Source organism: Yersinia rochesterensis, assembly GCF_003600645.1.
GTDB classification, from domain to species: Bacteria; Pseudomonadota; Gammaproteobacteria; order Enterobacterales; family Enterobacteriaceae; genus Yersinia; species Yersinia rochesterensis.
Window position 1 is genome coordinate 2,707,065 of record NZ_CP032482.1, and the last position, 115,343, is coordinate 2,822,407.

The following is a 115,343-nucleotide window of genomic DNA, read 5'->3' on the forward strand; positions in this document are numbered from 1 at the left end:
ATAACGGCCAGAGGCATCCATTTTAAAATTGAGCTATTAGCCTTACCAAAACCATCGTCAAGCAAGGGTTTTAGTAATGACAGCATAAAGGTGTCACTGGCGGCATTAAGGATTAATGCTATCGCTGCAACAACAAGACCGGTCTTATAAGGAGAGATCAATGGCCAGAGGCGACGAAACGTCTGCCAAGTGGATAGATCTTTATCATTCATCATGCAAATACCAGCACCAGAAGAAATAGCGGCCCATTCTACTCATTATGACCTCCAACGCCAAATTGCTGGTGATACCAACGAGGCATTAATTGTTCCCTATAACCATTAATTTGCCAACTATTGCTGTAAAAATAAACACTTAATTGTCCTGACACCGAGGTATCTCGCCAAATAATGTTATTTTTTTTGTAACGCTTAGTCACTTTTCTCGCTGGGAGACGCCATTGGTTATAGCGTGCAACAGAAGCAAAAGCCAATTCTGGCTTTACCGCCCGCAGAAAAGGTGGTGTCGAAGATGTATTGCTCCCATGATGAGGAACCTGTAGTAACGTTGAAGCTAATTTAGCACGAGAATTTTTAATCAACTCTCTCTCACCGCGCATTTCAAGGTCACCAGTCAGTAATAAGCTGTGTTTTCCATCATCAACACGAATAACACACGAATCATCATTCTGAGCATTGGCAACCTGCACTCGCGGCCATAACACCTCGAAATTCAAACCTTGCCACTGCCATGCTACCCCTTGTTTACAAGGCAATGTATGTACAACATCTTTTAAGGAAAAAGGAGCGCGAACCGTAGCCATGGGAAAAGCGGCCTGAATCTCAGCTAAACCTCCGGTATGGTCCTGATGGTCATGGCTGAGAATAATTTGCTCAACAGTGATACCTCGCCAGCGTAAATAAGGCAAAATCACCATTGATGCCATGCTGCCGGTTACCCAGCGATTACCTGTATCAAAAATAATGGCTTTCCCCTTGTGCTCAATGACTACCGCCAGACCATGCCCAATATCTAACATATCAACCCGCCATTGGTATTCATCACGGCGCTGAGTCAATAATGCCAGATTCACACAAAGCACCATGACCCCAATAGAATAGTTACGCCACCATCCAAAACGCCATATAAACATGGCTAGCCAACCACTGAATCCGATAGCAACTGATGCCGTTCCAGTATGAAACCAGCCCATTCTCATCAGACTCAGCGGGAAGAGTACCGCAGTCAACGATATATCAGCCAACGACCAGAACACCCCAGCAACCACAGGAAGGAGAGAGAAAGCCAAAGCCAGCAAAACACAAGGGACAGTAATTAAGGAAACGAGAGGCACTGCCCACAAATTTGCAGGCATTGAGAATAAACTGATGCCATGAAACAAAACTATTTGCAATGGCATCAGCAGCAACATCATACCGAATTGCAAATGGAGCCCGCGAATAACCAGCCCCGGCCAACCTGTTTTAAACCGTGGGGAAAGCGGTACCCAATAAAACCAACATATCAAACTAAATACCGCCAAGCAGGAGAGCCAAAAACTGTCCGAAAGTATTGCAAGAGGATCACTAAGCAAAATTAGCGCTAGTGCCCATAACCATACTTGCCATGTACTACAGGAGACATTAAAAAGCCTAAGCAGTAACCATAGCGTTAGTGCCATAACGGCTCTAACTGCTGGGGGATTCCCCCCTGCTAACCAAACGTAAATGACAGCAACCATCCAGCCAGTTAATAGCGGAAACAGCGGACCAACTCGACTAACGGGGAGTAAAAACTGAATCGCCCGAGCCAACATCCCACCAAATAACGCCGCCATAGCAATGTGTAACCCTGAAATTGCCATTAAATGGGCCGTCCCGGTATCACGCAACAGCGCCCAATACTGGGGTTCCAGTTGGCTTCTTTCACCAAAAGCCAGTGCCAGCAATATCTGCCGTTGTTTATAGGGTTCAAGTTGCCGTTCCACAATACGGATGATTTGCTGGCGAGCATTACAAGGCGCATCAAGTAATTCGGCTCTAATGATTCGTCCCTGTAATGGACGGCGATTCGCTATAGCCCAACGCTGGCTATCAAAACCGCCTTCGTTGAGCAAACTATGTACACCTCGCATGCGGAGCCAGAACTGCCATTGTTGCCCGGCACAATAATCCAGGCCCTCTTGCCATTTGACGGTGACCTTAATAGCAGGAAACACCTTCTTTCCATTGATCTGCTGAATATTTAAGAGAACCTTATTACCTTCTCCCCAAAACAAATGTGAATTGCTTATTGTGGCGACGATCTGTTGATCTCCCTGAGTGAATTGCTCAATCTGCATCAACATCTTATCGCCGTGCCAACATCCCCAAACAAAACTCATCAGAGCCAATGCAAGACACTGACAATAAGTATTGCCGCTAACCCATAGCAATGCGCCCAATGCCAGTAACACGCCAATCACCCCGGGGCCTGGGAGATGAGGTAGCAAAATAAGAGGTAAAAGACCCGCGATGATAGCAAACGCGCAATGATCTGTTGATAAAGTGATAAGCAACCATCCATGTTATGACTCTCAAATAGCCTCATGGCTATCCGCTCACTGTGGGTGAGAAACTAATTTTCTATGTAGATTGGTTATAGGGCCAGCACCACTGACAGGAGTTCCGAGCCGATACGCGAACAGTTTTATTGAGTTGCAAAATCTGTAAAAGAAATGCGGGATGCATCTAAAATAATCAGGAATATATTGATGGGTAAGGCATTTTGGCAGGGATACATCGTCAAGATTAATATACAAAAACAAATAAAAACGGTGCCTTTAGGGGCACCGTTTCGTATCAGCTTTATATCCTTTCACTGGAAGCAATAGCTCCGCGTGTTTCGGACATAAATAATAACGCGGTAAGCTGTAAACAACTTAACCGTAGATATTAGCGCGATCACGCAACTCTTTACCTGGCTTAAAGTGTGGAACGTACTTACCTTCCAACTCAACTTTATCACCAGTTTTCGGGTTACGACCAACACGCGGAGCACGGTAGTGAAGAGAAAAACTGCCAAATCCGCGGATCTCAATGCGCTCACCTTCAGCTAGTGTTCCAGCCATATGTTCAAGCATTTCTTTCACTGCATCCTCAACGGCCTTAGCCGGAATATGAGAGTGCTGGCCAGCAAGTCTTTCAATAAGTTCAGACTTGGTCATATTACCTCCAAGCTTTGCAGCTAAACTACCGTATAGGGGCGAAAAGATCGCCCCCCGTTATTACTCGCCTTTTGCAGCTTTGAACGCTTCTGCCATTGCGCTAGAGAAGTTACCTTCTTCTGGCTTGTTGTTAACTGTAGCAATAGCATCTTTCTCATCAGCTTCGTCTTTAGCACGAACAGACAGGCTGATTACGCGGTTTTTGCGGTCAACGCCAGTATATTTGGCTTCAACTTCATCACCGACGTTCAGAACCAGCGTCGCATCTTCAACGCGGTCGCGAGTTGCTTCAGAAGCACGCAGATAACCTTCTACGCCGCCTGCCAATTCAACTGTAGCACCTTTAGCGTCAACTGCAGTGACTTTACCCGTAACAATAGCACCTTTCTTGTTAACAGACAGGTAGTTATTGAACGGATCTTCAGCCAGTTGTTTCACGCCCAAGGAGATACGCTCACGTTCTGCGTCAACTTGCAGAACCACAGCTGCGATTTCGTCGCCTTTCTTGTATTCACGAACTGCTTCTTCGCCTGCAACGTTCCAGGAGATGTCAGACAGGTGAACCAGGCCGTCGATGCCGCCGTCCAAGCCGATGAAGATACCGAAGTCAGTGATAGACTTGATTTTACCTTCAACGCGGTCGTTTTTGTTGTGGGTTTCTGCAAACAGCTGCCATGGGTTAGATTTGCACTGTTTCAGGCCCAGAGAAATACGACGACGTTCTTCATCGATGTCCAGAACCATAACTTCCACTACGTCGCCAACGTTAACAACTTTAGACGGGTGAATGTTTTTGTTGGTCCAATCCATTTCTGAAACGTGTACCAAGCCTTCAACGCCTTCTTCGATTTCTACAAAGCAGCCGTAATCAGTCAGGTTAGTTACACGACCAGTCAGCTTAGTGCTTTCTGGGTAACGTTTAGCGATAGCAACCCATGGATCTTCGCCCAGCTGTTTCAAGCCAAGGGATACACGAGTACGTTCGCGGTCGAATTTCAGAACTTTAACAGTGATTTCGTCGCCCACATTGACGATTTCGCTTGGGTGTTTAACACGTTTCCAAGCCATGTCAGTAATGTGCAGCAAGCCATCAACGCCACCCAGATCAACGAATGCACCGTAGTCAGTCAGGTTCTTAACGATACCCTTAACTTCCATGCCTTCTTGCAGGTTTTCCAGCAATTGATCACGCTCAGCGCTGTTCTCAGATTCGATAACTGCACGACGAGAAACAACCACGTTGTTGCGTTTCTGATCCAGCTTGATGACTTTGAACTCAAGCTCTTTGCCTTCCAGATGCAGAGTATCGCGAACTGGGCGCACATCAACCAGTGAACCAGGCAAGAACGCACGGATGCCGTTCAGTTCGACTGTAAAGCCGCCCTTCACTTTGCCGTTGATCACACCAGTAACGGTTGCAGCTTCTTCGTAAGCTTTTTCCAGCATCAGCCATGCTTCATGGCGCTTAGCTTTCTCACGGGACAGCAGAGTTTCACCGAAGCCGTCTTCAACAGCGTCCAGAGCCACGTCAACTTCGTCACCGACTTGAATTTCCAGTTCGCCTTGCGCGTTCTTGAACTGTTCTACTGGAATTGCTGACTCAGATTTCAGACCGGCGTCAACCAGTACGATATCTTTATCGATAGAAACAACAACACCACGGACGATAGAGCCCGGACGTGTTTCAATTGTTTTCAGGGATTCTTCAAAGAGTTGAGCAAAAGATTCTGTCATGTTTATAATCTTCAGGATTCTTAAGTTTAACGTCCATCTAGCATCCCGCCGGATGGGGTTGTTTCACATGCCTCGCCACACATCCTTGCAGCAAGGTTAAAGTGCTCATCAAAAATAATTTTATTTAAAAAATAAATCATTGAGAGCTCAGAACTGACCGCATTGTCGCTATTTTTTTAACGGCAACGCTAGAATTCGTTGGGCATAAGCCAGCGCCTGTTCGATCACCTGCTCGATGGACATACTGGTTGAATCCAGTACCAACGCATCTGCCGCAGGGACTAAAGGTGCAATAGCCCGATTACGATCGCGAGAGTCCCGCTCCTGTATCTCGGACAAAAGACGTTCAAAGTTAACATTAAACCCCTTTTCCTGCAACTGTAGCATACGCCTGTGCGCACGTTCTTGTGAACTTGCATCAAGAAATATTTTCACCGGGGCATCTGGGAACACCACCGTGCCCATATCACGGCCATCGGCAATCAGGCCGGGCGGTTCACGAAAAGCCCGCTGGCGACGCAATAATGCTTCACGCACCCGAGGAAAAGCCGCTGCCTGAGATGCTGTATTTCCCACAGTTTCAGTGCGGATCTCATTACTGACGTCCTCACCTTCTAAAATGACTTTTAACTGCCCATTTTGCGAAACAAAACGAACATCGAGATGTGCGGCAAGTGGAACTAATGCCTCTTCGGTGCTGATATCTACCTGATGATGCAGTGCCGCCAAAGCTAAAACACGGTATATCGCACCGGAATCCAGCAAACGCCAATCCAACGATTCAGCCAATGCTTTGCAAAGCGTACCTTTACCTGCACCACTTGGTCCATCAACGGTTATCACCGGGGCTGACGCCGTCATTTATCTCTCCTTTCGGTAGGCAAAACCTCTTGTCTACCCGGCAGGGCAAACACAGGAGCAGTATTATACGCTGCATCGAAGTGAACTGTTACCCTGCGGTGGTTTAGTTGCTGAAAATAAAACCATAAGCCGTGGCTGGAGTGTAGAAGAGATGGGAAAGATAGCCAGAAAAAATATTTATTCTTTATCTATTAACAGGCAAAAATCGGTGAGGTTTTGTGAGAAAACCGTCTGTTACAGAATAAAAAATGGGTACTCACTGGTACCCATCTCATGCTGATAAACCCGGTAAAGATTGATCAGGCTAATTGGCTCAGCCGCGCTAATTGCTCGAAGTAATCTGGGAAAGTCTTCGCGGTACATTTAGGGTCAAGGATAGTGACCTGAGTGTCAGATAAAGCCACCAGCGAGAAACACATCGCCATTCGATGGTCATTATAAGTGCCTATTTCTGCTGCGATTAATTGTGCTGGAGGGACAACACGAATGTAATCCTGCCCCTCTTCCACTTGTGCGCCCACTTTTCTCAGCTCTGTCGCCATCGCGGATAAGCGGTCGGTTTCTTTCACGCGCCAGTTATAGATATTACGAATAGTCGTCGGGCCATCGGCAAACAGTGCGGTGGTGGCAATGGTCATTGCAGCATCAGGAATATGGTTCATATCCATATCAATCCCCTGTAATTTCCCCCGGCTACACTCGATATAATCATCACCCCAACTTACTTTAGCGCCCATTTTCTCCAGCACATCAGCAAATTTGGTATCGCCCTGCACACTTTTTTTACCAATACCGGTTACGCGCACTGTCCCGCCTTTAATCGCGGCGGCGGCGAGGAAATAAGAAGCGGAAGATGCATCGCCCTCAACCAGATAGGTACCTGGTGAATGATAAGTCTGCCCGCCTTTAATGTGGAAAACCTGATAATTTTCATGCACAACATCTACACCAAAGGTTTTCATCAGATGCAGGGTAATGTCGATGTAAGGTTTAGATACCAACTCCCCTTGAATCTGAATGTCAGTATCTTGCTCCGCTAAGGGGGCCGTCATCAGGAGCGCTGTCAGGAATTGGCTGGAAACACTGCCATCTACGGTCAGTTTGCCACCACGGAAACCACCGCATAAGCGCAGCGGCGGGTAATTTTCTTGCTCCAGATAATCAATCTGTGCCCCGCCCTGGCGCAATGCATCGACCAAATGACCAATTGGCCGCTCTTTCATGCGCGGTTCACCGGTTAATACAATGTCATTGCTCCCCAAACAAAGGGCGGCCGCCAGCGGACGCATGGCCGTTCCTGCATTGCCCAAGAACAATTCTAATGGTTGCTCAGCAACCAACTTGCCGCCCAGCCCATCAACTTCACAGCGCGTTCTGTCGGCAGAAAGACGGAATTTTACTCCCAATGCCTGTAATGCATTGAGCATATGGCGGATGTCATCACTGTCTAACAAGTTATTCAGCTGGGTCGTCCCCTCAGCCAGCGCAGCCAGAAGAAGTGCACGGTTAGAAACACTTTTAGATCCGGGTAAGTTAACTGTGCCATTAATCAGGGCTATGGGGTGTAAAGTCAGGGATTCCAGCATGGGAAAAGCACTCTCCAGTCTTTGATGAACAACAGCCCCGCACAGGACGGGGCTGTTGTAATTACTTAATAAATAAAACTAATATTTGCTCAGAGCAATCAACCATGGCGGCGTTCAAAGTCAGCCATAAAATCGGTTAATGCTTTCACGCCCTCAATTGGCATCGCGTTATAGATAGAGGCGCGCATGCCCCCGGCAACACGGTGACCTTTTAAGGCTTGCAGCCCTTGCGCTTCTGCTTCGCTCAAGAACAGTTTGTCCAGTGAAGGATCTCTCATTTGGAATGGCACATTCATCCAAGAGCGGTTGGCAATAGCAACCTGATTGCAGTAGAAGCCGGTTTTGTCGATGGCACCATACAGCAACTCAGCTTTCGCCTGATTACGTTTTTCCATTTCGCCCAAACCGCCCTGTTCTTTCAGCCATTTAAATACCAAGCCGGACAGATACCAGGCAAAAGTTGGCGGGGTGTTGAACATTGAATCATTCTCTGCCAGCACCTTGTAATCAAGAATTGACGGCAGTTCCGTGCGGGCTTTACCGAGCAAATCTTCGCGCACGATAACCAGGGTCAAACCGGCTGGGCCAATATTCTTCTGGGCACCCGCATAAATCACACCATAACGGCTGACATCAATGGGGCGGGAGAGAATGGATGAAGAGTAATCCGCAACCACGACTTTGCTGCCAAAATCAGGCTCTTCATTGATAGCCAACCCGTCAATGGTTTCATTCGGGCAATAATGCACATAGGCGGCATTATCACTCAATTTCCATTGTTTCATCGGCTGAATACCGGTTCGGCCATCAACCTCAGTTTTCACATCAATCACATTCGGCGTGCAGTATTTCTGAGCTTCATTGATCGCACTGTGCGCCCAATAGCCGCCGTCGATGTAATCGGCACTGTTATTGTCGCCGAGCAAGTTCAGTGGTACTGCGGCGAACTGTGCGCGTGCGCCGCCGTGGCAAAATAACACTTTATAATTGGCTGGGATCTGCATCAAATCGCGTAAATCTTTTTCAGCCTCTTCTGCGACCTGCATAAATTCTTTACTTCGGTGGCTGATTTCCATCACCGACGTGCCCAGACCATGCCAGTTACGCAATTCCTGTTCCGCACGACGTAAAACTTCAACCGGTAGCATTGCTGGACCAGCGCTAAAATTATAAACCTGTGTCATTTCCCCTCACCACACTCAACTGAGATTGCCATCATTATCCTGACTCGGTTTTATCATTCGAGTCCGCCTGCTGCAATGGTTATTCACTCACGAAGGCGAAACTCGCCCTCTCTTCCACAGCAGGCTGTGCGTTATCTTGTCATTTATTTGAAACTATTCACTAAAACTGGCTCAGTCATAACCTTGTTGCATGATAGATAACTCATTTTGCCCGCGGATGATGCAAAGCCTCGACCCAGTGGTGGTGACCGCAACATTGGCAAGTAGCATGTGAATCATCAGAAAATGTAACAATCAGGCCACATTGGCCACAAGCATATTCACCCATTTTTTCTTTATTAATTAATTGGTTAATGCATGATTTTGGCAATACAGGCAGGCCGGGCTTAACCTTTTCGGTACTGAAGAAAAAGACACTGATAGCCCCATTGACCTCCAGAATGGCTAGCCGCACCTGACCGAGATGCTCGACACCTTGTTGGCGCAACTCCATAAAAAATTCATCGTGCGTAATATTTTCCTGCTGCATGGTTTTCCAAACAAATACCCCGTCACTGATAATAATGAGTGGCTTCCCTTCCATCCATTGTTGGATTTTTTCACTGCGCGACATGAGGAAAGTGGCCAGTCGGTACAAAAGCATAATGCTGATGAATACCATAACCACGGGCAGTATCGGCACATCTTCATAAAAAGTGACATCACCGGCGGCTGAGCCGAGGGTCAAAATGATAACCACCTCAAATAGTGACATCTGCCGTACACCACGGCGGCCACTCAGCTTAAGAAATAAAAAGACCAATACAAAAGTCAATAAACACCGAACCCCCACCTCTGCTAAAAATTCAATAGGGAATTTATCCAGCGCCATCCGGTTGAAATCAAAAGTTTTCATTTATTGTTATCCTGCCGTCTAAAAAGGGCAAAATGTTGCCGCGCACCTGTTAAAGGTAGCTGACTGAAGGCATTAGTATTTTTATTTCAGATTACAGGAATTAAAGAGATACGGAGGCCGAAGCCCCCGTCAGAGTTTGACTAGATCAATAGGTGTGGAACAATTTTTGAATTTCTTGTGGTTTTTGCGTTTGGGTTAATGCCAATTGCAACAGCACCCGTGCTTTTTGTGGATTAAGTGAGCCGGAGGCAACAAAGCCATATTTAGTATCATCCACTTCAGCATCTTCAGTGGTAGATCCGGTGGGGACACGGGATGAACGCACCACGGCAACGCCATTATGTGCTGCGGTTGCCAGTGTATCGAACACAGTATGATACAGGTTGCCGTTGCCCACACCGGCACTGACAATCCCTTTATAACCATCAGCAATCAATGCCTTAGCGGGCAAATCGGAGGCATTAGCATAGTTATAAATAATGCCCACTTTCGGCAACTCATTCAGCTTACTGATATCAAAAGCTGGCTGCCTTGGTGCCGGCTGATGCAAATAATTCACTTTACCATCATAGATATAGCCCAGTGGGCCAGTATTAGGTGACTGGAAGGTTTGCACCGAGGTCGTATAGGTTTTCATCACATCACGGCCCGTCAATACCTGGTCATTCATGGCCACCAGCACCCCACGTTTAGCCGAGTTAGCATCACTGGCCACCACCACGGCATTGTAGAGGTTCAGTGGGCCATCAGCGCCCAGAGCCGTCGCCGGGCGCATTGCCCCCACCATCACTACCGGCTTATCACAGTTGACGGTTAAGTCGAGAAAATAGGCAGTTTCCTCCAATGTATCCGTCCCATGGGTAATCACGAATCCGTCGGTTTTGGCACAATCAGCATTAATTTTTTTTGCCAATTTCAACCAAACTTCATCATTCATATCCTGAGAACCAATATTCACCACTTGCTCACCTTGAATATTGGCGAGTTTTTTCATTTCTGGCACCGCGTCGACCAGGGCATCCACGCCCAGTTTACCGGCAGTATAGTTTGATTTAGTGGCTGAATCGCCGCCGCCGGCGATAGTTCCTCCGGTCGCCAACAAGGTGATATTGGGTAGAGCAAAGGCCGAACCACTGATCCCTGCTAAGATTCCGGCTAAGACAGTTAGCTTTATAGACTTCATATTATGACTCCATCATTTATGAGCTAGCGAATTATCCGGAATATCCATATCAAAACTGTGACATTTACTGCGCTTTAGGAATACATGGAGCTATTAACTAAAACCCCGTATGATTGCGCGTTTTTAGTACCGCCAAAAAGTGAAGACAATGACCCAAACTTTTATTCCCGGCAAAGACGCCGCGCTGGAAGACTCCATCTCCCGCTTTCAGCAAAAACTGAGCGACCTCGGTTTTAATATTGAAGAAGCCTCTTGGCTGAATCCGGTTCCTCACGTTTGGTCGGTACATATCCGCGATCGTGACTGCCCGCTGTGCTTTACCAACGGCAAAGGCGCTAGCAAGAAAGCCGCATTGGCTTCGGCCTTGGGTGAATATTTCGAACGTTTATCCACTAACTATTTCTTTGCGGACTTCTATCTGGGCAAAGCCATTGCGGAAGGTGATTTTGTTCATTATCCGAATGAGAAATGGTTCCCCATTCCTGAAGATGATTTGTTACCGGAAGGTATTCTGGATGAGCGCCTGCTGGCGTTTTACGATCCAGAAAACGAGCTGGTTAGCAGTGATTTGGTGGATTTACAGTCAGGTAACGCTGCACGCGGTATTTGCTCTCTGCCATTCATCCGCCAGTCAGATTTAGAAACTGTCTATATTCCGATGAATATTATCGGCAATCTGTATGTTTCAAACGGCATGTCTGCGGGGAATACCGCCAATGAAGCCCGCGTGCAAGCATTGTCTGAAGTGTTTGAACGTTCAGTGAAAAATCGCATTATCGCCGAATCTATCAGCTTGCCAGAGATCCCGGCCGACGTGTTAAATCGCTATCCGGGCGTGGTGGAAGCTATCGCCAAGCTGGAAGAGGAAGGTTTCCCGATCCTGTCTTACGATGCTTCTTTAGGCGGTGCTTATCCGGTCATTTGTGTGGTGCTGTTTAACCCATCCAACGGAACTTGTTTTGCTTCATTTGGCGCACACCCAGATTTCGGTGTAGCCCTTGAACGTACCGTGACTGAATTATTGCAAGGTCGTAGCCTTAAAGACTTGGATGTGTTTACCGCGCCAACCTTTGATGATGAAGAAGTGGCTGAACATACCAATCTGGAAACACACTTTATCGATTCAAGCGGCTTAATCAGCTGGGATATGTTTAAACAACAAGCTGATTATCCTTTCGTGGATTGGAGCTTTAAAGGCACCACTGAAGAAGAGTTCGCCACCTTGATGGCTATCTTCAAGCAAGAAGATGCTGAAGTGTATATCGCTGATTATGAACATTTAAGTGTCTACGCCTGCCGGATTCTGGTGCCAGGCTGGTCAGATATTTACCCTGCTGAAGATTTGCTGATGGCGAACAACACCATGGGCGTGCATCTGCGCAGCACTTTACTGGCCCTGCCGGACACTGATTGGCAGCCAGCACAATATCTGGAACTTATTCAGACCTTGGATGATGAAGGTTTAGATGATTTCGCCCGAGTCCGTGAGCTGCTGGGTATTGCCTCCGGTAAAGATAACGGCTGGTACACTCTGCGGGTTGGCGAGTTGAAATCCATGCTGGCCTTGGCGGGCGGTGATTTGGAACAAGCGCTAATTTGGGTCGAGTGGACACAAGATTTCAACTCTTCTGTGTTCACTGCGAAACAGGCTAATTATTATCGTTGCCTGCAAACTCTGCTGTTGCTGACCCAAGAGCCAGAACGTGATGCAGCCCAGTATTATAGCGCTTTTGTGAAAATGTATGGTCAAGAGGCTGTAGAGGCCGCATCAGCGGCTATCGCCGGTGAAGAACGCTTTAATGGCCTGTTTAGTGTCGATGAAGACCTCAAAGCTCTACCAGCGCATCAAGCACTGCTGGGTGCTTATGCCAAATTACAGGCAGCAAAACGCCGTTATTGGGCAAAAAGCGAGTAAGCCCCGCTGCCCCACAGATTTTAGTTATCTGTCTGTTGGGGCGGTAATTAACCAATGAAGCGGCAAATGCCGCTTTTTTTATCTCAAGATTTCTCGCCTATTAATTTTTTGCAATTATTCCTGACTAAATTAAATACAAACACCGCAAGCCAACAATTGTTTTTGTCATAAAAAAACGTTACTTTCTGACGCCGCCTGAGGTAAAAAACAGCACCTTTAAACAAACATTATTTACTCATCAGATAAAACAGAGAAACAGGTAAATAAATAGTTAATTTTTAATGACAGCGATGAATAAAAATAGCTACAAATACTGTTTTTATTTAACGTTCTCAACGGCTTTAAAACAGTGCAATCAAAAATATTTGTAAATATTAAAATATTTTTTTATTTTAAAAATCAAAAAGTTAAGCTCATTAAGCACACATTTTGTAGTGTTTTAAAGCGAACTAAACTCTCGCAATATGATCCATATCAATTTTCACGCTATACTGCTTTGCTAGTATCTCGTTGTGCTTTATTAACCCTTAAGAGAGAGTTAGTGTGAAAGCTGACAACCCCTTCGATGCATTATTACCTGCGGCAATGGCTAAAGTAGCCGAAGATGCCGGTGTCTATAAAGCCACCAAGCATCCGCTAAAAACTTTTTATTTAGCGATTACTGCTGGTGTGTTTATTTCAATTGCGTTTGTTTTTTATATTACAGCGACTACCGGTACCGCAGGCGTGCCTTTCGGCTTTGCCAAGTTGGTGGGTGGTATTTGTTTCTCCCTAGGGCTAATGTTAGTTGTGGTATGTGGTGGTGATCTTTTCACTTCTACCGTGCTCACAACTGTAGCCAAAGCCAGTGGCCGTATTACCTGGCGTCAACTGGGATGCAACTGGGTTAATGTCTATATTGGGAACCTTTGCGGTGCGCTATTTTTCGTGTGCCTTATTTGGTTTGCGGGACAACATACGGTGGCAAATGGTCAATGGGGTCTGAATGTTTTACAAACAGCCGACCACAAATTGCACCATACTTTTGTTGAAGCAGTCTGTTTAGGCATTCTGGCTAACTTAATGGTCTGCCTGGCGGTTTGGATGAGTTACTCCGGCCGTACCATAATGGACAAAATGTTTGCGATGATTTTACCGGTGGGAATGTTTGTTGCCAGCGGCTTTGAGCATAGCATCGCAAATATGTTTATGATCCCTATGGGTATTGTGATTAAAAACTTCGCATCGCCTGAGTTTTGGCAATCCATAGGATCTGCACCGGAGCAATTTGCTCACTTAACCGTAAGTAACTTTATTATTGATAACCTGATTCCAGTCACTATTGGCAACATCATTGGTGGCGGATTATTGGTAGGGTTGACTTACTGGATAATTTATCTGCGCGGTGACCAGCAACATTAAGTGTGGCCGCACACGGTTTTCGAAGAAATTCACATTAAAAGGTAGATGCATTATGACCGAACTTAATGAAAAATTGGCCAAAGCATGGCAAGGTTTTACCCAAGGTGATTGGCAGAAAGAAGTCAACGTTCGTGACTTCATCCAGAAAAACTACACGCCTTATGAAGGCGATGAATCCTTCCTTGCCGGCTCTACCGAAGCGACCGACAAGTTGTGGGCGAAAGTTATGGAAGGTATCAAACTGGAAAACCGCACTCATGCGCCAGTTGATTTCGATACCGACGTCGTCGCGACCATCACTTCCCATGATGCGGGTTATATTGATAAAGATCTGGAAACCATCGTTGGTTTGCAGACTGAAAAACCATTGAAACGTGCGCTGATCCCATTCGGCGGCATTAAAATGGTCGAAGGCTCTTGCAAAGTTTATGGTCGTGAACTTGACCCACAACTGAAAAAAGTCTTCACCGATTACCGCAAGACACACAACCAAGGTGTGTTTGACGTTTATACCAAAGACATCCTGAACTGCCGTAAATCTGGTGTACTGACTGGTTTGCCAGATGCTTATGGTCGTGGCCGTATCATCGGTGACTATCGTCGCGTAGCCGTTTACGGTATCGACTACCTGATGAAAGACAAACTGGCTCAGTTCAACTCTCTACAGGATGACCTGGAAAACGGTAAAGACCTGGAAATGACTATCCAGCTGCGCGAAGAAATTGCTGAACAGCATCGTGCTCTGGGTCAAATCAAAGAAATGGCAGCCAAATATGGTTGCGATATCTCAGGTCCAGCGACTAACGCTAAAGAAGCAGTACAGTGGACTTACTTCGGCTACCTGGCTGCGGTTAAATCTCAGAACGGTGCTGCCATGTCCTTCGGCCGCGTGTCTACTTTCCTTGACGTTTACATCGAACGTGACATGAAAGAAGGCAAACTGACCGAAATCGAAGCGCAGGAATTGATTGACCATTTGGTGATGAAACTGCGTATGGTTCGCTTCTTGCGTACCCCTGAGTATGATGAGCTGTTCTCTGGTGACCCAATCTGGGCAACTGAATCACTAGCAGGTATGGGCGTTGATGGCCGTACTCTGGTGACTAAAACCAGCTTCCGCTTCTTGAACACCCTGTACACCATGGGGCCGTCTCCAGAGCCGAACATGACCATTCTGTGGTCTGAAAAGCTGCCACTGAACTTCAAAAAATATGCAGCTAAAGTGTCTATCGATACTTCATCTGTACAGTATGAAAACGATGACCTGATGCGCCCTGACTTCAACAACGATGACTATGCTATCGCTTGTTGTGTTAGCCCAATGATTGTCGGTAAACAAATGCAGTTCTTTGGTGCGCGTGCCAACCTGGCGAAAACCATGTTGTATGCAATCAATGGCGGCGTTGATGAAAAAATGAAGATCCAGGTTGGCCCGAAAGAAGCGCCAATGATGGATGAAGTGCTGGACTATGACAAAGTCATGGAACGCATGGATCACTTTATGGATTGGCTGGCTAAACAATACGTTACCTCGCTGAACATCATTCACTACATGCACGACAAGTACAGCTATGAAGCTGCGCTGATGGCTCTGCATGACCGTGATGTTTACCGTACTATGGCGTGTGGTATCGCAGGTCTGTCTGTTGCTGCTGACTCCCTGTCTGCTATCAAATATGCCAAAGTAAGCACCATTCGTGATGCTGATGGCCTGGCTATCGACTTCAACATCGAAGGCGAGTATCCACAATTTGGTAACAACGACTCACGTGTTGATGACATCGCCTGTGATCTGGTTGAGCGCTTCATGAAGAAAATTCAGAAGCTGCGTACTTACCGTGGTGCAGTAGCCACTCAGTCTGTACTGACCATTACCTCTAACGTGGTTTATGGTAAGAAAACCGGTAACACCCCAGATGGCCGTCGCGCTGGTGCTCCATTCGGTCCAGGTGCTAACCCAATGCACGGTCGTGACCAGAAAGGTGCTGTTGCCTCTCTGACTTCTGTTGCTAAACTGCCGTTTGCTTACGCGAAAGATGGTATTTCTTATACCTTCTCTATCGTGCCAAATGCACTGGGTAAAGACGACGAAGTTCGTAAAGCTAACCTGGCAGGTCTGATGGATGGTTACTTCCATCACGAAGCGTCCATCGAAGGTGGTCAACACCTGAACGTGAACGTAATGAACCGTGAAATGCTGTTAGACGCGATGGAAAACCCGGAAAAATATCCGCAGTTAACTATCCGTGTCTCTGGTTACGCTGTTCGTTTCAATGCGCTGACTAAAGAACAGCAGCAGGATGTGATTACTCGTACATTCACTCAGTCAATATAAGTTCTAACTAAAATAGATTAAACTAAAAGGCTCCACCTTAGTGGGGCCTTTATTTATCCAGTATTGGAGTAACCTGCAATGTCCGTACTTGGCCGCATTCACTCATTCGAATCCTGTGGCACCGTTGACGGCCCGGGTATTCGATTTATCGTGTTCTTCCAAGGCTGCTTAATGCGCTGCCTGTATTGCCATAACCGTGATACCTGGGATACCCACGGCGGTAAAGAAGTTACTGTCGATGAATTGGTCAAAGAAGCCGTGACTTATCGTCACTTTATGAATGCTTCTGGTGGCGGTGTGACTGCCTCCGGTGGCGAAGCTATCTTGCAAGCAGAATTTGTTCGTGATTGGTTCCGTGCTTGTCATGAAGAAGGTATTCATACTTGCCTGGACACTAACGGTTTTGTACGTCGCTATGATCCAGTGATTGATGAACTATTAGACGCCACAGATTTAGTCATGCTGGATTTAAAACAGATGGATGACAGCGTGCATCAAAATCTGGTCGGTGTGTCCAATCACCGAACGCTGGAATTTGCCCGCTACTTAGCAAAACGTAATCAGAAAACCTGGGTTCGTTATGTGGTGGTTCCGGGTTGGTCAGATGACGACAAATCAGCCCATATGCTGGGTGAGTTTACTCAGAACATGACCAATATCGAGAAAATCGAATTGTTGCCTTACCACGAATTGGGTAAGCACAAATGGATTGCCATGGGTGAAGAGTACAAATTGGATGGGGTAAAACCCCCGACCAAAGAAATTATGGACCGTGTGAAGGGTATTCTGGAAAGTTATGGTCACAAAGTGATCTATTAATACCCATCAATAACACGCTGATTTTTAATCATGCCGCCATGCAAGGTTTACCCCACTGGCGGCATTTTTTTAGCGGTTATACTGCCGCGTAAGGTGTTTTTTGCTGATCGGGTTTGCGCAGCAACATCATTAAATACACCAAAGCCACACCCGCAATCATGATGAACAAAAGATTGTCTGAATAGCGCTGCATTAGCAATGAAGTCATCGTCGGCCCAGTCAGGCTACCAATGGTATAACTCATCAAGAGCGCCTGATTCATTGCGACCAACTCATCAGCACTGGCCTTTTCACAGGCCCAGGCCATGGCAACCGGGTATAGAGTAAAACCGGCGCATCCCAAAATAAACAATGCCGGAGCAAGCGCATAGTTACCCAAAACCGCCACGCTGCCGAGAATCACAACAAACACCTGAATGCGCAGCACTAACAAGCGGCCATAGCGGTCTGCCATTTTACCAATTGGCCACTGCCCAATAATCCCTGAACTGACCAGCAGTGCCATCCACCACCCGACACTGGCATCACTCATCCCTTGATGGGATAAATACAACGGCAGCAACCCATAGAGCGAACCTAATAACACACCGGAGATAATGCAGCCATTAATCCCCAAACGTGCGCTACGGCGCTTTAGCATCGGCCAAACCGCAATATGGGGTAACTCGCCGCTCCCTTGATGCGAGAAATGCGCAAATAGCAGCGGTAGCATGGCAGTAATGACCAACGCACTGACCCACGGGATAACATTAAGCAGTTGAGTCGAGACAACGCCTAAGAGTAATTGCCCAGTGACAGTACCCAGATAGTAGATCATCATGTAAGCCGCCAGTAGTTGGCCACGGTTGGTTACCGTACCACTACGCAGTAGCGCACTTTCGACTATGACCCAAATTAATGCACACGCCACACCGGCAAAAAAGCGCCACCCCAGCCAGCTCCAAAAATCAACCGACAGCATCAACCCACAAGTCGCCAGCGCGAATAAAATGCAGGAGTAATGATAACTGCGATTAAAGCCCAATTGCTGGATAAACCGCCCGGCAATCAATGTCCCGACCAGGTTCCCGCTAAAATATGACGAGCTAACCATCCCCACTTGCCAGGTCGACAATTGTTGATGAGATAACCATAAGGGAACTAATGTATTCAAAACCGCGATAGAAATCGTAAACAGCAAAAGCCCACAGAGCAAAAGCAGCACCGGGCGAGAATATGCGGACATAATAAGACAGAGGCCGTCGGGACAAGGGAAGTGAGCGCATCATGCCACTGGTGATAAAAAAGTCAATTACATCACGAGAGTGGATAGCACGATATGTTGTTGGATAAATCTCTGCGCCCTTAATCCCGGGTATTCGCTGATAATCGCAAAAAGAAAAAGCCCCCAAGGGGGCTTTATAACTGCCTGATAACTAAGCGAGATAAATTGACTCGCGGCTATTAGCCAATAAATTCTAAACCGCCCATGTACGGGCGTAACACTTCAGGCACCTGAATACGGCCATCAGCCTGCTGGTAGTTTTCCAGCACTGCGACCAAGGTACGCCCAACCGCCAGACCAGAACCATTCAGGGTATGAACCAGACGGGTTTTTCTGTCAGTTTTGTTACGGCAACGCGCTTGCATACGGCGCGCCTGGAAATCCCACATGTTGGAACATGAGGAGATTTCGCGGTAAGTATTCTGCGCCGGCAGCCACACTTCCAGATCGTAAGTTTTGCTGGAGCCAAAGCCCATATCGCCGGTACACAACAGGACTTTACGGTATGGCAACTCCAGCAATTGCAGCACTTTCTCTGCATGGCCGGTTAGCTCTTCCAGAGCCGCCATTGAATCTTCCGGGCGTGTTATCTGCACCATCTCAACTTTGTCGAACTGATGCATACGGATCAAACCGCGGGTATCACGACCATAAGAACCCGCTTCCGAACGGAAACAAGGTGTATGTGCCGTCATTTTCAATGGCAGGGAATCTTCTTCCAGAATCTCATCACGCACCAGGTTGGTCACTGGCACTTCCGCCGTTGGAATCAATGCATAGGTGCTGGTGTCAGATTCTTCTTCCAATGGTTTGGTATGGAAAAGGTCACCACCGAACTTAGGCAATTGGCCAGTCCCATAAAGGGTCGCATGGTTAACTAAATAAGGAACGTAAGTTTCCAGATAGCCGTGTTTTTCAGTGTGTAGATCGAGCATAAACTGTGCCAATGCGCGGTGCATCCGGGCAATTTGCCCTTTCATCACCACAAAACGCGCGCCAGTCAGCTTCACCGCTGCTGCAAAATCAAGCCCACCGGCCATTTCACCGAGGGAAACGTGATCCCTTACCTCAAAGTCATACTGGCGAGGTTCACCCCAACGGCTGACTTCAAGATTATCGTTTTCATCTTTACCCACTGGAACAGAATCATCCGGCAAGTTAGGAATAGACAACGCCAGATCGCGGATTTCGTCTTGCAACTTGTCCAACTCGGCTTTCGCTGCATCCAACTTTTCACCCAAGACATTGACTTCCAAACGTAATGGTTCAATATCTTCGCCACGCGCCTTGGCCGCGCCAATCAGTTTCGATCGGGAGTTACGTTCTGCTTGCAGACTTTCTGTTTCAACCTGTAAAACTTTGCGGCGCTCTTCTTGTTGGCGCAACGTATCAACATCAAGTTTAAAACCTCTGCGAGCCAGTCTTTCGGCGACTGCGTCTAGCTCATTGCGCAGCATATTGGGATCGAGCATGCTAGTCCTGTGCTTGTAGTTATGGTTATACCCTTGAACTGGAATTGCAGTGTTGTTAGCAATGCCATGATTTGGGGTATAAAGGGTTATTGAAAAGAATTTAACGACGTAAGTAGCATAAACAGCCGCTTAGCCGTTCTATATAGCGCTAACCTTACCGCAACAGCAAGGCTAGCGGTAGCGTTTTATCGGGCTATTTTGATCCTGCTCAGCCAGCCATGCCAGCTTTTCACCAATTTTGCCTTCCAGACCTCGGGATGACGGTAAATAGTAGCGGGTTGTGGCCATTTCTGGCGGGAAATAGTTCTCACCGGCAGCATAAGCATGTTGTTCATCATGGGCATAACGGTATTCAGCCCCTAACCCCATTTCTTTCATGAGTTTGGTTGGCGCATTACGCAGATGTTCCGGCACATCAAAATCAGGTTTATCACGCGCATCCTGCATGGCGGCTTTAAACGCCGTGTAAACCGCATTACTTTTCGGCGCACAAGCCAAATAAACAATCGCCTGAGCAATCGCTCGCTCACCTTCCGCCGGACCAACACGGGTAAAACAGTCCCATGCTGATATAGCCACTTGCATTGCGCGAGGATCGGCATTACCGATATCTTCCGATGCAATGGCTAATAAACGCCGAGCCACATAGAGCGGATCACCGCCTGCCGTGATAATTCGCGCATACCAATACAAGGCGGCATCGGGCGCGGACCCACGAATAGACTTATGGACTGCCGAGATAAGGTCATAATAACGATCGCCTTTATTATCAAAGCGCGCACTACGTTCGCCAGACACCTCTTTCAGTAAGTCAGGGGTCAATACCCGCACCCCATTGGCATCTATTTCTGCCATATCTGCCATCATTTCAAGGCTATTCAAGGCCCGGCGCGCATCGCCTCCCACCAATTCAGACATCATACGGCGAGTTTCATCTGGCAGTTTTATATTCTGCCCACCATAGCCTCGACTGCTGTCTGACATGGCTTGCTCAATAACTTTTTCAATATCGGCAGCGGTGAGAGCTTTCAGCAAATAGACCCTAGCTCTGGAGAGCAACGCCGAATTCAGTTCAAATGACGGGTTTTCTGTCGTGGCGCCAATAAAGGTGATGGTACCATCTTCAATATGAGGTAAAAACGCATCTTGCTGACTTTTATTGAAACGATGGACTTCATCGACAAATAAAATTGTCCGCCGACCTGCATCACGATTTTGCCGCGCGCGCTCAATCGCTTCGCGAATCTCTTTAATGCCAGAGGTCACCGCTGAAATACGTTCGACATCCGCCTGACCATAGCGGCCAATAATTTCTGCCAAAGTAGTTTTGCCGGTCCCCGGCGGCCCCCAGAGGATCATCGAGTGTAATTGTCCAGCAACGATCGCCCGCGGTAACGGTTTACCCGGTGCCAGCAAATGCTGCTGACCAATATATTGTTCCAACGTCAAAGGCCGCATCCGCGCGGCCAATGGCTGAAATTCATTCTGGGAAAAATCGAGGGACATATTACTCACACTGACCTCACTGCCGCTGGTCGTCCAGCGTCACACCTTTTGGTAGGGTAAATTTAAATTTACTGGCATCCGCAGAGCTATTTTGCTGACCTTTCAGCGTATAAGCACTGCGCTGCCCATCTTGCTCAATCGCAGTAAAGCTTTTGATAGTGCCCGTTGGCGTTACCGTGATAGCAAATTGCTTCAAATTGCCACTGGCGCTTTTCGGCGTAAGTTCAAAATCATCACCTTTCTGCTTCACATTATACTGTTTCCAGTCATCCGGGTTATTGCGAGTAATCAGCATAAATGGCGTATTACCTGTGGCATTTTTCAACCAGGTCGCTGTGGCCTGTTCAACAAACGGGTTATAGAACCACAGTGTTTCACCATCAGAAATCAAGACACTCTCGTCAGGGGAGGTCATATGCCAGTTAAACAAATTTGGCCGTTTCACCCATAGCTCCCCCTCACCCTCTTGCACTGCTGTACCCTCTGAGCTGGTCACTTTTTGCGAGAAGTTAGCGTGGAAACTGTTTACCTTGCTCAGGCGTCCTTGTAAGTCGGAGCTGGCATCTGCCAGCGCGTGAGCTGAAATTAAACCCGATAACAGACAGCAAGCAACAAGCAGTTTTTTCATTATTCTAAGTACCTTATAAAATTCATTGCGCCCTAATCGGGCCACCACAAAGGCGAATTCAGTGAGCGAGTTATATTGTCACTCTATGTGCCGTTTAAGTCTATGACTGGTAAGCTGAATGCATACCATAAACCTGACCACTTTAGCTGAAGTATTTCCGTTTCGTTAGCATATTAATCTGATAAATCTGAGGTTTACGCTTCTTTGCATAAGGGCCGCAAAGCGGCCCTGTCTATGTTAACTACCTCAAAACAAGATATTACTCGTGTGGAGGCGGAGCCAAGACTTCACGATTCCCGTTATGGCCGGGCGTACTGACAATCTGCTGGGCTTCCATCTGCTCAATAATCCGTGCCGCACGGTTATAGCCGATACGGAATTGGCGCTGTACCCCGGAGATAGACGCACGGCGCTTCTCCAGGACAAAGTTCACCGCTTGGTCAAACAGTGGGTCCAATTCTTCGTCGCTATCCAAGCCAAGGCTACCGCCTTCACCATCCTCACTACCACTGAGAATGCTCTCAATGTATTGAGGACGACCACGAGCTTTCCAATCATTAACCACCGCGTGCACTTCCTGATCGCGGACAAAAGCGCCGTGAACACGTACCGGAATTGAGGAATTAGGTGCCATATACAGCATATCCCCCATCCCCAGTAGCGATTCTGCACCACCTTGATCAAGGATAGTTCGCGAATCTATCTTGCTGGAAACCGTAAATGCGATGCGGGTCGGAATGTTGGCTTTAATGAGGCCTGTAATCACATCCACAGACGGGCGCTGAGTTGCCAAGACTAAATGAATCCCAGCAGCTCGGGCTTTTTGCGCCAAACGCGCAATTAGCTCTTCAACTTTCTTGCCCACTGTCATCATCAGGTCAGCAAATTCATCCACCATCACCACGATATAAGGCAATTTCACCAACATTGGCGGTGAAATATCCATACTATCAGAGGGTTTCCAGAATGGATCGGGGATTGGACGCCCCATCGCTTCAGCTTGAGCCACTCGCTCGTTATATCCAGCAAGGTTACGCACACCCAATGCAGACATCAGCTTATAGCGCCGTTCCATTTCGCCGACACACCACCGCAATGCATTCGCCGCATCTTTCATATCAGTAACCACTTCGGTTAACAGATGAGGGATCCCCTCATACACTGACAGCTCCAGCATTTTCGGGTCAATCATGATAAAGCGCACATCTTCTGGCGTGGCTTTATACAAGATGCTGAGGATCATGGCGTTAACGCCCACCGATTTACCGGAACCGGTGGTACCAGCCACCAGTAAATGAGGCATTTTAGCCAGATCGGCTACCACCGGTTGCCCAGCAATATCCTTACCCAACACAATAGCTAATGGCGACGGATTATCTCGGAATTTGGCACAATCGAGGACTTCGCGTAAATAAACGGTCTGACGATGTTTATTGGGTAGTTCAAGCCCGACATAAGGCTTACCTGGAATCACTTCCACCACACGCACGGCAATAGCCGAAAGAGATCGAGCCAAATCGCGAGAAAGATTAGAAATGCGCGAAGCTTTGACACCTGGTGCTAAATCAAGCTCAAAGCGGGTAATGACCGGCCCCGGAGATATACCCACGACCTCTGCTTTCACCCGATAATCACCTAACCGCGCTTCGACTAAACGCGCCATTTGCTCCAGAGCAAACATATCAACCGGTTCCTCCTCCGCTGGCGGAGAAGAAAGAAGATCCAACGTCGGCAATGGTGTTGTCGGTTTGACCAAAGGCTGATCATTGCGCATCAAGAAGGGGTGAATCAAACTGTCCATCGCCGGAGTTGGCTGCACTGGTGAAACTGGCGGTACTGCTGTCGGAGTTGGTTGCACCGGTGCTGATTGGCCAGAATACACTTGATGAGTTTGATTGACTCCTGACGGCTGATAGGCCGAGACCTGTTCAGTATGCTCTGGTACAGAAGTACCTTTCACTGTTGCTGGCTGCGCGGCGTCGTCAACATACGGAGACAGCGTAAACAGAGGCTCACGTGGGCTTTCATCGACCAGATCTGCAACCGGTGAGAATGTAAAGGCACTACGGGTATCTACGGGTTGCGTTTCCTCAACAAAAGCATGTTTATATTCGCTAGCGTCAAGATTTTCATCGTCCGGAGAACCATAACGATGTTGCTGTTGCGCTGCAAAGGCTTGTCGTAATGCCGCCTCTTGCAAAGCCTGTTCATCTTCTGGCTCTGCCGCAGAGAAAGTATTCCCCCCCGCATCGGCTGATTGTCCGTAACGCTCTGATTGTTGGTCAGCAAAAGCTTGACGCAAGATTGCCTGCTGTAATGCATCATCATCTTCAGAGGCAACCTCCGCTGTAAATAACGTTTCAGCAACTTGAGGAGCTTGTGCTTCTTGCTCTCGCTGTTCCTGCTCCGCCATACGCTGAGACGGTAATTTGATACCGTAGGAAGCGAGTTCACGCCGTGTCGGGATCCGAACAGGATTAGGCCTTGGTAACTCAGGCCCTATGCCCTGTTTAACCTGTAAACTGCTATCACTGGTAGCGGTAAATGCGGGCATAAACGTGGCGGCAGCCGCACTTGCCGCGACTACTCCTATCGTAGACGCAGGGCGACTTGGCGACCCCATCGGGGCCAGACCATCAATATCTGTGCCCATTCCAGGGTTCATATAAGGTGTACTTTCTACCTGATCGCTATGGCGCTGCGCCGCTGAAAAATCAAAGGGAGAATGGCTAGCGGGTGTTGCTGGTTTGTCCCATGAACCCAGTTGAGGCTCAGGCCTTTCAACCGACGGTGCAACACGTGTTGGCGCAGGAGACGTCGCTTCTTGTGGAATTTCAAAAGAATAGAGCGGCGGCGTTGCGGCCATATTATCAACCATCGGCACTGTACTGTGGCTGATAACGGGTTCGGACGGAGGACCCGCAGGAGATAACACTGACGGCTCATCATTATCTGTTGCACGTAATGTACTCAATAATGGGTCATCGCCATCTTTGGTTTCAGCAACTGCTGCACTAGCCAATGTTGCCCCATCCAATATCGAGCTAACAGGTGCATCTGTTACGGATGGTGCCGAGAACAATACATCGTCATCCGCATGGGCGGAGTTTGCCGCCAGCGCTGTAGCCGCTGTTACACCCACAACCGATTTATTCGGCGTAACGCCTTTATCTTGCTCAGCAGTCATCGCCCCATCAACTTGGTAATCGTCATCTTCATCGTCATAATGTTCTTCACGACGTGAACGATTAGTCATAAATGTCAACGATCCTAAGACTACTCCACCAATTTTTTCAGCAATAACCAACCATGACCACCCCGTAAAGAGTGTCAGGCCCACAGCCCAGATACAGAGCAATGTCAGGGTTGCCCCCACACCGTTGAACCATGGCAACATGGCATTACTGAATAGACTGCCGATCACCCCGCCAGAGGCGAAATAGTAAAGATCGTCAATATTTAATGCAGCCAAACCACATGAGGTTAAAATCAGGGCTAATGTGCCTATCAACCGCAATGAGAGTGCAAAGTAATCGACATGCTCACTGGCATCACGCTGGCGAAATGCAGCCCAGCACAACATCACCATAATGGCGGGAATTGCATAAGCCAAGACGCCGAAAGTGAAGAACAATGTATCGGCCATCCAGGCGCCAACACTTCCACCAAGATTATGGATCGGCTCATGCCATGAAGTTTGCGACCAACTCGGGTCTGAAGGGTTGAAACTGAGCAGCGCGGCCATTAGGAAGGCTGCCAAAATCGTTACCACAATCAAAACAGCCTCAAGCAAACGGCGCCCATTGCTGAGTTTTTTCAAAGTAACTTCTTTATCTTCTGTATATTCCTGGCTCAAGAAAGGCTCTCCAGGTTCCTGTTAACTAGTATGAGTAGCAACGCCGAGAACCCTCCCGGCGTTGAAACTGTATGAATAAACAGGAGTGTAACCAAATTACTCAGGTTTTGCACCTGCCTGTTTACCGCGTTTTAATAACAAGGCGGTTACTCTGCTTCACTTCTTCCATGACAACATAAGTGCGGGTGTCGTTGACTCCCGGTAGGCGAAGCAAGGTCTCACCGAGTAATGTACGGTAAGCAGACATGTCAGGTACACGAGTTTTCAACAAATAGTCGAAATCACCGGAAACCAGGTGACACTCTTGAATTTCCTCAAGATTTTTTACAGCGGTATTAAATTGCTCAAACACATCCGGAGCGCCACGATTCAGAGTAATCTCAACGATAACCAGCAGTGATGCATCCAAATACTGTGGATTAAGCAGTGCAGTATAGCCATGAATGAAGCCCTGACGCTCTAAGCGGCGAACCCGTTCCAGACATGGTGTTGGTGACAACCCTACTCGTTTTGAAAGCTCAACGTTAGAGATACGCCCATCCTTTTGTAATTCATTCAGGATGTTACGATCTATACGATCAAGCTCTTTCCCCGGGCGTTTTTTGTTATCTATCATCTTATAATCTCTCTTAATTTCCTTGAGTCTGCGACATGCTCTCATTAACTATGAATTTTGAGCTTGCTACAGACACGACCCGCAGCCTGTTTTATGCAAATATATCAACACGTTGTTATCTCACACCCTGTCTGTCTAACTGTATGCGAGGTACTCGATGATTATTAGCGTTGAGGAAGAGATAGCGCATCACGAACAACAACAGAAACTCCCCCCTGCAGTTATCCGAGAACATACTCCACATGCCATCCAGCATTAATCGAAAACATTCCAGGGTTTTCGCTTGGTATCACTGACACCAAATCTGAAATTATGGCGCGCAGATAATTTCTTCTTCCTATGATGTTTTCGCAAATGCACAGCCGATTGTCAAAGTAAAAGAAGTTAAATCAGTACAACATGCCATAATTAAAAATCAAGAACGCTTATCTTCGCTATTTTTTCATCCTAAATTTGCTATAAAATGATGCAAAATAACGTGCCAAAAATTATTGATATTTCTTTAACCATCGCCCTGCAAGCCACATTCTTTATGGGGTCAAAGATTTTTAAGACTGTTCTACTTGCAACGTAGAAAGGAATTTCTATCTCTTTTGCACTCTGCTCGACTTCGTTTTGCCCCTAACTGCTGGTTCTTGATACATTTAGTTCGTTAAATAGGCATTACCTATCAAACAAATCGCTAACAACATTTTTGTCTGCTTTTTTTAATGCTCGAACTTCCCTACAATCGTTAACATTGTCCGCCATTGTGGGAAAGAGGTATTCATGAGCACCGCAAAACATAGCAAATTGATTATTTTGGGTTCTGGTCCTGCGGGTTATACCGCAGCAGTTTATGCGGCACGTGCCAACCTGAGTCCTGTATTGATTACCGGAATGGAAAAAGGCGGTCAATTGACCACCACCACCGATGTCGAAAACTGGCCGGGTGATCCAGAAGGTCTCACCGGCCCGGCGCTGATGGAACGGATGCATGCACATGCAGAAAAATTCCAAACAGAAATTCTGTTCGACCACATCAATAAAGTCGACTTACAGAACCGTCCATTCCGCCTATTTGGTGATGGTGCTGAATACACTTGCGATGCACTGATCATTGCAACTGGCGCATCTGCACGTTATCTCGGGATGGAATCAGAAGAAGCATTCAAGGGCAAAGGGGTTTCCGCCTGTGCAACTTGTGATGGTTTCTTCTATCGTAACCAAAAAGTTGCCGTGGTCGGCGGTGGCAATACTGCCGTTGAAGAAGCGCTGTATCTGGCAAATATTGCCGAGGAAGTTCACCTGATTCACCGCAGGGATAGCTTCCGCTCAGAAAAAATCCTGATCGACCGTCTGATGGAAAAAGTGAAGAACGGCAATATTGTGCTCCATACTGATCGCACTTTGGATGAAGTGCTGGGGGACAATATGGGCGTCACTGGCGTACGTCTGAAGTCCACCAAAAACAGCGAAACTGAAGAGTTAGCGGTAGCCGGTGTATTCATTGCTATTGGTCATAGCCCTAACACCGCCATTTTTGGTGATCAATTAGCACTGGAAAATGGTTATATTAAAGTGCAGTCCGGTATTCAGGGCAATGCAACACAAACCTCAATTCCTGGTGTGTTTGCTGCGGGTGATGTTATGGATCATATCTATCGCCAGGCAATCACCTCCGCTGGCACCGGCTGTATGGCCGCGCTGGATGCAGAACGCTATCTGGATGGATTAGTTAACGACAAATAATCCATATCAAAACTTCACCTAATACCGACGGGCAGCTAACAGATACGTGAGCCGCCCGTTTTTAATTTCTGTTGGCCCTTTATTTGGTATATCGGCATGTCAATGAAAAACAGCAAATTATAGATATCGACTAATGCGGCGACTATCACAAGCATTATGGTTTCCCCTCATGGCTTGACGCGGTAATATTGCCCCTCGCTGGTTTGCCATCTTCAAAGGTGACAAATATTTTTTGAAGCTTTCCCGTACCTTGCGCAGAAAATTACCCGATGAATAAAACACGACAGTATGAGTTGATTCGTTGGCTGAAAAAACAAAGCGCCCCCGCGCAACGTTGGCTCCGCCTGTCTATGCTACTTGGCCTCTTCAGTGGGTTACTGATTATTGCTCAAGCTTGGTTATTGGCCACCTTGTTGCAAGCGCTGATCATTGACAAAATCCCGCGCGCGGAATTAATCACTGATTTTGGTTTGCTGGCTGGAACTTTCGCCGTACGCGCCGTGATCAGTTGGTTGCGTGAGCGAGTAGGGTTTATTTGCGGCATGAAGGTACGTCAACAGATTCGCAAAATAGTGTTAGATCGATTAGAGCAACTCGGCCCTGCTTGGGTAAAAGGCAAACCCGCCGGAAGTTGGGCAACGATTATTTTGGAACAAATTGAAGATATGCAGGATTACTATTCTCGCTATTTGCCGCAGATGTACTTAGCTGTCTTTATTCCAGTGCTGATTTTGATTGCTGTCTTCCCGATCAACTGGGCAGCAGGTTTAATTTTATTTGTCACTGCACCATTGATCCCTTTGTTTATGGTGCTGGTCGGAATGGGCGCTGCCGACGCCAACCGGCGTAATTTTGTCGCACTCGCTCGTCTAAGTGGTAACTTCCTCGACCGTTTGCGTGGTCTGGACACTTTACGTTTATTTAACCGCGCCAAAGCAGAAACAGACCAAATTCGTGAATCCTCAGAAGATTTCCGTCGCCGCACCATGGAAGTACTGCGTATGGCTTTCCTCTCCTCCGCTGTGTTGGAATTTTTCGCGGCAATATCCATCGCAGTCGTTGCTGTCTATTTTGGTTTTTCCTATTTAGGTGAATTGAATTTTGGCAGTTACGGCCTGGGTGTCACCCTATTTTCTGGTTTTCTGGTTTTGATTTTGGCACCTGAATTCTTTCAGCCGCTACGGGACTTAGGTACGTTTTACCATGCCAAGGCGCAAGCTGTTGGTGCTGCTGAGTCATTGGTAACATTTTTAAGTAGCGAAAGTGAAACTATTGGCCGTGGCGATAAAGTTTTGGATGGCACTGATGCCATCACTCTGGAAGCTGACGCGCTAGAAATTCTATCCCCCACAGGTACTCGCTTGGCTGGGCCACTGACATTTTCTCTCTCTGCAGGCAAACGAGTTGCTATTGTTGGTTTAAGCGGGGCGGGTAAAAGCTCCTTGCTTAATTTGCTATTAGGCTTTTTACCTTATCGCGGCTCATTAAAAGTCAACAACATAGAATTGCGCGAACTGGATCCGCAGGCTTGGCGAAACCAGTTAAGCTGGGTCGGCCAAAATCCGCACTTACCGGAACAGACACTGGTCGCCAATATTTTGCTGGGCCAACCTAATGCTGACAATAACCAACTACAACTGGCTATTGAGCGCGCATATATCAATGAATTCCTTAATGACCTACCACAAGGATTAGATACTGAAGTCGGTGACCATTCGGCGCGTCTTTCTGTTGGGCAAGCCCAGCGCGTTGCTGTTGCCAGAGCATTGCTCAACCCGTGCCGACTTTTGCTACTAGACGAACCTACTGCCAGTTTGGATGCTCATAGTGAACAGTTGGTCATGAAAGCGCTGGAGGAAGCCTCCCGTAAGCAGACCACATTGCTGGTCACCCATCAGTTGGAAGATACGCTGGGGTATGATCAAATCTGGGTGATGGATAATGGCCTATTAATTCAGCAAGGTGATTATTCTAGCCTGAGTCAATCAGCCGGTTCATTTGCCAACCTGCTGTCCCATCGCAGTGAGGAGCTTTAATCATGCGAGTGCTTCTCCCCTTTTTGGCCTTGTATCGCCGTCATTGGTTCCTGATTTGTCTGGGTATTGTGTTGGCCATCATCACATTACTGGCCAGTATCGGGTTATTGACATTATCAGGCTGGTTCCTGGCCGGAACCGCGATTGCGGGCCCTGCTGGGTTGTATACTTTTAACTATCTGTTACCTGCGGCTGGTGTTCGAGGTGCTGCGATTATCCGCACGGCTGGTCGTTATGCTGAGCGAGTTGTCAGTCATGACGCGACATTCCGAGTGCTGGCACATCTACGGATCTTTGCATTCCAGAAAATATTACCCCTCTCCCCTGCTGGCATTGCTCGCTTTCGCCAAAGCGAATTGCTGAACCGCCTGGTTGCAGATGTCGATACACTCGATCATCTCTATCTGCGAGTAATCTCACCGCTGGTTGCCGCTATTGTCATCATAGCAACAGTAACATTTGGCCTGAGTTACATTGATGCCAATTTGGCCCTGACACTTGGTGCCATACTGCTTGGGTTATTATTGTTAGTGCCATTGATTTTCTATCGTGCTGGTAAACCTATTGGCCGTGATTTAACAGATCTGCGCGGTCTTTATCGCTCACAACTGACATCTTGGCTACAAGGCCAAGCCGAACTGTTAGCTTTCGGTGCATTACAACGGTTTCGCGCTTCATTGGAAGACATTGAACAGCGCTGGATGATCCGTCAAAGGCAGCAAGCATCCTTGGCTGGTTTAGCCCAAGCTTTAATGATTCTCGCTTCAGGTCTGACAGTGACATTAATTTTATGGCTAGCTGCGGCGGGGATAAATGGTAACAACCAGCCAGGGGCATTGCTGGCCTTGTTTGTTTTCACATCATTAGCTGCTTTTGAAGCTCTGTTACCTGTGGCTGGCGCTTTCCAACACTTAGGGCAAGTTATCGCGTCGGCGACCCGTGTTGGTCAGTTAATGGAACAAAAGCCCGAAGTGACATTCCCAGTTACCGGCCCGGCATTGACCCAACAAGCTGCGCTAGAAGTGACAGGGCTGAGTTTTACTTACCCACAGCAGCCTTTGCCCGTTTTACAAAATATATCGCTGTCACTGGCCGCAGGGGAGCATATTGCGCTATTGGGCCGCACTGGCTGTGGTAAATCTACACTGTTGCAGTTATTAACTCGAGCATGGGATGCTAGCGAAGGCATCATCTCGCTGAATGGGAAACCTTTAGCCAGCTATGATGAAGCTGCACTACGCCAAATGATGACAGTCGTCAGCCAACGGGTGCATATTTTTAGCAGTACATTGCGTGAAAACCTGCTACTGGCCTGCCCTGCTGCATCCGATGCACAACTAAAAGTTGTTTTAGAACAAGTTGGTTTGGCTAATTTGTTAGATAACAGCGAAGGGCTGAATGCCTGGATGGGAGATGGTGGGCGTCCATTATCTGGTGGTGAACAACGCCGTTTAGGGATTGCTCGCGCGTTGCTACATCCAGCACCACTGCTACTCCTTGATGAACCTACCGAAGGGTTAGATGCGGAAACTGAACAACAGATCCTGACGTTATTGCGTCAGCACTGTCAGCATAAAAGCCTGATTATTGTTACTCATCGCTTGTATGGGTTGGAATATATGGATCGGATTTGTGTGATGGATGGTGGGAAAATAGTTGAGCAAGGCGACCATCAAAGCTTATTGCAAAACAAGGGGCGCTACTACCAATTCCATCAACGGCATTAATACAAAGATTATATGTGAATAATGCGACTGAATAATGGCAGGTAATCAACCAATTCATAGCTAATATTAAGTAAAACAACTGAAAGCAAAATAGTCTGGTTTGTTATAAATAATTTTAGAGACAAAGTCATTGAAGTTGCAGTCAGGCCGAGCGAACGATAAATCGATTGGGGCAGTGTGCATGCTACCCCTGGATGGGGTTCAAGATTGTGGCTGATTGATCTCGATAAATTTGAGCAGCCAAGAGATTCAGGTGATAACTTTTTATTAACACTTAGCGCCGAGAGCCAATTTAATTACGGGTTGCAGATAACTTATCAAAGTGAAACTCGCAAATGGGCCAAGTAACGAGTATCGCTAGCAATAATGCAGCATCGAGTACCAAGAGTCTGCCCAGATGGGCCGGTATAGAGTCACCAAGGGGATTTATGCGCATCACACAGCTCTCTTCTCAATCATTCGCATTCCCCTCACCTGAGCTAGCTCTGCGCGAACCTAACGGATTGTTGGCCTTGGGAGGAGATTTATCCCCTCCCCGTTTGCTGGCAGCCTATGAGCGGGGAATTTTCCCCTGGTTTAGTCCAGGGGAAATGATTTTATGGTGGTCACCTGACCCCCGCGCCGTATTGTATCCAGAAGATTTACATATCAGCCGGAGTATGAGGCGTTTTATGCGCCATTGCCCTTATCAATTTACAATCAACCATGCTTTTGAAGATGTCGTTCGCGCCTGTGCGACTCAGCGTGATGAGGGAACCTGGATTGGCGCTGATGTACAGCAAGCCTATTGCCACTTACATACACTGGGCAACGCCCATTCCGTAGAGGTCTGGTTGGAAAATGAACTGGTAGGTGGTTTGTACGGTATCTCAGTGGGTTCACTCTTTTGTGGTGAATCCATGTTTAGCCGGGCTAATAATGCCTCAAAAAGCGCTTTAATGGTTTTTTGCCATCATTTTACCCGTCATGGTGGAGAACTGATTGACTGTCAGGTCCTCAACGCTCACACTGCGTCGCTGGGTGCGATTGAGATCCCACGAAACTTTTTTTTGCAGCAGTTGAGTCAACGCCAGTTTAGTCCACTACCGGCTGAATGCTGGTTACCGCAATCGTTGAATTTTTCATCCGCGATGCAGTAAAGCTCAACCGTTGAAAAGAACCCCACATTAGGCTTTATCCCCTCTTACCGGCAGACTAATTTTGCTGAAATGGTGCGATGACCGCCAACACTTCTTTACATAATGTGGGTTTTTCGGCATTATCTTGCCGGTTAAAAACTAAGGTAGTTACACCTAGAGGATTCGATGGCCAAAGAAGACAATATTGAAATGCAGGGCACCGTTCTTGATACGCTGCCGAACACCATGTTCCGCGTTGAATTGGAAAACGGGCACGTGGTAACCGCTCATATCTCCGGTAAAATGCGTAAAAACTATATCCGCATCCTGACGGGTGACAAAGTCACTGTAGAGCTGACCCCGTACGACCTGAGCAAAGGCCGCATTGTCTTCCGTAGCCGTTAATCGGCTAATCTGTCGCCAATTTAAAACTGGCGAGCTCTGAGGATGTAGTCCCCCCTCCGGCGCCCTTCCCATTTATGGCTAGGGCGTTTTGCGTTTTCTTTTATTTGTCGATTTAGTGCATTTATTCACCACACAAATAAAAGCAAAATGTGCAAAGAAATAAAAAGGGCGATAGCTAAATTAGCTTATCGCCCTTTATTTCGCTCTTAATTTGAAGCTCCCGCAAAGCTAGCGACTGGCTAACTTAGTGAACGGCACCTTCAGTTTTGCGTTTTTGCGCACTTTGGAATTCATAAGCCAACTGCTGTTTTTCTTTATCCAGCCCAACAGTGACCGAACCACCATCAACCAAAGAGCCGAACAACAACTCGTTTGCCAGTGGTTTTTTCAGGTTTTCCTGAATCACTCGAGCCATTGGCCGCGCGCCCATCGCCTTGTCGTAGCCTTTATCAGATAACCAATTACGTGCTTCTTCACTGACTTCCAGTGACACACCTTTAGCATCTAATTGCGCCTGCAACTCAACAATAAATTTATCAACGACTTGCTGGATAACTGTTGGTGACAAGTGGTTGAACCAAATGATGTTATCCAACCGGTTACGGAACTCCGGCGTAAACACTTTTTTGATCTCTTCCAGCGCGTCAGTGCTGTTATCCTGTTGTTTAAAACCAATGGAAGTGCGCTGCGTCTCGCGCACACCGGCATTGGTCGTCATCACCAGAATAACGTTACGGAAATCAGCTTTACGGCCATTGTTATCCGTCAGAGTCCCGTTATCCATCACCTGCAATAGCAGATTAAACACATCCGGGTGCGCCTTTTCAATTTCATCCAACAGCAGAACTGCATGAGGATGTTTGATAACCGCATCGGTCAACAGACCACCTTGATCGTAACCAACATACCCCGGAGGTGCACCAATCAGGCGGCTAACCGTATGACGTTCCATATATTCAGACATATCAAAGCGCAGTAGTTCGATGTCGAGCGCTTTGGCTAATTGCACCGTGACTTCCGTTTTACCAACCCCTGTTGGGCCTGCAAACAGGAATGACCCGACAGGTTTGTGCTCATGGCCCAAGCCCGCGCGGCTCATTTTAATAGCCTCAGATAAAGCCTCAATAGCCTTATCCTGACCGAACACCAACATATTCAGGCGGTCGCTCAAGTTTTTCAGCACATCTCGGTCACTGGCAGAAACGGTTTTCTCCGGAATACGGGCGATACGAGCAACCACAGACTCGATATCTGACACATTGACCGTTTTCTTGCGTTTGTTGACTGGCATTAAGCGGCTACGAGCACCAGCCTCATCGATCACATCAATGGCTTTATCCGGCAAGTGACGGTCATTAATATATTTAACCGATAACTCCACCGCTGCGCGGATCGCTTTCGCGGTATAACGCACATCATGGTGCGCTTCATATTTCGGTTTCAGGCCATTGATAATCTGAACAGTTTCTTCCGGTGTCGGCTCAGTAATATCAATCTTCTGGAAACGCCGAGCCAGCGCACGATCTTTTTCAAAGATATTGCTGAATTCCTGATAAGTAGTGGAGCCAATGACCCGAATTTTGCCACTAGAAAGCAGCGGTTTAATCAGGTTAGCGGCATCTACTTGCCCACCAGAGGCGGCTCCTGCACCGATAATGGTATGAATTTCATCAATAAACAGGATGCTATCTTTGTCATTTTCCAACTGTTTCAGTAGCGCTTTGAAGCGTTTTTCAAAATCGCCACGATATTTGGTTCCGGCCAAAAGTGACCCAATATCCAATGAATATAATGTGCACTCTGACATGACTTCAGGAACATCGCCCTGCACGATACGCCAAGCCAAACCTTCGGCAATAGCTGTTTTACCAACGCCAGATTCCCCCACTAACAGCGGGTTATTTTTACGCCGACGGCACAATACCTGGATAGCACGTTCCAACTCTTTATCACGGCCGATAAGTGGGTCAATGCCGCCAACGCGGGCCAGTTGATTCAGATTGGTGGTGAAGTTCTCCATACGGTCTTCCCCTCCTGCCTGCTCTTCATTCACCGGATTTTCTGCATTCGGTGCCTGACCCGGTTCGTCCTTACGGGCGCCGTGGGAAATAAAGTTCACTACATCCAGACGGCTAACATCATGCTTGCGCAGTAGATAGGCCGCCTGAGACTCTTGTTCACTGAAGATGGCGACCAACACGTTGGCACCAGAAACTTCATTACGTCCTGACGATTGGACATGGAAGACCGCACGCTGTAACACGCGTTGGAAACTTAGCGTCGGCTGGGTGTCGCGCTCGTCTTCACTCACCGGCAAGGTTGGTGTGGTCTGTTCGATAAACGCTTCCAGTTCCTGGCGTAATGCCACCAGATCAACTGAACACGCCTCCAGCGCTTCCCGCGCGGCTGGATTGCTCAGCAATGCCAGCAACAGGTGCTCCACGGTCATAAACTCGTGTCTGTGCTCACGCGCTCTGGCGAAAGCCATGTTGAGACTGAGTTCAAGTTCTTGATTGAGCATAGGCACCTCCCAATAGTTGCCTTAATCAGGCTTTTTCCAGCGTACAAAGCAACGGATGCTCGTTCTCCCTGGCGTATTGATTTACATGTGCGACTTTTGTTTCTGCTACCTCGGCAGTAAAAACACCACAAATCGCCTTTCCTTGATAATGCACATTGAGCATCAGTTGTGTTGCGCGTTCAATATCATAAGAAAAGAACTTTTGCAGAACGTCAATCACAAATTCCATCGGTGTGTAATTGTCGTTGTTAAGTATCACTTTATACATAGACGGCGGTTTGAGCGCCTCGATTTGTTTATCTTTGACCAAATGTTCAAAATTCAGCCAGTCGTTGTTCTTACTCATTGCCTGCCCATCGTTTCACTGAACCACACAGGAGCAATACTTCACTCCGGTTATAAGACCATTTCATGCAGATATCTATTATTATTTTAACATCACTTATGCCATAACGCCGCCTGAGAAAGAAGTCGGCATTTTTACCTTAATAGCGGTTAAATTGTATCCAAATAAAGACAATAGCGTTAGCTACATCAAACTTTGAAGAACTACCCCGCATTGACAAAAGCCGCCCTCTTGACGTTAAGGCCATTTCCACTAGAGTGTATTTTCGTGAGCTGTTGGAGTTTTAACCAATTTGCGCTCACTTTAACCAGTGATTACCTCATCTCGAACTAAAATAGCCTTGCGAGGAACGTAGAAGTATGGAGACGGGTACTGTTAAATGGTTCAACAATGCCAAAGGTTTTGGCTTCATTTGCCCTGAGAGCGGCGGCGAAGATATATTCGCTCACTATTCAACTATCCAGATGGATGGCTACCGAACGTTAAAAGCCGGTCAGATGGTTAACTTTGATGTCCATGAAGGACCGAAAGGGAACCATGCCAGCCTGATTGTTCCACTCGGGCTAGATGTGATATTGCAAGAAGCCGTACCGCAGGAACTCGCTGTATTGGCCTAACACGGTACACTTACCTCCCTAAGCACCTTGGGTGCAAACCATAACCTAACCCTATGGTGATAAAGGTATTCTCAGCGCAGCTTATTGCATTGCAACATCAATAACGCTTCCAAATGCCAGCCAAATAATGACTGGCATTTTTATTTCTAACACTTCTAATATGCGGCCATATAAACCAAGATCAATCCTCAGACCAATCTATTCTCGCGCTAGTGCATCAATAGGATTTAGCCGAGCAGCGCTGCGCGCCGGTAAATAACCGAATACCACCCCTATCACGGTTGAACACAAAAATGCACTGAACAATGCCATGGGCGGGAAAGCAATTTGCCAGTTAGGTAAAAACATCTCTACAATCAGGCCAATAGCGAAAGATAGCGAGATACCGAGTGCTCCCCCTACCAGGCAGACCAGAATAGCCTCAATGAGAAATTGCTGCATAACATCACTGGATCGCGCACCTACCGCCATGCGGATACCTATTTCTCGGGTACGCTCTGTTACCGAGACCAACATAATATTCATCACACCAATCCCACCGACCACCAGTGAAATAACAGCCACTAATGTAAGGAATAACTGCATAGTGCGGGTAGTTTGCTCCGCAGTCTTCAGCAAGCTATCCATGTTGTAGGTAAATATATCTTTTTTACCATGGCGCATGGTTAACAACCTAACCAACTGCTGTTCGGCTTCTTTACTGTTATAGCCCTCTTTAATCCTAATAGTGATTGAATCAAAGTAAGAACGCCCCATCAGCCGGCTTGCCATGGTGCTATAAGGCACCCATACCCGCAGTGCTTTGCTACTACCAAACATGGATTGCTTTTCTTCTACCACGCCCACAATTGTCGCGGGCATATTGCCAATCAATATCACTTGCCCCACCACCTCTTTGAGGTGAGGAAACAGGCGGCGCTGCGTATTGCGGTCAATAACGACCACTTGTGACTGGCGCTCAACCTGCTCGCGGGTGATGGCTGTGCCTTGTTCAAGCTTCATGCCATATACCCGGAAATATTGTTCACTGACACCCGAGACACTGGCCGCCACATCAATATTGCCATAACGCAACCGCATACTACCGGCGATAGTCGGGGACACCGCACTAACGTAAGACTGTTCTTTTAGCGCGGTCATGTCGTCATAAACCAATGCTTGCCGAGTACTGGGGTCATCGTCGCCAAAGTCTTTACCGGGATAGATATCAATCGTGTTAGTACCTATAGCCCTGATATCCGCCAGCACCAGTTGTTTCGCCGCGTCGCCAACCACCAATATAGAAACAACCGAGGCAATACCAATAATGATACCTAACATAGTCAGAGCGGTACGCATTTTATTGGCTGACATTGCGCGCCAGGCCATTAATAGCGCTTCACGGAAACGCCCTGCTAATTGCTGCCATGAGGGGGCCGGAGGCGTTAGACTAATCGCGTCAGAAGCCGCAATACTTGCCGCTGTTTTCGACCCAGAATCGGCCATAATACGGCCATCTTTGATTTCAATAATCCGCTCAGCCTGAGCCGCGACAGTGGGGTCATGGGTAACAATAATGACCGTGTGCCCCTGCTGCTGAAGCTGTTTTAATATAGCCATGACTTCAACACTGGAATGGCTATCCAGCGCACCGGTGGGTTCGTCAGCCAGGATAACCTGACCACCATTCATCAAGGCTCGGGCAATACTGACGCGCTGTTGTTGCCCGCCAGAGAGCTGATTGGGCTGATAACTCACTCGCTCCCCCAGCCCCAACCGGGTTAACAGCATGTTCGCTCGCTCGCGGCGTTCATTTTTACCCAAACCAGCATAAACCGCCGGAACTTCAACATTATGGGCCGCACTCAGATGAGGTAGCAGGTGATAACGCTGGAAAATGAAACCGAAATGCTCACGGCGCAGTGCCGCCAGTGCGTCGTTATCTAAGGCCGCGACATCTTGCCCGGCCACCCGATAAACACCTGCACTCGGTTTGTCCAGACAGCCGAGAATGTTCATCAGTGTCGACTTACCTGAGCCAGAAGCGCCAATAATCGCCACCAGCTCGCCTGCATTGATGGTCAGTGAGACATCCTGCAATACATCAACAGTTTCTTCGCCGGACTGATAGCTACGACGGATGTCTTTTAATTCAAGCAATGCCGTCATTACGCATCCTCCGTGCCGCCGCGGCTAACGATGACTTCCTCACCCACACTCAAACCGGAAACAACCTGCGCATCAACGTTATTACGGATACCAATAGTGATTTCTCGTTTTTCTTCTTTGCCGTCTTTCAATACCGCGACTTGATAGCGATTAGTTCCCAGCTCATCACCCAATGCCGATAATGGGATAACTATTGCCTGCGGAACATTCGCCAACTGAATTGATACTTGCGCAGTCATTTGCAATCGCAATAATCTATCTGGATTAGGGACTTCAAAACGCGCTGAATAGAAAATCGCGTCATTGACCTTTTCCGGTGTGGGCTGAATGTCTTTTAATACCCCATCAAAGTGCTTTCCAGGATCACCCAAAACCGTGAACGAGGCTTTCATGCCGGGCTTTAAGTGGATCACGTCGGCTTCCGAGACCTGTGCATTCACCAGCATGGTGCTCATATCCGCTAGCGTCAGAATATTAGGCGCCTGCTGCGCGGCAATGACGGTTTGGCCTTGTAAAGTGGTGATTTGCACCACATCGCCGCCCATTGGGGCCGAAATTTTGGTGTAATCCAAGTTAATATTGGCAGTATCCAAACCAGCTTTTGCTTTATTAATTTGCGCATTAATAGTCTCAACCTGCGCTTTTTTCACAGCCAGTGTGGTGCTCGCCTGATCCAAATCCTGACGTGACACCACTTGTAACTTCGCCAAATCTTGCTGACGACGTAAGGTGACCGCAGCCAATTGCAGTTCAGCTTTCGCCTGCCCCAACTGCGCATTCAAATCCTGCAATGTCGCTTCCACTTCTTTGATTTGATTCTGTGCCTGTTGCGGATCGATCATGGCCAGCAATTGCCCTTGCTTGACTTGATTGCCAATTTCCACATACAGTTTTTTCAACTGGCCACTGACCTGAGCACCCACATCAACTTTGCGTACTGCATCAAGTTTGCCGGTGGCCAATACACTCTGTTGCAGATCACGGCTAGCAACTTTTACCGTCTGAAAATCAACCGGTATCGGCGCCATGAGATGCTTAATAATGAAAAAACCGCCGATAATGAAAACGGCAATTGCGATAAGCCATCGGCGCGGACGTCCACTTAACTGCATCAAATCAATTACCTTCCTGAAATTGTAAATTATCCACTTGTTAAAAATAGCATCGGTAATGCCCATATGACTAAACAAAACATCAACGCATATCGGACTACAACCGAAATTTGGGATGCATTGAGATTCCGTTTAGTTCTTGTTTGTTTCAATGATGCGGGAAATATATTGATATAACGGACTTAGTCATGCACAACATTAATAACACCGAATTAATCCCTGACAATATTAACCGTTGGGGGTTAATCTCAATGCTGTTCAAAGGCAATCAAGCTCTGGGCGGCTCGTGGCAAGAATCCCAGTTTCGGCTTAAATTCATCGCCCGTGCCTTAATTAGCCCCAAACTGACCTTTAGATTGCTAGGTGTATTGGTGAAGCAACCGTTTCTCAATAGCATCCTACGTGCTCAACCGGATTTACCCTGCAAATTACACCGCCCTTACTTAGCTAACACGCTAAATAATAAGCAAAAACTGGCTGTACTACAGGATCATTTCCAGTTGGAAAATCAGTGTATGCCAGAATTATTACGCCACAACTATTTGCACCATTCACCTTATAAACTCACGGAGTTAACGGGCAAGAGTGAGGAGAAGTATTCCCTTTATTTGGGCGTTATTCCCAAACTCAATAAAGAGGGTGAAATTACGCTGATGCTTGCCAATGAGCAACAACAAACCCTGGCATTACTGACATTCAGTCTCACTTATTATCAAAACCAAAAAACATTGTTTATCGGTGGGTTGCAGGGAGCGGATCATGAAACGCCGCACAGCGAAATTCAAGCCTGCACTAAAGCTTGCCATGGGTTATTCCCGAAACGTTTAGTCTTGGAAGCGACTTGCTATTTGGCTGAATTGATGGGGATAACACAGATTATTGCCGTAGGTAATACCACACATATTTATCAGAACTGGCGTTATCGGGCGAAAAAGAAAGATAAATTACACGCAGATTACGACTCTTTTTGGGCTTCACTGGGAGGGAAACAGTGCGCACAGGGCCATTTCAATTTGCCCGCCAGAATTGCACGTAAGCCTCTTGAAGATATTGCGAGCAAAAAGCGCGCGGAATATCGCCGCCGCTATCAGCTACTTGAGCAACTTGAAAATGGCTTAGTCGCGCATTTTCCGCGCGGCTAGAGATGTCTCCCCCGCTAGTCAGCTCGGCCGCGCGCCAGCCAGACTACGCGGGAAAACATTTTTTTCAGCAGCGGGGGGATAAACTCAACGCCCCGCGCTCTGGCATAGCTGGTCACTTCAATGGCTAAATCCGGCTTCGAAGTCCGATGAATCGCTTTTTCGATCACTCTGCGTGGCTGAATTTTAGCATTTGCAGGAATACCGGATATCCGGTGATATACCTCATCAAAACCTGAGCGATATAAAAAGTGCTCCATATCCGGGGCGGGTAAAATGGTCAAACGATCCCGTTCATGATCACGCCCATCATCCGCCATCGTGCGTACAGTCGCCGCGTACTTTTTCCCTGCATCATCGCCATCAGTCAGAACATGCCATTGTATTCCCATTCTATTGGCAAACTTCAGTAACGGGCGCAGGCCGCTCTGAGCAAATTCAATCACTTTTACGCCTTCAGCTTCAAAGTGATAGCCGCATTGGCGGGCAAGATCATTAAGTAACCAAATTTCAGTTTCCCCCTCAACCATCAGCCAGCAACGGGCAAACAAAGCAGAGGGACGATTGAAACGAATATGAAAAGCAATGCGGCGGCTATCTTCGGCACTCATACCTCGAGGGCCAATGCGGTAAGTGGCAACCCGGGACGATTCGCGCACTAATCGACAAATGCTCTCTACCGGCACTAATGAAATTAACTCTCCGGAGTTTGTTGTAGTGATGCGTTGGAGAGGCAGTTGGCTGAGTAACCCCCAAGCGACGGACAACATAATCGGGTGTAAACGCGTTTCCGGATCTTCCACCAGCAGTAATGGACGGGCATGGGGATCAAGGCTCAATGGCCCTTTTGCTTGCAGTAATGTTGAAAACATTCCCAAAAGTATCAATCGCATACTGCGGCTGTTTGGCTCAGCCACCATACGGTTGATACTATCGAGAGCGAGCCAGGCTTCGCGCTCGGGTTGCGGGCGATGGTGGTTACGCGGCCCCACAGACTGCGAACCTTGTTCGGCAAAATAGTGCTCTAGCAGTTGGCGCATAGCCTCCAGCCCTTGGCGCAATTCGGCATTAGTCAATTTCTGTGGGCGACGAACCAATTCGCGGCTTAATTGATCCAATTGCTGGTTCAATGCCACTTTATCCGGCTGATGGCTGTTTTCTGTGATGGAACTACGCAGCCGGCGGATAAAGCGTGCATCTCGCAGCCGTAATACCGGATGAATGCGAATCACCCCACGCGCCAGCTTTTCGATATCATGTAACTCCAGTGGGCGTCCGTCTAAATCAAGGAAAGTACGCCAGGTACACACTGTGCCATCGTCAGCTAATTCACCTTCAATTCGATAATAAATACGGTGTAAACCATCGTCATTTTTTATCCAGAGCGGGGATAAATGGCGATAGCGGGGGGAGCGCCAATGGCCAATGTCTTTTTCGCAAAAGGTGAAAATAATTTGTAAATGACGCTCTTTAGCATTCTCATCGCCTGCCGGATGATAAAAATCCTGCGAGGTAAAATGATAAAGTTGAGGTTCGGGGGACAAAAGTAAGGTAAGGGCATCTAATAAGCTGGATTTACCCCAGGCATTCTCACCGATCAGCACTGTATTATCATCAAGGTTCAATGAAATACGATTAATACCGCGAAAACCGACAATATCTACACGCTCAAGATACATGCTACGCCTCCGATGCGAATTTATTCATACTGATACTATCAGATTACAGAGTTAACCTATGACTTGATTATCTGAGACAAAAAAACCTTATAGGTCAAATAATACGGCAGTCTGTGTGCTTTACTCTTTCCCTGATTTTAGATAGTTTATTGCGCCACAGCCCATTATTCATCTGCTCATGATATCCCAAATGGGTGTTTCTTTAGCTGCACAGCAGGACGGTATAACTCGTGTATTCAGGATTATTGATCATTCTTTTGCCGTTAATTCTTGGTTATCTCATCCCACTTAGCCGCAAAACATTAATTCAATTGATCAACCGCTTATTAAGCTGGATGGTCTACGTTATTTTATTCTTTATGGGTATCAGTCTGGCGTTTCTGGAAAACCTGAGTGCGAACCTATTGCTTATTTTCCAATATGCTGGCGTCTTTTTCCTGTGTATTTTTTGTGCCAATTTACTGGCGTTATTTTTACTTGAACGCAAGACACCTTGGAAAAACACCCACCGCCAGGAAGTATTGCCATCGCGCCTGCATATGGCGCTGGAATCATTGAAATTATGTGGCGTAGTCATTGTCGGTTTTTTACTGGGATTGAGCCAATGGGAGTGGTTGCAATTTGCTGCGAAAGGCAGTGAATTGGCGCTGATCTTCTTACTTTTCTTAGTCGGAATTCAATTGCGTAACAGCGGTATGACACTACGCCAGATTGTATTGAACCGCCGTGGCGCAATTGTGGCCATTGTTGTGGCGTTTAGTGCATTGGCTGGCGGAATGCTCGCCGCAGTATTGATGGATTTGCCGATTAAGACCGGACTGGCGATGGCGTCTGGTTTTGGCTGGTATTCATTATCAGGTATTTTATTGACTGATTCATTCGGCCCAGTAATTGGGAGTGCCGCATTCTTCAACGATTTAGCCCGTGAATTGGTGGCCATCATGCTGATTCCAACACTGGTGCGCAGTAGCCGCTCTAGCGCGTTGGGCTTATGCGGCGCGACCTCAATGGACTTCACTCTGCCAGTTTTACAGCGCAGTGGTGGGCTAGAAATGGTGCCGGCAGCTATCGTACATGGTTTCTTACTGAGCTTGCTTGCGCCAATATTGATTGCTTTCTTCTCTTCCTAATTCTTCTTGTACGCAGTGAGCCACTGGGTTCACTGCGTGATCCCCTGCAACAATAGTGAATAAATTCTCATTCGCAGCAAAAGTTGCGCCAAATCAAAACAAGTTAAAGTTGCATTAAAAAAGCTGTTTAAACACCTTGCTCACCTCTATGCTTTTAAACACGCATTACAAATGCAACTTTAAAAGGAAAAATAATTATGTTCTGTGTGCAATGTGAACAAACCATCCGAACGCCGGTTGCTAATGGCTGCTCTTACGCGCAAGGGATGTGCGGAAAAACCGCCGAAACTTCTGATTTACAAGACTTATTAGTCGCTGTATTGCAAGGCCTTTCCGCTTGGGCATTAACCGCCCGCGAGTTTGGCATTATTGATCATGAGATTGACAGCTTTGCACCCAGAGCCTTTTTCTCCACACTGACCAATGTGAACTTTGACTCAGACCGCATCGTCGGTTATGCCAAAGAAGCCATTCTATTGCGCCAATCATTAGCTATCCGCTGCCGCCTCATTGACCACCAGATTGCGGTCGATCACCCGTTGGCCGAGCTGCAACTGGTATCCGACGACATCCCTGCCCTGCAACAACAAGCGCAGCAGTTTGCTCTTAATACTGATAAAGCCGAGGTCGGTGATGATATTCATGGCCTGAGAATGTTGTGTTTGTATGGCCTAAAAGGGGCAGCGGCTTATATGGAACACGCCCATGTACTGGGCCAGTTTGATGAACAAATTTACGCGGATTATCATGCCTATATGGCTTGGTTGGGTACCCAACCGCGTGATGTCGATACCTTGCTGAATAACGCCATGGGTATTGGCAAAATGAACTTCAATGTCATGGCTATTTTGGATCACGGCGAAACTCAAGCTTACGGCGATCCGCAACCAACTGCCGTTAATGTGCGCCCGGTAGCCGGTAAAGCTATCCTGATTTCTGGGCATGATCTCAAAGACTTACAAATGTTGCTGGAGCAGACTCAGGGAACCGGCGTAAATATTTATACGCACGGCGAAATGCTGCCCGCCCATGGTTACCCAGAGTTAAAGCGCTACCCGCATCTGGTCGGTAACTACGGCAGTGGCTGGCAGAACCAGCAGACAGAGTTCGCCAAATTTCCCGGCCCAATCCTGATGACATCCAACTGTATCATTGACCCGAATGTGGGCAATTACGGCGACCGTATTTGGACCCGCAGTATTGTCGGCTGGCCGGGTGTTAATCACCTGGAAGGCGAGGATTTCGCCCCCGTGATTGAACAAGCGCTGGGCATGGCGGGGTTCCCATACAATGAGCTGGAACATCTCATCACTGTTGGCTTTGGTCGCCAAACCTTGCTCAATGCCGCGGATACTGTCATTGACCTGGTTGCCACGAAAAAACTGCGCCATGTCTTTTTAGTCGGTGGTTGTGATGGTAGCCGCACAGAACGCAGCTATTTCACCGATTTTGCCCGCAGTGTTCCACAAGATTGCATCATCATGACTTTAGCTTGTGGGAAATATCGCTTTAATAAATTGGACTTCGGGACTTTAGAAGGGTTGCCGCGCCTGCTGGATGTTGGCCAATGCAATGATGCTTATTCGGCGATTATGCTGGCGGTTAAGTTGTCGGAAAAACTGGGTTGCACTGTCAATGACCTGCCTCTCAGCTTGGTGCTGTCATGGTTTGAACAAAAAGCCATTGTTATTCTGCTGACCTTACTGTCATTGGGGGTGAAGAATATTTACACCGGCCCGACCGCGCCGGGCTTCTTGACCGACAACTTGATGGCAATTCTCTATGAGAAATTTGGTATGCGGCCAATTACTACCGTAGAACAAGATATGAATGCGATTTTAGGTCATTAATTCACTGCCTTATGCCCGGCCAATGCGCTTTATTACCACTGGCTGGGCATCAATCCTATTTTTACCAGAAATGACCTGATTTGTTGTGAGGCCCCGATGACTGATTTTATCCCTACTGACTGCCCAACCGCCCTCTGCCCTAACCGCATGCAAGTTCACTCCATCGTGCAAGAAACCCCAGATGTTTGGAGCTTGCAGTTGATTAATCATGATTTTTACCCTTATTTGCCGGGGCAATATGCCTTGGTCAGCATTCGTAATAGTGATGAAACCCTGCGCGCTTATACACTTTCCTCCACACCTGGTTTAACGCCATTTATCCAAATCACTGTGCGCTGCATAACCGGTGGCGAAGGCTCACAATGGCTGACTCAGCAGGTCAAAAAGGGGGATTATCTGTGGCTTTCGGATGCTCAGGGCGAGTTTACCTGCGCCAATTTTGATGATGACCACTACCTGATGCTTGCCGCTGGCTGCGGTGTTACGCCCGTGATGTCAATGTGCCGCTATCTATTGGCTCAGCGCCCTAAAGCCGATATCCGCGTGATTTTTAATGTTCGTTCGCCAGCAGATGTCATTTTTGCAGATGCTTGGCAACAGTTGTTACAGCGCTATCCACAGCAATTACAACTAACATTGATGGCTGAATCAGGTGCAACGGAGGGATTTATTGCCGGACGAATTAATGCTCAGATCATGCAACAGGTCGCTCCAGATATTGCTCACCGCCGGGTGATGACTTGCGGGCCTGCGCCTTATATGGATTGGATTGAGCAGTATTGCCGCGAACAAGCTGTTCCGAGTCACCATTTCCAGAGAGAGCAATTCCGACCCTCTGATGAAGTTATCGATACCAGCAATGAACTGACGATGACTATCAGTCACCCACTTCGCAGTGTGAAAGTTCCCGTTGGCACTTCACTGTTATTTGCACTGGAACAACACCAAGTGCCAGTGATGGCGGCTTGCCGTGCGGGGGTTTGTGGCTCGTGTAAAACCCGTATTTTGCACGGCGAATACACCACCACCAGCTCCATGACCCTGACAACCGACGAGATTGCCCAAGGTTATGTTCTGGCTTGCAGTTGCCAGTTACACGGGAATATCCAACTGGCTTAATAGAATTATTCTTGCTCTATTCATGTTGCTAATAGGGCAGGAATCTTCAAACGCGCCATACTTTGACCTCATAGAATAATGACTCGCCATTAATCCTTGAGGGAACAACTATGAAGCAAACCGTGGCAACATTGGTCGCAAAAACGTTGGAACAAGCAGGAGTTAAGCGCATTTGGGGTGTTACCGGGGACTCACTCAATGGTCTGAGTGATAGCCTGCATCGCATGGGAACTATCGAGTGGTTGGGAACTCGCCATGAAGAAGTTGCCGCCTTTGCAGCCGGCGCTGAAGCCCAGCTCACCGGGCAACTCGCGGTCTGCGCGGGGTCCTGTGGCCCGGGAAACTTACATCTGATTAATGGCTTATTTGATTGTCATCGCAATCATGTTCCTGTGCTGGCAATCGCCGCGCATATTCCCTCGAGTGAAATTGGCAGCGGATATTTTCAAGAAACCCATCCACAAGAACTGTTCCGCGAATGCAGCCATTACTGTGAATTGGTGTCGAATCCTGAACAATTACCCCGCGTGTTAGAAATTGCCATGCGCAAAGCCATTCTTAACCGCGGTGTTTCCGTCATTGTGCTGCCGGGTGATGTCGCGCTCCAGCCCGCCCCAGAAGATGCCGCCGTGGTGTGGCAAACCCCTAAACTCCCGCTGGTTCAGCCACTTATGAGCGAGTTAAATATTCTGGCCGAGATTTTGAACAAAGCCAAAAATATCACGCTAATGTGCGGTAGTGGTTGCGCAGATGCCCATGATGAAGTGGTAAAACTGGCTGAAATGCTGCAAGCCCCGGTAGTACATGCCCTGCGGGGTAAAGAACATATTGAGTGGGACAATCCTTACAGTGTGGGCATGACCGGGCTGATTGGTTTCGCCTCCGGTTATCATGCCATGATGAATGCCGATACCTTGGTGCTACTGGGGACTCAATTCCCTTACCGCGCATTTTATCCCACCCATGCAAACATCATCCAGATTGATATCAACCCCGGCAGCATCGGCGCTCACTGCCCGGTCAATATGGCGCTGGTCGGGGATATCAAAACCACCCTCTGCGCACTGTTACCGCAATTAGACGCTAAAAGTGATAATACGTTTTTGACCAAAGCGCTTGAGCACTATCGTACCACCCGCAAAGATCTCGACGGGCTGGCAACCGCCAATGACAATCAGCCAATTCATCCACAATATCTGGCGCAACAAATCAGCCGCCATGCCACCGATGACGCCATTTTTACCTGTGATGTTGGCACCCCGACCGTGTGGGCCGCTCGCTATCTGGAGATGAATGGAAAGCGCCGTTTGCTCGGCTCGTTTAACCACGGTTCGATGGCCAACGCCATGCCACAAGCTATCGGCGCACAAGCAACTGATTTGAATAGGCAAGTTGTGGCATTATGCGGAGACGGCGGTTTCACCATGTTAATGGGGGATTTCCTCACTCTGGCACAACTAAAATTGCCGGTGAAGATTGTGGTGTTTAATAATAGTGTGCTGGGCTTTGTCGCGATGGAAATGAAAGCCGGTGGCTATTTGACGGATGGTACCGACCTACATAATCCAGACTTTGCCGCTATCGCCAATGCGGCGGGTATTAAAGGCATTCGGGTAGAAAAAGCCTCCGAGCTGGATACCGCACTGGAAAGTGCTTTTGCCCACCCAGGGCCGGTCTTGCTAGATGTGGTCACTGCCAAGCAAGAGTTGTCGATGCCACCACAAATCAAGTTTGAGCAAGCTAAAGGATTCAGCCTTTATATGCTTAGAGCTATAATTAACGGCCGAGGTGATGAAGTAGTAGAATTGGCGAAAACTAACTGGCTGCGTTAATAACATACTGTTCATTCTGCCAAAAAACCTCAATCCCCTACTCCAGAGGCCGGTTTTATACCGGTCGCTGGGCAAATAATTCTTATGTTTTTCCCATTCAGTTAACAGTTTTTACATCATATACAGATAAAAATTAAGCAGCCGCATGGGGCTGTTTTATTTAAATCCTCATTCATAATGTACGGCGTAAATTCACAATAAAATCGAATTTGTATTGGGGATAAATGAAATGGCAAAATGCACCATGTCAGATTTCTCACCCTCGGCGGAGCTAATCTGCATACTTAGAGCAAAGTCTTACAGTGAGAAAAAAGAGGGATACAAGACGGATGACTATATCTCGCTATTAATTTCACACTCTTTGAACTCTTTTTTTGCAATGACACAAAAATCATTTTTGATGCCGGGCAATATTCTCTCGCTACAGATCCCTGCGGGCAGCTATGAATTTTTAATTAGCCGAATAAAATATATTGATGAATTCTTTCAATTACGTGCCAGTGAATTCTCCAACATTTTTATTCTGGGAGCCGGTTTTGATTCCAGGGCTATTCGCTTTCAAAACCAGCTACAGCAAAGCCGGGTTTATGAGCTTGACCACCCCGTATCTCAGAGCAATAAAAAAGCAAAATTACAAGAACTTAGCATCCCAAGCCCATCGAACTTACATTATATTCCCATTGATTTTAATCAACAGAATTTGACCAATATCTTACAGGAACTGCCCATCAAAAAAGGAGAAAAAAGCCTATTTATCCTCGAGGGGCTAATTATGTATCTCTCGCCCAGCACGGTAGACAGTATTTTTTCAGCCATCGACATTTGCGCCCCCACGGGCAGTGAAATCATTTTCGATTATGTCTATTCTGATGTCCTCGCCGGAGAAAACACTTCATATGGTTCGATAGAGGTTTTCGAGGGATTAAAAAATATTGGCGAGCACTGGATTTTTGGCATCGAAAAAGGGAGCTTGCCGATATTTCTCAATAAATACCATATAAAGCTGTATGACGAAGCAGATGCCAACATTCTGGAACAGCATTTTTTCACTAATAAACAAGGGAAATCACTCGGGAAACTGAATAAAGCACTGGCCATTGCGCATGGAATTAAATGAATAATATATTCTTGGGCTTTTTTGTTTCACTATTCTCGCTATGATAAAGCCACTCTTTTCCAACCTGCGAGAAAACTATGCTGATTGATTTACGCAGTGACACAGTCACGCAACCTGATATCGCGATGCGCAATACCATGGCCACTGCCAAAGTCGGCGATGATGTGTACGGCGATGACCCGACGGTGAATGCTTTAGAGGCCCTGGCCGCCAAGTTATCCGGTAAAGAAGCCGCATTATTCCTGCCGACGGGTACACAAGCGAATCTGGTGGCACTATTAACTCACTGTCAGCGCGGCGAAGAGTATATCGTCGGCCAAAAAGCGCATAATTATCTGTATGAAGCCGGTGGTGCCGCAGTACTTGGCAGTATCCAGCCACAACCTATTGATGCAAATGATGACGGTACTTTGCCTCTGGATAAAGTCTTGGCGGCTATCAAGCCCGATGATATTCATTTTGCCCAAACCCGGCTGTTGAGTCTGGAAAATACCCACAGCGGCAAAGTCTTGCCACTGAGTTACTTGCAGCAAGCATGGGCATTGACCCGCGAGAAAAAACTGGCGTTACATATTGATGGTGCTCGTGTTTTTAATGCTGCTGTAGCGCTGAATGTCCCCCTGAGTGACATCACCCAATATTGCGACACCCTAACAATTTGTCTGTCAAAAGGGCTGGGAACCCCGGTTGGCTCACTGTTATGTGGCAGTGCGGAATACATTAAACGCGCGCGCCGTTGGCGTAAAATGACCGGCGGCGGCATGCGTCAGGCGGGCATTTTGGCCGCGGCCGGGTTGTATGCATTAGAGCATAATGTCGCCCGGTTAAAAGATGACCACGATAATGCCCTCTGGCTGGAGCAACAACTGCGCTCATTAGGTGTGCAGATAGTGGCTCCGGGGGCGCAAACGAATGTGCTGTATATTCAGCAATCTGTCGAGGCCGCCGCCAAACTTGGCCCTTGGATGCGCGAGCATGGCGTATTAATCAGTGCTGGGCCAATCACCAGAATGATTACTCACCTTAATATCAGCCGCAGTGACCTGGAAAAAGTGGTGGCGTTATGGCGTGAGTTTTTAACCGAGCAGCGCTCATGACACCGCAACGGATATTGGTGCTGGGCGCCAGTGGCTATATTGGTCAACATCTGGTGCCAAGGCTAAGCCAACAAGGGCATGCCGTCACTGCCGCCGCGCGCCGTATCGAGTGGTTAAAAGAGCAACTCTGGCAGGAGGTCGAGTGCCGTTTTGTCGATCTTTACCAGCCCTCAACTCTTCTCGCCGCGCTACAAGATATTGATGTTGTCTATTATCTGGTTCATGCCATGGGCGACGGGCAGGATTTGATTGAGCAGGAGCGCCTGGCAGCCACCAATATGAAAGCGGCGCTCCAACAGAGCCCATCGGTAAAGCAGATCATTTACCTGAGTGCATTACAGCCGGATGATAACAGTTCCCCTCATCTGATTGCCCGCAAATTGACCGGTGACCTGCTGCGCCAAAGTGGTATTCCGGTGACCGAGCTGCGCGCCAGTATCATCGTCGGCCCCGGTTCTGCCGCCTTTGAAGTGATGCGCGATATGGTTTATAACCTGCCGATTCTAACGCCACCGCGTTGGGTGCGCTCAAAATCATCCCCGGTCGCGCTGGAAAACTTGCTGATTTACTTAACAGAATTACTCAATCATCCGTCAGCAGAAAACCGCATATTTGATGTCGCCGGGCCGGAATACATTAGCTATCAGACCATGTTTGAGCGGTTTATTGCTATCAGTGGTAAACGGCGCTGGCTGATCCCTATTCCGCTCCCGACCCGCTTTATCTCAGTTTACTTCATCAATATGGTGACCTCAGTCCCGACACCGATTGCCAGTGCATTGATTGAGGGGCTGAATCACGATTTACCGGCTGATGGAGAAGCTTTGCAGGCGCTGATTCCCCAACAACTCATTAGTTTTGATGATGCTGTTAAAGAGACATTGCGCCGCGAGGATGAAGTGGTGGATTCGCCCGACTGGGGCTATGACCCCGAAGCTCGCGCCCGTTGGCGGCCGGGTTACGGTTTTTACCCCAAACAGGCGGGTTGCACACTCTATACCTCCGCCTCCAGCGAGGCGCTGTGGCATGTCGTCCAGCAAATTGGCGGTAAAGAAGGTTATTTCTATGGTAATCCGCTCTGGAAAACCCGCGCCTGGATGGATGACCTGGCCGGTGGCGGTGTTGTTTATGGCCGCCCGGACAGAGAAACGCTGGAATTGGGTGACCTGATTGATGGCTGGAAAGTTATCACCCTCAAGCCATTACGTCAGTTAGCCATGATGTTTGGGATGAAAGCACCGGGACTTGGGCGGCTTACTTTTACTATCAAGGAGTTAGGTGGGCGACGCAGCTTTGATGTCCGGGCATGGTGGCATCCGGCGGGCTTTAACGGATTACTGTATTGGTTTGTGATGATGCCGGCACACCTGTTTATTTTTCGCGGTATGGCAAAACGCATTGCCACTTTGGCGGTGCAGTATGACCGTGAACAGCAATATGACCGCGAACAGCAAAAGTAATTGTGGTGAATAACGCTGCAAATTCAAGTAAGCAGGGGATTCTGATTGCATAGCGCTGCATTTCAAGAAAGAATGGCATCTTATTTGCTGGACGAATGATTCAAAGTTCTAGCATTCTGATTTTTGGTGGGAACCGAATTCGTTATGAAGATATTGGTCACCGGTGCAACCTGTGGGTTAGGCCGAAATGCCGTTGAATATCTCCGTCGTCAGGGTATCAAAGTCATCGCCACCGGCAATAATCCGGCGATGGGCGCATTATTGACAAAAATAGGCGCTGAATTTATTCATGCCGACTTGACGAATCTGGTTTCCGCACAGGCGAAAGCCATGCTAGCCGGTGTCGATACACTGTGGCATTGCTCCAGTTTTACTTCGCCCTGGGGCACTGAGCAAACTTTTGAACTGGCCAATGTCCGCGCGACACGCCGTTTGGGTGAATGGGCCGCCGCATATGGTGTGGAGAATTTCATTCATATTTCCTCACCCGCCATTTATTTCGATTATCATCACCATCGAAATATTCAGGAAGACTTCCGCCCAGCCCGTTTTGCCAATGAGTTCGCCCGCAGCAAAGCCGCGGGAGAGGAAGTTATTCAGCAATTAGCGCGGTCTAATCCGCAAACCCATTTTACTATTTTGCGCCCGCAAGGCTTGTTCGGCCCTCACGATACCGTGATGCTACCGCGCCTACTACAGATGATTAAATATTATGGCACCCTGCTATTGCCCCGTGGTGGTAATGCCTTGGTGGACATGACCTATCTGGAAAATGCAGTGCATGCCATGTGGCTGGCGACTCAAAGCCAGAACACACAGTCTGGTAGGGCCTATAATATTACTAATCAACAACCTCGCCCACTGCGCACCATCGTGCAACATCTGCTGGATGAGTTGGATATGCCCTGCCGTATTCGCTCTGTGCCCTACCCAATGTTGGATATCATGGCCCGAGCGATGGAGAAACTGGGCAATAAAGCCGAAAAAGAGCCGATATTGACCCATTATGGCGTCGCTAAACTTAATTTTGACCTGACATTAGATACCCGCCGTGCAGAATTAGAATTAGGTTATCGCCCGCAGGTATCATTGGATGAAGGGATTATTCGCACAGCCCGTTGGTTGAAAGATCACGGTAAATTACGTGCCTGACCTGCACTCCACATTTTCTTTGGCTATAGGCTACAATCACTTTCATAATCGATTTTTCACTTAAGGTCATTATATGAAAAAGAAAAATATTGCCCTGATTCTTCCTCTCGCCATTTTATTGAGTGCCTGTACCAGCAATGTCAGCCCAGCATTCAAGGATATCAGTAGCCGCACCACGCCTTGTGTTGATGGCGGGCCGGACACAGTAGCGCAAAAATTCTATGACCTGCGGATTCAGCAAATCGGCAATAAAAGTGGCTTACCCGATGATAATTTGTCTGCTCAATTTCGCCCTTATCTGAGTCAGGCACTTTATGAACAAATTCAAACCGCTAGAAAGCAAGCGGGTCACCGCCCGGCAGCCGCAGTGAATACCACACAAACCATCAATGGCGATATTTTCACCAGTTTGCGTGAAGGCAGCACCAGCGCGGATGTTGCCAGTGCTTCAACCATTCCCAATACTGATGCCCGTAATATTCCATTACGCGTCAATTTGACGCACCAATCGGCAAGTGGGCCGTCAGTGATGTGGCAAGACGAAGTGTTAATGATCCGCGAAGGAACCTGTTGGGTTGTCGATGACATCCGCTTTATGGGTGTTTCAGCCCCGGCCAGCAGCTTACGTCAACTGCTGGGTGATCACTAACCAGCCCAAAATGCAGCCAACACCGCTGCAATTTGAAAGAAAACGAATATCCCCTATAGATTTCGAATTGCAGGTAGGCGGCAAAAGAGTGCATCCCGATGAGCTTACACAAGTAAGTGATTCGGGTTAGCGAGAGCAGCCAACACCGCTGCAATTTGAAAGATGACGGGGATCACTCTGTCAGATTTATTCATCGCATGACAAATTCCCTCCGATAGCTTTCAAATCCAAATGTTATGCTATTTTTTACACCCAATACTGGTTATTAATAAATTTTAACGCACAAAGATTGCATAAGTATGCCGCGGAAGTTACCATTCACGGCATCATTGGCTATTCAGATTTGGCGCATGAGTATTCAACTTAACGGAATTAACTGTTACTACGGCGTACACCAAGCGCTGTTCGACATTACATTAGACTGTCCTGCGGGCGAAACCTTAGTATTATTAGGGCCAAGTGGTGCCGGTAAAAGCTCATTGCTGCGCGTGCTTAATTTGCTAGAGATGCCGCGTTCAGGGACTTTGCAGATAGCGGGCAATCACTTCGACTTTTCCCAAGCTCCGGGCGCGAAAGCTATTCGCGAATTACGCCAGAATGTGGGGATGGTCTTCCAGCAATATAATCTTTGGCCACACCTCACTGTGGTGCAAAATCTGATTGAAGCCCCTTGCCGCGTGCTGGGCCTATCAAAAGATGAAGCTATGGCGCGGGCGCAAAAATTACTGACCCGCCTGCGTTTGACTGATTTTGTTGACCGCTTCCCGCTGCATCTTTCGGGTGGTCAGCAGCAGCGTGTGGCCATTGCCCGTGCATTGATGATGGAGCCGCAGGTTTTGCTGTTTGACGAACCGACAGCAGCACTTGATCCTGAAATTACTGCACAAATCGTCAGTATTATCCGTGAATTGGCAGGAACCGGCATCACTCAAGTGATTGTCACCCATGAGGTCGAAGTCGCCCGTAAAACGGCTAGCCGCGTGGTTTACATGGAAAACGGCCACGTAGTCGAACAAGGTGATGCCAGCCACTTTACACAACCTACAACTGAAGCTTTTGCCAGCTATCTGTCACATTGATATCTATTTGGGAATTTGCGATGAAAAAATTAATAATTGCTGCAGTCCTCGCCAGTATCAGTTTGTCCGCCTCTGCCGCTGAAACTGTCCGTTTCGCTGCTGAAGCGACTTACCCGCCATTTGAATTTATTGATGCCAATAATAAAATGCAGGGCTTTGATATCGATCTGGCTAATACGCTGTGTAAAGAGATGCAAGCCGAATGTACCTTTACCAATCAAGCTTTCGACAGCTTGATCCCAAGTTTAAAATTCAAGCGTTTTGATGCGGTTATTTCTGGGATGGACATTACCCCTGAGCGCCAAAAGCAAGTGGCTTTTACCCAGCCTTATTATGATAACTCTGCGCTGTTTATTGCCGAAAAAGGCAAAGTGGCTGATTTAGCCGCCCTGAAAGGCAAACGTGTCGGGATGCAGAATGGTTCGACTCATCAAAAATATCTGATGGAGAAACACCCTGAAATTACCGCCGTCCCTTATGACAGCTATCAAAATGCCATTCTTGACCTGAAAAATGGCCGTCTGGATGCGGTATTTGGTGACACTGCGGTGGTCAATGAGTGGTTGAAGCAGAATAATCAATTAGCTGCGGTGGGTGACAAAGTCACTGACGCTGACTATTTCGGTACCGGTTTAGGGATTGCCGTTCGTCAGAACAACACCGAATTACAGGGTAAGTTAGATGCTGCATTGGCAAAAGTTAAAGCCGATGGCACCTATCAGACAATTTATAAAAAATGGTTCCAGCAGTAATTTAAGCACCCATGAATGAATTTCAACCTTTAGCAAGCGCCGCCGGTATGACCGTCGGCCTTGCCGTTTGTGCACTGGCCCTCGGCCTGGTTCTGGCGATGCTGTTTGCCGTCTGTGAATCATCACGATGGAAAGTCGTCAGTTACCTGACAACTGGCTGGGTCACCATTTTACGCGGGCTACCAGAGATTCTGGTGGTGCTGTTTATCTATTTTGGCTCCTCTCAGCTGTTGATGATGCTGTCAGACGGCTTTACCTTGAATCTGTATCTCTTTGAGCTGCCTATTAAGCTCAATATTGATGATTTTGAGGTTAGCCCATTCCTGTGCGGTGTTATTGCGCTGGCCCTGCTTTATTCGGCTTATGCATCACAGACTTTACGCGGTGCGCTGAAAGCCGTGCCTATCGGGCAGTGGGAATCAGGCCAAGCATTGGGTTTGAGTCAAACGGCTATTTTCTTCCGTTTGATTATGCCGCAGATGTGGCGTCATGCCCTACCCGGCTTGGGCAACCAATGGTTGGTGCTGTTGAAAGATACCGCGTTAGTGTCGCTTATCAGTGTTAATGATTTGATGCTGCAAACCAAAAGTATTGCCACCCGAACTCAAGAACCCTTTACCTGGTATGTGATTGCCGCGGCTATTTATCTGGTGGTGACTCTGCTTAGCCAGTATGTGCTCAAGTGGATTGAACTCCGAACTACCCGTTTTGAACGGAGCCCATCCTAATGCTGGAATTCTTACCCGAGATCCTGAAAGGGCTACATACCAGCCTGACATTGACTATTGCCTCCTTGTTGGTCGCGTTGGTGCTGTCATTGCTGTTTACCATTGTGTTGACGCTGAAAACTCCAATTGTCACGCCATTGGTTAAAATTTATATCACGCTGTTCACCGGCACCCCACTGTTGGTCCAGATCTTTTTGATCTACTACGGCCCAGGGCAGTTCCCGGCCATCCGTGAATACCCGTGGTTATGGAGTTTGCTGTCGCAACCATGGCTGTGTGCAATGATTGCATTGGCATTGAACAGCGCGGCCTATACCACTCAGTTGTTTTATGGTGCGGTCCGCGCTATTCCTGCCGGTCAATGGCAATCCTGTGAAGCACTGGGAATGTCTAAGGCGCAGTCATTGCGCATCTTGCTGCCATTTGCTTTTAAACGCGCACTTTCCTCCTATTCCAACGAAGTGGTGTTGGTATTCAAAAGTACCTCACTGGCTTACACCATTACATTGATGGAAGTTATGGGTTACAGCCAACTGATGTATGGCCGGACTTATGATGTGATGGTATTTGGTGCTGCGGGGATTGTGTATCTGGTGGTAAATGGGTTGCTGACACTGTTGATGCGGTTGGTGGAGCGCAGAGCGCTGGCGTTTGAGCGGCGGAATTAAGATTATTTTTATCACCTGATGATTTAGTGACAGAATTTAGTGATCATCTTCGGTTGTTAGGGCTTCACAGCTCACCTGGCCTCCGATGAACCAACCGGCAAAGGGGCCTAAGCGTGGCCCCTTATGCAATCCCGCGCTTCGCACGTATCGCTAGCCTGCTTCGCAGGTGCCCTCGATTCATCATTTCGCTGGCGGGACGGCTTTATTCGCGTCCCTGCTCATGACGCCTAAATCCGCCGTCCATGGCGGATTTCCCTGGCTCCACTCTTCACTCGGCTGCTCAAATGTGCTTTAAAAATCAAAAAATAAAATCAAAAACTAAAGATAGTGTTTTGATTTTGAGCGCAATCAGGAATATTACCGACAAAGACGATGGCCCGAGTGAGCCGCCATGGACGGCGGCGAAAAGCGCGCTTGAGCAGGAGCGAATCGCGCTGGCTCGATAAGGCCAACGGCTGCCGGAGGGGACTGCAAATAGCAGTCATATTTCGCGCAAGCCGCAGGTGCAGGAGGGCCGGCTTGCCCTCCTGCTCGGTTGAAGCTGCGGAGGTCAGGTAAACAGCGGAGCCTTAACAACCGAACACTACAACAAAACTATCAACCGAAATCCAATCCAATCCAATCCAATCTCGGAGCATCCCTCTCTTTATCTCTTAAAAATAAAAAAACTAAATTTTTAATCACATTACTTGCATATAAATTCATAAAATGGCAATGTAAACCTCATCATTCATCCGAATAAATCGTGATGAAGCATCACAAGCTATAATAAAATCAATAATTAAGAACTTACTCTATTAAAAAAATTCAGACAGGAGTTTAAGCATGAAAAAGTTACTATTGGCGACAATCTTAAGTGGTATGGTGTTCAGTGCAACGGCCGCTGAAACCATCCGTTTCGCTGCTTCAGCAACCTACCCGCCTTTTGAATCCATCGGCGCCAATAATGAAATCGTCGGCTTTGATATGGATTTGGCGAAAGCATTATGTAAGCAGATGGAAGCCAACTGTACATTCACCAATCAGGCCTTTGATAGCCTGATCCCGGCGCTTAAATTTAAACGTTATGATGCTGTTATCTCTGGTATGGACATCACACCGGAACGTAGCAAGCAGGTGGCATTTACCCAGCCTTACTATGCCAACTCGGCCATTGTTATTGCCCCGAAAGGTAAATTCAGTTCTTTCGCAGACCTGAAAGGCAAGAAAATCGGGATGGAAAACGGCACCACGCACCAGAAATTTTTACAGGATAAACATCCAGAAATTCAAACCGTGGCTTATGACAGCTACCAAAATGCCATTATTGACCTGAAAAATGGCCGTATTGACGGGGTGTTTGGCGACACAGCGGTAGTGAATGAGTGGCTGAAAACCAATCCAAATCTGGCATCAGTTGGCGAGCACGTGACTGACCCGCAATACTTCGGCACCGGCCTTGGCATTGCTGTGCGCCCGGATAACACCGCGTTGCTGGAGAAACTGAATAAAGCCATTGAAGCGGTGAAAGCTGACGGGACATATAAGGCTATCAATGATAAGTGGTTCCCGCAGTAATACCCTTTGTACTTTCGCACTACAGCTTCAAGAGCGCAGGGTATACCCAAAGACATTGGCGTTGTAGGTAGGCGGCAAGAAAACGCATCCCGATGAGCTTACTCAAATAAGTGATTCGGGTAAGTGAATGCAGCCAACACCCCTACAGCGTCAAGGGCGCAGGGTAAGTAAGGATAAAACTTCATAATGGGCGGTATGCGGAAACATATCAAACAACTGCACCCGCTCAATGCGATAGTTCGCTAACAAATTGATATCTTTCGCCATTGTCTCGGCATTACAGCTTGAATAGAGAATAAATTCGGGTGCCATTTGGCTGAGATATTCACACAGTTCGGCACCAATGCCGCGCCGTGGCGGATTTACTAACACCAATTGCGGCACTTGCTTTTCTGTGGTGGCAAAACGCGTCGAATCTAGCGCGGCAAAATTGACATTTTTTAACCCCAACTGGCTCGCTGACTGGCGCGCGCAGGCAATAGCTTCGGCGCTGATTTCAATGCCGGTAAGCTGAGTTTCAGTATCTGCACAATGCAAACCAAAACCCCCTACCCCACAGAATAAATCCCACATGCTATTGATATTCAGCTCTCGCACCCATTGGCGCGCAGTAGCATACAATGATGCTGCAACCTGCGGATTTGTCTGGAAAAAACTTTGTGGGCGGATGAACAGCGGCACTTGATTAAAGATCTCGGGTAGCGCCTGCTGCTCAGTTAATGGAATTTCCAGCTCCCCTTCCAAAATCGCCATATGCACCGGCTGAATATTGGCCGAGATAACGGCAAGTTGAGGTAATTGTTGCTGTAACCAGGGCAAGGCCGCCTGTAGCTGTGCCAATTTAGTGGGTGAGCGCAACACAAAGCGCAGCATTAACTCGCCACTGTAAGTGCTTTCAGTCAATAACAGGAATTTAAGCTCACCGCGCTTGCGCGCAACGTTATAAGGCGTTAGGCCCGCACGCGCAATAAAGGTTTTCAGCACTGCAAAAACGGGCGCAAAACTGGCGGGATAAAGTGGACACTCACATAAATCAACCGGGGTGCCATCGCGGTGCAACATTCCTAATAATGGGCGCTCAACACTGCCGCTAACCACCATTTTGGCTTTATTACGAAAAGCACTTTCCTGCCCGAAAACCGGCGATAGACATTGAGTAACGGCGTGACCAGATAACAGATTTTCTAAATGATGTTGTTTATCAGCCAGTTGTTGTGGATAAGGTTTATCCAGCCACTGACAGGAACGGCAGCTACCCGCCGTATATTGTGCGCAATGCATTAATAATTAACCGTTCTTAGATATTAACGTTCTGAGACATTAAATTGAATGTGCGGCCGAGGCCGTTGATAGGGCGAATTGTAGCACTGTGTTACGTTAAACACTCATTTTGACGACCGAAAATAGCGATGCCAAGGGAAAAACAACAAACCGAGAATCACCACGTCGGGGATCTTTTGTAGCAGTAGACTATGTAAAATTTCAGCGCCAGTATCGCCATCAATGCGGAAGACATCGACATCCAGCTCTAACCAGTCCAGTGACGCCATCAGTAAATAGATGCTGACCACCCATTGGCAAGCCAAATAGCTCCAGCGCGCCCAGTTTTGCCGCAAACATACTGCTACGCCACAAACTATTTCCAGCAACAGGATCAAGATACTGGCAATAAAGATCAGGGCGGAATCCCAGTATTGCAGGCTTTCAGCGATAAAACTGCCCGTACCTCTCCAGCCCAGCGTCGCCACCAAAAGGATTACGCCGAGGAAACGGGTCGCAATAATGGCGGTTCCGGCGATTAACACCGGGACAGGCGTGGTGGCGGCGGATGAAAATAACAATCTCATATTGCCCAGTTTGTCTCCCGGTTCGGGTTTTGTAACCTGATGTTATCCCTGACAATAACGCCGCTCGAAAGCGGCGTCAAAAGATAATGAAAGACTAACAGTTTTCAGGCTAATCAGCTATTTATTCACAATTAACCACTGATTAATAATTAATCACTTATTCACAATTAGCCATTTATTAATAATCAACTGCGGGCAGCTTTGCGTAATTCGCGCAACCGCTGCTTTTCCGAACGGGACATAAACCACCACGCAATTAAGCCGATAATCCCGACCACCAGCAAAATCAGTGTCGCCAGCGCGTTGATCTCCGGGTTCACCCCCATGCGCACACTAGAGAACACCAGCATCGGCAAGGTCGTTGCACCCGGCCCGGCGACAAAGCTGGCGATCACTAAATCGTCCAGTGACAGGGTAAAAGCCAGTAGCCAACCAGAGACTAATGCTGGAGCAATCATCGGCACAGTAATCACAAAGAACACTTTCAATGGGGTCGCCCCCAAATCCATAGCGGCTTCTTCGATTGACCGGTCTAATTCGCGCAAACGGGAACTGATAACCACCGTCACATAGGCGGTACAGAAAGTCACATGTGCTAGCCAGATGGTGAACATGCCGCGCTCCGCTGGCCAGCCAATTGCATGGCTCATGGCGACAAACAGCAGCAATAATGATAAACCGGTAATGACGTCGGGCATCACCAGTGGGGCTGTCAGCATAAAAGCAAAACCGTTCGAGCCGCGAAAACGGCCAAAGCGCACCATGACCACCGCCGCTATCGTCCCCAACACCACCGCCATGGTGGCAGAAGCCGCGGCGATAGTGAGGCTCAACCCCACCGCTGATATCATCGCCGAATCATTGAACAGCTCTACATACCAGCGGATAGACCACCCCGCCCACACAATGACCAGTTTCGAGCTGTTAAATGAGTATATAACCAACATCAACATCGGCGCATACAAGAAGGTATAGCCGACAATCAAGATAATCCGACGCCAGACCGAGCGCACTTCCGGTAAGTTATTCATACCGCGCCTCCTGCTGCTTTATTTTGGTGCTTGTGGAACCAAATAATCGGCACGATCAGTAACACTAACATGACTGTCGCGACGGCGGAGGCCACTGGCCAGTCACGGTTATTAAAGAATTCTTGCCATAAAATACGGCCAATCATGATGCTGTCCGGGCCGCCGAGCAGTTCAGGGATAACAAATTCACCGACCGCCGGAATAAATACCAACATGGAACCGGCCACGATCCCCCCTTTGGTCAAAGGGACAATCACACTGACAAAGGTTTTAAAGGGTCTGGCACCCAGATCCGATGCCGCTTCGACCAATGAGTAATCCAATCGGGTCAGTGCGGTATAGATAGGCAACACCATGAAAGGCAGGTAGGAATACACCACGCCAATATATACCGCCAAATTGGTGTGCAGAATAATCAGCGGCTGATCAATAATCCCGGTCCACATCAGGAAGTTATTCAAAATGCCATTATTTTTCAGGATCCCCATCCAGGCATACACCCGAATCAGGAATGATGTCCATGATGGCAGAATAACCAGCAGCAATAAGATATTGCGTGTAGATGATTTGCTATGGGCAATCGCCCAAGCCAATGGATAGCCGATAATCAGACAGCATAAAGTGGATACCCCCGCCACTTGCAGTGATTGTAGATAAGCATCGATATACAGTGGATCATCAAGCAGTTGCAGATAGTTGCCGAGATTGAGCGAGATATCCAGCTTGCCGTCCAGCCAGGTCACTAGATCGGTATAAGGTGGAACTGCGCGCGCCATCTCCGCCAGACTGATTTTGAATACAATCAGGAACGGCAACATAAACAGCAAGAATAACCATAAATAAGGGATGCCGATGACCAATTTCCGGCCATGGGACATCTGGAAACGTTGAATCAGCGCTTTTACCGGCCCTACAGCTCGGGCCGATGGTTGTGCTGCTCCACGGGTGGATTTTGGTATCACAATATTTTTGCTCCCCAAACGATCAGCTACCTAAGACAACACAGCTGTCGGCATCCCAGCAAAGTTGTACTTCATCACCCCAAGTTGGCATCCCTTTACGGTAACGGTGGCCATTTTGTAGCTGCGCGGTAAGCATTTGTCCGCTGTGTAATTTCACGTGATAAATGGACAAATCACCCAAATAAGCAATGTGTACCACTTCACCGACCGCAAAGTTGCAGCCATCTTCCGGCACCTGTTCACACAACATCACTTTTTCTGGCCGCAAGGCGACAAAAACAGGCACGCCGTCAACCACAGAAGCATCCGAATCTACTTTCAGTGGATGGCGCAGGCCGGGGCTGTCGATAACCAATGCATCATCCAGTCGCTCTTTTAATACGCCCTCAAACACATTCACTGAACCGATAAATTCGGCGCTGAATCTGCTGTTCGGATGCTCGTAAATCTCTTCCGGTTCGCCAATTTGCACGAATTTGCCACGGTTCATAATGGCAATGCGCCCAGCCATGGTCATGGCCTCTTCCTGGTCGTGGGTCACCATCACGCAAGTTGCCCCTACGCGCTCCAGAATATCCACCACTTCGAGTTGCATGCGGTCGCGCAATTTTTTGTCCAACGCGCCCATCGGCTCATCCAACAACAGCAACTTTGGCCGTTTAGCCAGACTACGCGCCAATGCCACTCGCTGGCGCTGACCACCGGATAACTGATGGGGCTTGCGCTTGGCAAACTCTTGCATGTGCACCAGTGTCAGCATTTCTGCCACCCGGCTTTTGATTTCATTCGTGGGCAATTTGTCTTGCTTCAAACCAAACGCGATATTTTGCTCAACAGTCATATGCGGGAATAATGCATACGACTGGAACATCATATTGATTGGGCGCTGATAAGGCGGCACGTGCGACAAATCCTGCCCATCGAGGACAATCTGGCCCTGTGTCGGCTGTTCAAAACCGGCCAGCATGCGCAATAGGGTGGATTTCCCACAACCTGAAGCCCCTAACAGGGCAAAAATCTCGCCTTTGTAGATGGTCAAATTGACATCATCTACAGCGGCCTGACCATCAAATGATTTGGTTAAATTGCGAATCTCCAACAAGGGTGTAAACACCTTTTGGGATTTTGGCTGCGGGCGGGGAATGGCATCATTCACTCAGCGTGCTCTCCGTGAAAGCAGAACAGGCCGCATTCAAGCTGCGGCACAATAAAAAACAGGAACAGGAAGATAAACTCCCTGTCCCTACCATGGTCTATTTTACTTATCCATCAACGCGTTATCAGTGAGCAGCTCATCGCCTGCGGCTGATTCCCGCCAATGGTTTATTTACCACTTTTCACTTTGGTCCAAGCCCGGGTGATCACGCGATCAATTTTGGGATCTTGCACTTTTAATGTGAACATTTTAGCTCGCACATCGGCTGGCGGATAAATACCAGGGTTATCACGGACTTCTGCGTTCAGCAGCGGGGTCGCCGCTTTATTGGCATTGGCATAAAACACGTGGTTGCTGATGTTGGCAATCACATCTGGCCGCATCAGATAATTCAGGAATTGATAGGCTTCATCCTGATTTTTAGCATCCGCTGGCATGGCAAATACATCAAAGAAGGCTAGTGCCCCTTCCTTTGGAATACTGTAAGCCACATTCACACCATTTTTGGCTTCTTTGGCGCGGTTAGAGGCCTGCATGATATCGCCAGCCCAGCCCACAGCGACACAGATATCCCCGTTAGCCAAGTCATTAATGTATTGTGAAGAGTGGAAATAACGAATATTGGGGCGTAATTTTAATAACAATTCAGTCGCCGGGCCGGTGTAATCCGTGGCCTGAATACTGTTAGGATCTTTTCCCAAGTAATTGAGCACAGTAGCAAAAATCTCGCTTGGCGCATCCAGGAAGGAAACGCCACAACTTTTCAGCTTCTCAAGGTTTTCAGGTTTCAGCACCAAATCCCAGCTATTTACCGGGGCATCTTTCCCCAACACCGCTTTGACTTTCTCGACGTTATAGCCAATACCGGTAGTCGCCCACAGATACGGAATCGCGTATTTGTTATCCGGATCGTGCTTGCCGACCAAGGTCAACAACTCGGGATCAAGATTTTTGTCATTCGGTAATTTGCTTTTATCCAGCGGCTTGAATACGCCCGCAGACAATTGGCGCTCAAGGAAACTGGCTGACGGCACCACCAGGTCAAACCCAGTGCTCCCCGCCATCAATTTACCTTCCAACACCTCGTTGGAGTCAAACACATCATAGACAACTTTAATGCCGGTTTCTTTTTGGAAATTAGCCAGTGTATCTGGAGCGATATAATCAGACCAGTTGTAAATGTGCAGTGTTTTTTCTTCAGCAGATGCTGAGACGGACGCAGCCATTAATAGGCCAGCAGCAACACCCGATAACCACTTTTTACGTTGGGTGAACATCCGTTAACTCCTCCAAAATAGGGGGTAAATTAGTGCGATAAATGTGCATCCGTAGGATACAACGCCTTTGTCCTGCCGAGCGCTCTTTCCACAAATACCCTATGCATGACTATGCACTGTGGGTGATGATTAACCTAACAAGGATAATCACTGATTTTGCGGAGGAATATTATGCCCTTTGCAGAAAGAGCAGCATAACCGCAGTTGGTAATCCGCACCAGACTCTAGGGTAAAAAACGCCTTTTATCGATTTTTTATGCATATTCTATCTATGTAATGCGCCACTAATGGCATAAACGGCGACAAATATCTGGCAAAGGAGGGTAAAAAGCAGAATATATTATGGTTTACTGGGGGAATGGCAGTGTGCCACTGGCTATCAGTAGCACTCTGATTATTGATGCACGGCCGTCAATTAATGAATAACAGGGTAAGCAGTGGCGGTTTGCGGCAACTCATCGTCTTCACTATTACCAATAAACAGTAAGTCGTTCGCACGCGCCTCCAGAATAATCATCGAAATCTGCTCTTCACACTGCTGCATAAAATAGCCTAATTGCGCCAATGTCACCCCGACTTCCACCGTCAGTGACTGGCAGACAATCAGTTTTGGCAGATTATCATCCTGAATATCAATAAAAGCCTTCACCGTCAGTGAGCTGGCGTTAATTTGGCTGAGGTCCGCAACCAGCGGGATCAAAGCGGTCGGCCGCACTTCGGCCAGCGCTGAAAACAGGATAATGTTATCAACCAAATCAATTTTGGCATCAAACACCCCTTCAAAATTTTGCATATGCGGCAAATGCAGTGCCTGGCAGGAATCGCACTCAAAAAATGAGATACCGAGTTGATCCAGCCAACGCCGTAATAAGGCTAAATCCGGGACGATGAGTGAATCCATAACTACCTACCTCACGATTCTCATAATATGAAAAGTGGAATAGCTTACGGAATATTGGCCGACAGCGCCACTTCAATCCCGACTAATTTAATGTCCCCAAAAAGACTCAATCATGGCCTTACCCAGATTTATTCTCTTTTTTGGTTCGCGCTTCTTCTAACTCTTTCTTTGATTGTGGCCTGGATACTCTATCAGCGCTGCCTAATAGCGGGCCAAAACCATGGGCTACACGCCAAACAATGCAAGTTGCCGCCGGGATCATCAAAGCAATCCCGATAAAAATCATCATGATGGCAACAGCCGGTGTCCCAATAGAGCCAGGTAGTGACACATAGTCATTAATACTTAAATAGGCCATGACCAATAACAACATCCCCAGCACTTCTGCCACGATAACAATACGGGGCATATCTCCTAATGAGCGCATTTTTACCTCCGACAAGCCCTCTATTCGCTTTTAACCAGTGTATTGAATCCTCACTATTTGTAACAGTATCGAGAAGCAAATAGGTAGGATTAATCAGATTAACAGGTAAATCCTGCTTTTTTTTCACTGCACCAAAGGGCATAGTAGACCCAAGTGAGAGTGAGTAATACGCTAGAAGTTATTTAACAGTTGAATATATCAGTAACTGTTGACGAAGTGATTACCTCAATTTAATCAAGGAGTTTTACATGTTTGCTGTGATTTTTGGGCGTCCTGGATGTCCTTACTGTGTTCGTGCCAAAGAGCTGGCGGAAAAACTGGAAACTGAACGCGACGATTTTAAATTCCGTTACATCGATATTCACGCGGAAGGGATAACCAAAGCTGATCTGGAAAAAACAGTCGGCAAACCGGTAGAAACCGTGCCACAAATCTTTATCGATGAGAAACACATTGGCGGTTGCACAGATTTCGAAGCCTATGCTAAAGAAAATCTGAGCCTGTTCAAGTAATCGGCAGACAAACTGATCCGTTGGTGTGCCGCCAGTAACAGCCGCAGTGCCAATAATGATGAGTTTTATGCGAAAAAGGGCCATTGCGGCCCTTTTTTCTTACCTGTCATTGCTATCAACGCAGTCATCGAGGCCGACCAAAGTCACTTTATGTGGCTCATTCCCAACAGATAACCCTGCACTTAGTTAATAATTAAGCATATCCCTCTGGCAATACCAAACTTCCCGCTTACTACTGGCTGTCTCGCAGCAGACCGACTAGAATAACCCACGCTATTGCCTACATTTATATCCTGTCGGCGGTATTTTTTAGAATTAAACGGTTTTTAAATTACAAGATATGTGTCGCTCTGATTTAACATTAAGGGCGTATATATCGTGGATTATCCTGGCTGAATAGAAAGTCATACTCGTGAATATAAACGTCGCAAATTTGTTAAACGGCAACTACATCTTGCTGTTATTCGTGGTTTTAGCGCTGGGGTTATGCCTGGGTAAACTGCGATTAGGGCCTATTCAATTAGGTAACGCTATTGGTGTGTTGGTGGTATCACTGTTGCTTGGGCAACAGCATTTTACTATCAATACTGAAGCACTGAATCTGGGCTTTATGCTGTTTATTTTTTGTGTCGGTGTCGAAGCTGGCCCAAACTTTTTCTCTATTTTCTTCCGCGACGGCAAAAACTACCTGATGCTGGCTTTGGTCATGGTGGGCAGTGCGATGATTCTGGCGCTGGGGCTGGGTAAACTCTTTGGCTGGGACATTGGTCTGACGGCCGGGATGCTGGCCGGATCAATGACCTCCACCCCGGTGTTGGTGGGGGCTGGCGATACTTTACGCCACACCATCGCCAATAATCCGGCGCTGCAACACGCCCAAGATAATCTGAGCCTGGGTTACGCCCTGACCTATCTTATTGGGCTGGTCAGCCTGATTTTAGGCGCGAGATATTTACCCAAACTACAGCATCAAGACTTGCCGACCAGTGCTCAGCAAATTGCTCGTGAGCGCGGCCTTGATACTGACAGCCAGCGCAAAGTCTATTTGCCGGTTATTCGCGCCTATCGCGTTGGCCCGGAATTAGTGGCGTGGGCCGATGGTAAAAACCTCCGTGAATTAGGGATTTATCGCCAAACTGGCTGCTATATCGAGCGCATTCGCCGCAATGGTATCTTGGCGAACCCAGATGGTGACGCGGTGCTGCAAGTTGGCGATGAAATCTCGCTGGTCGGCTATCCCGATGCCCATTCCCGCCTTGATCCCAGTTTCCGTAACGGAAAAGAAGTATTCGACCGTGATTTGCTGGACATGCGCATTGTTACTGAAGAGATTGTGGTCAAAAACAGCAATGCCGTCGGTAAGCGCCTCAGCCACTTAAAACTGACCGACCACGGCTGCTTCCTGAACCGCGTGATCCGCAGCCAGATTGAAATGCCGATTGATGACAATGTGGTGTTGAATAAAGGCGATGTCTTGCAAGTCAGCGGTGATGCTCGGCGCGTCAAAAGCGTGGCAGAAAAAATTGGCTTTATCTCCATTCACAGCCAGGTCACCGACCTGCTGGCATTCTGCGCCTTCTTTATTTTGGGATTAATGATTGGCTTGATTACTTTCCAATTCAGTAATTTCAGTTTTGGTATTGGTAATGCCGCCGGTCTGTTAATGGCCGGCATCATGCTCGGGTTTTTACGGGCTAACCACCCGACTTTCGGCTATATCCCGCAAGGGGCGCTAAATATGGTGAAAGAGTTCGGCTTGATGGTCTTTATGGCGGGCGTCGGGCTAAGTGCAGGTGGCGGTATTAATAGCAGCCTGGGTGCCGTGGGCGGGCAAATGCTGATTTCCGGCTTGATCGTGAGTTTGGTCCCCGTGGTTATCTGTTTTATCTTTGGCGCTTATGTATTACGCATGAACCGCGCCTTGCTTTTCGGCGCAATCATGGGCGCGCGTACCTGCGCACCGGCCATGGATATCATCAGTGATACGGCTCGCAGTAACATCCCTGCATTAGGTTACGCCGGTACCTATGCCATTGCGAACGTGTTACTGACATTGGCGGGTTCATTAATCGTCATTGTCTGGCCGGGAATATTAGGCTAGTGCACTAAAAAAGACATTCGAGACAAAGCTAAACATTATTTTAACCTTTTTTCATTTCCCTAGAACTTTCTTACCAGACTGGGGTCTGATTTAGTGCCACTGCTTTTCTTTGATGTCCCCATATTGAGGAGCCCGATAGTCCCGCCTTCTTAGGTTCAAGACTATCGGGTTTTTTCTTGTCTGGAATTTGAGTCCCCCATTCTCATCGCCCTTAAGGCTTTCTTAAGACGAAATTATTACAGTACGACCACCACTACTTCTGCTCCGGGCTATTTTGTGAAGACCAATAAACCCGCCTCTCTATCTGACGCCATTACATCGACATTAAATAATACCTCAACAACACTAACAATTAGGACAAACTCCCTTTACTCGCTGCCGTTATCCTTTTATTTTTGGCAGGCTTTTGCATTTTTGATCAGTGGATTACTGTTTCTTTGGTTATCCCGCAACGCACAGCTGGATTGGCTTATCAGTAATTATTGGTTTGATCCCGCCTCACAACATTTTCCATGGGAAAATAATTATTGGCTGGATTTACTGAACCATCGGTTATTGAAAATCACCATTATCAGTGCTGCCATCATCACATTGCTATGGGGCATTTATCGCCGCAATGGGCGCTTAGTGGCCGCGATGTTGTTATTTGGCGTCGGCCCGCTGGTGATAGGGATTCTAAAAGCTACCAGCGCGCATTCATGCCCTTGGGATCTTGTGGAGTATGGCGGTAAATCCCTCAGCTATCTGCTGATGGGGACTGCTCCGATCGGTGCTGGCCCTGGTCACTGTTTCCCTGGCGGCCATGCATCCAGTGGTTTTGCAGTAATGGCATTGTTTTTCTTGTTTTACCCCGAGCGTCCACAGTGGGCTTTATTGTGTTGGTTCGCCGGTGTGAGTCTTGGCATGTTAATGGGTTTTGGGCAAATCATGCGCGGAGCGCATTTTCTTAGCCATAACTTGTGGGCAGGTTGGTGGGTTTGGCTTAGTCAGTTGGCTGTGTATTGGATGATAAGCGGTTATTACAACCGTGCTAAGGGTAGAGAATGATTGAACAAATAAATTACTTTTTCTTTTCCATGATAAATGCGACTCCAGCATCATCACCATGGATGATTTCTTTTGCGACTTTTATCGCACGCGATTTGATTATGATTATCCCCATATCATTAGTGGGTCTGTGGTTATGGGGGCCGAAAAACACCATGGATTCGCAGCGAACCTTAGTGATCAAAACCGCCATCGCGCTTGCTTTTTCTATGCTTTCAGCCGCTTGCATCGGGATGCTTATTCCTCATGACCGGCCTTTTGTCGTCGGTTTTGGCTATAATTTTATGAGTCATGCACCTGACAGCTCTTTCCCCAGTAACCACGGAACCGCTATTTTCACTTTTGCTCTCGCCTTTGTGTTCTGGCACAAACTGTGGTCCGCTATCAGCATGATGATTATCGCCGCTGCGATTGCATGGTCACGTATTTATTTGGGTGTGCATTGGCCATTAGATATGGTGGGTGGATTTTTACTGGGAATTGTCGGCTGCCTGTTCGCACAGTTGGTGTGGAACTTGTTCGGCGAGGCTATTTCAGATGGGCTGAAGCGCATTTATTATGTAATTTTTGCCTTGCCTATCCGCAGAGGATGGGTCAGAAGCTAATACCTCGCGTTATTAATCTCACATTGCCAGCAGCTTAAATGCTGGCAATGTCGCCAAACATCATGATTAAAAACAATCAATTATATCCATCCCAATATATTCACGCACTAGCTAGCCACTCAGAAATGTAATTTAAATAACAAAAAAAAATCAAAAATAGCTAATAATGTGAGAATGGCTTTGTTTTTTACTGTAAATGTTACTATTATAACAAAAGAGCCAACTTACAGACGAATAAAGGATAATAATCATGACGATCAATTACGCTAATTATATTGACCATACCCTATTGGCAATGGATGCCACTGAAGAACAAATTATTAAACTGTGTGAAGAAGCTAAACAGCACCATTTTTATGCTGTATGTGTTAACTCTGGGTATGTTCCGGTCGTGGCTCAGCAGTTAGCGGGCACTGCGGTTAAAGTGTGCTCAGTCATTGGGTTCCCACTGGGTGCTGGTCTGACCGAAGCAAAAGCTTTTGAAGCTCAGGCGGCCATCAAAGCTGGCGCACAAGAAATTGATATGGTTATCAATGTTGGCTGGTTGAAAAGTGGCAAAATTGCCGAAGTTAAAGCCGACATCAAGGCGGTGCGAGATAATTGCGCCTCCACACCGTTGAAAGTAATATTAGAAACTTGTCTGCTCAGTGATGCACAAATCGTACAAGTTTGTGAAATGTGCCGTGAGCTTGATGTCGCCTTTGTTAAAACCTCAACAGGTTTCAGCACCGGCGGCGCTAAAGAAGACCATGTCAAATTGATGCGCGCCACAGTAGGCCCAGTAATGGGTGTTAAAGCCTCCGGCGCGGTGCGTGATCGCGCTACAGCAGAAACAATGATTAAAGCGGGAGCGACACGAATTGGCACCAGCTCTGGTGTGGCAATCGTCTCAGGCCAGCAAGCATCTGCATCAAGCTACTAACTTAGTATATCTCTAATAGATTTCAAGGTGCTGACACGCGGCAGTCAATAAGCGGGCAACTTGGAGGATGATGGATATCAAGCCCGGTTATTGCCGGGCTTATTTATTGGCTATGTACTGTATTTGTCATGCACTGTCTGGCACTCTTTGCTTTACATTTAATGGTCTTGAAAATAACTCGTCAGGGAAAGCTTATGGAAACTCGCCGTGCAGAACGTATCAATAAACTTAGTCAGGCCCTTAAGCGTTCCGACAAAATCCATCTGAAAGACGCCGCTAATCTGCTGCATGTTTCAGAAATGACGATTCGGCGGGATCTGAGTGCTGAACCCACCTCCGTCATTTTACTCGGTGGTTATGTGGTGATGGACCCTAAGAGCAATAATGCCAATAACTACTTTGTCTCTGACCAGCAAGCCAAACAAGTCGAAGAAAAACGCCGAATCGGCCAGTTGGCGGCACCTCTTATCGTGGAAAATGACACCGTTTTTTTCGATTGTGGCACCACAATTCCTTCGATAATCGACGAGATAGATGAAGAGCTGCATTTTACTGCCATCTGCTATTCCCTCAATACGTTCCTGTCCCTACAAGATAAACCTAATTGCAAAGTGATTTTATGTGGTGGTGAATTCAAACCTAATAACTACATTTTCACACCTATCAGCCAGCATAATGAGCTGGATAATGCTTGCCCGAACAAAGCGTTTATCTCTGCGGCTGGTATTTCCATTGAGTATGGCGCCACCTGTTTCAACTTCGACGAAATCCTGGTAAAGCACCGAGCCATTGCCAAATCTCAGCATAAAATCCTGGTGGCTGACCACAGTAAGTTTGGCAAAATAAAACCCGCCAGTATCGGCGCATTAACACTGTTTGACTCTGTCGTGACCAACCGCCAACCTAATAGTGAATTTAGTCAGTTTTTTTTACAGCATAATATCAAAACCTACTGTTAGGCTTGATATTGCAGCAAAATCTTAACCGCTTAAATACCGGGTGGGCAGTCCTACCCGTACATTTCTCAGCTAAAAATTGAATTATATTTAATCAAAATAACCATTTTTTAATTATGGTTATAAGTCATTTTTACTTATAATATTTTTAAAACGCAATTCCATTGTAGAATTAATATCCGCTAATATTTTAATTTAAGGTAAATTAATTTAACATTTGGCGTTATTTTAATACGATCGAGTAAAAGAATAGCGTTATCTTATTGTCAGACAAATAACCCGCTGCCATTTTTTATATGACAAATAAACCATAAAATGCCAATAGTCACCCTCTGACTTATTCTGCCGAACAATGAGATATATTGTTATATTCTTATTTCCTTGCTTATATCACCATCAACTTCAGTTGCCCGCACGAATCAAAAATAAAATATAAAAACAATAAATATCAATAAGTTAGTTTAATTTGATTATTTTAAATTAATGACATTCATCAATAAATCAGTGAAAAACCTGATTTTCACTAGATTCACAAGCGTGGTTAAAATATATTGCCCACCAAGAAAGAGGGGATGAAAAAAATAGTTGCTTGTTTATTGCTCAATAAGAAAAGTGCGTTTTAATTACTCTTATTGATAACTTGCAAACATTTACTTAACAATCAGTTGTAAATTCGCAACAAATTACATAGGGCGAGTTTATTGAGCATTTGCGAGCATGATCACGGTAGTTTTCACTACAAATCGCTATCTTGCCGCCAGCAAAAACTACTGTTCCTCTCAGAACAACAAAAATAGCCGATGAAGCGAATTTACTCACTTAAAATCGGTTAAATCTTGCACTTTAACGTTTAGGCTTAAATCACGACTACGACACCAAGTAATAACCAGGGCACCCATTTTAAACAAATCGTTTTGACTGAATTTTTTGCCTGATAGTGTCGCTAAATAAGGCATTACAGGAACTTAACTTTCGGCTCTTAATTTTAAATTAACGTGTTCACATTGGAGATTTTTCATGGACACTACTCAAGCGGGCACCATTGCCTCCACGGGAAAAACTTCATCAAGCACATGGCGTAAAAGTGACACCATGTGGATGCTGGGTCTGTACGGTACAGCTATCGGTGCGGGCGTTTTGTTCCTGCCAATCAATGCCGGTATCGGCGGCCTGCTGCCGCTAATTGTTATGGCGATCATTGCTTTCCCGATGACATTTTATGCACACCGCGGCCTGTGCCGTTTCGTGCTGTCAGGTAAAAATCCTGGTGAAGACATCACTGAAGTGGTTGAAGAGCACTTTGGCCAAGGCGCGGGTAAGCTGATTACTCTGCTTTACTTCTTCGCTATCTACCCAATTTTGTTAGTCTACAGTGTGGCGATTACCAACACCGTTGATAGCTTTATTACCCACCAGATGCATCTGCCATCACCGCCACGTGCCATTCTGTCGCTGATCCTTATCATCGGCCTGATGACTATCGTGCGCTTTGGTGAGCACGCCATTGTGAAAGCAATGAGTATTCTGGTATTCCCATTTGTTGCGGTATTGATGCTGCTGGCGGTTTACCTGATCCCTAACTGGTCAAGTGCCATTTTTGAGCATGTATCAATCGATGGTAACGGCACCGGTAGTGGCCTGTGGATGACACTGTGGCTGGTCATTCCGGTAATGGTGTTCTCATTCAACCACTCCCCAATTATCTCCGCCTTTGCTGTAGCAAAACGTGAAGAATATGGTGTTGATGCTGAGAAAAAATGCTCCCGCATTTTAGCTTTTGCTCACATCATGATGGTTGTTACCGTAATGTTCTTCGTATTCAGCTGTGTCCTGAGCTTGTCTCCAGCGGACTTGGCAGAAGCGAAAAGCCAGAATATCTCCATTCTGTCTTACCTGGCTAACCACTTTAATACCCCAATGATTGCCTACATGGCGCCAGTTATTGCCTTTATCGCTATCACCAAATCCTTCTTGGGCCACTACTTGGGCGCACGTGAAGGCTTCAATGGCATGATGATCAAATCTCTGCGCAGCAAAGGCAAAGAAATCAATCATGACAAACTGAACCGCATTACTGCAATATTCATGTTGGTCACCACCTGGATCGTAGCAACCATGAACCCAAGTATTCTGGGCATGATTGAAACCTTGGGCGGCCCAATCATCGCGATGCTGTTGTTCCTGATGCCAATGTACGCCATCCATAAAGTTCCAGCGATGCGCAAATACAGCGGTAAAGTCAGTAACGTATTCGTCGTCATCATGGGCCTTATTGCTATCTCTGCAATCTTGTTCAGCCTGTTCGGTAAATGATACTGACGCTGGCCAACCTCCACGGCCAGCGAATTATCGTCCACTGATAATTGTTTCAAAAGCCGGTGCGTCCGCATCGGCTCTCTATTCCACGGCAATGTACACCCCAAATAATTCGAGTTGCAGGAAGGCGGCTACTGAGTAAATCCCGATGAGTTGACGCCAGTCAATGATTTTGGGGAGCGAAGACTGCCAACACACATGCAGCTTGAAGTATGACGGGGGTAAATAATTTAATAATTAGAACCTTTAAGAGGCTAATATATGGTCAGCGTTTTTGACATTTTCAAGATTGGTATTGGTCCTTCCAGCTCTCATACCGTCGGCCCGATGAAGGCTGGCAAGCTGTTTACCGATGATTTAATCACACTGGGGCATCTTTCTGCCGTCACCCGAATCACTGTTGATGTTTACGGCTCTTTGTCTCTGACCGGTAAAGGCCACCATACTGATATCGCCATTATTATGGGTCTGGCGGGGAATTTGCCCGATACTGTTGATATTGATGCTATTCCGGGGTTTATCCGTGATGTAGCAGCACGCGAGCGTCTGTTGCTGGCCAATGGCAGCCACGAAGTTGATTTCCTGGCAAACGGCGGGATGAACTTCCATGAAACCAACTTGCCGTTGCATGAAAATGGCATGTCCATCAGCGCACACGCGGGTGATGAATGTCTTTTCAGCAAAACCTATTACTCCATCGGCGGCGGATTTATTGTCGATGAAGCTCATTTTGGTCAGCAAGACAGTAACGCGGTGGCTGTACCCTACCCATTCAATTCTGCCCGTGATTTGCAAAAGCATTGTAAAGATACCGGTTTATCTTTATCTGGCTTAGTGATGAAAAATGAGCTGGCGCTGCACAGTAAAGCCGAGATAAGCGCGCACTTTGCTGCCATTTGGGATGTCATGCAGGCCGGTATTGAACGCGGTATTAATACTGAAGGGTTATTGCCCGGCCCAATGAGAGTCCCGCGTCGTGCTGCTGCATTGCGCCGTATGCTGGTCACCACAGACAAACATAATGCCGACCCGATGATGGTTGTCGATTGGATCAATATGTATGCCTTGGCCGTCAATGAAGAAAATGCCGCGGGTGGGCGCGTAGTAACAGCACCGACTAACGGGGCTTGCGGGATTATCCCGGCGGTACTGGCTTACTACGATAAATTCATTCGCCCAGTGAATGAGAATTCCTACAGTCGCTATTTCCTGGTTTCAGGTGTTATTGGTGCGTTGTATAAAATGAACGCATCCATTTCTGGCGCTGAAGTGGGTTGCCAAGGAGAAGTCGGGGTGGCCTGTTCCATGGCTGCCGCGGGTCTGGCTGAATTGATGGGCGGTAGCCCGGCTCAAGTCTGTATCGCGGCTGAAATCGCCATGGAGCACAACTTGGGGCTGACTTGCGACCCGGTGGCTGGGCAAGTTCAGGTGCCATGCATTGAGCGTAACGCAATTTCCGCCGTGCAAGCCGTCAACTCGGCGCGTATGGCATTGCGCCGCACCAGTGAGCCAAGTGTCTGTCTGGATAAAGTCATCGAAACGATGTATGAAACCGGCAAAGATATGAACTCAAAATACCGTGAAACCTCCCGTGGTGGTTTGGCCATCAAGGTTGTAGCCTGTAACTGATTTCTCTGAAAAATCATAAAAAGGGCGGCTTGATAGCTGCCCTCTCTTATTAATCAATAATTTAAAAGACTAGCTAAACAACTGGCTGATTTTCATCATCACAAAATCCCAGATGCGGCTGAAGAACCCGCCCTCTTTGACTTCGTTTAATACCACCAGCGGGCGCTGATCAATAGTTTGCCCATTCAGTTGGAAATCAATAGTCCCGACCACTTGATGCTTCGCCAATGGCGCGCGCAATTCTGTTTCATTCAGCTTATAACTGGCTTTCAGATTTTTCATCTGCCCTTTTGGGATGGTGATGGCGGCATCCTCGGCCACACCCAGCTCAGCCTGCCCGGTGTCACCAAACCAGACTTTCTGCGTCACAAAAGGTTTCGTGGCCTTAATCGGCACCACGGTTTCATAGAAACGGAAGCCCCAAGTCAGCAGTTTCTCACTTTCACTGAAACGTACTCGATCACTGGGTGCGCCGAGCACGACAGAAATCAACCGCATCGGCCCGTCGGTCGCTGAAGCTACCAGATTATGTCCGGCACCGGTGGTAAAACCGGTTTTCATACCATCGACGTTAATATTTGTGTTCCATAACAGCCGATTACGGTTTATCTGCCGAATTTTATTAAAGGTAAATTCTTTCTCTTTATGTAGGGCATATTCGTCCGGAACATCACGAATGAGCGCCTGCCCCAATACCGCCATATCATGCGCGGTACTGTACTGCCCCGGAGCATCCAGGCCATGCACTGTCATAAAATTGGTATTATTCAGGCCGAGCGCTTTGGCGTACTTATTCATCAAGCCAACAAAACTGTCCTGGCTACCGGCAATATAATCAGCCAGCGCAATGCTGGCATCATTACCAGACTGAATAACAATGCCTTTATTCAAATCGGACAATTTCACTTGATCGCCCGGTTTCAAAAACATCAATGAGGAGCCGCGTAATGCCGGGTTACCCGTGGCCCAGGCATCTTTACCGACAGTCACTAAATCATCCGGATGCACTTTACCCGCTTTAATCGCCTGCCCAATCACATAGCTGGACATGATTTTTGTCAGGCTGGCCGGGTCAAGGCGCTGGTCACTGTTCCCCTCAGCCAGCACTTTTCCGCTATTGTAATCCATCAATACATAGGCTTTAGCCTCTATTGTAGGCGGCACCGGAGAGTCAGCTGCATGTGCATAAGGCAGTGCCAAGAGCAATAAACCAGCACTGAAAGTCAGCTTTTTTAGCTTGAACGGGAGAATAAATTTCATCATGAGGTCGCCAGAGTATCCTTGCAAGTAATCGGAAATAAGTGGTATTTCCAGAAAAAACCACTGTCCAATTAGCGAAACAGTCACGTTTTTTAACTGACACCGAAATAATAGCTTAGCCATATTCCAGTCCCTTTTCTAAATTTATCCCATTGCCACCCCAATTGGGCATAGTTTTACGTTTTGTTTTGTAAAGACGCTGTTTTCACTCAATATTGATGGCTATACGGCTAACCATCTTCCCGTCTGAACGCTCCGACATCTAAGCACCTAAACGTCTAAAAACTCACTAACATATTCCAAAAAGGAATATAGATGGGTTATTTGTTCTTTTTAGTGCGTAAGCCGCTAGCGCTATTATCCCCTCAAGCTTGTTAACCAAACTCATTCTGTTAACTCAATTTTTACTGGAGTCAATAATGGCTATCCCGCGCTCGGTGCTTGATCTTATCGGCCACACCCCCCTTTTGGAACTGACCCGCTTTGATACCGGCCCGTGCCAATTATTTGTGAAGTTAGAAAACCAAAACCCCGGTGGTTCGATTAAAGACCGGGTCGCACTCTCGATGATTGAACAGGCAGAAAAAGAGGGTTTGCTACAACCGGGCGGCACCATTATTGAAGCCACTGCGGGGAATACTGGCCTTGGGTTAGCATTGGTCGCCGCGCTAAAAGGCTACAAGCTGGTATTGGTGGTGCCGGATAAAATGAGCCAAGAGAAAATTTTCCATCTGCGGGCATTAGGTGCGCAAGTGCTGCTGACCCGCTCCGATGTGGGCAAAGGGCATCCGGCTTACTATCAGGATTATGCTCTGCGCTTGGCGCAGGAAACACCGGGTTCTTTCTATATTGACCAGTTCAATAATCCGGCCAACCCTGCGGCGCACCGCACCTCAACTGGCCCGGAACTGTGGCAGCAAATGGGCGAACACATTGATGCCATTGTGGTGGGCGTCGGCTCCAGCGGCACCCTGAGTGGCCTCAGCCACTATTTCTCCGAGGTTTCACCCGCGACTGAATTTGTACTGGCAGACCCCGCCGGCTCCATTTTAGCGGATTTTGTCGACAGCGATCATATTGGCGATGCCGGTAGTTGGCTGGTCGAGGGGATTGGCGAGGACTTTATCCCGCCACTGAGTAACTTCTCGCAGGTAAAAAAAACCTACAGCATTGATGATGCAGAAGCTTTTAGCACCGCGCGCACCCTGTTACGCGAAGAAGGGGTATTGGCGGGTTCTTCAACCGGCACCTTGCTGGCGGCGGCATTGCGCTATTGCCGCGAGCAAACCACGCCAAAACGGGTAGTCACCTTTGTGTGTGACAGTGGCAATAAATACCTGTCCAAAATGTTCAATGATTACTGGCTGTTGGAACAAGGATTGCTGAGTAAACCTCAGTTGGGTGATTTGCGCGATTACATCACTTATAGCCATGAGGATGGGGCGACGATTTCGGTCTCGCCGCAAGACACACTGGCTGTTGCTCACGCGCGGATGCGCCTCTATGACATCTCCCAGTTACCCGTATTAGATGGCGAAAAGGTCGTCGGGCTGATTGACGAATGGGATTTACTGAATGCGGTACAAGCCGATGCTTCCCATTTCAAACACCCCGTCAGCAGCGCAATGACTCGTCAGGTCAATACATTACAAAAAGAGGCCGATTATCAGTCTCTGTTGACAACCTTTAATGACGGTCATGTGGCGGTAGTCCTGGATGGTGAGCGATTCCTCGGCCTGATTACTCGCACTGATGTTTTGAATACCTGGCGTCAAAAGCTGGCTTAATTCTCTCTTATTAAGGATTTTTATCATGGCAAAGTTCGATACCCTAACCGTCCATGCCGGTTATACTCCAGATAGTACCGGTGCAGTGATGCCCGCGATTTACGCGACCTCCACTTTCGCGCAACCCGCCCCCGGCGAGCATACTGGGTATGAATATTCCCGCAGTGGCAACCCTACTCGTACCGCGCTGGAAAAGGCGATCGCAGAATTGGAAGGCGGCATTCGTGGTTATGCCTTTGCCTCCGGTCTGGCCGCCTGCTCAACTGTGCTGGAACTGCTGGATCAAGGCAGCCATATCATTGCTGTGGATGATTTATACGGCGGCACCTACCGCCTGCTGGAGAAAGTACGCAGCCGCACCGCCGGTTTGCGGGTAACTTATGTCTCTCCTGCGGACACCGCCGCATTGGAACAAGCCATTCTGCCTGATACCAAAATGATCTGGGTGGAGACGCCAACTAACCCATTGTTAAAACTGGCGGATCTGGCTGCCATTGCCGCTATTGCTAAAAAACATCAACTGATTAGTGTGGCCGATAATACCTTTGCCTCTCCTTATATTCAGCGCCCGCTAGATTTAGGATTTGATATTGTGGTGCATTCAGCCACCAAATACCTTAATGGCCACTCCGATGTTGTTGCCGGTGTCGCCGCCGTAGGGAATAATCCTGAACTGGCAGAGCAATTGGGCTTTTTACACAATGCGGTTGGCGGGATTTTAGACCCTTTCAGTAGCTTCCTGACATTACGCGGTTTGCGCACTTTGGCTTTGCGCATGGCGCGACATAATGAGAGCGCACAGCGCATCGCCGAATGGCTAGAGCAACAGCCACAGGTGGAAAATGTGTATTATCCGGGGCTGAAAAGTCACCCGCAACACGCGCTGGCCGCCAAACAGATGGCCGGTTTTGGTGGCATGATTTCGGTGCGATTGAAAGGCGATGATGAGTTTGCTCGCGCCGTCATTAAGCGCTCACATTTGTTTACTCTGGCTGAAAGTCTTGGCGGCGTCGAAAGCTTAATCAGCCAACCCTATAGCATGACCCATGCATCAATCCCACTGGAAACCCGCTTAAAACACGGAATTACTCCGCAACTCTTGCGTTTATCCGTCGGGATTGAAGATACCGAAGATTTGATTGCAGACTTAGGACAAGCGCTGAATGGCTAAGGTTTAATAAGACAAATACGGTAGGAATGGCAATATTCCTACCGTAAGTCAACAGTACCAGCGCTAAGCCGTACGTTGCCACACATGGCCGCGCTCTTCAAAAATTAATCTTTCCATAGATTGTTGTACTTCAGAATCCACCAATATGCGCAAGAAATGCCCCACATCACTGGTTTCCTCAATAGATTCCGCATAAAGCGCCCGCAAAGCGACATCTGCTGTTCTTGGCAAACTGGTTCGTCCCTTCTCCCAACGGGCAACTGTTTGTACATCCACGCCAAGTAATGTCGCGAGTGCTTTTTGAGACATATTCATTTCAATCCGTATAAATCGGATTTCATCAGCAACTAATGGATTACAGCGATTGACCAATACTCTGCCAATAAGGCGATGCAAACCATCCACATCATCAATACTGGTAAACTGCTCACCATCAATAACGTCATAGTGATAACCATTAGCCAACCACACTGTGGTTAATCCACTTTCCGTGTAGTGATACATGACTTTCTCTCCCTTACTTAATCATCACCGTAATAACATACACAGCGGGTATATCCTCATGCCGTTTCAGTACAGCAACGACTTCAAGCACATCCCCAGCAGCAATACCTTGCAGGTTGAACTTCCAATCGCCAGCCGCAGTTTGGTGCGGCACTTCAGTAAACCGACTGTGCTTGCTGGCAAACACATGTAAAATTTGTCTCAGTGTTACGCGCCGTTCAGACATCCTTTGTTTAGCATGTGTGCTCATACGAATGCGGCCAGTATGATTCATCGCCAAATCATTCACTATTTTACGCGCTGAAATAGAGCTAAGCGGGAATTCTCTGATAGAAATTCCCTGATAGCGCGAAGGTGTATTAGATTCCATTCAATTACCCCTCTCTTCTGTACCTATCATTTTGATAGGTTAAAGGGAGGGCGTCAAGAACAGACAGAGAGGAGAGGAGAAGAAAAGAAAAGAAAAGAGAAGAATGTGGTGTTCGTCGGAAAAGAGCCGATATTTAGCGCCGATGAGCTAATGACCGAACCCACCTATCACCCAGACTTTGTACGCCTTGCACTAAAATAACTAATATCACTAACGTTGCGACCATCACTTCATTATTAAATCTCTGATAACCATAACGAATAGCCAAGTCTCCCAAACCGCCGCCGCCAATAACACCGGCCATGGATGAGAACCCCACCAGCATCACCACGGTTAATGTCACCCCGGCTAATAAAGCGGGCAAAGCTTCCGGCAATAACACTTTTTGGATTACATGCCACGCGGACCCTCCCATAGATAAAATGGCCTCAATCCGCCCTTTATCAACTTCATCCAACGCCGTTTCGACCACTCGAGCAAAAAATGGAATGGCCCCCAAAGTGATAGGCACGATGGCTGCGGTGCTGCCTAATGTAGTGCCGATAATCCAACGAGTAATAGGAATGAGCGCAATAAGCAATACCACAAAAGGCATTGAGCGCCCCAGATTCACAATGGCACCGACCAATGTATTCACGCGGGGAGCCGGTAGCACCCCATTAGGGCGCGAAACAAATAATAAGACCCCCAATGGCAAGCCAATCAGTACCGTGAAAAAGGTGGCCACCACCACCATATAAATGGTTTCACCGGTCGCATTGACCACCAACTCCAACAGATCCTGCCAACTCATGCCGCTTTTCATATCAGTTCAGCCCTCACACCACGCTCATTCAGGAATTGTAAGACTTCCGTTAAATTCAACCCGCCGTCTGGGTGGCTGAAATCAACTTGCAAGCGCCCGACCCGCTGGCCGCCGATGGATTCGACCCCACCTCCCAGTAGGGTGACTCCGACCGCATGAAGCTGGGCTAATTCACTGAGTACCGGCGAGGCCGATAGCGTATCAAAGAATGTCAGCTCCGCCACCGGAGTCCCGGATAATGATGCTGGGCCGCGCGCAGGCAGCAATGCCCGCCCTAAACGGGAATGAGGAGAAGACAGTAAATCCGCGATCGCGCCGGTTTCGACTACCCGCCCACGTTCCAATAAGGCGGCGGTATTACAGATAGATTTCACTACATCCAACTCATGGGTAATCAACACGATGGTTAACCCCAACTGGCGATTGATATCACTGAGCAACGCCAATATCGAGGCAGTGGTTTCTGGGTCCAATGCACTGGTGGCTTCATCCGATAATAAATAGGCCGGTTTGGCCGCCAGCGCTCGGGCGATCCCAACCCGCTGTTTTTGCCCGCCCGATAATTGCGAGGGAAAAGCCTGGGCTTTATCCGTTAATCCGACTAAATCCAGCAATTCTGCCACACGCTTTTGCCGTTGAACTTTCGGAATGCCCTTAATTTCCAGCCCAACAGCAATGTTGTCCCAGACATTACGTGAATGAAGTAAGTGGAAATTCTGGAAAATCATGCCGATATTCTGCCGTTGCAGGCGTAATTCGCGATCAGAAAGGGTGGTTAACTCGCGGCCATCCACTTGAATACGGCCCGAAGTGGGCCGTTCCAGTAAATTTAAGCAGCGGATTAAGGTACTTTTACCCGCCCCGCTGCGGCCAATAATACCGAACACCGAGCCAGTTGGGATCTCCAGCGAGACCTCCTCCAGAGCCACCATCGGCAGCCCCCCTTGTACATAGGTTTTACTCAGGCGTTCGATGCTAATCATGATTTAATGCCTGCCACTGGAATAACGGAACCGGCATATTTTTCAGTAATAAACTTCGCCACTTCCGGTGACTGTAAATCTTTCGCTAACTGTTTGATGCGCGGGTCATTTTCCAACCCGGGTGTGGTCACCAGAATATTCGCATAAGGGTTACCGGCCGCTTTCTCCAGCCCCAATGCATCTTTTGCCGGGTTTAACCCAGCTTCCAGTGCATAGTTACCATTAATCACAGCTAAATCAACATCATCCAGTGAGCGAGGGATCTGCGGTGATTCAATCTCCAGGATTTTCAGATTTTTGGGATTACTGGCGATATCCTTAGGCGTGGCCTGATGCTTAGCCGGGTCAGTAAAGCCCGGTTTTAAGGTAATCAAGCCCTGATCTTGCAATAAATAGAGCGCACGGCTGAGGTTAGTCACATTATTTGGCACCGCGACGGTGCCTTTATCCGGCACATCAGCAAAGGTTTTATGTTTATGAGAATAGACGCCCAGTGGCTCAACATGCACGGTAGCCGCTACAGCAAACTTCTGCCCTAGCGCTTGCTCTTGAGAGCGCAGATAAGGAACATGCTGGAAGTAATTAGCATCGACATCACCGTGCGCTAACAGCTCATTGGAGTTTACGCCATTGGGGATCTCAATGATTTTCAGATCCAACGATGGGTCAAGTTTTTGCACAAATTGCAGAATTTCTGCATGCGGTACCGGATCAGCCGCGACCCGCAGTGCCTCAGCAGCTTGCGCTGATAAAGTGAAAGTGGAGGCCAGAGCGGTCAATACTGCGGCGCGAACCAAGCCAGAAATGCGTGTTTTAGTCATGATAACCATCCCAAAAATAAGTTTTTATAATTAATATTAATAAGCTGTGCTAGCTTCTGCTGATAGTGCGACCACTTCTGGATAAAATTGCTGCGCGACATCCGGGTGAGAGCGCAAACGCCCTTTGAGATAATTCAATCCGACATCACGGAACAGCGGATTATGCGGGTCACTCGCCGGGCCACGGGCCTCTGCCGCCAATTCTGCAGTTAACGGGTACAACGGAACGACTGCGTCTAAACGCGCGCCGAGGAAAAAGGCGATAGACAAGCGGTCAGCGCCCGCCGGTGGGGTTTCGACCCGATGCACCGTGGCACGCAAATAGCCATTACTGGCCAGCTCCAGCAGTTCACCAATATTGACCACAAAAGTGTCCGGTCGTGGCGCTGCATCAATCCAACGCCCCTCTTCTACCTCAACCTGCAAACCGCGTTGCTGGTCTTGCAATAAGAAACTGAGGAAACCGGAGTCTTTATGCGCCCCGACCCCCTGCCCGCTTTGAGTCGTCTCTCGCCCCGGATAGCGAATCAGTTTGATATGTTCATTGGGTTTATCGCCATACAGCTCGTCAAAGGCGTTTTCATCCAAATTCAATGCCACAGCAAAAGCGCGCAATAAGCGCAATGCCATGCCGGTCATTTCGCGCTGCCATTGCAATAAGGCCGGTTTTAATTCAGGTAGAGCTTCCGGCCACTGATTTGGGCCTTGCAACCGCGCCCAGCTTGGCGTGTCAGAAGTTTGAGGTAATGGCGTGCGCTCAGCGCCGATATCGAACTGTTCGCGCCAATCTGGCTGGCCGCGAGTGAGTTCTGAGGCCGCACGGTTGTAGCCGCGAAAATGTGGTGAGCGCACCATAGCAACCGCCAGTTTCTCTTCATCAGGCAGAGCAAAAAACTCACGTGAAAGAGTTTGGATTTGCTGTAATAACGCGGGGTCAACCCCATGTCCGGTAAGATAAAAGAACCCAATATCTCGAGCGGCATGGCGCAGATCGGCTAAAAATACCTGACGTTCAGCTTCACTGCCATTGAGTAATGAGAGATCCAATAAAGGTAAGATATCGGCATTAACGGGTAACTGACTGCTTAAGTTTTGGTGACTCATTTTTCACTCCAGGATGTTCAATCGGCTGTTTTTTTTGTTCAGAACTAATGAAAACGGGACAACCATACAAACGAATAATCAGCATATTCAGCTCCTGAGCTGTGGGGTGAAAGCAGGCAGTCGACAACACTCTCTCTATGGCCTTAAATACCCGTCATACATCAAGCTGTATGTGCGTTGGTTGCTTTCTGCAGTTCAAATTATTTAGGGCTGTTAGCGCCATTAAAAAACTTTTTAAGAGCATTCTCGACTAGATACTTAACAATCTATATCCAAACGATATAAATAATTAACACCGAAATTCAGCCGCACACCAATATCAATCCGTTCTATGTTATTTCTTTCATTATTTTGTCTTATTTAATCGCTAGGCTGATTCGCTTTCCTATTTGGGTGGAAAGTATTAGCTTAACGACTGATATCCGTTATTCCGGTGGGGAATTGCCCGATGTCCAGCACTCGCACTGTTAAGTTTCACTTCAATCGATTTGCCGACCTGGGGGTGGCTTAATGGATTTAGCCCTGTTTGATCTTGATGAGACGCTGATAAGCGATGACAGTTCTGGCCTATGGATGCGCTGGCTGGTGGATGAGGGACTTGCGTCCCATGAACTGGCAGAACAAGAACAGTATTTAATGAAACAGTATTATCAGGGGAATTTGTCGATGTCCTGCTACATGGAATCGACCTTATCGCCCTTGGTTGGAAAACATACGGTGGAAGTGGCGGGTTGGGTTGAGCGTTTTATCGCGCGCGATATTTTGCCACGAATTTATCCTCAAGCCAGGAAACTGCTGGCCTGGCACCGTGACAGAGGGGATTACATTGTCATTATTTCAGCCACCGGTGAACATTTAGTTAACCCCATTGCACAGTGTTTTTCGGCTAATGCAGCATTGGCCATCGGCGTTGCGGTGGAAGATAACCGCTATACCGGCAAGACCTATGGCACCCTGACTTACCGCGAGGGTAAAGTCGAGCGGCTAAAACAGTGGCTAACGGAATCGCCCCAGTTAGACTTTCAACGCACCTATGGTTACAGTGATTCAATCAATGACAAACCGTTATTGGAATATGTTGATCGCGCCGCAGTGATCAATCCGGGTACTGAATTGGTGGACTTAGCAATTTTACATGATTGGGATATCCATCATTGGCAACGACGTTAAACATGACCGGAGTTTAATATGCTGACAATCTGGGGTCGGAATAATTCGACCAATGTCAAAAAAGTGCTTTGGTGTCTGGAAGAGTTGGGGCTTAGTTATGAGCGAATAGATGCCGGTGGACAATATGGTCAGTTAAATGATCCGTTATATCGCTCACTGAATCCCAATGGCCTGATCCCTTGCTTGCAAGATGATGATTTTATCCTGTGGGAGTCCAACACTATTGTGCGCTATCTGGCGGCACAATATGGCGCAAATACGCTTTACCTACCGGATGCAAAACAGCGGGCTGCCGCTGAAAAATGGATGGATTGGGCGACATTCAGTATTGCGGCGCCGTTTAAGAGTGTATTTATTGGGTTGGTGCGCACTGCGCCGGAATTGCAGGATAAAGCCCAAATTGCTCATGGTATTGTGCAATGGAATACGTTAATGGCGATTGCCGATGAAGCCCTGAGCAAACAAAGCTATCTTTCGGGCGATAAATTCGGCCTAGGTGATATTCCATTAGGCTGTTTGGCGTATGCCTGGTTCAATTTGTCGATTGAGCGCCCACAATTACCACACTTGCAGCGTTGGTATCAAAACCTGACCGAAAGAGCAGCATTCCAGAAAGTCATTGATATTGGCCTGAGCTAATTAGATAAGGGGAGCGACATTGGCTCTCGCTCCCCTGCGGCTTCAAGTGCAGAACCTATCTCCACAGCAATTGGAGTCGCAGGTAGGCAGCCAGCGAACGCATCCCGATGAGCTTATTTAGGCAATGCCAACAACCAGTAAGTGATTCGGATAAGTGAACGCCGCTAATCCCCTGCGGCTTCAAGTACAGAACCTATCTCCACAGCAATTGGAGTCGCAGGTAGGCAGCCAGCGAACGCATCCCGATGAGCTTACTCAAGTAAGTGATTCGGGTAAGTGAACGCCGCGAACACCCCTGCGGCTTCAAGTGCGAAGGAGATTAGAAATCGTAGCTGGCACCCACCATATAACGGCGGCCATCCAGAACTTTATCATTCACTTCGATATCTACGCGTTTATCCAGCACGTTATAGACACCGCCCATCAGACGGACTTCTTTCGTCAGCTTATAGTTAGCGCCTATATCAACAAAGGTATATGACGGTGTGGTTTTTCCCATACTGGTGCGGCTAAGGTATTCCGAGGTTTTACCGCGGTAGTTAGCCCGGATCCAGGTTGCCAGCTCTTCATTGGCTTGCCAGTTCAAGGTGCCGTTTAACATGTGTTTTGGCATTTGGTTCAATGGTTGACCGGAGAACTGCCCGCTCTTTTGCTCAGATTGAGTAAAAGTATAGTTTGAGGTCAGTGACCAGTCTTTGTTGATATCCCAACCAAATGTTGCTTCTACACCGCGTGTGATGGCTTTATCCACGTTGGTGCGGTCACTGATAAACTTGTAAGGAGTGCCATTGATAGTGCATTGGCCTGACGCATTGCCGGTGGTATCCGTACAGCGGCGCACTTCAGTGATTTTATCTTTAAAATCAGTGTTAAACAGTGTCACGCCGGCATTCATACCTTCCTGGTCGTCCCAGAGAATGCCAATTTCCTGGCTGATACTTCTTTCGGGTTTCAGGTTAGCATTACCAACAATAATGGCCGGATCGCCTTTCCCGCCGGTGATTTGCCCCCAATTATCAGTGGCCTGGCGTAAATCCGGTGAACGATAACCACCGGATACCCCACCTTTTAATGTCCATTGCTCAGCTAAATGCCAAACACCGTACATCCGTGGCGTCCAGTGAGTGCCATAGTTTTCGTCCTGATCCATCCGAATACCACCGGTCAGGGCGAAATCATTGGTCATTTGCCATTCGTCTTCAGCAAATAATGCCCAACTCCAGCGCGTTAATTTGGTGAGATCTTTAGCTGAAGCTAACTGATTACCTTCATCAGATAACTCTTCATAGCGATATTGACCGCCAAGAATTAACGTGTGGCTATCAAACAGGAAAGAGGTTTGGCTATTAAAGACATTATCGACGCTTTTCATTTGGCGTGATGGATTACGAGTTTCGTCGCGTTGAATATAACTGGTTGAATTACCAAAGTCATAATAACCGTGGTGAGTCATCGCATAATTATTACGGTCATATTGTACGTCACTGCTTTTACCATTTAGTGGCACGGTGCGCCCGGCAGTGATATTTCTATCTTGTACATAATGGCCAATATCAAAATCAAATTCGTTTTTATCATCCGGTGTTAGGGTAAATGTCGCAGCCCCATTTCTGAGGCGCTGCTCATTATAGCCATCGATAATTTTATCTTCGCTACGATGAGACAGCAGGCCGCTGACTTTTAATCCTAATAAGCCATCAATTAATGGGCCAGAGGCATAGGCGTTGGTTTGATAAATATCGCCGGAATTAGAATCTTCCTGCAAGGTGGCATCTGCACGCACGGTGCCGTGCCATTCTTTACCCACTTTACGCGTAATAACGTTAATGACCCCGCCCATGGCGTCCGAACCATATAAAGAGGACATTGGGCCGCGCACCACTTCAATACGCTCAATAGCCGCCAGCGGAGGTAACCAACCCTGCTCAATACCCGAGCCATCGCTATTTGGCCGCGTGCCACGAGTATCAACCCGCTTACCATCTACCAAAATTAAGGTGTATTTCGCCGACATTCCACGAATACTGATATCACTGTGACTACCGCCGCCAGTGACAACCACCCCCGGCACATCTTTCAGGGCGTCGGTAATATCGGTATAGGCTTTATTCTCAATTTGTTCGCGGGTCACAACAGAAATAGACGCCGCCGAGTCTTGAATGCGTTGTTGGAAGCCTGTTGCTGTTACCACCATAGTATCTGTTGTGGGGGTATTAGTTTCAGCAGCAGATGCCTGAGATGAGATAATTGTTGCTATAACTAAGGCCGCAGAATGCGATTTTTTGAAAGTCATTATTCTTTCTCCATGAGATATAAACTTATTCAGTTCCTTGTCCATCAGGTTATTTTTCCTGTAGCGATGCCGCCTGACGGGCAGGTGATAAATATTATTTTTATAAAAAACCGGCAATAGCTCACCAACGCAGAAATAGCGCTTCCAACGATCTCTGCTTATGCCGCAGCAGAGGACATGTCCAAGGTAAAGGGGCTGGCCAGCGGATTATTCAGGATGGTTTGCATCTCCGCACCCACAAGCCCGAGTGACAAACCAATCACCACCGTCATCAGGGCATAAGGTAAACGAATATCCCAGACGATAACCCGAGTCCCTGCATCTGCACTGGTCGGGTCAATTAGCATCTGCCACAGGGACGACAGTGTCAGGCCCGATGGCCCCATAGTGAAGTCCAGCAACAAGCCGCCGAAAATAGCTAACACCAGCACGCCCATGATTAGCAGGCGGTGGCTCTTATAACGCCCCATAACACTGGCATCTGCCTGGCTAGAGGTTTTTGTCATGGGTTCAGTGGATACACTCATTTATTTCAGCGGCTGATTTTTAATATGGCGCTAACAATAAAGCAAACGATAATAATTATCAATATGATTGCTATAAGTGTTTTGATGTTAATTTTTGTAAATGCTTATTTTATAAAATTATTTAGTCAATGCGGGGGAGTTATTCATGATATCTCACGGGTAATGAAGCGAAGTCAGCGAAATTATTTGCTTAGTATTGTTTAAATAATCATCAATCCATCATCCTAAAAAAGGGCGATAATGTTATCGCCCTTTCATCTAGTGCATCATGTTGTTAGTCGGAAATCAGCACCGGTTTTTTAGGTTCCTGAGAGTCATGACTTTCATCACGCCATTTCGGGTATTCCATATCTTGGTATTTTATAACCTTGGTACCACGGCTCAGCTTATAGCCGAACCAAATCACCAGGAATAATGGAATGCCAATATAGGTGGCGGTTACGCCATACCAATCAATACGGTCTTGCAGGAATGCCTGATAGTTCTGACCCAAAGTAATGATCAAACACAGCACAAAGGCAAAGATTGGCCCCAGCGGGAAGAAACCCGACTGATACGGCAAATCGTTCAAATCGCGGCCCTGCATCATATAACCACGGCGGAAACGATAATGACTGATAGCAATCCCCAACCAAGCAATAAAGCCAGTCATACCGGAGGTATTCAGCAACCACAGATAAACAGTTTGGTTGCCAAACATGGAGCTTAAGAAGCACAAGCCCGCAACTACGGTGGTTGCGTACAGCGCATTACGCGGCACACCGCCCTTAGATAATTTAGCGAAAATGCGTGGCGCTTTGCCCTCTGAGGCCAAGGTAAACAGCATGCGGGTTGAGGCGTACATCCCCGAGTTACCCGCTGATAATACCGCCGTCAGAATAACCGCATTCATTACCGCCGCCGCCGACAGCAGGCCTGCATTCTGGAATACCAAGGTGAACGGGCTGACGCTGATATCTTTGACATCATTACGCAACAGACTCGGGTCGGTATACGGAATAATCAAACTGATAATCAGGATAGCGAAGATATAAAACAGCAGAATACGCCAAAAAACCTTACGCACCGCACGTGGGATATTTTTGGCCGGATCTTTTGACTCACCGGCCGCGATGCCAATCAGTTCAGTCCCCTGGAAGGAGAACCCGACAATCATCGCCACACCAATCATCGCCGAGAAGCCACCAGCAAACGGCGCATCGCCGATAGTCCAGTTGTGCCAACCCGCAGTCTCGCCGCCTTTCATGATGCCGCTAATCATCATTATACCAATAATGATGAAGATAATAACTGTGGTCACTTTAATCAGTGAGAACCAGTATTCCGCTTCACCAAAGCCTTTGACTGAGATGTAGTTCAGTAAAAACATCAAGGCGAGGAACAGCGCACTCCAGATCCAGCCGGGCGCATCTGGGAACCAGTAATTCATCACTAATTGTGCCGCGACCAGGTCAACGGCGATAGTCACCGCCCAGTTGTACCAGTAGTTCCAGCCAAGGGCGAAGCCGAAGCCTTCCTCAACATATTTTGAACCGTAAGTCGAAAATGAACCCGATACCGGCATAAATGCCGCCAGCTCACCGAGGCTGGTCATCAAGAAATAAACCATCAGGCCAATCAATGCATAGGAGAGCAATGCTCCACCTGGGCCTGCCTGGGATACCGTCGCCCCTGAGGCCACAAATAAACCGGTACCAATAGAACCACCGATAGCAATCATGGCTAGATGCCGTGATTTAAGCTCTCGGCGTAAGCGCTGTGCACCCTGCTGCGCGGGGATTTTAGTCTGTGGCTGAGTCATTCTTACCCTAATCCGCCCTTAAAAATGAGGCGGGATTGTAACAAATCCCATCGCCTGTGTGAGGAACAATGCGCTGATATAAGATACCTTCATGATCCCGGCTGAATTATTAGCAAAAGCTCAATTATCAGAATAAATACATTCCCACGGGGTATTCTTGCCGTAACAACCCATTGTAGTGGTGTAAAACACTTAAAATCCTATGTCCCATACCGCGAATTCGCTTTGATAAAATCCAACGGCTCAAGGCTCTTCTTGGCAATAACTTAGAAAACGTTGCAAAGCATTTGAGATGTGTTTTTGCCGATGATGAATCAGATATAACGTCCTAATCAGTGGCGGCAAAGGAATATTAAGTTCAATCAATTCACCGCTGGCAAGTTGATCGGCAATCACGCGCCGTGACAAGCAACTGATTCCTATGCCATAACGCACCGCCCGCTTAATGGCTTCAGAATGCCCCAGTTCCATGACCAATTTAAAATGCGGCAATTTTGCCAGCAATAAATGGTCGAGAACTTCACGCGTACCCGAACCTCGCTCGCGTAAGATCCACGCGGCATCAGCCAGCTCCTCTAACGTCAGCATTTTATGGCATAACGGGTTATCGGGAGCGGCAAACACCACTAATTCATCGTGCAGCCAAGCTTGTGTCAACAACTCTGGCATATGACACGGCCCTTCAATCAGGCCCAGATCGCCGCGAAAATCAGCCACAGCTTCAATCACATCCTGACTGTTACCAATATTCAACTCCAGCGGTGTTCCTGGGAAATCACGCCGATATTTGGCAATCATACCCGGCAACATATAATTGCCGATGGTGCTACTGGCGGCGATGCGCAATGCGCCTAAATCCTGCAAGAAAAGTTGTTCAATTTCTACGGCTTGATCAAGAAGTGATAGTGCTTTGGGGTAAAGTAACCGCCCATGCTCATTCGTCACTAAACGCTTACCGACCCTATCAAAAAGTTGTACCCCTAATTGCCCTTCCAAATCCGCCAACGCGGCGCTGACTGCCGATTGTGAAAGTGCGAGCACCACCGAGGCTTGTGTCGTAGAGCCGCTTTTTAGCACCTCAGTAAAGACTTCAAGTTGACGTAAGGTTATGTGCATAAGAGTCTCTGTAATAAAAAATGGAGGACGCTATCATCACTCTGATTGTCAGTGGCCGGATGATAAGAATTGGCACTGACCCAAAGTCATTCTGACACAAAGAGTATATACCCCCGATTACCCTACAAGACTAACACCCTTGAGTAAAATTCGGCGATCATCAAGGATAAATTTAAGCAGTAAAATACTATTTATTATCATCGGCACGAAAGAAAATACGATAAATAATCGAGCCAATCGCACAAATAATAACATTAAAAATCAACCACATAATTAATAAGTAGCTGAATGTATGAGATAATGGAATACCACGTTCGCTCTTAAACGGATTAAAATGAGGTAGCGGTGTAATATGGAAAGGATTCAAGTTATATAACTTGAAAAAATAAGCAACTAAATAAGGTGGAGTCAATAAATAAATAAGTAGTGCAATTATCAAGATGACCCATAGCGACCTTTCAGATTTGACCTTTTTTTTCATATTAATATTCTACGCCACTGTTATGATTGATATGATGTTATTGTTTATCTCGGTTCAACTTGAATAGGTCATTACTCCACAATCAACTTAAAAGGATTTATCATGATAAAGATAATTATTAGACACAATAAGCTCTTTCTGCTGGCAGTATGTATATCTGCTCATGCACATTCAAACACATTATATTCACAACAGCCATCAGTTCAAACTAATATTGTTAGAATAGATAAAACAAAAACTATTTTTCCTATACATGACTATCCGCAAGATACTGAAAAATGGATACCCAAAAATAAGCATTATCACACTCCCTTTATGAGTACTGATCAACAAAGTATGGCTTTTAAAGCTTTGATGAATCATTACTTTGGGCAAAACAGCGGCGACCCATCGCCATGGAACAGAAACTATATCAGTACTATGCTGAGCAACACGGGGGCCGTAACAGAAAAACTGTCGAAAGATATTACTCAGTTTACGCATTCAGACGCCCGTTACTACGGCGAAAACTTCCTCCTGCTCGACTCTGAATGGAAAGAACGGATGCGGCACCTGGCCTCCATAGTGATAACCGAAAAATATCACCAAACTTCGCGCGGTATTATTTTAAAAGAAACCGCCGTCAGATTATTGCCAACAACCCACCCTGCATTTGATAATCCCAGTCAGGGATATCCATTTGATATGCTACAGGATTCCTCCTTTCACCCCGGCGAACCTATCTATATTGCGGGCATCACTCAGGATAAATCATGGAGTTTTGTTATTTCTCCATCAAAAATAGGCTGGGTTGAAAGCTCAGATATTGCTTATGTCGATGATGTTTTTATCCAACGCTGGGTAACAATGGCGAAAAAAAGTCTTGGTGCAGTGATAAATGACCATGCCAGCTTCGTGGATAAACAAGGTGTCTTCAGATTTACTGCGCGAACCGGGACACTTCTCCCCCTGACAACATTAAAGGGCGAAAGGGTCGTGGCAATACCGGTAAAAAATACACAGGGAAATGCCAATATTCACTATGCCAGGTTACCTGAAAAAATCATGCATCAGGCCCCTGTTCCCGCAACCCCCGAAAATATGTCAATGCTAATAAAAAATATGCAGGGTAAAAATTATGGTTGGGGAAATATCTATGATTTTAATGACTGTTCTTCAGAAATAAGAAACCTCATGCTGCCTTTTGGCATTTATCTTCCCAGAGACTCGCAACAACAGTCTTTGAGTGGAAAACACGTTGATCTGAGCCATTACTCTACCAAAGAACGTATAGAATACCTTATGGCGCATGGTAAGCCATTGACTACCCTGATTTATATCGGCGGCCATGTGATGCTCTATATTGGAAATGCAGATTGGAAAGGTCAGACGGTACCTATCACCTATCAAAATTTGTGGGGTTTAAGGCCAGCAAACTCTTCAAATCGTAGTATTATTGGGAAGTCGGTTTTCTTTCCCTTGCTATCCCGTTATCCGGAAGATCCGAAACTGGAATCTCTTGCGGGGAAATCTGTATTTATCATGACGTGGCTTAATTAAATAGAGAACAATAATTAAGCCAATAAATTTCACACTTTAAATATAGAGATATATTTCATTTTCTGAGGAACTCATTATTAATATAATTAATTCACTACTCATTTCTTTGATTATTTCCGGCATTCCCCTTGCAGTCCATGCCTGCGTAATAAACGGGAAGCTTGGCTCTCCCTATGAGTGTGCAGTAGCATGCACATTATGGCCATCAGGGAATATTGATGAGGATTGTATGACCAGCGTCATAGTGGTGCCACAGGATCACAGCTCTTTGTAGTCTTTTAGCGAGCTATTCAGTCCACATCTTAAAAATAAACATTGAATGATTAATAATACCTGCGGTTATACCGATATTTATCGCTAATCAACACAAGTAATAGCTCATTGAATCTTAAACTTTATAGACTTACACTTTTCGCGATGTGATAAACCATTTCATACGTTCAGATAAATATCATTAACAAGGTTAGCATTTAGATATTATGTCTGTTTTTCACATCTGAAATATATGGATGCATTTCACTTATGAGGTATTTTTCATGAATAATAGTCTTAAATATATATTACTTACCTTAACTTTTTCAGCAACCCCACTGTTCGCTAATGCTTGCGAAATTGCGGGAGGGTCTGAAGAGGAATGCATGGAGGCCTGCTTACAGCCAGAAATAACTGACTATACCGCTTGCATGCTAGGCACTCCAGCACCTACCGGGCAGACTGATCAGTCCGCCACTCAATAGTAGTATTATTAGGCATACCTCTTTGTGTATGCCTACATCACTCACAGCACTCTCCTCCGACATCTCTTTTGGTTCACAAATACACTTCTTACCACTTATATCGATTGATTATAAATATATAATGAATTTATCTATTATGACTAAAATCGGTAAACTAGCGCCAATCTTTACAGGACACAGGACATCAACATGGCGACTTCTCATATTAAAGAACTCTCCCGACCACAGCTGCCAGCTTTGTTTCGCTATATTCCGGGCTTGGTATTGACTGGTGTGATTACCGGGTTAGCACTCAAAGTGGGTGACATGCCGTGGTTTATTTACATGGGCCTCGGGGCACTGACCCTGGCGATTTTATTCGGTATCTTGGTGGGCAACACGTTGTACCCTTGGGTGCAGCCGGTCTGTTCTGACGGGGTGGTACTCGCCAAACAACATTTACTGCGGTTGGGGATTATTTTATACGGTTTCCGGCTAACTTTTCAGCAAGTAGCGGATGTCGGTGCCACCGGCATGATTATTGACCTGCTAACTCTTAGTTCAACCTTTATATTGGCCTGCTGGCTAGGGAAACGCGTGTTTGGTTTGGACCAGCAAACCGTGATGTTAATTGGTGCCGGTAGCAGTATTTGTGGGGCGGCAGCCATTATGGCAACCGAACCGGTGCTGAAAGCGGACGCCAGCAAAGTGGCGGTGGCCGTCGCCACAGTGGTGATTTTCGGGACATTAGCGATTTTTGTTTACCCATGGCTATACCAGCTAAACCTGCATTACCAATGGCTGCCGTTTAGTCAGGAAACCTTTGGTATCTTTGCCGGTTCAACTATTCATGAAGTGGCACAGGTGGTAGCCGCCGGGCATGCTATTGGCCCTGATGCTGAAAATGCCGCCGTCATTACCAAAATGATCCGGGTCATGATGCTGGCACCGTTCTTGCTGCTACTGTCGGCTTATTTGGGCCGCAATAGTATGAAAACCCACGGTGAAAAACGGGAGAAAAGTGCCATTACCATTCCGTGGTTTGCGGTGATATTTATTCTGATGGCCGGGTTTAACTCACTGAATTTGCTGCCCGCAGCATGGGTTAGCCACTTGATTACACTGGATACCATTTTGTTAGCAATGGCGATGGCAGCTCTGGGGCTAACCACCCATGTGGGTTCTATTCGTCAGGCGGGGGTCAAACCGCTGTTACTGGCACTGTTGCTGTTTGTCTGGTTGCTGGTCGGCGGCACTGGCATCAACTTACTGGTGCAGCATATTGCGGCGTAAAGTCGCTATCCCAGCTAGCTAATGATGGTTTAAGGGCTGCATCGGCGGCCCTTTTTTGTGCCACAGTTTATCTCATTCAATCGCGCCGCTATCAATGCCATAATGGGCCGGATATCAAAGGAGAATGGAATGAAATTTGTCGGTGCACATGTCAGCGCAGCAGGGGGTGTAGACCAGGCTGTGATTCGAGCGCATGAACTTGAGGCCACTGCCTTTGCCTTGTTTACCAAGAATCAACGTCAATGGCGCGCCGCGCCGCTGGCGGAAGATGTGATTGAAAAATTTAAGCAAGCTTGTGAACAATATGGCTATACCTCAGCCCAGATTTTACCTCACGATAGCTACCTGATTAACCTCGGTCATCCGGTGGCCGAGGCGCTGGAGAAATCCCGCGAAGCCTTTATTGATGAAATGCTGCGCTGCCAGCAACTGGGGCTGTCATTACTGAACTTCCACCCCGGCAGCCATTTACTGCAAATTGATGAAGATAAATGTCTGGCCCGCATCGCCGAATCCATCAATATCGCACTAAATGCCTCTGAGGGTGTGACTGCGGTGATTGAAAATACCGCCGGTCAGGGCAGCAATCTGGGCTTCAAATTTGAACATTTGGCCGCCATCATTGATGGAGTGGAAGATAAGAGTCGCGTGGGTGTTTGTATTGATACCTGCCATGCTTTCGCCGCCGGTTATGATTTGCGCACCGAAGCAGATTGTGAGCATACTTTCAGTCAGCTCGGCGAGATTGTCGGTTTCGAGTATTTGCGCGGTATGCATCTTAATGATGCCAAAAGTGAATTTAACAGCCGTGTCGACCGCCACCACAGCTTAGGTGAAGGAAACATCGGCAAAACCGTGTTCAGCTATATTATGCGCGATCCGCGCTTTGATAATATTCCGCTGATTCTGGAAACAGTGAATCCCGATATCTGGGCTGAAGAGATAGCCTGGCTGAAATCACAGGCGCAATAGATATAAAAAAACCGGCACTTGGAGGCCGGTTTTTCTTATTAGCAGCTTAACTGATATTCACTGAATTATTACGCGACTTTCGCCACCACAGCATCAGGGCGTTTTAGCATCGCGTACAGGCCGCCGGCTAAGACGGTACCAGCAATTATTGCCACCAAATACAGCAGCACCGGATGAATTGCCCCTGGTATCAACAACACGAACAGACCGCCGTGTGGTGCCATCAGTTGCGCGCCGAAGGCCATCGACAGAGCACCCGTTAATGCGCCACCGGCAATACAGCACGGCAACACCCGCATCGGGTCACGGGCCGCAAACGGAATCGCCCCTTCAGAGATAAAGCACAAGCCCAATACCAACGCGGCTTTGCCCCCTTCCTGCTCACCTTTGTCAAATTTATGACGCGCCAGCAGTGTTGCCAGCCCCATTGCCAGCGGTGGTACCATGCCCGCCGCCATAATAGCCGCCATCGGGGCATAAACTGACGAACTCAACAGTGCCACACCAAAGGCGTATGCCGCTTTGTTCACCGGCCCGCCCATATCGGTACACATCATGGCACCGAGGATAGCGCCCAGCAGCACCGCATTGGCGGTACCCATGGATTGCAGCCAATTAGTCAGGCCAGTCATGATTTGTGCGACCGGTGTACCGACCACATAAATCATCACCAAACCGACAATCAAGCTGGCCACTAGTGGGATAATCAATATCGGCTTCAGCGCTTCCATACTCTGCGGCAAACGCAGTTTGGTGCTGATGGCTTTGGCGACATAACCGGCCAGGAAACCAGCAATAATACCGCCGAGGAAGCCCGCACCGGTGCTAACCGCCAACATACCGCCAATCAAACCCGGTGTCAGACCGGGACGGTCAGCAATCGAGAAGGCGATGAAACCCGCCAATACCGGCACCATCAGGGCGAATGCAGAACCGCCACCGATTTGCATCAAGGCCGCAGCCAATGTGCCTTTGACTTCAAATGCTTTAATCCCGAACACAAACGAGAGCGCGATACACAAACCGCCGGCGACCACCATTGGCAACATGTAAGACACACCGGTCAACAGATGGCGATAAGGGCCGCCGGTTTCTGTTTTTTTGCTGCCGGTGCTGCTGCCGGTTTTTGGCTGATAAACTTCCGCTTCCACCAGCGCTTTGTCCAGTTCCTGCGCAGTTTTCTTCAGTGCCAAGCCGGTGCTGGTGCGGTACATCGGTTTGCCAGCAAACTTATCCAAATCCACTTCAATGTCAGCAGCCACAATCACCAAATCGGCCGCAGCGACCTCTTCCGGCGTGATGGTATTACCCGCACCGACAGAACCGCGAGTTTCTACTTTTACCCACCAGCCGCGTTTTTTCGCTTCACTTTCAATGGCTTCTGCCGCCATAAAAGTGTGCGCTACGCCAGTCGGGCAGGCGGTAATCGCCACAATACGTTTTGGGCCAGTTGCTGCTGGTGCTGCGCTGACCACAGCTTGATAAGGTGTAGCCTGTGTTATGGCCTGCGCCAGGAAACCCTCTGGGTCACGCACCGCTTTTTCCACATCACCGACATACACTTTTTTGCCATTCAGCGCACTGTCTGCCGGGACTGATTGCCCGGCCACAATCACCAGTTCGGCATCTGCGGCTTGCTCAACCCAGCTCAAACCGGCTTTTGCCGCCGCTGCACCCAGCATCAGTGACGCAAGGTGGCCTCTGGCCTGCCCGAGCGAACTGTCTATTATTAGTAGCGTTTTCATTTCGCCTCCGGAAATCAATTAAAAGGTTTCAAATCGACTTTTGCCATCATGGCGGCCAATTGCGGGCGATCCGTAATACCCACATTGCTTTGACTGACGGCCAAAGCAGCGACTGCGGTTGCCAAGCGCAAGGTATGCTCGCTGGACTCACGCATTAATAATCCATAAATCAGACCGCCGACCATTGAGTCACCAGCACCTACAGTGCTGACCACTTCGCAAGCCGGGGGTTTTGCCAACCAGGCACCGGAGGCATTAACCCACAACGCACCTTCCGCGCCGAGCGAAATCACTACATGGGCAATCCCCTGGTCGCGCAGTGCGTGTGCGGCTTCTACTACATCACCCAGCTCAGGTAATGGGCGACCGGCCCAGATTTCCAGCTCACGGCGGTTGGGTTTCACCAACCACGGCGAAGCTTTCAGACCGGCAACCAAGGCTTCGCGGCTGCTGTCGAAAATAATGCATGGGCACTGGGAGCGCAGACGCTTCATCCAGTCGGTAAAGTCATCGGGATTCACCCCCGCTGGCAAACTGCCGCTGACCGCCACCATGTCGAATTGCCCCAACCAGCTCAATGAGTCGGTAACGAAACGGTCCCAATCGGGTTTAGTGACCTCAAAACCGGAGAAGTTAAAGTCAGTCACTTCGCCATCTTTTTCGGTCAGTTTGACATTAATGCGGGTACGCCCTGGCACCACCTGAAAACGGTTGGCGATACCCAGTTCGCTGAACAACAGTTGGAAGCCATCTTGGTTATCTTTACCAAGGAAACCGCCAACCGTGACATCAATACCTAAGTCTTTCAGTACCTTGGCAACATTAATACCTTTACCCGCAGCATGCAGGCCGGCTGTTTTTACCAGGTTAACTTCACCGCGCTCAATCTCTGGGCAAAAGCCCACCAAATCGTAAGCCGGGTTTAGTGTGATTGTTGCGACTCTTCTGCTCATGCTGCCCCCTCGCCCAAACCGGCGGAGATGGCGGCACCAATGGCGTCCAGCGCAGCCTGTGCATCTTCACCGCTCGCGGTAAAGCGCAGGCGATTTCCTTTTTTAACCCCTAAAGCCACAACTTTCATTAGACTACGTCCATTAGCGGGTTTACCGGTGCCGTCCAGATTTGTTACGGTGATTTCACTGGTAAACTGTTTGATTGTATTGACTAAAATCGTCCCTGGGCGCGCATGTAATCCATGTTCATTGCGGATAACAAACTCTGCGCTTAATACTTCATTTTGCTCGACATATTTACTGGTCAGCAATGCCAACAGTGCAGCGGCATCAGCGTTCAGCAACGCGTCAGCTTTTTTCGCCAGCAGTAAGTCACTGAGATAATTCAACATTGAGAGCGGCTGGTTATTATTAGCGACTGACAATGTCAGCAATAGGGCAACTTTCTCCCCATTATGCTCAAAAACAGTTACCGGGCGACTGATTGCCGCAGCACTGACCAAATTACCTTCGGTGCTGTCACTCAGCCAGATCCCCTGCCCCAGATTCAGCGGCTCGCGGGTAATCACATCACTGACAAAATGCGTATCAACAGCGCCGATTTGCTGTAAACGGCCCGCATTCAGTGCTTGCAGCGTGATCAAATTGTCAGCCGCAACATCAAGCGCGATAAGTGAGGTGTCAAAATGGAATTCAGCGGCTTTTTGCTCGCCCATCAGCAAACTGCGTAACTCTTCAGCTGAAGTGGTTTTTGCTAGCTGTGCGGCAACCTCATCATCACTTAACACGTGCGTCAATTGGCGTAATAATGCCAGATGTTCATCAGAGCGGGCTGCAATGCCGATAACAATATAAGCGGTTTGATCTTCACCCCAGGCAATACCTTGCGGGAATTGGAAAACCTGTACGCCCGTGTTCAGCACCAAGTCGCGGGTATCAGTGGTACCATGTGGGATGGCAATGCCATTACCCAAATAGGTCGAGGTCTGCTGCTCGCGGGCTAGCATCCCATCAAGGTAGCCAGCAGCAACATTGCCAGCTTGAGTCAGGGCGGCGGCTACCTGAGTGATAGCCTCGTTTTTGCTGCCTGCTTGTGCAGCCAGATGTATATCTTTCGTCGATAACTGGAACATTATGTCTCCTCTCTTGCTGAATTGAATCGTTTCAGCTTTCATGAGAAAAAGGAGCGTTACCCTTTATCATTTGGTGACGAGATAACGCTGAAACGTTTCAATGAGTGTGTTTCCGACTCAGAATATATGCAAGTTTTCTGCTTTTATTCTTGATGAATTTTTGACACTCCGCACATTTTCGTCTTGAACAAGTTTCTGTCAGCAGCAAAATAGCCCACTTTGCTGATAGTTGCTGACACTCATATCAAAGGAGCTAAACAATGTCTGTCGTTGTCGGTGTTGGCGTTATTATCGTCAATCAACATGGTGAAATTCTGTTGGGGAAACGCAGCAGTCAGCATGCGCCTTACTGGTCCATTCCCGGCGGTCACATGGAGGTTGGCGAGTCTTTTGAGCAAGCCGCTCAACGAGAAATTCTCGAAGAAACAGCTTTAAATATCAATGAGATGAAAGTTATCGGCTTGTGTAACAACCTGGCGACCTGGCGTGAGGAGGGTAAACATACCGTTTCGGTTTGTTTGCTAGCACAGCATCCCGGTGGGGAACCTGAGCTGAAAGAGCCAGATAAATGTCAGCAATGGGTGTGGTGCAATCCGCGCGAATTACCCGAGCCTCATTTTGAAGCCAGTCGCCATGCGGTTGATTTATGGTTGAATCAGCAGTTTTACGCCGTTTTCAACTAAAAAATAGCGCTACATAAGATATTATATGACCAGCGATTTCAGCTGTCACTGAACACGGCGCACCCTATCAACCGCCTGCATTCGCAATTGGATAACACGCCACTGCGCGAAAAATATGCAGTGGCGGATCGCGAAGCCATCCTATATAAGCCCACAAGATGCCAGTGCGCCCTGGTGTGGTGCGGATAAGCGAAGGGGCATGGTTTGATCCCGTCGAGCCGTCTGTGCCGGGTTCGATTTGTAAGAACGGTAATATTAATTGCCTAACTTTTGATATCGGCTCATCCAGTTTGGCACAGGGCAATTGCGGGCAAATGGCACAGCTTGAGATTGAAAAATACACGGGGCTGGTGCTGAAGAATACCGCCCATGCAGTTCCGCCCTTTTTCACCCGCTAAGGTGCAGTCTCCACTTCCAACTGAATCAAATACACTAAAGCCTGTTCGCGGGTATCAAAACACATCTCCCGCAATGCTTGCAGGCTAGCACACACCGCCGGGCGAGATGGAGAATGGAAAATACCGCAGCGCATATTGTCATCTAAATGCAAGCAACGGGTATTGGCGGGCTTGCCGAATGGCATGCCGGGGATCGGGCTGGAAATCGAAGGAGCAATACAGCAAGCACCGCAATCTGAGCGACAGTCCATCAGCAAGCTCCTGTAGGCTGGTGGCATAACAGCGGACAATAGCAACCAGCCCAATGAACTACCAGCACTATCCTTGATCAACAGCCCAATAGCAGACCCAGCACACTGCTTCAGCTTTTAACCTCATTATTTTCAGTTTATTTTTTAACCTAAAAAAACCTCATTTGTGCGATATTCAATCACAACCCAATGCCAGATCAAAACGAATCACTGACCAGACTATCCACATGAGCATATTCATCTGTTTACAGTTTCACTATCACCGCGTACCATTAAGCTAGTACAAAAGAACCGTTAACTATATTATATATTCTCAAGGTAATTGGTGTTGAAGGTAGGCGGCCAGTGAACTCATCCCGATGAGCTTACAAAAGTAAGTGATTCGGCTGACAAATCTGCCGGGAGCAGATTTGAACGCTGCTAGCAGCTGCCTCGTAGAGGCGAGGCCCACGGATGACCGAGTAACGAGTGCAGCGAACACCCCAGCAACCTCAAGTACGACGAGAATTTGGAGAAAAATTAAATGTCGATGGATATATCCCAACCACTATCACGCCCTTCCGTCCTCGGCGGCGCAATGATTGTCGCCGGTACCGCAGTGGGCGCGGGGATGTTTTCAATCCCAATCGTGACGGCGGGTGTGTGGTTCAGCGGCTCCGTCATGCTGCTGATTTATACTTGGGCATGCATGCTAATTTCCGGCTTGATGATTCTGGAAGCTAACCTGAACTACCCTACTGGGGCCAGTTTCCATACCATGGTGCAAGACTTGCTAGGCAAAGTCTGGAGCGCCATTAATGGCGTATCTATCACTTTTGTTCTCTATATTCTGACCTACGCCTATATCTCAGCTGGCGGCTCAATCATTACCCATACACTGCAAAATACTGTGGGCATTGGTCAGACCGGAGCGGGCTTTATCTTTGCGGTGTTAGTGGCATTTATTGTCTGGTTATCGACCCGCGCAGTAGACCGCTTAAGTACCATATTGATAGGCGGCATGGTTATCACGTTTGTCATGTCCGTCGGTGATATGTTTAGCCATGTGGAAAGCGCGGTTCTGTTCAATCAGGCGGATAGCAATGCACATTATTTACCTTATGCGCTGGCGGCCCTGCCCTACTTACTGACCTCCTTCGGCTACCACGGTAATGTGCCGGGGCTGGTGAAGTATTACCATAAAGACGGCAAATCAGTGGTGCGCAGTTTGCTATGCGGCACCTTGATAGCATTGGTCATTTACATCCTGTGGCAGTATGCCATTCAGGGCAATATTGCCCGGGATGCATTCAAACAAGTTATTGCTGACGGCGGTAACATAGGCAGCCTGCTGAAACAGATGGATACCGTCTCTGCCAGTCAAGCCACCAGCCAACTGTTGAATGCTTTCTCTTATATGGCATTGGCCAGCTCATTCCTCGGCGTCTCTCTTGGGCTGTTCGATTACATCGCTGATTTCTTTAAATTCGCTGATGACCGCGGTGGGCGTACCAAATCAGCGCTAATCACTTTTGTTCCGCCGACTATCGGAGCGCTATTGTTCCCAAATGGCTTTATCTACGCCATTGGTTTTGCTGGTTTAGCTGCGACCATTTGGGCTGTGATTGTTCCCGCATTGATGGCGCGCGCTAGCCGTAAACGCTTCCCACAAGCAAGTTATCGGGCACCGGGCGGGCGTTTTATGATTGGTTTTATTATCTTGTTTGGTCTGATCAATGCAGTGGCACATATTGCTGCATTATTGGGCCTATTACCGGTGTATGCATAAGGTCGATTTTATACCCGTCATACTTCAAGCTGCATATGTGTTGGCTGCTTTCGTTCACCCGAATCATTGACTCACGTCAACTCATCGGGATTCACTCACTTGCCGCCTTCCTGCAACTCGAATTATTTTGGGTATATAGCGAAAATCTTGCTCTTTTGGGGCTTGCCTGAAACTGGCGGCGCGAGTAACTTGTCGCAACTTATCTTCAATCCTGATTGGCGGTTAATAAATGGCAAGAGCTAATGAAATAAAACGCGGTATGGCGGTCAACCTCAACGGCAAATTACTGCTGGTGAAAGATATCGATGTACAAAGTCCAAGTGCCCGTGGTGCCAGTACTCTGTATAAAATGCGTTTTTCTGATGTGCGTACCGGTTTAAAAGTTGAAGAGCGTTTTAAAGGCGATGAGATCCTCGACACCATCACTTTGACCCGCCGCAGTGTGAATTTCTCTTACATCGACGGCGACGAATATGTCTTTATGGATGATGAAGATTTCACGCCATACAACTTCAAAAAAGAGCAGATAGAAGAAGAATTGTTGTTTATTCCTGAGGGCGGGATGCCGGGGATGCAGGTGCTAACAATGGACGGCCAATTGCTGGCGTTGGAATTGCCGCAAACTGTTGATATGGAAATTGTTGAAACCGCTCCGAGTATTAAAGGTGCGTCAGCCAGTGCTCGTAACAAACCAGCAGTGATGAGTACCGGCTTATCTATTCAGGTGCCGGAATATATCAGCCCTGGCGAGAAAATTCGTATTCATATTGCAGAGCGCCGCTATATGGGCCGTGCAGACTAATACCCAATACCCTTTATCTTTCAAGTTGCAGGTGTGTTGGCTGCTCTCAGTAACCCGAATCACTTACTTGTGTAAGCTCATCGGGATTAATGAGCCTCATCCTTGAGGCTCACCCTATGGGCTAGCATAAATGCTGTTCAAATCGGTTCCCGACCGATTTGTATCTCGCTTGCCGCCTTCCTGCATCTTGAAATCTATTGGGTATGGTTTGGACATAAATAGTTAAGGGCCGATTTTCGGCCCTTAATGTATTGAAAGATGACGGGTTACTTCAGCTCAGGGAAGAACGTGCGCTTGAGCGCTAACTCAACACCGCGAACTTCAGCCAGACCTTTCAGGCGACCAATAGCAGAATAACCCGGATTGGTTTTCTTATGTAAATCATCCAGCATTTGGTGACCATGGTCTGGTCGCATCGGAATCGGACGCATATCTCCGGCAGCCTGACGACGTTGCTCTTCAGTTAGAATGGCTTTAACTACAGAGTACATGTCGACATCACCTTGCAAATGACCGCCTTCATGGAAGGTTTTTGGGTTCCCTTCACGGCAAGTCGAACGCAAATGGGTGAAGTGAATACGATCACCAAAGGTTTCGATCATCTTCACTAAATCATTATCTGCCCGCACACCATAAGAACCGGTGCACATAGTAAAGCCGTTATAAATGCTATCAACGGTCTCTTTCAGCCACTGCATATCTTCAATGGTCGACACAATACGCGGCAGGCCAAGAATTGGGCGCGGTGGATCATCCGGGTGAACCGCCATACGCAGGCCAACCTGTTCAGCAACCGGTATAATAGCGCGCAGGAAATACGCCATATTTTCACGGAGTTGCGCTTTATCAATGCCGTCATACTCAGCTAAACGCGCGCGGAATTGATCCAGCGTATAGCCCTCTTCTGCTCCCGGCAGACCAGCAATAATATTCCCCGTCAGCTTGGCAATGTCGGCCTCAGACATGGCATCGAAATAATCTGCCGCCTGCGCCAACTCTTCAGCAGAGTAATCTTTCTCAGCACCAGGGCGCTTAAGGATATGCAGCTCAAAAGCAGCAAAAGCTATCTGGTCGAAACGCAGTGCTTTGGAACCGTCCGGCAATTGATATTCCAGATCCGTACGTGTCCAGTCTAATATCGGCATGAAGTTATAGCACACGGTGTCAATGCCACATTCGGCAATGTTACGCAGTGTTTGCTGATAATTTTCAATGTGTTGCTGATAGTTACCGCTGTGAGTTTTGATTTCTTCATGAATCGGTACGCTTTCCACTACCGACCAAACCAAACCTTTCGCCGCCAATTCTGCCTGGCGCTGTTTGATTTCACTCACCGGCCAGACCTGGCCATTCGGAATATGATGTAATGCAGTCACTACTCCGGTTGCACCAGCCTGACGGATATCATCTAACGACACCGGATCATTTGGGCCATACCAACGCCATGTTTGTTCCATTTATTTTTACCTTCTAAGTAAACTGTTCGGGTGCATGCAATTTTGTTATACCGACTAATGCGGTTATACCGACAATGCTGTTATACCGAGAATGTTGTTATACCGATTCCAAGAGGTATCACTCAGCTTTATCCTTACTCTTTCAGCGCCGCGTGTCAAAAAGCAAAATCTCATTGGTTGATCCACTTCACGAATATAATCAATATTGGACTTACCAATTTTATTTTCTGTCATATGCCTTTACACTGCAAGCCGATATTGCATGATAACGAACAAAAGAAAACGATCCGTATGGTGTGGTTTTTTTAGTACAGAAGCCAAATTAAACTGGTCTAACAACTTTTTATCTATCACCATCCCCTTTGCTATACCCATGGGGTGAATGATTCTGGAGCCACGTATGAACACTATTGCCAACAGCCACCTACCCGATACCGTACAGCTGCCAACTTATGATAGAACTGCACTGAAAAGCCGTATTGTTCACATCGGTTTTGGCGCATTTCACCGCGCGCATCAAGCTCTACTGACTGATCGAGTTTTAAATAAACAAGGGGGCGACTGGGGTATCTGTGAGGTCAGCTTGTTTGGTGCTGATGTCTTGATCCAAAATTTGCGCCAACAGGATCATCTTTTCTCTGTGCTGGAAAAAGGCGCGCAAAGTAATCAAGCCATTGTTGTTGGGTCGGTTTGTGAGTCGGTACATGCTCGATTAGATGGTGTCATGCAAGTTCTGGAGAAATTGGCCGAACCACAAGTGGCCATTGTTTCGCTGACCATTACTGAAAAAGGTTACTGCATCGAGCCGGGAACTGGCCAACTGGATCTGCGCAATGAGTTTGTACTTGCCGACCTGGCTATCCCTGATGCCCCGACTTCCGCCCCCGGTATTCTGGTTGAGGCTCTGCGGTTACGCCGCCTACGAGGGCTGCAAGCTTTCACCGTTCTTTCATGCGACAACATTCCAGAAAACGGCCATGTGGTAAAAAATGCCGTCCTCGGTTTGGCTACTGCCCGTGACCCCGAACTGGCCAGTTGGATAGAACAAAATGTTACGTTCCCCAACACTATGGTCGACCGCATCGTTCCCGCTGCAACAGCAGAAACATTGCAGCAAATCGCAGAGACACTGGGGGTTGCCGATCCTTGTGGTATTGCCTGTGAGCCGTTCATTCAATGGGTCGTCGAAGACAAATTTGTGGCAGGTCGCCCTGACTGGCAAGTTGCAGGGGTACAATTAGTCGATGATGTTTTGCCCTTTGAAGAAATGAAGTTGCGCATGTTGAATGGTAGCCATTCTTACCTCTCTTACCTGGGTTATCTGGCAGGTTATCAGCATATTAATGACTGCATGGCGGATGAAAATTATCGTCTGACCGCCCGTCGCTTAATGATGGATGAACAAGCTCCAACACTGCGTGTTACCGGCATTGATTTGAATGCTTATGCTGATCAATTGATTGAACGTTACAGCAACCCGTCGTTAAAACACCGCACCTGGCAAATTGCCATGGACGGTAGTCAGAAATTGCCACAACGGATGTTGGATTCAGTACGCTGGCATTTACAAAACGGCGGGCCATATCGTTGCCTGGCATTGGGTATCGCCGGCTGGATGCGTTATGTAAGCGGTGTGGATGACAACGGCGAACCTATTGATATTCGTGACCCAATGGTAGATAGCTTCAAAAAATGCGTTGAGAATAGCGAGGATGGTATTGCCAGAGTCGAGAGCTTACTGTCCCTGAAATCACTGTTTGGTGAAGCCCTGCCACAACAACCCGAATTTGTTCGTGCCGTGACAGAAGCATATCTCAGCCTACAACAGTTTGGTGCGAAAGAAAGTGTGAAACGTTTGGCACAACAGGCTTAATTTTAGCGAGCTTACAGAATGAGCCTCAAGAATGGGGCTCATTCTTTCTAATCGAGTGCGTAAGCGTAGCCAACACCCCTGTAACTTCAAGGCCGAAGGGCAAATTATTCTTCAAGCTGATAAGGTGCAGACTCAAACAAATACCCATCAAAATCAGGATGATCAGCATCAGAAATCTCGAGTAATTTTAATTTTACATTTTCTAAATGCTGCCACATGGCTTGCTTGGCTGCTTTGCTATCTCGGCGCAACACCGCTTGCAGGATTTTTTGATGGTCTTCCATCCATTGCCAGCGGTAACTAAAATCTAGGGTATGACTATGTGCCCCTTGCCACATGGCGCTGGTTTTTCTCGCCTGCCATGCTTCCGCGACCATATTCGCCAATACACTATTTTGCGTCGATTGCGCCAATAAGCAGTGGAACAATTCGTCCGCACTTTCATCCACTGCGCCGGCATCTAATGCGGTCTTTTCCTGCTCAATGGCTTGGCGCATTTTAATAATGTCAGCTTTGGTTGCTTGCATGGCGGCAAAAGCAGCGACTTCACTTTCCAACAATTGGCGGGCTTGCAGCAGTTCAAATGGGCCGTAACCACTGTCGGTTGACACGACAGACTCCCCATATGCAGACCTATCGGGGACATTCACCACGTAGACGCCCGAACCTTTACGCACTTCCACTAACTTTTCCAGCTCTAGCATGATCAGTGCTTCACGTACCACACTACGGCTGACGCTGAAGTTTTCGGCAATATCACGCTCAGGCGGTAAACGATCGCCCAAATTGTATTGCCCACTGATAATTGCTTCACGCAGCTGACTGCCGACTTCCTGATATAACCGCATAACCTTATTTCCTGCATCAGGTATTGGCATTAAAATGCCAAATTGGCCTGACCAAAGGGTGTGTGAATAACATGCAGTATATCATGTGGTCAAACAATTTCATTGAGGTCAAACAATTTCATTGCAGCATAATATATCCGACAAACGACAACGGCTTATCAATGTGATAAGCCGTCTTTATGATAGGATCATTAAATTAATCTGAAATATTAAAGGTAACTGACGGTTAAAATTCCCAAACTACGTTGTGGATTCAGCCATTCCATACGTGAAGATGCCAACTGATTAGGCAACCGAGAAGTTAGAGACATATTACGTGAGAGTTCTTGTCGTTGAGTCAGAGTTTCACCATTGCGATAACAGCTCGTGGTTATCGTTTGGTTTGCGAATGAAGTATCACATGGGCTTTCTACAATGGCACCGGAAAAAGTAATTGTTCCTGTTACAGACAGGGTGGATTGCGCACTACTTGCAGCAAAAGATACTATCCATGAAAACATTATTGCTACGATAATCAGCACTCGAAAATTATTCATAACCACCTCGACTCTCATATCCGTCATTTTAAATGATAGAGCATTCCAGCCAGAGCGATGGGAATGACAGAGCATTTTTTATTGCTCTATTCCGTCTATAACTCACTAAGATTCCTCGTAGAAGTGAATTCTATTCCAGAGCTTTGCAATGCAATTAGGCAAGGCTCTTAACTCACCTAGGAAATTGTCTATCTTTTCGCCTTTTTCGTTTAATAATAAGCTTGGCTAGTGTTATATCCTCACCTGGGTATATCGGCACACTTGAGCTTTTTCTTAAGAGCGTATTGAAAATAAATTTACGGTAGGAGACCTCTGATGACAAAAACGAACTTGATTACCGGTTTTTTGGGCTGTGGCAAGACCACCACTATTCGTCATTTATTGTCACAAAAACCAGAAAATGAAAAATGGGCAGTTCTGGTTAATGAATTCGGGGAAATCGGTATTGATGGGGCGTTATTAGCTGATAGCGGTGCCGTATTAAAAGAAATACCCGGTGGGTGCATGTGCTGTGTGAATGGCCTTCCCATGCAAGTTGGTTTAAATATGTTGCTCCAACAGGCAAAACCGGATCGTTTACTCATCGAACCTACGGGGTTGGGCCACCCAAAACAGATTCTATCCTTATTAACCTCTGAAATTTACCAACCCTGGATTTCTCTGCATGCCACTCTCAGCTTGCTTGACGCCCGCCAGTTAAGTGATCCCCGCTATACAGAAAATGAAAATTTCCGTGACCAATTAGCTGCAGCCGACATCCTCGTGGCAAATAAACAGGATGCCTATAACGAGACGGATTATGTTGTATTACAGCAATGGTATGAACAACAGCCGGTATCACGCCCACTTTATTATGCAGAACAAGGGAAGATTGATGTTGCTCTGCTGGATATACCGCACAGTAATAATGATCAATTACCCGACGGTGCACATCACCACAGCTCAACCCGACAAAAAGGATTGGCCGCATTGAGCTTGAAAGGTAACGAACCTTGGCGTCGCGCCCTTAATCAGGGTCAAGGTTATCTGAGCTGTGGTTGGGTATTTAATGCGGATACCGTATTTGACACAATGCGATTATTGGAGTGGGTGCGGTTAAATCCAGTGGAGCGAATCAAAGGTGTGATGCGTATTCCTGAGGGCACTCTTGTGGTTAACCGACAAGGCCATGATTTGAAAATTGAAACACGCCAAGTTCCACCACTCGATAGCCGGATTGAACTCATTAGCATCACTGACCCCGATTGGAATGTATTACAGCATGAATTACTCAGGGCTCGACTACAGAAGGAGGTATAATGCTGCCAAATTTATTTACCGCACCATTCTTACATTGACCATTTTTAGATTAAAGGCCACCGCATGACCCGTCGTAATTTGCCGGTAATATTACTGCTTAATTTACTTGGAATAGCCCTGTTTTTCTCTTGGTATATTCCAGCGAACCACGGTTTTTGAGAATATTAATCGCGTCAGCGAATTAACGGGTATTCCGACCAAAGACGCATCCAGTGATAGCTTCCCCGGCGACCATGGCATGATGCTGATTATTTTTACCTGCTTTATGTGGCGCTATTTCTCTCGGGGTGCTTTTGCCATCGCTTTAGTCATCGTGGTGGTTTTCTCTATGCCACGAATAATGATTGGCGCGCATTGGTTTACTGATATTGCTGTTGGCTCGCTTTCAGTCGTCTTGGTCGGGATAAGTTGGATATTGCTGACACCACTTAGTGATAAACTCATTGATGCCATTAACCGAAATCTGCCGGGCTCAAAATGTCAGTAACCCGCCCCCTGCTTTATTTTGGAGCAAAAATAGACTTTTTTGCTCCAACCGCCATTAATGATTACACACCTTTATTATCACCAAACGGCCATAAATTCAGCTATCTGCATTTAATATATAATATTACATTAACATTTTGTAAAATTATGGGCATAAAAGCTCTCGCCTTTTATTAATCATTACGGTAATCTCAAAAACGTTTGTGCTCGGATACCGGCATTTCACCACTATCCTGATTAATATTGTGCGTTCCTGCACATTTATTTGGTTAAGTGATTGTCTCATCAGACCACAATCAATAATCTCGATTCGTTTGGTATTTTTGGTAGCGACATCCGTCGTAAGGACAGCAAGGGAAAACAACAACAATGGTCAAGTCTCAACCTATTATGAGATATATTCTGCGGGTCATTCCTGCGGTTGCAGCAGCGGTAATGTTATCCGCGTGTAGTTCACCACAGAGTTCGAACGTACATAATACGCAAACTGAGATGCGTGCAGTTAATGACAAAGATGGGCTTTTACTGCAAGCCTCTCAGGATGAATTCGAAGCGATGGTGCGCAACGTTGACGTCAAGTCGAAAATTTTAGAACAGTATGCAGGGTGGAAAGGGGTTCGTTATCGTTTAGGCGGTAGCACCAAACGCGGTATTGATTGTTCTGCGTTTGTACAAACCACTTTCCGTGAACAATTTGGTATGGATTTGCCACGCTCAACCTCTGAGCAGCAAGATATTGGCAAGAAAATCCAACGTACTAAGTTGCGCCCGGGTGATTTGGTGCTGTTCCGAGCAGGATCGACAGGTCGTCATGTAGGTATCTACTTAGGTAACGATAAATTTGTACATGCATCGACCAGTGTCGGTGTGACAATATCGAGTCTAAATGAAGATTATTGGAATAAGCGTTATCGTGATGGCCGGCGAGTGCTAAGTAGTGGTTCGCGCAGCTAACTGATTTTATTCCTGTTGTCCGAGATACCAAACGAAACGATGAAACGCTGCCATTGGCAGCGTTTTTTATTGCCGAAATCGTTCTTATTACCGAAATATAGTTCTTGTAGTCCTATTGCCTCACTTTTGTAGGAAATGTCCTTTTTTGCTAAAAACAGCGAAACTCAAGAATATTCTGTGTAGAATTAGCCCCGCTAAACCAAGAGTTCCCTGACACTAAGACATATCAACTACGATTATCCTTTTTGGAATTAAGTCAATTGTATTACTAAGCTGAAAATCTGTTCTATGGATATGTTTTTCTAAAAGACGCCAATACAAATGAATTTCACTGGCACCACATATTTGATGCATTTACATGGTATCTTTGCTTTATATTAGATTGAATTTCAACTCGATAAGTTTATTAATGTCAATAATGCTCCCTGGCAAATCGGCAGCGCTGTGCTGCTAACTTACTTATATTCATAACACTTTATCGATCATGCTGAGGAGCGGCGTAACATGGGTTCAAACAGTGCGTTCTCCCGCAATATTTTATCCAGACGCCATCTTGTTAAAAAAAGTGTCATCCTAGCACTTTGTTTCTTTATATTTTTTGTTGTTATTACTTTGTCATTACTTTATCGCAGCAGTGAAAGTAAACTAACAACACAAAGCGATCATATTATCTCCTATTCATCCCAGTTCCTTAATGAACTGACGACAACTATGTCTCAGCTTATCCCGCTAAGTGCAAAAAGTTGTGAACAGGCCAGTTCAGCTCTGCACTATCGGGCGGCATTTACCAATGGTGTCCGAGCTTTCTTATTGGTTCGGGATGATATTACCTATTGCTCTTCAGCAACGGGGGAAATGAATACGCCTGTCAGCGCGTTATACCCCAAAATGAATGTCACTCAGCCTTTGGATTTTAAAATTCAACAAGGTACACCAATGATGCCGAGCAAACCGGCAATTGGCGTATGGCTGCGTGAAGCTGGACGCGGTAATACCGGCGTATTAGCAACACTCGAACTGAATTTACATCCCTATCTGTTACTAAACAACGCCAATAATCAGGTCAACGGATTAGCTATTATTATTGATGAACTAGCAGTCACAACATTTGACTCTAAAGTCATGCCTATCAGCCAGTTACCCATACGTGATACGCGTGAAGTTCAATTACCTGGTTATCCAATTAAAATATTGATTTATCATACCAGCCTCACTGCGGATGATATTCGAATGACTTTGTTAGGGGGGGTATTACTCGCAGGGCTAGTCGGTATCTTGGCTTATTATATTTTAATTGCCAGTCAAAGTGCGGAAGCTGAAATTTTGCGTGGTATTCGTCGGGGTGAATTCTTTGTTGAATATCAGCCCGCATTCCGGTCTGATGACCGCTCCCTATCAGGATTGGAAGCGCTTATCCGCTGGCAACATCCGATTGAAGGACGTATTTCCCCAGACCTTTTTATTCCCTATGCAGAAACTCAGCATCTGATTCAACCTCTGACCCGGCATTTATTTGAATTAATCATTAGAGACAGTGAATTAATGGCAGCCCACCTTCCAGCAGGAATTAAATTGGCCATTAATATCTCCCCGGTTCATCTTACTGATGATGATTTCCGCAAAGATGTCACTCAAATGTTACAACAATTAAATACCGATGTGTATTCTCCAGTATTTGAGATAACAGAGCGGGGTATGGTTGAAGAGGAGTTAGCTATTAAACAGTTTGCTTGGTTACGCTCTCAAGGGATACAAATCGCTGTTGATGACTTTGGCACCGGACACAGCGCGCTGATTTATTTAGAACGTTTTACTTTAGACTATATTAAAATTGATCGTGGTTTTGTCAGCACTATAGGCATTAATACTGTTGCAGCACCGGTATTAGATGCAGTATTAATGTTAGCG

General features: G+C 47.4%; 93 protein-coding genes and 3 pseudogenes (2 of these 96 cut by a window edge). 50 read left to right on the forward strand and 46 right to left on the reverse strand.

Translation table 11 applies throughout. The features are described from left to right. From msbA to ansB, 9 genes are all read right to left on the reverse strand, one after another. Positions 1-215 carry the start of a lipid A ABC transporter ATP-binding protein/permease MsbA gene (gene msbA, locus DXZ79_RS12695; protein ID WP_004391094.1) on the reverse strand. 1,534 nt of this gene lie to the left of the window's left edge, so the window shows 215 of its 1,749 coding nt (coding positions 1-215); the start codon lies at positions 213-215; its stop codon lies beyond the left edge, outside the window. Positions 216-250: 35 nt separating this feature from the next. Then, positions 251-2,536, reverse strand: coding sequence for a ComEC family protein (locus DXZ79_RS12700; protein WP_038632107.1), 2,286 nt, complete (start codon positions 2,534-2,536; stop codon positions 251-253). Between the two features lie 363 nt (positions 2,537-2,899). Further along, positions 2,900-3,184, reverse strand: a complete 285-nt coding sequence (gene ihfB, locus DXZ79_RS12705; protein ID WP_032820038.1) for an integration host factor subunit beta — start codon at positions 3,182-3,184, stop codon at positions 2,900-2,902. A gap of 60 nt (positions 3,185-3,244) precedes the next feature. Further along, positions 3,245-4,918 carry a 30S ribosomal protein S1 gene (gene rpsA, locus DXZ79_RS12710; protein ID WP_038632104.1) on the reverse strand — a complete coding sequence of 558 codons (1,674 nt, stop codon included), beginning with the start codon at positions 4,916-4,918 and terminating at the stop codon, positions 3,245-3,247. 168 nt (positions 4,919-5,086) lie between these two features. Then, positions 5,087-5,779, reverse strand: a complete 693-nt coding sequence (gene cmk, locus DXZ79_RS12715) for a (d)CMP kinase (RefSeq protein ID WP_038632102.1) — start codon at positions 5,777-5,779, stop codon at positions 5,087-5,089. Positions 5,780-6,078: 299 nt separating this feature from the next. After that, a complete protein-coding gene (gene aroA / locus DXZ79_RS12720) occupies positions 6,079-7,365 on the reverse strand; it encodes a 3-phosphoshikimate 1-carboxyvinyltransferase (protein ID WP_038632100.1) in 1,287 nt (428 codons plus the stop codon). Positions 7,366-7,463: 98 nt separating this feature from the next. Continuing rightward, a complete protein-coding gene (gene serC / locus DXZ79_RS12725) occupies positions 7,464-8,549 on the reverse strand; it encodes a 3-phosphoserine/phosphohydroxythreonine transaminase (protein WP_038632098.1) in 1,086 nt (361 codons plus the stop codon). 202 nt (positions 8,550-8,751) lie between these two features. Beyond that, positions 8,752-9,444: a YetF domain-containing protein gene (locus DXZ79_RS12730; protein WP_038632096.1), complete on the reverse strand. Its 693-nt coding sequence runs from the start codon at positions 9,442-9,444 to the stop codon at positions 8,752-8,754. A 145-nt stretch (positions 9,445-9,589) separates the two neighbouring features. Further along, positions 9,590-10,627, reverse strand: a complete 1,038-nt coding sequence (ansB, locus tag DXZ79_RS12735) for an L-asparaginase 2 (protein WP_120011310.1) — start codon at positions 10,625-10,627, stop codon at positions 9,590-9,592. 148 nt (positions 10,628-10,775) lie between these two features. On the opposite strand from ansB, the gene ycaO reads away from it, so the two are divergent. The 4 genes from ycaO to pflA all read left to right on the forward strand — a co-directional run bounded on the left by ycaO (position 10,776) and on the right by pflA (position 17,097). Then, a complete protein-coding gene (gene ycaO, locus DXZ79_RS12740; protein ID WP_038632092.1) occupies positions 10,776-12,542 on the forward strand; it encodes a 30S ribosomal protein S12 methylthiotransferase accessory factor YcaO in 1,767 nt (588 codons plus the stop codon). Between the two features lie 543 nt (positions 12,543-13,085). Beyond that, positions 13,086-13,943: a formate transporter FocA gene (gene focA / locus DXZ79_RS12745; RefSeq protein WP_038632091.1), complete on the forward strand. Its 858-nt coding sequence runs from the start codon at positions 13,086-13,088 to the stop codon at positions 13,941-13,943. 52 nt (positions 13,944-13,995) lie between these two features. After that, positions 13,996-16,278, forward strand: a complete 2,283-nt coding sequence (gene pflB / locus DXZ79_RS12750) for a formate C-acetyltransferase (protein WP_038632089.1) — start codon at positions 13,996-13,998, stop codon at positions 16,276-16,278. A gap of 78 nt (positions 16,279-16,356) precedes the next feature. Beyond that, positions 16,357-17,097 carry a pyruvate formate lyase 1-activating protein gene (gene pflA, locus DXZ79_RS12755; protein ID WP_038632086.1) on the forward strand — a complete coding sequence of 247 codons (741 nt, stop codon included), beginning with the start codon at positions 16,357-16,359 and terminating at the stop codon, positions 17,095-17,097. 76 nt (positions 17,098-17,173) lie between these two features. On the opposite strand, the gene DXZ79_RS12760 is transcribed toward pflA, so the two are convergent. The 6 genes from DXZ79_RS12760 to lrp form a co-directional block, all read right to left on the reverse strand. After that, positions 17,174-18,322: an MFS transporter gene (locus DXZ79_RS12760; RefSeq protein WP_038632084.1), complete on the reverse strand. Its 1,149-nt coding sequence runs from the start codon at positions 18,320-18,322 to the stop codon at positions 17,174-17,176. Positions 18,323-18,540: 218 nt separating this feature from the next. After that, on the reverse strand, positions 18,541-19,833 hold the full coding sequence (serS, locus tag DXZ79_RS12765; RefSeq protein ID WP_038632081.1) for a serine--tRNA ligase: 1,293 nt from the start codon (positions 19,831-19,833) through the stop codon (positions 18,541-18,543). 171 nt (positions 19,834-20,004) lie between these two features. Next, the gene (locus DXZ79_RS12770; protein WP_038632079.1) at positions 20,005-21,348 is read right to left on the reverse strand and encodes a replication-associated recombination protein A; all 1,344 of its coding nucleotides are present in this window, start codon (positions 21,346-21,348) and stop codon (positions 20,005-20,007) included. Positions 21,349-21,355: 7 nt separating this feature from the next. Then, positions 21,356-21,967, reverse strand: a complete 612-nt coding sequence (lolA, locus tag DXZ79_RS12775) for an outer membrane lipoprotein periplasmic chaperone LolA (protein ID WP_038632078.1) — start codon at positions 21,965-21,967, stop codon at positions 21,356-21,358. A gap of 259 nt (positions 21,968-22,226) precedes the next feature. Further along, entirely contained in the window at positions 22,227-25,823 is a 3,597-nt protein-coding gene (locus DXZ79_RS12780) for a DNA translocase FtsK (RefSeq protein WP_038632076.1), read from the reverse strand. Positions 25,824-25,944: 121 nt separating this feature from the next. Then, on the reverse strand, positions 25,945-26,439 hold the full coding sequence (gene lrp, locus DXZ79_RS12785; RefSeq protein ID WP_038632074.1) for a leucine-responsive transcriptional regulator Lrp: 495 nt from the start codon (positions 26,437-26,439) through the stop codon (positions 25,945-25,947). 768 nt (positions 26,440-27,207) lie between these two features. On the opposite strand from lrp, the gene trxB reads away from it, so the two are divergent. The 5 genes from trxB (at position 27,208) to infA (ending at position 33,456) form a co-directional block, all read left to right on the forward strand. After that, positions 27,208-28,170 carry a thioredoxin-disulfide reductase gene (gene trxB / locus DXZ79_RS12790; protein WP_038632072.1) on the forward strand — a complete coding sequence of 321 codons (963 nt, stop codon included), beginning with the start codon at positions 27,208-27,210 and terminating at the stop codon, positions 28,168-28,170. Between the two features lie 269 nt (positions 28,171-28,439). After that, complete coding sequence (cydD, locus tag DXZ79_RS12795; protein WP_038632070.1) at positions 28,440-30,206, forward strand: heme ABC transporter permease/ATP-binding protein CydD; 1,767 nt, start codon at positions 28,440-28,442, stop codon at positions 30,204-30,206. A gap of 2 nt (positions 30,207-30,208) precedes the next feature. Further along, on the forward strand, positions 30,209-31,933 hold the full coding sequence (cydC, locus tag DXZ79_RS12800; protein ID WP_120011311.1) for a heme ABC transporter ATP-binding protein/permease CydC: 1,725 nt from the start codon (positions 30,209-30,211) through the stop codon (positions 31,931-31,933). Between the two features lie 428 nt (positions 31,934-32,361). Then, complete coding sequence (gene aat / locus DXZ79_RS12805; RefSeq protein WP_120011312.1) at positions 32,362-33,072, forward strand: leucyl/phenylalanyl-tRNA--protein transferase; 711 nt, start codon at positions 32,362-32,364, stop codon at positions 33,070-33,072. Positions 33,073-33,237: 165 nt separating this feature from the next. Then, complete coding sequence (gene infA, locus DXZ79_RS12810) at positions 33,238-33,456, forward strand: translation initiation factor IF-1 (protein WP_002211347.1); 219 nt, start codon at positions 33,238-33,240, stop codon at positions 33,454-33,456. A gap of 244 nt (positions 33,457-33,700) precedes the next feature. Here infA and clpA read toward each other — a convergent pair whose 3' ends face one another. Together clpA and clpS are read right to left on the reverse strand one after the other, a co-directional pair. Next, on the reverse strand, positions 33,701-35,977 hold the full coding sequence (gene clpA / locus DXZ79_RS12815; RefSeq protein ID WP_038632063.1) for an ATP-dependent Clp protease ATP-binding subunit ClpA: 2,277 nt from the start codon (positions 35,975-35,977) through the stop codon (positions 33,701-33,703). Positions 35,978-36,002: 25 nt separating this feature from the next. Next, the gene (gene clpS, locus DXZ79_RS12820; RefSeq protein ID WP_038632061.1) at positions 36,003-36,323 is read right to left on the reverse strand and encodes an ATP-dependent Clp protease adapter ClpS; all 321 of its coding nucleotides are present in this window, start codon (positions 36,321-36,323) and stop codon (positions 36,003-36,005) included. A gap of 359 nt (positions 36,324-36,682) precedes the next feature. Between clpS and cspD the strand changes: the two genes are divergently transcribed. After that, positions 36,683-36,940 (forward strand): cold shock-like protein CspD, encoded by a 258-nt coding sequence (gene cspD / locus DXZ79_RS12825; protein WP_038632059.1) that lies wholly within the window; start codon positions 36,683-36,685, stop codon positions 36,938-36,940. Positions 36,941-37,138: 198 nt separating this feature from the next. Here the strand turns inward: cspD and macB are convergent, their stop codons facing one another. Continuing rightward, positions 37,139-39,088: a macrolide ABC transporter ATP-binding protein/permease MacB gene (gene macB / locus DXZ79_RS12830; protein WP_120011313.1), complete on the reverse strand. Its 1,950-nt coding sequence runs from the start codon at positions 39,086-39,088 to the stop codon at positions 37,139-37,141. Further along, positions 39,088-40,200 carry a macrolide transporter subunit MacA gene (gene macA / locus DXZ79_RS12835; RefSeq protein WP_038632055.1) on the reverse strand — a complete coding sequence of 371 codons (1,113 nt, stop codon included), beginning with the start codon at positions 40,198-40,200 and terminating at the stop codon, positions 39,088-39,090. The genes macB and macA overlap by 1 nt, the downstream gene beginning before the upstream one ends. Positions 40,201-40,388: 188 nt before the next feature. Between macA and DXZ79_RS12840 the strand changes: the two genes are divergently transcribed. Continuing rightward, positions 40,389-41,342, forward strand: a complete 954-nt coding sequence (locus tag DXZ79_RS12840) for a VirK/YbjX family protein (RefSeq protein WP_120011314.1) — start codon at positions 40,389-40,391, stop codon at positions 41,340-41,342. A 14-nt stretch (positions 41,343-41,356) separates the two neighbouring features. Here the strand turns inward: DXZ79_RS12840 and DXZ79_RS12845 are convergent, their stop codons facing one another. Then, positions 41,357-43,018: an ATP-dependent endonuclease gene (locus DXZ79_RS12845; RefSeq protein ID WP_038632051.1), complete on the reverse strand. Its 1,662-nt coding sequence runs from the start codon at positions 43,016-43,018 to the stop codon at positions 41,357-41,359. A gap of 230 nt (positions 43,019-43,248) precedes the next feature. Here DXZ79_RS12845 and DXZ79_RS12850 point away from each other — a divergent pair, with 230 nt between their 5' ends. The 15 genes from DXZ79_RS12850 (at position 43,249) to artJ (DXZ79_RS12925) (ending at position 59,208) form a co-directional block, all read left to right on the forward strand. Continuing rightward, positions 43,249-44,148 (forward strand): LysO family transporter, encoded by a 900-nt coding sequence (locus DXZ79_RS12850; protein ID WP_038632049.1) that lies wholly within the window; start codon positions 43,249-43,251, stop codon positions 44,146-44,148. Positions 44,149-44,345: 197 nt separating this feature from the next. Beyond that, entirely contained in the window at positions 44,346-45,998 is a 1,653-nt protein-coding gene (hcp, locus tag DXZ79_RS12855; protein WP_038632048.1) for a hydroxylamine reductase, read from the forward strand. Between the two features lie 96 nt (positions 45,999-46,094). Further along, positions 46,095-47,117, forward strand: coding sequence for an NADH oxidoreductase (hcr, locus tag DXZ79_RS12860; protein ID WP_120011315.1), 1,023 nt, complete (start codon positions 46,095-46,097; stop codon positions 47,115-47,117). Between the two features lie 110 nt (positions 47,118-47,227). Then, positions 47,228-48,949: a ubiquinone-dependent pyruvate dehydrogenase gene (poxB, locus tag DXZ79_RS12865; RefSeq protein ID WP_120011316.1), complete on the forward strand. Its 1,722-nt coding sequence runs from the start codon at positions 47,228-47,230 to the stop codon at positions 48,947-48,949. Positions 48,950-49,178: 229 nt separating this feature from the next. Continuing rightward, positions 49,179-50,066: a class I SAM-dependent methyltransferase gene (locus DXZ79_RS12870; RefSeq protein WP_038632042.1), complete on the forward strand. Its 888-nt coding sequence runs from the start codon at positions 49,179-49,181 to the stop codon at positions 50,064-50,066. A 77-nt stretch (positions 50,067-50,143) separates the two neighbouring features. Further along, a complete protein-coding gene (ltaE, locus tag DXZ79_RS12875; RefSeq protein ID WP_120011317.1) occupies positions 50,144-51,163 on the forward strand; it encodes a low-specificity L-threonine aldolase in 1,020 nt (339 codons plus the stop codon). Then, positions 51,160-52,623, forward strand: coding sequence for a DUF2867 domain-containing protein (locus DXZ79_RS12880; RefSeq protein ID WP_050291297.1), 1,464 nt, complete (start codon positions 51,160-51,162; stop codon positions 52,621-52,623). The genes ltaE and DXZ79_RS12880 overlap by 4 nt, the downstream gene beginning before the upstream one ends. A gap of 144 nt (positions 52,624-52,767) precedes the next feature. Continuing rightward, positions 52,768-53,775 (forward strand): NAD-dependent epimerase/dehydratase family protein, encoded by a 1,008-nt coding sequence (locus DXZ79_RS12885; protein WP_120011318.1) that lies wholly within the window; start codon positions 52,768-52,770, stop codon positions 53,773-53,775. A gap of 73 nt (positions 53,776-53,848) precedes the next feature. Continuing rightward, positions 53,849-54,424, forward strand: coding sequence for a lipoprotein (locus DXZ79_RS12890; RefSeq protein WP_038632035.1), 576 nt, complete (start codon positions 53,849-53,851; stop codon positions 54,422-54,424). Between the two features lie 350 nt (positions 54,425-54,774). Further along, complete coding sequence (gene artP / locus DXZ79_RS12900) at positions 54,775-55,503, forward strand: arginine ABC transporter ATP-binding protein ArtP (protein ID WP_038639446.1); 729 nt, start codon at positions 54,775-54,777, stop codon at positions 55,501-55,503. Between the two features lie 20 nt (positions 55,504-55,523). Beyond that, positions 55,524-56,255, forward strand: coding sequence for an arginine ABC transporter substrate-binding protein (gene artJ, locus DXZ79_RS12905; RefSeq protein WP_120011320.1), 732 nt, complete (start codon positions 55,524-55,526; stop codon positions 56,253-56,255). Positions 56,256-56,266: 11 nt separating this feature from the next. Next, complete coding sequence (gene artQ / locus DXZ79_RS12910) at positions 56,267-56,983, forward strand: arginine ABC transporter permease ArtQ (protein WP_038632033.1); 717 nt, start codon at positions 56,267-56,269, stop codon at positions 56,981-56,983. Further along, positions 56,983-57,651: an arginine ABC transporter permease ArtM gene (gene artM, locus DXZ79_RS12915; protein WP_038632031.1), complete on the forward strand. Its 669-nt coding sequence runs from the start codon at positions 56,983-56,985 to the stop codon at positions 57,649-57,651. Before artQ ends, artM begins: the two co-directional genes overlap by 1 nt. A gap of 242 nt (positions 57,652-57,893) precedes the next feature. After that, positions 57,894-58,097 (forward strand): hypothetical protein, encoded by a 204-nt coding sequence (locus DXZ79_RS20815; protein WP_038632029.1) that lies wholly within the window; start codon positions 57,894-57,896, stop codon positions 58,095-58,097. A 379-nt stretch (positions 58,098-58,476) separates the two neighbouring features. After that, entirely contained in the window at positions 58,477-59,208 is a 732-nt protein-coding gene (artJ, locus tag DXZ79_RS12925) for an arginine ABC transporter substrate-binding protein (RefSeq protein WP_038632027.1), read from the forward strand. 150 nt (positions 59,209-59,358) lie between these two features. Here the strand turns inward: artJ (DXZ79_RS12925) and rlmC are convergent, their stop codons facing one another. The 8 genes from rlmC to DXZ79_RS12970 all read right to left on the reverse strand — a co-directional run bounded on the left by rlmC (position 59,359) and on the right by DXZ79_RS12970 (position 66,809). Beyond that, entirely contained in the window at positions 59,359-60,489 is a 1,131-nt protein-coding gene (rlmC, locus tag DXZ79_RS12930) for a 23S rRNA (uracil(747)-C(5))-methyltransferase RlmC (protein ID WP_120011322.1), read from the reverse strand. A gap of 104 nt (positions 60,490-60,593) precedes the next feature. Next, on the reverse strand, positions 60,594-61,055 hold the full coding sequence (locus tag DXZ79_RS12935) for a YbjO family protein (RefSeq protein WP_038632023.1): 462 nt from the start codon (positions 61,053-61,055) through the stop codon (positions 60,594-60,596). 185 nt (positions 61,056-61,240) lie between these two features. Further along, on the reverse strand, positions 61,241-62,086 hold the full coding sequence (gene potI / locus DXZ79_RS12940; RefSeq protein ID WP_120011323.1) for a putrescine ABC transporter permease PotI: 846 nt from the start codon (positions 62,084-62,086) through the stop codon (positions 61,241-61,243). Next, positions 62,083-63,048 carry a putrescine ABC transporter permease PotH gene (gene potH / locus DXZ79_RS12945; protein WP_038639443.1) on the reverse strand — a complete coding sequence of 322 codons (966 nt, stop codon included), beginning with the start codon at positions 63,046-63,048 and terminating at the stop codon, positions 62,083-62,085. The genes potI and potH overlap by 4 nt, the downstream gene beginning before the upstream one ends. A gap of 22 nt (positions 63,049-63,070) precedes the next feature. After that, a complete protein-coding gene (potG, locus tag DXZ79_RS12950) occupies positions 63,071-64,204 on the reverse strand; it encodes a putrescine ABC transporter ATP-binding subunit PotG (RefSeq protein ID WP_038632019.1) in 1,134 nt (377 codons plus the stop codon). Positions 64,205-64,371: 167 nt separating this feature from the next. Further along, on the reverse strand, positions 64,372-65,481 hold the full coding sequence (gene potF / locus DXZ79_RS12955; protein WP_038632017.1) for a spermidine/putrescine ABC transporter substrate-binding protein PotF: 1,110 nt from the start codon (positions 65,479-65,481) through the stop codon (positions 64,372-64,374). Positions 65,482-65,896: 415 nt separating this feature from the next. Continuing rightward, positions 65,897-66,382 carry a type III secretion system chaperone family protein gene (locus tag DXZ79_RS12960; protein ID WP_038632015.1) on the reverse strand — a complete coding sequence of 162 codons (486 nt, stop codon included), beginning with the start codon at positions 66,380-66,382 and terminating at the stop codon, positions 65,897-65,899. Positions 66,383-66,500: 118 nt separating this feature from the next. Beyond that, the gene (locus DXZ79_RS12970) at positions 66,501-66,809 is read right to left on the reverse strand and encodes a YbjC family protein (protein ID WP_038632014.1); all 309 of its coding nucleotides are present in this window, start codon (positions 66,807-66,809) and stop codon (positions 66,501-66,503) included. 248 nt (positions 66,810-67,057) lie between these two features. Here DXZ79_RS12970 and DXZ79_RS12975 point away from each other — a divergent pair, with 248 nt between their 5' ends. From DXZ79_RS12975 to DXZ79_RS13010, 8 genes are all read left to right on the forward strand, one after another. After that, complete coding sequence (locus tag DXZ79_RS12975) at positions 67,058-67,321, forward strand: GrxA family glutaredoxin (RefSeq protein WP_004389584.1); 264 nt, start codon at positions 67,058-67,060, stop codon at positions 67,319-67,321. Between the two features lie 412 nt (positions 67,322-67,733). Further along, positions 67,734-69,422, forward strand: a complete 1,689-nt coding sequence (locus tag DXZ79_RS12980; RefSeq protein ID WP_050077825.1) for an aspartate:alanine antiporter — start codon at positions 67,734-67,736, stop codon at positions 69,420-69,422. Between the two features lie 375 nt (positions 69,423-69,797). After that, positions 69,798-70,469, forward strand: coding sequence for a phosphatase PAP2 family protein (locus DXZ79_RS12985; RefSeq protein WP_038639440.1), 672 nt, complete (start codon positions 69,798-69,800; stop codon positions 70,467-70,469). Next, entirely contained in the window at positions 70,469-71,074 is a 606-nt protein-coding gene (gene ybjG / locus DXZ79_RS12990) for an undecaprenyl-diphosphate phosphatase (RefSeq protein WP_162928778.1), read from the forward strand. The genes DXZ79_RS12985 and ybjG overlap by 1 nt, the downstream gene beginning before the upstream one ends. A 250-nt stretch (positions 71,075-71,324) precedes the next feature. Then, complete coding sequence (gene deoC, locus DXZ79_RS12995) at positions 71,325-71,996, forward strand: deoxyribose-phosphate aldolase (protein ID WP_038632009.1); 672 nt, start codon at positions 71,325-71,327, stop codon at positions 71,994-71,996. Positions 71,997-72,190: 194 nt separating this feature from the next. After that, positions 72,191-72,955: a DNA-binding transcriptional repressor DeoR gene (gene deoR, locus DXZ79_RS13000; RefSeq protein WP_038632007.1), complete on the forward strand. Its 765-nt coding sequence runs from the start codon at positions 72,191-72,193 to the stop codon at positions 72,953-72,955. Positions 72,956-73,969: 1,014 nt separating this feature from the next. After that, positions 73,970-75,265 carry an HAAAP family serine/threonine permease gene (locus tag DXZ79_RS13005; RefSeq protein WP_038632005.1) on the forward strand — a complete coding sequence of 432 codons (1,296 nt, stop codon included), beginning with the start codon at positions 73,970-73,972 and terminating at the stop codon, positions 75,263-75,265. Between the two features lie 264 nt (positions 75,266-75,529). After that, the gene (locus tag DXZ79_RS13010) at positions 75,530-76,897 is read left to right on the forward strand and encodes an L-serine ammonia-lyase (RefSeq protein ID WP_050291303.1); all 1,368 of its coding nucleotides are present in this window, start codon (positions 75,530-75,532) and stop codon (positions 76,895-76,897) included. A 69-nt stretch (positions 76,898-76,966) separates the two neighbouring features. On the opposite strand, the gene DXZ79_RS13015 is transcribed toward DXZ79_RS13010, so the two are convergent. Next, positions 76,967-78,160 (reverse strand): serine hydrolase, encoded by a 1,194-nt coding sequence (locus DXZ79_RS13015; protein WP_050291304.1) that lies wholly within the window; start codon positions 78,158-78,160, stop codon positions 76,967-76,969. Between the two features lie 416 nt (positions 78,161-78,576). On the opposite strand from DXZ79_RS13015, the gene DXZ79_RS13020 reads away from it, so the two are divergent. Beyond that, entirely contained in the window at positions 78,577-79,944 is a 1,368-nt protein-coding gene (locus tag DXZ79_RS13020; RefSeq protein WP_038631999.1) for a pyridoxal-phosphate dependent enzyme, read from the forward strand. A gap of 25 nt (positions 79,945-79,969) precedes the next feature. Next, positions 79,970-81,115: a trans-sulfuration enzyme family protein gene (locus DXZ79_RS13025; RefSeq protein WP_038631997.1), complete on the forward strand. Its 1,146-nt coding sequence runs from the start codon at positions 79,970-79,972 to the stop codon at positions 81,113-81,115. A 63-nt stretch (positions 81,116-81,178) separates the two neighbouring features. Here the strand turns inward: DXZ79_RS13025 and DXZ79_RS13030 are convergent, their stop codons facing one another. The 6 genes from DXZ79_RS13030 to DXZ79_RS13055 all read right to left on the reverse strand — a co-directional run bounded on the left by DXZ79_RS13030 (position 81,179) and on the right by DXZ79_RS13055 (position 85,702). Beyond that, positions 81,179-81,619 (reverse strand): helix-turn-helix domain-containing protein, encoded by a 441-nt coding sequence (locus DXZ79_RS13030; protein ID WP_038631996.1) that lies wholly within the window; start codon positions 81,617-81,619, stop codon positions 81,179-81,181. 13 nt (positions 81,620-81,632) lie between these two features. Further along, on the reverse strand, positions 81,633-81,989 hold the full coding sequence (locus tag DXZ79_RS13035) for a DUF4258 domain-containing protein (RefSeq protein WP_038631994.1): 357 nt from the start codon (positions 81,987-81,989) through the stop codon (positions 81,633-81,635). 133 nt (positions 81,990-82,122) lie between these two features. Continuing rightward, positions 82,123-82,794 carry a methionine ABC transporter permease gene (locus tag DXZ79_RS13040; protein ID WP_038631992.1) on the reverse strand — a complete coding sequence of 224 codons (672 nt, stop codon included), beginning with the start codon at positions 82,792-82,794 and terminating at the stop codon, positions 82,123-82,125. Beyond that, on the reverse strand, positions 82,791-83,777 hold the full coding sequence (locus DXZ79_RS13045; RefSeq protein ID WP_038631990.1) for a methionine ABC transporter ATP-binding protein: 987 nt from the start codon (positions 83,775-83,777) through the stop codon (positions 82,791-82,793). Before DXZ79_RS13045 ends, DXZ79_RS13040 begins: the two co-directional genes overlap by 4 nt. After that, positions 83,774-84,598, reverse strand: coding sequence for a MetQ/NlpA family ABC transporter substrate-binding protein (locus DXZ79_RS13050; protein ID WP_038631988.1), 825 nt, complete (start codon positions 84,596-84,598; stop codon positions 83,774-83,776). The genes DXZ79_RS13045 and DXZ79_RS13050 overlap by 4 nt, the downstream gene beginning before the upstream one ends. Positions 84,599-84,634: 36 nt before the next feature. Then, on the reverse strand, positions 84,635-85,702 hold the full coding sequence (locus DXZ79_RS13055; protein ID WP_038631986.1) for an isopenicillin N synthase family dioxygenase: 1,068 nt from the start codon (positions 85,700-85,702) through the stop codon (positions 84,635-84,637). A 510-nt stretch (positions 85,703-86,212) separates the two neighbouring features. On the opposite strand from DXZ79_RS13055, the gene DXZ79_RS13060 reads away from it, so the two are divergent. Both DXZ79_RS13060 and DXZ79_RS13065 read left to right on the forward strand, forming a co-directional pair. After that, positions 86,213-86,872: an HAD family hydrolase gene (locus DXZ79_RS13060; protein ID WP_038631984.1), complete on the forward strand. Its 660-nt coding sequence runs from the start codon at positions 86,213-86,215 to the stop codon at positions 86,870-86,872. An 18-nt stretch (positions 86,873-86,890) separates the two neighbouring features. After that, positions 86,891-87,511, forward strand: a complete 621-nt coding sequence (locus DXZ79_RS13065) for a glutathione S-transferase family protein (RefSeq protein ID WP_038631983.1) — start codon at positions 86,891-86,893, stop codon at positions 87,509-87,511. 319 nt (positions 87,512-87,830) lie between these two features. Here DXZ79_RS13065 and DXZ79_RS13070 read toward each other — a convergent pair whose 3' ends face one another. The 4 genes and pseudogenes from DXZ79_RS13070 to yieE form a co-directional block, all read right to left on the reverse strand. After that, positions 87,831-89,804, reverse strand: coding sequence for a ligand-gated channel protein (locus DXZ79_RS13070; RefSeq protein ID WP_038631982.1), 1,974 nt, complete (start codon positions 89,802-89,804; stop codon positions 87,831-87,833). A gap of 161 nt (positions 89,805-89,965) precedes the next feature. Beyond that, positions 89,966-90,331: pseudogene (locus tag DXZ79_RS13075) on the reverse strand (iron chelate uptake ABC transporter family permease subunit); the annotation flags it as partial. A gap of 274 nt (positions 90,332-90,605) precedes the next feature. Beyond that, a complete protein-coding gene (locus DXZ79_RS13080) occupies positions 90,606-92,132 on the reverse strand; it encodes an amino acid permease (RefSeq protein ID WP_038631981.1) in 1,527 nt (508 codons plus the stop codon). Between the two features lie 243 nt (positions 92,133-92,375). Continuing rightward, complete coding sequence (gene yieE, locus DXZ79_RS13085) at positions 92,376-93,248, reverse strand: DNA-binding transcriptional regulator YeiE (RefSeq protein WP_038631979.1); 873 nt, start codon at positions 93,246-93,248, stop codon at positions 92,376-92,378. Between the two features lie 583 nt (positions 93,249-93,831). Here yieE and DXZ79_RS13095 point away from each other — a divergent pair. The 3 genes from DXZ79_RS13095 (at position 93,832) to nfo (ending at position 98,249) form a co-directional block, all read left to right on the forward strand. Continuing rightward, positions 93,832-95,268, forward strand: a complete 1,437-nt coding sequence (locus DXZ79_RS13095) for a C40 family peptidase (RefSeq protein WP_120011324.1) — start codon at positions 93,832-93,834, stop codon at positions 95,266-95,268. A gap of 926 nt (positions 95,269-96,194) precedes the next feature. Beyond that, on the forward strand, positions 96,195-97,277 hold the full coding sequence (locus DXZ79_RS13100) for a YeiH family protein (protein WP_038631971.1): 1,083 nt from the start codon (positions 96,195-96,197) through the stop codon (positions 97,275-97,277). 129 nt (positions 97,278-97,406) lie between these two features. Next, positions 97,407-98,249 (forward strand): deoxyribonuclease IV, encoded by an 843-nt coding sequence (gene nfo / locus DXZ79_RS13105; protein ID WP_038631969.1) that lies wholly within the window; start codon positions 97,407-97,409, stop codon positions 98,247-98,249. 68 nt (positions 98,250-98,317) lie between these two features. Here nfo and fruA read toward each other — a convergent pair whose 3' ends face one another. The 3 genes from fruA to fruB are packed head-to-tail and all read right to left on the reverse strand — an operon-like array spanning position 98,318 to position 102,080. After that, positions 98,318-99,994, reverse strand: a complete 1,677-nt coding sequence (gene fruA / locus DXZ79_RS13110; protein WP_038631968.1) for a PTS fructose transporter subunit IIBC — start codon at positions 99,992-99,994, stop codon at positions 98,318-98,320. 14 nt (positions 99,995-100,008) lie between these two features. Next, on the reverse strand, positions 100,009-100,947 hold the full coding sequence (fruK, locus tag DXZ79_RS13115; protein ID WP_005171387.1) for a 1-phosphofructokinase: 939 nt from the start codon (positions 100,945-100,947) through the stop codon (positions 100,009-100,011). Further along, complete coding sequence (fruB, locus tag DXZ79_RS13120) at positions 100,944-102,080, reverse strand: fused PTS fructose transporter subunit IIA/HPr protein (protein ID WP_120011325.1); 1,137 nt, start codon at positions 102,078-102,080, stop codon at positions 100,944-100,946. The genes fruK and fruB overlap by 4 nt, the downstream gene beginning before the upstream one ends. 260 nt (positions 102,081-102,340) lie before the next feature. On the opposite strand from fruB, the gene DXZ79_RS13125 reads away from it, so the two are divergent. Both DXZ79_RS13125 and DXZ79_RS13130 read left to right on the forward strand, forming a co-directional pair. After that, positions 102,341-102,763 (forward strand): nucleotide triphosphate diphosphatase NUDT15, encoded by a 423-nt coding sequence (locus tag DXZ79_RS13125; RefSeq protein WP_038631963.1) that lies wholly within the window; start codon positions 102,341-102,343, stop codon positions 102,761-102,763. Between the two features lie 30 nt (positions 102,764-102,793). Further along, positions 102,794-103,161: pseudogene (locus tag DXZ79_RS13130) on the forward strand (trimethylamine-N-oxide reductase TorA); the annotation flags it as partial. Here DXZ79_RS13130 and DXZ79_RS13135 read toward each other — a convergent pair. Then, complete coding sequence (locus tag DXZ79_RS13135) at positions 103,158-103,412, reverse strand: YkgJ family cysteine cluster protein (RefSeq protein ID WP_038631961.1); 255 nt, start codon at positions 103,410-103,412, stop codon at positions 103,158-103,160. The pseudogene DXZ79_RS13130 and the gene DXZ79_RS13135 overlap by 4 nt on opposite strands. A 523-nt stretch (positions 103,413-103,935) precedes the next feature. Between DXZ79_RS13135 and mtr the strand changes: the two genes are divergently transcribed. Together mtr and yeiP are read left to right on the forward strand one after the other, a co-directional pair. After that, positions 103,936-105,180: a tryptophan permease gene (gene mtr / locus DXZ79_RS13140; protein WP_038631959.1), complete on the forward strand. Its 1,245-nt coding sequence runs from the start codon at positions 103,936-103,938 to the stop codon at positions 105,178-105,180. 229 nt (positions 105,181-105,409) lie between these two features. After that, on the forward strand, positions 105,410-105,982 hold the full coding sequence (gene yeiP, locus DXZ79_RS13145) for an elongation factor P-like protein YeiP (protein WP_004389501.1): 573 nt from the start codon (positions 105,410-105,412) through the stop codon (positions 105,980-105,982). A gap of 266 nt (positions 105,983-106,248) precedes the next feature. On the opposite strand, the gene uxuA is transcribed toward yeiP, so the two are convergent. Next, complete coding sequence (gene uxuA, locus DXZ79_RS13150; protein WP_038631958.1) at positions 106,249-107,439, reverse strand: mannonate dehydratase; 1,191 nt, start codon at positions 107,437-107,439, stop codon at positions 106,249-106,251. Positions 107,440-107,839: 400 nt separating this feature from the next. Here uxuA and DXZ79_RS13155 point away from each other — a divergent pair, with 400 nt between their 5' ends. Then, on the forward strand, positions 107,840-109,312 hold the full coding sequence (locus DXZ79_RS13155; protein WP_120011326.1) for a mannitol dehydrogenase family protein: 1,473 nt from the start codon (positions 107,840-107,842) through the stop codon (positions 109,310-109,312). Between the two features lie 104 nt (positions 109,313-109,416). On the opposite strand, the gene DXZ79_RS13160 is transcribed toward DXZ79_RS13155, so the two are convergent. Then, entirely contained in the window at positions 109,417-110,160 is a 744-nt protein-coding gene (locus DXZ79_RS13160; RefSeq protein ID WP_038631954.1) for a GntR family transcriptional regulator, read from the reverse strand. A 209-nt stretch (positions 110,161-110,369) separates the two neighbouring features. Beyond that, entirely contained in the window at positions 110,370-110,696 is a 327-nt protein-coding gene (locus tag DXZ79_RS21195) for a type 1 fimbrial protein (protein WP_038639433.1), read from the reverse strand. Positions 110,697-111,011: 315 nt separating this feature from the next. Between DXZ79_RS21195 and DXZ79_RS13170 the strand changes: the two genes are divergently transcribed. The 4 genes and pseudogenes from DXZ79_RS13170 to DXZ79_RS13190 all read left to right on the forward strand — a co-directional run. Further along, the gene (locus tag DXZ79_RS13170) at positions 111,012-111,995 is read left to right on the forward strand and encodes a CobW family GTP-binding protein (protein ID WP_038631952.1); all 984 of its coding nucleotides are present in this window, start codon (positions 111,012-111,014) and stop codon (positions 111,993-111,995) included. Between the two features lie 63 nt (positions 111,996-112,058). Then, positions 112,059-112,482: pseudogene (locus DXZ79_RS13175) on the forward strand (phosphatase PAP2 family protein). A gap of 368 nt (positions 112,483-112,850) precedes the next feature. After that, complete coding sequence (gene mepS / locus DXZ79_RS13180; protein ID WP_038631948.1) at positions 112,851-113,435, forward strand: bifunctional murein DD-endopeptidase/murein LD-carboxypeptidase; 585 nt, start codon at positions 112,851-112,853, stop codon at positions 113,433-113,435. Positions 113,436-113,939: 504 nt separating this feature from the next. Then, positions 113,940-115,343, forward strand: partial view of a cyclic di-GMP phosphodiesterase gene (locus DXZ79_RS13190; protein ID WP_038631946.1) — the 5' portion only. The gene runs 159 nt beyond the window's last position; the window shows 1,404 of its 1,563 coding nt (coding positions 1-1,404); the start codon lies at positions 113,940-113,942; the stop codon falls past the right edge of the window.

Coding starts and splice junctions, on each gene's coding strand:
- DXZ79_RS13005 (WP_038632005.1), top strand. CDS start 73,970: ATGGACACTACTCAAGCGGGCACCATTGCCTCCACGGGAAAAACTTCA.
- serC (WP_038632098.1), bottom strand. CDS start 8,549: ATGACACAGGTTTATAATTTTAGCGCTGGTCCAGCAATGCTACCGGTT.
- DXZ79_RS12845 (WP_038632051.1), bottom strand. CDS start 43,018: ATGTATCTTGAGCGTGTAGATATTGTCGGTTTTCGCGGTATTAATCGT.
- poxB (WP_120011316.1), top strand. CDS start 47,228: ATGAAGCAAACCGTGGCAACATTGGTCGCAAAAACGTTGGAACAAGCA.
- DXZ79_RS13135 (WP_038631961.1), bottom strand. CDS start 103,412: ATGGACTGTCGCTCAGATTGCGGTGCTTGCTGTATTGCTCCTTCGATT.
- DXZ79_RS13025 (WP_038631997.1), top strand. CDS start 79,970: ATGGCAAAGTTCGATACCCTAACCGTCCATGCCGGTTATACTCCAGAT.
- DXZ79_RS13040 (WP_038631992.1), bottom strand. CDS start 82,794: ATGAAAAGCGGCATGAGTTGGCAGGATCTGTTGGAGTTGGTGGTCAAT.
- ltaE (WP_120011317.1), top strand. CDS start 50,144: ATGCTGATTGATTTACGCAGTGACACAGTCACGCAACCTGATATCGCG.
- hcr (WP_120011315.1), top strand. CDS start 46,095: ATGACTGATTTTATCCCTACTGACTGCCCAACCGCCCTCTGCCCTAAC.
- serS (WP_038632081.1), bottom strand. CDS start 19,833: ATGCTCGATCCCAATATGCTGCGCAATGAGCTAGACGCAGTCGCCGAA.
- DXZ79_RS21195 (WP_038639433.1), bottom strand. CDS start 110,696: ATGAATAATTTTCGAGTGCTGATTATCGTAGCAATAATGTTTTCATGG.
- DXZ79_RS12890 (WP_038632035.1), top strand. CDS start 53,849: ATGAAAAAGAAAAATATTGCCCTGATTCTTCCTCTCGCCATTTTATTG.
- deoR (WP_038632007.1), top strand. CDS start 72,191: ATGGAAACTCGCCGTGCAGAACGTATCAATAAACTTAGTCAGGCCCTT.
- artJ (WP_120011320.1), top strand. CDS start 55,524: ATGAAAAAATTAATAATTGCTGCAGTCCTCGCCAGTATCAGTTTGTCC.
- mtr (WP_038631959.1), top strand. CDS start 103,936: ATGTCGATGGATATATCCCAACCACTATCACGCCCTTCCGTCCTCGGC.
- DXZ79_RS12870 (WP_038632042.1), top strand. CDS start 49,179: ATGGCAAAATGCACCATGTCAGATTTCTCACCCTCGGCGGAGCTAATC.
- aroA (WP_038632100.1), bottom strand. CDS start 7,365: ATGCTGGAATCCCTGACTTTACACCCCATAGCCCTGATTAATGGCACA.
- DXZ79_RS13155 (WP_120011326.1), top strand. CDS start 107,840: ATGAACACTATTGCCAACAGCCACCTACCCGATACCGTACAGCTGCCA.
- cydD (WP_038632070.1), top strand. CDS start 28,440: ATGAATAAAACACGACAGTATGAGTTGATTCGTTGGCTGAAAAAACAA.
- fruA (WP_038631968.1), bottom strand. CDS start 99,994: ATGAAAACGCTACTAATAATAGACAGTTCGCTCGGGCAGGCCAGAGGC.
- ansB (WP_120011310.1), bottom strand. CDS start 10,627: ATGAAGTCTATAAAGCTAACTGTCTTAGCCGGAATCTTAGCAGGGATC.
- clpA (WP_038632063.1), bottom strand. CDS start 35,977: ATGCTCAATCAAGAACTTGAACTCAGTCTCAACATGGCTTTCGCCAGA.
- artP (WP_038639446.1), top strand. CDS start 54,775: ATGAGTATTCAACTTAACGGAATTAACTGTTACTACGGCGTACACCAA.
- DXZ79_RS13095 (WP_120011324.1), top strand. CDS start 93,832: ATGATAAAGATAATTATTAGACACAATAAGCTCTTTCTGCTGGCAGTA.
- DXZ79_RS13050 (WP_038631988.1), bottom strand. CDS start 84,598: ATGACTAAAACACGCATTTCTGGCTTGGTTCGCGCCGCAGTATTGACC.
- DXZ79_RS13030 (WP_038631996.1), bottom strand. CDS start 81,619: ATGTATCACTACACGGAAAGTGGATTAACCACAGTGTGGTTGGCTAAT.
- potI (WP_120011323.1), bottom strand. CDS start 62,086: ATGAATAACTTACCGGAAGTGCGCTCGGTCTGGCGTCGGATTATCTTG.
- DXZ79_RS12760 (WP_038632084.1), bottom strand. CDS start 18,322: ATGTCCGCATATTCTCGCCCGGTGCTGCTTTTGCTCTGTGGGCTTTTG.
- DXZ79_RS12935 (WP_038632023.1), bottom strand. CDS start 61,055: ATGAGATTGTTATTTTCATCCGCCGCCACCACGCCTGTCCCGGTGTTA.
- infA (WP_002211347.1), top strand. CDS start 33,238: ATGGCCAAAGAAGACAATATTGAAATGCAGGGCACCGTTCTTGATACG.
- ihfB (WP_032820038.1), bottom strand. CDS start 3,184: ATGACCAAGTCTGAACTTATTGAAAGACTTGCTGGCCAGCACTCTCAT.
- DXZ79_RS13035 (WP_038631994.1), bottom strand. CDS start 81,989: ATGGAATCTAATACACCTTCGCGCTATCAGGGAATTTCTATCAGAGAA.
- yeiP (WP_004389501.1), top strand. CDS start 105,410: ATGGCAAGAGCTAATGAAATAAAACGCGGTATGGCGGTCAACCTCAAC.
- macA (WP_038632055.1), bottom strand. CDS start 40,200: ATGCAGTTAAGTGGACGTCCGCGCCGATGGCTTATCGCAATTGCCGTT.
- trxB (WP_038632072.1), top strand. CDS start 27,208: ATGAGCACCGCAAAACATAGCAAATTGATTATTTTGGGTTCTGGTCCT.
- DXZ79_RS13020 (WP_038631999.1), top strand. CDS start 78,577: ATGGCTATCCCGCGCTCGGTGCTTGATCTTATCGGCCACACCCCCCTT.
- mepS (WP_038631948.1), top strand. CDS start 112,851: ATGGTCAAGTCTCAACCTATTATGAGATATATTCTGCGGGTCATTCCT.
- DXZ79_RS13060 (WP_038631984.1), top strand. CDS start 86,213: ATGGATTTAGCCCTGTTTGATCTTGATGAGACGCTGATAAGCGATGAC.
- DXZ79_RS13015 (WP_050291304.1), bottom strand. CDS start 78,160: ATGATGAAATTTATTCTCCCGTTCAAGCTAAAAAAGCTGACTTTCAGT.
- rpsA (WP_038632104.1), bottom strand. CDS start 4,918: ATGACAGAATCTTTTGCTCAACTCTTTGAAGAATCCCTGAAAACAATT.
- cspD (WP_038632059.1), top strand. CDS start 36,683: ATGGAGACGGGTACTGTTAAATGGTTCAACAATGCCAAAGGTTTTGGC.
- deoC (WP_038632009.1), top strand. CDS start 71,325: ATGACGATCAATTACGCTAATTATATTGACCATACCCTATTGGCAATG.
- artQ (WP_038632033.1), top strand. CDS start 56,267: ATGAATGAATTTCAACCTTTAGCAAGCGCCGCCGGTATGACCGTCGGC.
- DXZ79_RS20815 (WP_038632029.1), top strand. CDS start 57,894: ATGGCGGATTTCCCTGGCTCCACTCTTCACTCGGCTGCTCAAATGTGC.
- DXZ79_RS13160 (WP_038631954.1), bottom strand. CDS start 110,160: ATGCGGTTATATCAGGAAGTCGGCAGTCAGCTGCGTGAAGCAATTATC.
- DXZ79_RS13100 (WP_038631971.1), top strand. CDS start 96,195: ATGGCGACTTCTCATATTAAAGAACTCTCCCGACCACAGCTGCCAGCT.
- clpS (WP_038632061.1), bottom strand. CDS start 36,323: ATGAGTAAGAACAACGACTGGCTGAATTTTGAACATTTGGTCAAAGAT.
- DXZ79_RS12960 (WP_038632015.1), bottom strand. CDS start 66,382: ATGGATTCACTCATCGTCCCGGATTTAGCCTTATTACGGCGTTGGCTG.
- DXZ79_RS12970 (WP_038632014.1), bottom strand. CDS start 66,809: ATGCGCTCATTAGGAGATATGCCCCGTATTGTTATCGTGGCAGAAGTG.
- pflA (WP_038632086.1), top strand. CDS start 16,357: ATGTCCGTACTTGGCCGCATTCACTCATTCGAATCCTGTGGCACCGTT.
- lolA (WP_038632078.1), bottom strand. CDS start 21,967: ATGAAAAAACTGCTTGTTGCTTGCTGTCTGTTATCGGGTTTAATTTCA.
- DXZ79_RS13010 (WP_050291303.1), top strand. CDS start 75,530: ATGGTCAGCGTTTTTGACATTTTCAAGATTGGTATTGGTCCTTCCAGC.
- yieE (WP_038631979.1), bottom strand. CDS start 93,248: ATGCACATAACCTTACGTCAACTTGAAGTCTTTACTGAGGTGCTAAAA.
- DXZ79_RS13125 (WP_038631963.1), top strand. CDS start 102,341: ATGTCTGTCGTTGTCGGTGTTGGCGTTATTATCGTCAATCAACATGGT.
- aat (WP_120011312.1), top strand. CDS start 32,362: ATGCGCATCACACAGCTCTCTTCTCAATCATTCGCATTCCCCTCACCT.
- pflB (WP_038632089.1), top strand. CDS start 13,996: ATGACCGAACTTAATGAAAAATTGGCCAAAGCATGGCAAGGTTTTACC.
- rlmC (WP_120011322.1), bottom strand. CDS start 60,489: ATGCATTGCGCACAATATACGGCGGGTAGCTGCCGTTCCTGTCAGTGG.
- DXZ79_RS13055 (WP_038631986.1), bottom strand. CDS start 85,702: ATGAGTCACCAAAACTTAAGCAGTCAGTTACCCGTTAATGCCGATATC.
- uxuA (WP_038631958.1), bottom strand. CDS start 107,439: ATGGAACAAACATGGCGTTGGTATGGCCCAAATGATCCGGTGTCGTTA.
- DXZ79_RS12975 (WP_004389584.1), top strand. CDS start 67,058: ATGTTTGCTGTGATTTTTGGGCGTCCTGGATGTCCTTACTGTGTTCGT.
- DXZ79_RS13065 (WP_038631983.1), top strand. CDS start 86,891: ATGCTGACAATCTGGGGTCGGAATAATTCGACCAATGTCAAAAAAGTG.
- potF (WP_038632017.1), bottom strand. CDS start 65,481: ATGTTCACCCAACGTAAAAAGTGGTTATCGGGTGTTGCTGCTGGCCTA.
- DXZ79_RS12880 (WP_050291297.1), top strand. CDS start 51,160: ATGACACCGCAACGGATATTGGTGCTGGGCGCCAGTGGCTATATTGGT.
- DXZ79_RS12730 (WP_038632096.1), bottom strand. CDS start 9,444: ATGAAAACTTTTGATTTCAACCGGATGGCGCTGGATAAATTCCCTATT.
- fruB (WP_120011325.1), bottom strand. CDS start 102,080: ATGTTCCAGTTATCGACGAAAGATATACATCTGGCTGCACAAGCAGGC.
- ycaO (WP_038632092.1), top strand. CDS start 10,776: ATGACCCAAACTTTTATTCCCGGCAAAGACGCCGCGCTGGAAGACTCC.
- artJ (WP_038632027.1), top strand. CDS start 58,477: ATGAAAAAGTTACTATTGGCGACAATCTTAAGTGGTATGGTGTTCAGT.
- DXZ79_RS12840 (WP_120011314.1), top strand. CDS start 40,389: ATGCACAACATTAATAACACCGAATTAATCCCTGACAATATTAACCGT.
- macB (WP_120011313.1), bottom strand. CDS start 39,088: ATGACGGCATTGCTTGAATTAAAAGACATCCGTCGTAGCTATCAGTCC.
- DXZ79_RS12885 (WP_120011318.1), top strand. CDS start 52,768: ATGAAGATATTGGTCACCGGTGCAACCTGTGGGTTAGGCCGAAATGCC.
- nfo (WP_038631969.1), top strand. CDS start 97,407: ATGAAATTTGTCGGTGCACATGTCAGCGCAGCAGGGGGTGTAGACCAG.
- hcp (WP_038632048.1), top strand. CDS start 44,346: ATGTTCTGTGTGCAATGTGAACAAACCATCCGAACGCCGGTTGCTAAT.
- cydC (WP_120011311.1), top strand. CDS start 30,209: ATGCGAGTGCTTCTCCCCTTTTTGGCCTTGTATCGCCGTCATTGGTTC.
- cmk (WP_038632102.1), bottom strand. CDS start 5,779: ATGACGGCGTCAGCCCCGGTGATAACCGTTGATGGACCAAGTGGTGCA.
- DXZ79_RS13070 (WP_038631982.1), bottom strand. CDS start 89,804: ATGACTTTCAAAAAATCGCATTCTGCGGCCTTAGTTATAGCAACAATT.
- lrp (WP_038632074.1), bottom strand. CDS start 26,439: ATGATAGATAACAAAAAACGCCCGGGGAAAGAGCTTGATCGTATAGAT.
- artM (WP_038632031.1), top strand. CDS start 56,983: ATGCTGGAATTCTTACCCGAGATCCTGAAAGGGCTACATACCAGCCTG.
- DXZ79_RS13080 (WP_038631981.1), bottom strand. CDS start 92,132: ATGACTCAGCCACAGACTAAAATCCCCGCGCAGCAGGGTGCACAGCGC.
- fruK (WP_005171387.1), bottom strand. CDS start 100,947: ATGAGCAGAAGAGTCGCAACAATCACACTAAACCCGGCTTACGATTTG.
- DXZ79_RS13045 (WP_038631990.1), bottom strand. CDS start 83,777: ATGATTAGCATCGAACGCCTGAGTAAAACCTATGTACAAGGGGGGCTG.
- DXZ79_RS13170 (WP_038631952.1), top strand. CDS start 111,012: ATGACAAAAACGAACTTGATTACCGGTTTTTTGGGCTGTGGCAAGACC.